Below are 93,742 nucleotides of genomic sequence, written 5' to 3'. Positions count from 1 at the left end.
TTGTGACCACCGAGCGGATGCGGTTTGCGTGGCGGCAGAAGCGGTTCCATCTGCTCCCAAATCTCATCTGGCAAACGCCAGCCATCGTCTTGCTTCAGCATGCCCATGATAGTTCTCCTGATCATGGACTTAGACTCAAAAATGCGTCAGATGTCCCTCCGGATGAGCTCTACTGGGATACGCTCTAAAAACATCAGCGCAAGGCCACCGTGCAGCTGTCCACGCCATCCTGTCGATCGAAGCGGAAACGCACAGGCAAGAACGTCTCGATCACCCGCGCATTGGTGCGCGCATGCATCGACACCGCGTCCAGCGTGAAGCCGCCGCCGCCCGCCAGCGCAAGCGGGACCATCATCTGGTCGGCCAGGTACTCGGCGAATGCGGCCCGAGACATGAGATAGCGGCGCGCGCGCTGCACCACTTGGCGCTCCACCTGCTCGGACGTGACGGATCTTTCGCCGAACGCCGTGAACACCTCGGTCGCGTGCTCGTGCTCAAGGGTCAGCAACAAGGCATTGCCGGGGCCCTGCTCGGCCGGCAGGCCGCGCACGTGCAGTTGGTCCTCGCTCCAGTTCATCGCCCTGCCGACGCATTCCAGTTCGCGCTGCGCCACCCGCGCCGGCACGCCGGCCACGAACGCCTCGGCGTATGCGGCGCGCCGTTCGCCGCGCGCCAGCCACGTATGCGGCCGCAGTGCCGCGCTGGGCTCGACGCGGGCTTCGACGACACCGCCGCCGGCCGGATAAAAGCCGAAGCGCTCCAGGCGGATGTCGATGTGCGCGCCCATCTCGGCCAGGCGCGGGCACCAGGCGCGCTGCAGGAATTGCGCCGGCGGCGCCATCGGATTGTGCGTCCCGCCGGTGAGCCTCAATACCGACGGCTTGTCCGCTTTCAGCAGCGCCGGCAGCACGGTTTGCAGCACCAGGGTGCAACTGCCGGCCGTGCCGATGGCGAACGCGTAGTCGCCGCCTTTGACCGGGCCCGGTGCGAACGTCAGGTCCTGGCTGCCGAGCGCCGCGCCCGTCGCCTCGCCGCCGCATACCTGCAGCGCGGCCTGCACGGCCACGAGGTGCTGGCGCATCAGGCCCGGCTTGGCGCGGTTGGCGCGGATGTTCCGGATGCGGAACGGCTGGCCCGTGATCATGGCCAGGGTCAGCGCGCTGCGCAGGATCTGGCCGCCGCCTTCGCCGGCGGCGCCATCCAGTTCGATCATGCCTCGTCCTTTCATCCTTTTACGCAGACGATCTGCTTCAACGTGTGCACGACTTCGACCAGGTCGCTCTGCGCCTGCATCACCGCGTCGATGTCCTTGTAGGCCATCGGGATCTCGTCGATGACGGCGGCGTCCTTGCGGCACTCGACGCCTTCGGTCGCGCGCACCTGGTCCTCGACCGAGTAACGGCGCTTGGCTTCCGTGCGGCTCATCGTGCGGCCGGCGCCGTGGCTACAGCTGTGAAAACTCTCCGGATTGCCCTTGCCGCGCACGATGTAGCTCTTGGCGCCCATCGAGCCCGGAATGATACCCAGCTCGCCCTCGCGCGCCGACACGGCGCCCTTGCGCGTCACCAGCACGTCCTTGCCGAAGTGGTGTTCCTTCTGCACGTAGTTGTGGTGGCAGTTCACCGCCTCGACGTGCGTCTCGAACGGCTTCTTGATGACCGTGCGCACGGCCGCGATCAGGTTCTGCATCATCACTTCGCGGTTCATCCTTGCGAATTTCTGGGCCCAACCCACCGCTTCGACGTAGTCGTCGTAATGCTGCGTGCCTTCCTCGAGATAGGCCAGATCCTTGTCGGGCAGGTTGGCAAGATGCGTGCGCATGTCCTGCTTCGCCAGTTCGATGAAGTGGGAGCCGATCGCATTGCCGACACCGCGCGAGCCGGAGTGCAGCATGAACCACACGAAGCCCTGCTCGTCCAGGCAGATCTCGATGAAGTGATTGCCGGTGCCCAGCGTGCCCAGGTGCTTGTAGTTGTTCGTGTTCTTCAGCTTCGGCGTCTTCTGGCAGATGACGTCGAATTCGTCCTTCAGCGCCATCCAGGCCTGGTCGACGGCCTGCGGCGGCGTGTCCCACGATCCCTGGTCGCGCCCCTTGAATCCGCGCGTCTTGGGCGACATCCCGTGCGGCACGGCGCGCTCGATGGCGCTGCGCAGCGGGCCCAGGTTGTCCGGCAGGTCGTTCGCGCTCAAGGTCGTCTTGGCGGCCATCATGCCGCAGCCGATGTCGACGCCGACCGCGGCCGGGATCACCGCGCCCAGCGTGGGAATCACGCTGCCGATCGTCGACCCTTTGCCCAGGTGGACGTCGGGCATGGCCGCCATGTGTCGATAAATGAACGGCATGCGCGCCGTGTTGGCCAGCTGGCGCTTCGCCTCTTCTTCCACCGGGACGCCGCGCGTCCACATCTTGACGGGACGGCCGCCTTCCACGTCCAGCACATCGTAGTGTTCGTCTTTCATCATTGCGCTCTCGTCTTCCGATCATTCGTGCCATCTGCCGACAGAACATGGCGACGAGGCGAGTGAGTCCAAGTGCGCTCGCGTGAATGCCGGGCAATGCGGCGATTTCACGGCCTGTACCGCCAATGCTGCGTCCTGTCGCAATCGACGGGTTCCGTCCAGGGTGTTTGCCTATAGTGCATCCATCGGATCACTATCCACTATCGGAGACACTGACATGAACAAACTGATCAAGAGCGCCGTCCTCGCCACGACCCTGGCCATCGGCGCGCATGCCGCCGTGGCCGACGATCTCGTCCGCGAAAACCGCAATGTGGATGCCGGCGTGTCGAAAGTGCATCTGGGCGGCGTGATCCGCCTGAACCTGCGCCAGGGCGCGACGCCGTCGCTCGTGGTGTCCGGCGACCGCCGCTACGTGGCGAAGGTAACGACGACGCAGCGCGGCGATACGCTCGTCATCGACATGGAAAACAATACCCGTTTCGACGGCAACAGCAAGGGCGAATTGCGCGCCGACCTGACCGTGCCGAATCTGCAGGAATTCGTGTCGCAGGGCGTCGGCTCGAGCGACGTGTCCGGCTTCAGCGGCGACAAGCTGAAGCTCGCGCTGGACGGTGCCGGCGCCGTGCGTTTCACGGGACAATATCGCGACGTCGACGCGCGCCTGGGCGGCGTCGGCAGCCTTACCTTGAATCCCGGCCAGGCCGAACGCATCGAATTGCACCTGGGCGGCGCCGGGCATATCACCGTGGCCGGCCAGACGAAATTGCTGCGCGCACAGCTGGGCGGCGTCGGCGGCCTGGACGCTCAACAATTGCGTGCCGAGACGGTCGACCTGGACATGACCGGCCTCGGCGGCGCCAGCGTGTACGCGAAGACGGCCGCCAACGTCAACCTGAGCGGCATGGGTTCGGCCACCGTCTACGGCAAGCCGGCCACGCGCAATGCGACGACGAACGGCTTCGGGAAAGTCAGCTGGCAGTGAACGTGCCGTGCGGCATCGTCATCAGCGGATGACGGTGTCGTTCTTGACCGCTTTCACGCCTTTCACGCCGCGCGCGATTTCCACGGCCTTTTCGGCGGATTCGCGCGAATCGACGAAGCCGCTCAGTTGTACCGTTCCCTTGAACGTTTCCACGTTGACCTGGGTCGCCTTGACCGTCGGATCGGCGGCGAAGGCGGCTTTTACTTTGCTGGTAATCAAGGAATCGTCGACGTATTCGCCCGTGCCTTCCCGGGTCGGCGTCGGGGCGCAGGCTGCGAGCGAGACCAGCAGCGACGTTGCAAGAATAGACTGAGCAATAGCGGACTGGAAACGAATGAGCTTCATGGCGATTCTCCCGAAAGATCAAGCGTTCATTATTCCGAATTTCGAGACAACCTGTCGCCCGCTACTGTTGTGAAATCGGCACTCGACGGTCAAGGCGCGTCGATCCGGCCCGCGTGCGCCACGAGCGGTCCCGACGGTGGCCGTGCGACGATGCGCTGCAGCGGCAGGTCGTGGCCGATGACGAGGCGCACGTCGGCATGCCCGGCCATGTCGGCTTCGACCGGTTCGCCGCTGCCGACATGCCGGGCCAGGCGTTCCGCCGCCGTCCGGAAGGCCGGCTGGTACTCGACGCGTGTCCGGCGCACGTCGAATCCTTTTTCGTTGGTCAAGCGCACGACTTTGAGCCCGGGATCGCGCAACTGGCGCGACACGAAGCGCGCCAGGCCCCGGCGGCCGTCGCCATTGCTGATCTCGAGCCTGGCGATCGCTTCCGGCGCGGGCGGCTCTGCGGCCGCCATGTCGACCGGCGCACTGTGCGGCGGCGCGGCGCGCGCCGGCACGCGCCGCAGCTCGAGCATGCCGTCGTCCCGGCGGATCACTTCGACGGAGGCCCATTCTTCGTCGTCGGGATGCTCGTGGGTCTTGACCGCCTGCTCGATGGCAGGCAGCCGCGCGCCGCCATTCGCCGTCGCATAGTCGGCGCGGAAATCGTGCTCGCGCAGCGCCTCGGCCTGGCGCAGCATCTGCCGGCCACGCTCTTCCTGGCCCAGCTTGAGCAAGGTCTCGCCGAGGTATTGCCAGGCGCGCTGGCTGAGCGGGTCGAGCAGGCAGGCTTTTTCCAGCGCGACCTGGGCCGCATCCAGATCGCCGCTGAGCAGGTAGGCGTATCCCAGGTTGGCGAACAGGTAGCTGGACGCCGGGCCGGATGCCATGGTGATGTCGCGGGTGAGATCGCGCCAGATCGGGATCGCATGGGCGAAATCGCGGCGCTCGGCGTAGGCGATCGCCAGGCCGTTGCGCGCGTTGACGTGCGTGCCGTCGATGCGCAGCGCGGCCTCGTAGGCGGCGATCGCTTCGTCGTAGCGGCGCGCGAGGTACAGGTTGCGGCCGCGCAGATAGTTGTCGTTCGCCGCCGAAAACGCGGACGGTCCCGCGTCCGGCTGCCAGGGCGGACTGCTGCAGGCAAGCAGCAGCGCACCGCTGCACAACAGCGGCAGGGTATAAAGCCGGATACGCGTGCGCATGACAATCTCCATTGAATCAATTGGAACCGCTCAGTGTCGTACCGAACAGCTTGGTGATCTGGATGCCGGCGGGCCCCAGCAACACCATCAACAGGGTCGGGAAGATGCAGAAGATGAGGGGGAACAAAAGTTTCAGGCCGATCTTGGCGGCCGCCTCTTCCGCCACCATGCGGCGCTTGCTGCGCAGCGTTTCCGAATAGACGCGCAAGGCGTCGCCGATGCTGGTGCCGAAGCGCTCCGACTGGATCAGCATCGCGACCAGCGAATCGATGTCGTCCAGTCCGATGCGCAGCGCAAAATTGCGCAATGCCTTTTCCTTGCTGAAGCCGGCGCGCATCTCCATCAGCACGATCTGCAATTCCTGGCCCAGCGTCACGCTCTTGAAGTGGATCTCGGCGGCGACCTTGACCAGCGCGCGCTCGAGGCTCAGGCCGGCCTCCACGCACACCGTGAGCAGATCGAGCGCGTCCGGAATGTTTTCGAAGATGTCGCGCTTGCGGCGCGTGATGACGCGCTCGAGGATCACGTTCGGCAGATAGTAGCCGCACGTCGCCGCCAGCAGCAGCAGGAACAACGTCCCGATATTCGCGATCGTGGCGGGCACGAACGCCAGCACGATGCCGGCCAGCGCGGGCAGGCCCAGCGCCAGCAGCGTCTTGGAGGCGAAGTACAACGTCGGCGCCGCCGGATTGCGCCAGCCGGCATTCATGAAACGGGTACGCAGCGCCGACTTTTCCCAGCCTTCGTCCGGCACCGACAATTTGGTCAGCGGCTTGACGGCGCGCGCGACACGGTCGACCCAGCCGCTGCGCTCGGCCTGGCCATCTTCCGCGCGGCCCATGAAGCTCGCCAGGCGGGCACGCAGCGCGGCGGGCGCGAACAGCACCGCCGCGAGCCAGGCAAGGCCGCAAACGACCGCGAAGACGATCAACAGGAACAGCAGCTGTGCGCGAGTCATCGATGTCTCCTCAGATACGGATACGGATCACCTTCTTCAGCCAGATCACGCCGATGATGATCATCACCAGCGCGGTCCAGAGCAGCTTGACGCCCATCGGATCGCTCCACAACACCATGACGTAGGTGGGATTCACCAGCAGCAGCATGGCGCCCACGGCGAACGGCAGCAGTCCGAGGATCCAGGCCGACATGCGCCCTTCGGCCGACAACACGCGGACCTGCGCCGCCAGCCGCAGGCGGCCGCGGATGATGTAGCCGATGTTGCTGAGAATCTCGGCCAGGTTGCCGCCCGTCTCGCGCTGGATCAGTATGGCGATGACGAGGTAGCGCAGGTCGGTCAGCGGAATGCGCGCCGCCATGTTGTGCAGCGCTTCGCTCAGCGGCACGCCGTAGTTGATTTCCTCGCGCGCGATGCGGAACTCGCCGCTGAGCGGTTCCGGCAATTCGTTGCCGACGATTTGCAGCACGTTCGAAAACGAATGGCCGGCACGCAGCGCGCGCGCGATGAAGTCGGCCGCATCCGGCAACTGCTCTTCGATGCGCACGAGGCGGCGCGTGCGGGCGCGGCGCACCAGCAGTAGCGGCACGTGGGCGCACAACAGGACGACCCCAACGCGCGCCGGCAGCGGCAGCGGCCACTGCATCACCACGTACACGGCCAGCAAGACGACCCCGCCGGAGCACAGCAGGAATCGTTCGACCGACCAGGCGATCCCGGACTGCACGAGCAACCGGTCGAGGCGATGCGCAAGGCGCCAGCGTTGCAGCAGGCGGTCGGTCAGGTCGTGACGGCCGAAGCGGCGCAGCTTGAGGATCGAGATGCGTTCGGCACCGCGCCCCTGGTTCCCCGACATCAGCTGCAGCCGGCGCGCGATCCGCTGCGCGCTGGCGCCGTGCGTGCTCACCCACCATAGATAGAGGCCCTCGATGGCGAGGATGACGGCGGCGAACAGGAAGACGATGAATCCGTAGAAGAGGATATCCATGCGTGGCTCCGCGGTTTGCTCAGGTAAACACGCGGTCGGGATCGAAGGTGTCCTCCGGCACGGCCGCGCCGAACATGCGCAGGCGGTCGGTGAAGCGCGGCCGCACGCCCGTCGCGCAGAAATGGCCCTGCACCTTGCCGTCGGCGTCGATGCCCGTCTGCTCGAAACGGAAGATCTCCTGCATCGAAATGATCTCGCCTTCCATGCCCGTGATCTCCTGCATGCTGACGACCTTGCGCGTGCCGTCGGCCAGGCGCGACGCCTGCAGGATCACCGTGATCGCGGACGCGATCTGCTGGCGGATCGCGCGCGGCGTCAAGCTCACGCCGGCCATGCCGACCATGTTCTCCATGCGCGCGAGCGCGTCGCGCGGCGTGTTCGCGTGGATCGTCGCGAGCGAACCTTCGTGGCCCGTGTTCATCGCCTGCAGCATGTCCAGCGCTTCCGGTCCGCGCACCTCGCCCAGGATGATGCGGTCCGGGCGCATGCGCAGCGAGTTGCGCACGAGCGCGCGCTGCGTCACCTCGCCCTTGCCTTCGATGTTGGGCGGGCGCGTCTCGAGGCGCACGACGTGCGGCTGGCGCAGCTGGAGCTCGGCCGCGTCCTCGATCGTCACGATGCGCTCGTTGCCGGGAATGAAGCCGGAGATCAGGTTCAGCATCGTCGTCTTGCCGCTGCCGGTCCCGCCCGAGATCAGGATGTTCACCTTGGCGAGGCCGAGGCTTTCGAGCACCTTGATCATCGGCGGCGTGACGCTTTTATAGTCGAGCAGGTTCTGCACCGTGAGCGGCGTCGCACCGAAGCGCCGGATCGACACCAGCGGCCCGTCGACCGCGAGCGGCGGGATGATCGCGTTGACGCGCGAACCGTCCGGCAGGCGCGCGTCGACCATCGGGCTGGACTCGTCCACGCGGCGGCCGACGCGCGAGACGATCTTCTCGATGATCTTCATGAGGTGCGCGTTGTCGTGGAACGACACGTCCGTCAGTTCGAGGCGGCCGCGCCGCTCGACGTACACCTTGTCGAACGTGTTGACCAGGATGTCCGAGACGGTCGGATCGTTCAGCAGCGGTTCGAGCGGGCCGAAACCGAGCATTTCGTGCTGGATGTCGAGCACCAGATGATGGCGCTCCTGCTGGTTCAGCACGATGCGCTCTTCTTCGATGATGCGCTGGACCAGCAACGCCAGCTCGTGCTTGAACTGCTCGCTCGTCAGGCGTTTCAGGCGCTCCAGGTCGATCCGGTCGAGGATCATCTGGTGCATCGTCTTCTTGAGCTCCTGGTAGGCTTGTTGCGCCGCTGCCGGCACTGCCTGGAATTGGCGCTCCTCATCCGTCACGGACAGGCGTTCGCGCAGGGACATGGACGGCTCCTTGAAAAAATCAATCGTCTTCGCCGCGGCCGAACAGGCGGTCGAACAGGCCCTTGGCTTCGGGGATGCGGCGTGCGGTCACCACTTCGACCAGGTCGGCCAGGCTGCGCGCGGCGGCGCTCGTGCGCGCCAGCTGCAGCACCGGAATGCCCTGGTTGACGGAGTCGGTGACGGCGATGTAATCGTTGGGGACGGTGTGCAGCACTTCCGCGCCCAGCGCCGCGTGCAGGTCCTGCAGGCGCAGCTTGCCGCCCTTTTCGTAGCGGTTCACGATCAGGCGGATGTGGTCCGTCACGTAACCGAGCGAGCGGAAGATGTCGAGCAGGCGGCGCGCGTCGCGGATGTCCGGCAGCGCCAGCTGCAGCACCGGGTAGATCGCGTCGGTGCTGTCGAGCGCGCGCAGCGACACCGCGTCGATCTGGCGCCCGACGTCGAGCAGGATGTAGTCGTAGTGCTGGCGCGCGACGCGCAGGATCGTGTCGATGTGCTCGGGCTTGGCCTCGACGGTCTGGCCCGGGTCGTCGGCCGCGGCCAGCACGCCGAAGCCGGGCGCCACGTGCACGAGGCACGATTCGAGGAACGGTCCGTCGATGCGGGCGATCTGCTGGCACACGTCGGACAAGGTCATCGCAGGCTTCTGGTCCGACACGTACAGCGTGGCGTCGCCGAACTGGCGGTGCAGGTCGATCAGCAGCACCTTCTTGTCCGCCAGCGTGGCCAGCGCGTAGCCGAAATTGGTGGAGATGAAGGTCGCGCCGCTGCCGCCCTTGCAGGCGATAAACGCGAGTATCTTCCCGTCGCGCATCGCGGCCACGCCGGCGCTGGCCGCGATGCGGTCGATCGCCTCGTGCAGCGCGCGGTGCACCAGCGGCAGTTGCAGCACTTCGCGCACGCCGGCGCGCATGGCGCGGATCAGAACATCGGGATGGTGATTGTCGGTCAGCAGCATGAAATGCGCGGCCGAGTAGTGGCGGGTCAGGCGCTCCAGCAGGTCGCCGTCGGCGGCATCGGCGTCGCTGATGTCGACGATGATCAGGCTCGGACCATCAGACAGCGGACGCTCGAGCGCATCGCGCAGGCTGGCGCGGCTGGCGGCGACGTTCAACGGCGGTACGCGCGCCGCGCCTTGGGAGGCGATCTCCGCGTAAAGCTGGGTGTCGCGGCTGATCAGCAGGGCTTTCATCGGACTCCTCGGGACGGGTCTCGGTCATCGGGTTGGTGGGAAGAATAGGGTCGGAACGAAGGTGCGGCGGCGCGTCACTTGCTGCCCACCCCGCCGAGGATCAACGGCTTGACGGCGGGTTCGGTCGCCTTGAACGAGTCCTGGTAACGTCCATGGGCGATGACGGCGGCGCCGCCCTCCATGCCGGCGGCGGGATTCGTATTGGCCGCCGCGGCCGGATCGAGCACCTGTGCCGCCAGGTTGGCGCGCACGGAAGTGCCGAAGTGTTCATAGAAGCCCGGGGTCGTGCTGCATCCGCACAGCAGCATGCCCGACAGCGCCGCGCACGCCGTGCGCTTGTATCTGGTGGCCATCGCTCTCTCCTATTTCAGTTCGAAGCCGCCCGCGCTTTGCGCCGGCGGTGCCGCCGGCGCCGGGGCCGACATGGCCGCCGTCGTCACCGGCGGGGGTGGCCCTTCCAGGCGTCCGCCCAGCATCAACCCGGCGCGCGACGGCTCGCCCACCTTGTCGGTGGGGAGCGTGTAGGCATTGCCGGACAATGGCTTGACGAGGTGGGCCGTGATCACGAACACCAGTTCCGTGCGGTCCTGCTGGTAATCGGTGCTGCGGAACAGGGCGCCCAACACGGGGATTTCGCCCAGCACCGGCAAGCCTTTCAGGTTCGCGACGAGGTTGCTCTTGATCAGGCCGCCGATCGCGAAGCTCTGGCCGTCGTACAGCTGGACCGTGGTCGTGGCGCGGCGCGTCGTCACGACCGGCATGATGGCGGTCCCGGAAAAGCCGGTGGCCGACACGCCGATGCCTTCGCGCGACAATTCCGACACCTCGGGCGCGACGCGCAGGTTGATGCGCCCGCCGCCCAGCACCGTCGGCGTGAAGCGCAGGCCGACGCCGAACTCCTTCTCTTCGAGCGTGACCCGGTTGTTGTCCTGCGCCACCGGAATATAAAACTTGCCGCCGACGAGGAACGTGCCTTCCTGGCCGCTGATCGCCATCACGTTCGGCTCGGCCAGCACACGCACCAGTCCATCCTGCTTCTCGGCCGCGCCGGCCACGCTGCGGCCCGAGGAGCCCTTGCTCGCCTGGAACGACGCGTTGGCCGTGCCGCTGATGAAGTTCGACAGCAAGGTGGCACCCCAGCTGCCGGAACCGAAGCGCCAGGTGACGCCGGCCTCCAGGCGATCGAGCAGCGTCTTCGACACTTCGGCGATCTTGACCTCCAGCTGCACCTGCTGGGGCGCGCGGACGGACAGCATGTTGACCACGCGCGTCGTGGCCGCCCCGCCCTGGTTCTGGTTTTCCCGCTGTTTCTGGCTGGCGGCATCTTCCTTGTCGGGCACCATCAAGCCGCGCAGCGGCCGCCGTACATAGGCCGTCGCCAGTTCGACGGCGCGCGCCGCCGCGGTCGCATCGCTCACGGTGCCGGTCAGCACGAGGGTATCGGCGGCGGCCATCACCTTGATGTCGTGCTCGTCCGGCAGGGCCGCGGCCAACGTCGCCTGCACGGCCGACGGGTCCATGGCCACGGTGATGTCGAGCACGCTGCACAGGCCGCTTTTGCCCTGGATGATCATATTGGTCGTACCGACGTCGACGCCCGCGATGTACAACGTGTCGGGCGCCACCATCAGCGCCTGCACGACGAGCGGGTTGCCGACGCTGCGATGCCGGACCGGCTCCGGCAGGCGCATCAGGCTGGATTTGCCGACCTGCAGCGCCAGCTGGGCCGGCCGCGCGGCCTCGCCCTTGCAGTCGGGGCCGGCCTCGGCCCGCGGCGGCGCGGCTTCGGCCGGCTTGTCCGCGGCCTGCGCTTTCGTTTTGGCCGCCGCGGGTCCCGCAACCGCCAGCGCCAGGCCGGCGGCGAACAGGCAGCGAAACATCGGTGATGGCGTCAAGCATCCGTTCATGGCTTTACCCTGGATGAGGTTCAGAAGCACTCCTGCGACACGCGCAGGCCGTTAAGCACGGTGACGCAATCGCGCCGCACCGGGGCCGCCACCTTGACCACCACCGGCGCCGGCCGCACCGCCGGTGCCGGCTTCGGCGCGGGCTTGCGAGGCGCGGGCGGCGGCGCCTCGGGCAGCAAGGTCAGCTTGGTCGCGCCTTCGGTGCTGGCCGACTGCGGGTCGACCTGGTTGCGCAGGGCCAGCGACAGCGTGCCGACGCTGCGCGCCAGGTCGAGCTTTTCGGCCTGCTCCGGCGTGACTTCCAGCGTGACCGCGTTGACGACCTTGGGCTTGGTCTCATCGCGGCTGACTTCCTGGGCGACGGCCAGCACGAGGATCCGTTCCAGCACGATCTTCGAAATGTTCTGCTGGCGGCCGTCGGCACCGGCCGGCGCGTCCTTCTGCGTGCTGACGATGATGTCGACGTAGTTGCCGGGCAGCGCGAAGCCCGCCACGCCGATCACGTCGTTCACGCGCACCGTGATCGCCCGCTTGCCTTCCGAGATCAGCGCCGACAAGCCGCCGAGCGTGCCGGCCGGGGCCAGCTTGGCTTCGCTGACCGGTTCGCCCGCCAGCAGATTCGTCTTGAGGACGCGGCCGCCCAGTTTCTGCGGGTCCGTGAAGGCGCCTTTCGGCATGCTGTCGGCGGGCCAGTCGGCCAGCTTGAACATCTCCGGGGTCAGGCGCTGGCCGAGGCTGATATCGGCGGCGGCGACGACGATGCGGTCGCTGCCGCTGCCCGGCTGCTTCAACAGCCAGCGCGATGCGAACACGACGGCCGCAAATCCGAACAGGATCGCGACGGCCATGACGAGGATGGCACGCTTGTTCTTCATGATTGAGGCTCCGGAGAAGCGATGAACATGCTGCGCCAGGCCTGCTCGACCGCCGCGACGGTGAGACGTGGTTCGGCCCCGGCGAAGCCGGCAAAATCGGCGACCCGGTCGAGCAGTTCGCCGGGATAGCAGGCCAGCAGCGCGCGCCCGGATTGCGGGTGCAGCCGCTCGATCAGGTGGTCGACCGCGGCGTCTTCGAACTCGATGCGGCGCAGCCGGCACTGGCGGCGCAACAGCGCGCGGTAAGCGTGCGGCTCGAGCGGGCCGATGTCGGCCTTGTAGCCGATGCGGCGCAGCGCGGCGTCGTCGAATACGCCGGTCGGGGCCAGGTTGGTCGCGAACACCACGGCGGCATCGAACGGCACGAGCTCCGTCTGGCCACCTTGCAGCGACAGCTGGTCGCATCCGGCATCGAGCGGGCCGATGAAGCGGTTCAGCAGCTCGGCGGCGGCGATGCGCTGGCGGCCGACGTCGTCGAGCACCAGCATCCCGTTGTTCGCCTGCAGGTGCGGCGGCGCGTGGTAGACGCCCTGCTCCGCGTCGAAACGCAGGTCGAGCATGTCGCGTCCCAGTTCGGCGCCGACGTGGACGAGCGGGCGCTGGCACACGGTCCAGCGCGCATCGCAGCTGCGCCGTTCTTCCTGCTGGCGCGCGACCGGCGGCGGCGCCACGTGCACGGCGGGATCGAACAGGCTGATCACCTGGCGCCCGGCCATCAAGGCATACGGCACGGCGATGGGCCCCGGCAGCAGGCGCCCGAGCTTGCGCGCCAGCGTCGTCTTGCCGCCGCCGGACGGCCCGTACAGCAGCAGCGAGCGGCGCGCATACAGTGCCGCGCCCAGCACGTCGCGCGCGGCCGGCGCCAGGCCATCCTCGCCGAGCGCGCCGGCCAGTTGCGCGGCCGTGATGCGCTCGGCGTCCGCATGGCGCAGCGCCTGGCGTTCGACCACGGCGCGATACGAGGCGAGCGTCACGGGCGCCGGACCGAGGTAGCGGCAGCGCGCCAGGGCGTCGACAGCGCCGCGCTGGCCGTGTGCGGTCAACTGGTATTGCATGTCGATGTCGGACTCGCCGCACCAGGCCACTTCCACCTGCTGTTCCGCGATCAGCGGATTGAGGACCTCGCGCAGCACGCTGATCGACAGCCTCAGTTTGCCGGCCAGATGGGTCAACGGTGTCTTGCCGCCGGCCTGGATCGCCTTGAGCACGAGGTCCGTCACGAAGCGCGGTTCGAGACCGGTATCGCGCACGGTCTTGGCCTGGCGCGGCAGGACCGGCGCGATCTCCGGACCGCCCGGCGGCGCCGGCTGCGCGGCCCGCGCCGCCGGCGCGGTATTGCCTGTCGATAGCGTTTCAAACATCGGAACCCCCTTGCCTTGCTTGTTTTCCGAAACAGGTCAGAATGATTCTAACGACCGGACTTTTGGCCACCCTTGAGCTTCGCCAAGAGCGGGCTCATCCATAATGAGTGACTAGAACGACGATCGTGCCTGCCGCAATGGCCAGTCCGTAAGGCATCGAACCGGCACTCTGCGGGAGCGTCGTGTCGGACAATTTCGTGCCCGGCGTAAATAATCCGGACAGCACATGACCGATGTTGACGAGGGCCAGCCGCAAGCGGCTGCGCAGCAGTACGAGGAACAGCGCCATCACGCCGCCGGCGCACCACGTGAACACGGCGATCTGGAACGCTTCGGCCGGTCCGGTGAAGAAGCCGATCACGGCCATCAACTTGACGTCGCCGGCGGCCATGCCGCGCACCAGGTAGAACGGCAGGAAGATGGCCAGGCCCAGCAGCATGCCGCCGAATGCGGACAACAGGGCGGCGCCCGGTTCGGCGGACAATATGTGCAGGAGCAGCGCACCGGCCAGTCCGGCGAGCAGCAGAGGATTCGGGATGCGCCGCGTCGCCAGATCGTTGACGGCGGCGATGCTTACCATGAGCAGCAGCAGCGTATCGCGGTATTGTTCGATTGGCATGACAGCTCCCAAAAAAAACCCCTCCGGGCCTGGGAGCCCGGAGGGTTGCTCCGCTACGTTACGCGACGGCGGCAGTCAGCTTGCCGGAGATGGACGTGAAGACGCTCGACAGGTCTGTGCCCAGCGTTTTCGCCGTGGTAGCGACCGCCACGCCGATCAAGGCAGCGATCAGGCCGTATTCGATGGCCGTCACACCATTCTCGTCAGCAGCGAAGGTTTTGACTGCGGAGATGAAGTTGCTCATGACAAACTCCCATATGGTAGGTTAATAAGAACAGCTACTAGCCGGAGGGTGCTGGTCAAGTCACTTTTCTAGCTGGCTTGCTGCGTTCCGTGCCAGTGAGTTCACTATAAGAGTTGATGCCGCACGGCAAGTTGAGCATCAACAACTTTGCTGTGAGGAACTATTTTTTGTTTGACGGAATCAAATCCTGTTTCGTCGGGCAACACAGCGTTGTTTTGCTTTGAGAAAAGTTCACTCAGGCTAAAAAAATTGCATTTGCATAATTGCTTAGAATGCAAAAACCCTATATCCTGTTTCGCTTGCTCTTTGTGAAACGCCTGATACCTGCGAACGCGACGGCGGCTGTGCCCAGCCTGCAGGTCGGTTGATTACATTGCCGAGAACGACATGGATTCGCTTCTGAAACACATGGTGGACATGACCGGCCACCGCGATCACGCGATGCTGGATCTTTCCGTGATCTCGGCGGTGCAGGAGCTGGCCGGCGCGGCGCAGACGCGCATCCTCACCATCACGACCGTGTCGGGACAGCACTACCTGCGCGCGCGCGCCAGCATCGTGATAGGTAGCGCGGCCCGCCTGGAAGAGCCGCAGGACGGCGTGCTGGGCGAGCCCGTGTCCGCGCTGCCCGAACTGAAACAATGCCTGGCCGAGCGCCAGGCCAGCGCGGAAGCGGTCGCGGCGGACGGCATGCGCGTGCTATGGCTGCCGATCTGGTTCGGCGACAAGGCCACGACCTGCCTGGAAATTCGCGACGACAACGGTTTTTCGCACGATGCCATGTATATGATCAACGGCATCGTCGGCGTCTACCGGAATTTCCAGAACCTGCTCGACTACAGCGAGCGCGATTCCCTCACCGGCCTGCTCAACCGCAAGACCTTCGACGACCAGCTGGCGCGCATGCTGCAGCATGCGCATGAACAGGACCCGCCCCTGCCGGGCCTGCCCGAGCGGCGCCAGCACCACGCCCAGGAAAAGCAGTGGCTGGCCGTCGTCGACGTCGACCACTTCAAGGCCGTCAACGACAAGTTCGGCCACCTGTACGGCGACGAAGTGTTGATCCTGATCGCGAACCTGCTGCAATCCTCGTTCCGCGCCCAGGACCGCGTGTTCCGCTTCGGCGGCGAGGAATTCGTCGTGCTGCTGCGCTCGACCACGCTGGACAATGCGTGGAAGATCATCGAGCGCTTCCGTATCAACGTCGAAAGCCATGACTTCCCGCAGGTGGGACGAGTCACGGTCAGCGTCGGCTTCGTCAGCATCAGCGCCTACGAATCGCCCGTGGTCACGCTGGGCCATGCCGACCAGGCGCTGTACTACGCGAAAAGCAATGGGCGCAACCGCGCCTGCCACTACGACGACCTCGTCGCGCACGGCTTGTTGCAGACCGTCGCCTCCAACGACACCGCCGAATTCTTTTGAACGCTCCCGAACGGATCAGGCCAACTGCATGAAGCGCAGCGGGTCGACCTGCCATTTGTCGGGCGATTCGTGGCGCACGATCTTGTCGCCGCCGCCGAAGCCTACGCCGCGCGCCAGGTCCACCGTCTGCGGCTTGATATAGGTCTGGCTTTTCGTGCTGTAGAACACGTTGACCTTGGGCGTGAGCAGGCTCGTTTCGTGCGGCTCGACGACGACGCCCAGGCGGCCGGATTCCAGCAGGACGAGGGTCCCGACCGGATAGATGCCGACGCAGCGCATGAATTCCTGGGTCAGCGCCGGATTGAAATGAAATTTGCTCCATTCGTACATCTTGCGCAGCGCCTCGGCCGCCGGCATGCCCTTGTGGTAGCAGCGGTCGGCCGTGATGGCGTCGTACACGTCCACGATCGCGGCCATCTGCGCCAGCTCGCTGATGTCCTGTTCGCCCTGGCGGTCCGGATACCCCGTCCCGTCGCGGCGCTCGTGGTGGTGCAGCGTGATGTCGAGCGGGATCGCGCCGATCTCGGGCGTGCGGAGCAGGATGTCGTAGCCGTCCCGGGGGTGCCGGCGGACGATCTCGAATTCCTCGTCGGTCAGGCGTCCCGGCTTGTTCAGGATGGCGTCCGGGACGAGGGCCTTGCCGGTGTCGTGCAGCAGGCCGCCGATGCCCGCCTGGTAGATGGTCTCCGTATCCATCTGGCGCGAACGGCAGAAGGCGACCAGCAGGGTACAGACGCTGACCGAGTGCAGGAACGTGTAGTCGTCCTTGTTCTTGATGACGGACAAGCCCAGCAATGCGGACGCATTGCGCAGGATCGATGCCGTGATGCTTTCGACCACCGGCGACACCTTGTCCATTTCCACCGCCTTGCCCAGGCGCGCATCCTGCATCACGGTCTTGACGAGGCCGGCCGCCTGGCGCCGGATCGCCACGGCACGGTCGAATTCCTCGGCCAGCGTGGTGCGCAGCGGCATCAACGGCTGGGCGGCGATCGCGGCGACCTCGGCCTCCGTCGCGGCCTCGGCTTCGCCCACGGTGGGGGCGTCGTCCACGTCCAGCCCGCGCGCGCAGTCGATCGTCACGCCGCGGATGCCCGCGCCCACGATCTTGCGGATCTCATCCTCGGTCGTGATGACGAAACGGTTGCGGACGAAAGGATGTTCCATCCACCCGCAATCGAGGTCATGAATGAACATTCCAAGGCGCAGCTGGGAAGAATCGACTTTCTTGAGCATGGGCGCATCCGGGAAGGTGTGTGTTAATCTCGCTGCGGTCCGGCGTCCTTCGAGTATAGCAACTTGATGGCCGGAAACTTTCCGGCAGCAAACTTCTGGTTATCTCGTGTAGCCATAATGCTACAGATATTTACAAAATGGAACTTCGCCAGCTGCGCTATTTCGTCGCCATCGTGGACCACGGCTCGCTGTCGCGCGCGGCGCTGGTCCTGCACGTGGCGCAGCCGGCGCTGACCCAGCAACTGCGCCAGCTGGAAGAAGAGCTCGGCGTGCAATTGCTGCACCGCTCGGCCCAGGGTGTGCTCAGCACGGACGCCGGCAAGGTGTTCTACGAACATGCCCTCGCCATCCTCAAGCAGGTCGCGGATGCGCAGGCGGCCGTCGTGCAATCGGCCGAGCGGCCGTCCGGCAGCGTCACGCTCGGCCTGCCGCACAGTATTTCGGACGCCCTCGCGCTGCCGCTGCTGACGGCGATCCGCCGGCGCTATCCGGAAATCACGCTGCAGCTGACCGAGGAAATCACCGGCAGCCTGGCCGAACAATTGCGCGCCGGCCGCATCAACCTGGCCGTGCTGTTCGACGACGGCCAGCTCGGCAGCTTCGTCGCCACCCCGCTCGTCGAGGAAGAGCTGCGCTTCATCTGCCGCGCCGACGCGCCCGCCGCCGCCGGACGCGACAGCCTGACCTTGCGCGACGCCCTGGACACGATCCTGATCCTGCCCGGCCTGCAGCACGGCGTGCGGCCGCGCATCGAAAGCACGGCGCGGGCCGCGGGGCTCGCCACGCACGACATCATCGAAATCAATTCGATCGCCATCCTGAAATCGGCCATCCTGGCCGGCATGGGCGCGACCCTGCTGCCGGTGGCGCCCGTGCAGGCCGAGGTCGAACGCGGCGCCATGCGGGCGCTGGCCATCCACGATCCGGCCATCGCCCGCACCGTCGTGCTTTGCACGTCGCGCAACATCCCGCTCACCAACGCGGCGGCCGCCGTCAGCCGCCTCGTCGTCCAGGTGGCGCATGAGTTGTGCGCCGGCGGGCACTGGATCGGCGCGCGGCCCCTCGAATCGTAGTCCCGGGCCATCATTTTTTCTTATGGCTCCATCCCCATTCCGTATTTCCGTATACGTCAACTTGTCTCTACACTTGATGTAGCAGCCGCCAAAGCGGCACCGGGACCCGATCCGGCCAGCGCCTACCCGGCGCGCCACCGGCACGGGTCCATCTGAAAACACAAAGTTTGGAGACTTCATGCCTGACACCGTCCTGGGCCAGGGCGCATCCGCGTCCGTACCTGCCACGCCCGCCGTTCCCGCTCCCCTCAAAGACGTCAGCCTCGACGACAAGTACACCGCCACGTCCGGCAAGATCTTCCTGTCCGGCATCCAGGCCCTCGTGCGCCTGCCGATGATCCAGAAGCTGCGCGACGAACGGGCCGGCCTCAACACGGCGGGCTTCGTCTCGGGCTACCGCGGTTCGCCCCTGGGCGGCCTGGACGAGAACCTGTGGAAGGCCAAGGGTCACCTGGAAGCGAAGTCCATCCGGTTCGTGCCGGGCGTGAACGAGGACCTTGCCGCGACGGCCGTCTGGGGCACGCAGACCGTCGACCTGATCGGCCCCGCGAAATACGACGGCGTGTTCGCGATGTGGTATGCGAAGGGCCCGGGCGTGGACCGCTGCGGCGACGTCTTCAAGCACATGAACCATGCGGGGACGAGCAAGAACGGCGGCGTGCTGCTCGTCGCGGGCGACGACCACGGCGCGTATTCGTCGACCCTGCCGCACCAGTCCGACCACATCTTCGCCGCCTGCATGATCCCCGTGCTGTACCCGTCGAACGTGCAGGAATACCTGGACCTCGGCGTGCACGGCTGGGCGATGTCGCGCTTTTCCGGCCTGGCCGTCGCGTTCAAGGCGCTGGCCGACACGGTCGAATCCAGCGCTTCCGTCGATGCCGATCCGTTCCGCGTCGACGTCAAGTTGCCGCAGGATTTCGCGATGCCGGAAGGCGGCCTGAATACGCGGCTGTCGTCCATCGCTCTGGGCCAGCAGGCGCGCAATCAGGAAGCCCTGATGCAGGACTATAAGATCTACGCGGCCCTCGCGTATGCGCGCGAGAACCAGCTGAATCGCACGACGATCGACAGCCCGGATGCGAAGCTCGGCATCATCGCGTCCGGCAAATCGTACGTGGACGTGCTGGAAGCATTGGAAGAACTGGGCATCGACGAAGCAATGGCCGCGAAGGTCGGCCTGCGCCTGTTCAAGGTGACGATGATCTGGCCGCTGGAACCGGAAGGCGTGCGCGAATTCGCGCAGGGCCTGGACGAGATCCTCGTCGTGGAAGAGAAGCGCCAGGTCGTCGAATACCAGCTCAAGGAACAGCTCTATAACTGGCGCGACGACGTGCGCCCGCGCGTGATCGGCAAGTTCGACGAAAAAGGAGAGTGGGTCGCGCCGCGCGGCGAATGGCTGCTGCCGCCGAAGGCCGATTTCTCCGTCGCGCAGGTGGCGCGCGTGATCGCCGGCCGCATCACCCGCTTGAATCTCGACGACCGCACCCGCGACCTGATCAAGGCGCGGCTCGCCTTCCTGGAAGCGAAGGATGCGGTGCTGATGAAGGCCGTGACGACGCCGTTCCGTCCCGCGTTCTACTGCTCCGGCTGCCCGCACAACACGTCGACGAAGGTGCCGGAAGGCTCGTTCGCGCTGGCCGGCATCGGCTGCCACGTGATGGCCACGTCGATCTACCCCGAGATGAACAAGCTGACGACGCACATGGGCGGCGAAGGCGCGCCGTGGATCGGCCAGGCCGCGTTCTCCAAGGTGCCGCACGTATTCCAGAACCTGGGCGACGGCACCTATTTCCACTCCGGCTATCTCGCCGTGCGCGCCGCCATCGCGGCCAACGTGAACATCACTTATAAAATCCTGTACAACGATGCCGTCGCGATGACGGGCGGCCAGCCGGTCGACGGCACGACGTCCGTGTCGCTGATCGCGCGCCAGATGGCGGCCGAAGGCGTCAAGCGCATCGCCCTCGTCACGGAAGACCTGTCGCGTTATGAAGACCGCTCGGCGCTGCCGGCCGAAGTGACGCTGTACGACCGCAGCAAGATGGACGACGTGCAGCGCGAACTGCGCGAAATCCCCGGCGTGACCGTGCTGATCTACGACCAGACCTGCGCGGCCGAGAAGCGCCGCCGTCGCAAGAAGGGGGAATTCCCCGACGTCGCGAAGCGCATGGTGATCAACGAAGCCGTGTGCGAAGGCTGCGGCGATTGCGGCGTCCAGTCGAACTGCGTCTCGATCCTGCCGAAGGAAACGGAATTCGGCCGCAAGCGCGCCATCGACCAATCCGCGTGCAACAAGGATTATTCGTGCGCGAAGGGCTTCTGCCCCAGCTTCGCCACCGTCGAAGGCGGCACGCTGAAGAAGAACAAGGCCGGCGCCGGCAAGAACGGCGGCGACGACGGCTGGGGCCCGTTGCCGACGCCCGCGCTGCCTTCGATCGCATCGCCGTACAACATCCTGATCAACGGTATCGGCGGCACAGGTGTCATCACGGTCGGCGCGCTGATGGGCATGGCGGCCCATCTCGAAGGCAAGGGCGCCTCCGTGCTGGACATGACGGGCATGAGCCAGAAGAACGGCTCCGTCACGTCGCACGTGAAGATCGCCGAGACGCCGGAGCGCCTGCGCGCCCAGCGCATCGCCACCGGCGAGGCCGACCTCGTGCTGGGCTGCGACATGCTGACGGTGGGCGCCGCGGACGCCATCTCGAAGATGCGCCCGGGCCGCACGACGGTCGTCGTCAACCTGCACGAGCAGCCGACCGGCACCTTCGCGCAACAGAGAGATTGGGAATTCCCGGCGCAGCAAGTCCGCGCGCTGATCGTGGAAGCCGTCGGTGGCGAGGCCGGCGCCGACTTCCTCGACGCGACGATGCTGGCGACAAAACTGATGGGCGACTCGATCGCCGCCAACCTGTTCATGCTGGGCTATGCGTGGCAGAAGGGTCTCGTGCCGCTGTCGGAAGCGGCGCTGCTGCGCGCCATCGAACTGAATGGCGTGGCCGTCGCCTCGAACCAGCGCAGCTTCCTGTGGGGCCGCCGCGCGGCCGTCAACATCAAGCGCGTCGAGCGCACGGCGCTGCCGGCGCAGCCGGTCGTGATCACGATGCCGCAAAACCTGGAGTCGGTCGTCAAGAAACGCGTCGACTTCCTGACCGGTTACCAGAACGCGGCCTACGCGGCGCAGTACGAGGCGCTCGTCGCGCGCGTGCGCGAGCGCGAGACCGCGCTGGGCCTGGGCACCAAGCTGACGATGGCCGTGGCGAAGTCGTACGCCAAGCTGATGGCGTACAAGGACGAGTACGAGGTCGCGCGCCTGTACACGGACGGCCGCTTCGTCGAACAGCTGCAAAGCCAGTTCGACGGCAAGTTCAGCGTCAAATTCAACCTCGCGCCGCCGCTGTTCGCGAAGAAGGACGCCAAGGGCCATCTCGTGAAAGCCGAATTCGGGTCGTGGATGTGGAGTGCGTTCAAGCTGCTGGCCAAGCTGAAAGGCCTGCGCGGGACGGCGTTCGACGTGTTCGGCTACACGGCCGAGCGCAAGATGGAGCGCGCCCTGGTCACCGAATACCGTGACATGATCGAGGCGCAGCTGGCGGCGCTGGATGCGGCGAACCACGCCGTCGCCGTCGAGCTGGCGGCGCTGCCGGAGCAGATCCGCGGCTTCGGGCACGTCAAGGAGAAGGCCGAGGCCGAGTATCGGGCACGCAAGCAGGAACTGCTTTCCGGCAGCATCAAAAAACGCGCCGCGTGACGCATGGTGGGCACGGGGTGCCCACCCTACCTTTACGTTTGCCGTAGGGTGGGCACCCCGTGCCCACCAAACACCCCATGACACATTCTTGACGTTTACGTTAACGTCATATACCGTACAAAGAACCACAAGTTCGCTTCCGTTTTCCAAGGAACACCATGAACGACATCACGTCCGCCGCCAAGCTCGACCTGCCGGAGCACGCAAAACTGTCCAATAAAGTCCGTTTCGTCACCGCCGCCTCGCTGTTCGACGGCCACGACGCCTCGATCAACATCATGCGCCGCATCCTGCAGGCGAACGGCGCCGAAGTCGTGCACCTGGGCCACAACCGCTCGGTCGACGACGTCGTCACCGCCGCGCTGGCCGAGGACGTGCAGGGCATCGCCATCTCCAGCTACCAGGGCGGCCACGTCGAATATTTCAAATACATGATCGACCTGCTGCGCCAGCGCGGCGGTGCCCACATCAAGGTGTTCGGCGGCGGCGGCGGCGTCATCGTACCGCACGAGATCGAAGAACTGCACGCGTATGGCGTCGCGCGCATCTTCTCGCCGGAAGACGGGCAACGCATGGGTCTCGTCGGCATGATCCGCTCGATGCTGGAAGCGTGCGACGTCGACTTGTCGCCGTATGCGCCGACCACGCTCGAGCCGCTGCAGACGGGACCGATCGAGCAGCGCCACCGCCCGCTCGCGCAACTGATCACGGCGCTGGAAAACGGCAAGGCGTCCGCCGAGCTGCGCAAGCGCATCATGGACACGGCCGAAGGCCTCGAGGTTCCGGTGCTGGGCATCACGGGCACGGGCGGCGCCGGCAAATCGTCGCTGACGGATGAACTCATCCGCCGCATGCGCCTCGACCAGGGCGACCGCCTGAACATCGCCGTGATCTCGATCGACCCGTCGCGCCGCAAATCCGGCGGCGCTTTGCTCGGCGACCGTATCCGCATGAATGCGATCAATCCGTGGACCAAGGATGGTGAAATGCGGGCGCGCGTGTTCATGCGCTCGCTGGCCACGCGCGAAGCCGGATCGGAAATCTCGCAGGAGCTCCCCAGCGTGATCGCCGCGTGCAAGGTGGCGGGCTTCGATCTCGTCATCGTCGAGACGTCGGGCATCGGCCAGGGCGACGCGGCCATCGTGCCGCACGTGGACGTGTCGATGTACGTGATGACGCCGGAATTCGGCGCCGCGTCGCAGCTCGAGAAGATCGACATGCTGGACTTCGCGGACTTCATCGCCATCAACAAGTTCGACCGCAAGGGCGCCCAGGACGCGTTGCGCGACGTGGCCAAGCAGGTCCAGCGCAACAAGGAATCGTGGAGCAAGTCGCCGGACGAGATGCCCGTCTACGGCACGCAGGCGTCGCGCTTCAACGACGACGGCGTGACCGCGCTGTACCTCGGCCTGCTGCCGGCGCTGGCCGAATTTGGCCTGCAAACGGAAACGCCGAAGCTGCCGAAACCGGCCGCCAAATACTCGAGCGGCAAGAACGTGATCGTGCCGCCCGCGCGCACGCGCTACCTGGCCGAAATCGCGGACACGGTGCGCGGCTATCACCGCAACGTGGGCCGGCAAGTAAAACTCGCGCGCGAGCGCCAGCAGTTGACGGAAACGAAGCGCATGCTGGCCGCCGCGAACCGTGACGTGGTCCTGGACGACCTGATCGTGGAGCGCGAGAACGCGATGGAAGGCGAGGCCAAAAAACTGCTCGCGGCCTGGCCGCAGTTGCAGGCCACGTACTCGGGCGACGAACACGTCGTGAAAATCCGCGACAAGGAAATCCGCACGAACCTCACCTACACGACGCTGTCCGGCAACAAGGTGCGCAAGGTCGCCCTGCCCCGCTTCGAAGACCATGGCGAGATCCTGCGCTTCCTGATGCTGGAAAACGTCCCGGGCGCGTTCCCGTACACGGCCGGCGTGTTCCCCTTTAAACGCGAAGGCGAGGATCCGACCCGCATGTTCGCCGGCGAAGGCGACGCGTTCCGCACGAACCGCCGCTTCAAGCTCGTCTCGCAGGGCATGGACGCGAAGCGCCTGTCGACGGCATTCGACTCCGTGACGCTGTACGGCGCCGATCCGGCGCTGCGGCCGGATATCTACGGTAAAGTGGGCAACTCCGGCGTGTCGATCGCGACCCTGGACGACATGAAGGTGCTGTACGACGGTTTTGATTTGTGCAGCCCTGCCACCAGCGTGTCGATGACGATCAACGGCCCGGCGCCGACCATCCTCGCGATGTTCATGAACACCGCGATCGACCAGCAGATGGACAAGTTCGAACGCGACCACGGCCGCAAGCCGAACGCCGACGAAACCGCCAAGATCCGCGCCTGGGTGCTGGCCAACGTGCGCGGCACGGTGCAGGCGGACATCCTCAAGGAAGACCAGGGCCAGAACACCTGCATCTTCTCGACGGAGTTCTCGCTGAAGGTGATGGGCGACATCCAGGAATATTTCGTGCAGAACCAGGTGCGCAATTTCTACTCGGTGTCGATCTCCGGCTACCACATCGCGGAAGCGGGCGCGAATCCGATCTCGCAGCTTGCCTTCACGCTGTCGAACGGTTTCACCTTCGTCGAAGCGTACCTGGCGCGCGGCATGCACATCGACGACTTCGCGCCGAACCTGTCGTTCTTCTTCAGCAACGGCATGGACCCGGAGTACACGGTGCTGGGCCGCGTGGCGCGCCGGATCTGGGCCGTTGCGATGCGCGACAAGTACGGCGCCAACGACCGCTCGCAAAAACTGAAGTACCACATCCAGACGTCGGGCCGCTCGCTGCACGCGCAGGAAATCGACTTCAACGACATCCGCACCACCTTGCAGGCGCTGATCGCGATCTACGACAACTGCAACTCGCTGCACACGAACGCCTACGACGAGGCGATCACGACGCCGACCGACGAATCCGTGCGCCGCGCCCTGGCCATCCAGCTGATCATCAACCGCGAATGGGGCCTGGCCAAGAACGAGAACCCGAACCAGGGCTCGTTCATCCTGGAAGAACTTACGGACCTCGTCGAGGAAGCCGTGCTGCAGGAATTCGAGCGCATCGCCGAGCGCGGCGGCGTGCTCGGTGCGATGGAAACGGGCTACCAGCGCGGCAAGATCCAGGAAGAGTCGATGCTGTACGAGCACCGCAAGCACGATGGCAGCCTGCCCATCATCGGCGTCAACACCTTCCGCAATCCGAAGGGCGCCACGGCGCCGGCGACGATCGAGCTGGCGCGCTCCACGGACGACGAGAAGCAGTCCCAGCTGCGGCGCCTGGACGACTTCCACCAGCGCCACGCGGACGAAGCGCCGGCCGCGCTGGCCGCGCTGCAACAGGCCTCCATCGACAACGACAACGTGTTCGCGCGCCTGATGGATGCCGTGCGCGTCTGTTCCTTGGGCCAGATCACGACGGCGCTGTTCGAGGTCGGCGGACAATATCGTCGCAATATGTGAGCCCCGGTAGAATGGTTCCGGGACGATCACGGAGCCACGCATGCCAATCCAACCGCAACAACTTGCCGCCCTCATGCGCGAAGTCGAACAGGAAGATCCGATCGACTTCGCGGACCTGCCCTTCCCCGAGGACGACCTGCGCGAGCTGGTCGCCAACCACCTGTGCGAGATGGCCGCGTCGATGGAGAACTTCAGCACCGAAGATCGCCTGATGACCCTGCTGGCCGTGTCGGCCAAGCTCGTGCTCGAGAATCTCGTATTGCACGTGCAATTATTACGTCGCCACGGTTTACCGGTCGGCGACAACGTGGAAGCCCTGCTGAGCCGCCTGCGCAAGGGCAGTGACGACCCGGAGAAGTAATATGGTTGTCATATTCTCGAAATATCGCGCGAGAAGGAGGAAACTTCCACCACTTTGATGGGGGGATTTGCAACAAGACGTCGAACTTGTGCGGCTTTATTAGTATTCCTTCAGGTATTATTGTTGAAGAGGAATCCGCACATAAATGCGGTTACGATCATATCCTGAGGAATTCCAGATGCCGCGTCACCCGAACAAGCTCAAACTTACCGCTGCCATCCTGTCCGGCGCTGCCTTAGTAGCCGGTCTGTCCGCCTGTGGTCGCTCCACGCAATCGACCGAACAGTTGCTGGCGGATGCCAAACAGTATCAGCAAAAGGGTGACCTGAAGTCGGCACTGATCCAACTTAAGAATGCCGTCGAAAAAAGCCCGCAAAACGGTGAAGCGCGCATCGAACTGGGCACGCTGGAACTCGGCATGGGCGACTTTCCGTCGGCCGAAAAGGAATTCCGCAAGGCCCGCGCGAGCGGTATCGCGGCCGACCGCGTCCTGCCCCTGCTGGCCAAGGCGATGTCGCAGCAAGGCAAGTTCAAGGAAATCCTCGACGAGATCACGCCCGAGGTCGCCGCCAAGTCGGCATCGCTGCTGACGCTGCGCGGCGACGCCCTGCTGGCGACCGACAAGGCCGACGACGCCAAGCAGGCGTACGACCAGGCGCTGGCACTGAATGCCAATTCGGGCGACGCCCTGCTCGGCCTGGCGCGCTACTCGATCGTCAAGCAGGACAGGGATGCCGCCTCGCGCTATATCGATGAAGCGGTGGCCAAGGATCCCAAGAATCCGGAAGTCTTCATGGCCCACGGCACCATGCTGCGCACGCAGGGCAAGGCCGACGAGGCGATCGCCGCGTTCGACCAGGCACTGGCCCTGAATCCGCACCACCGGACCGCCCATATCGAAAAAGCGTACATCGACATCACGCGCGGCAAGTTCCCCGATGCGAAAGCGGAAATTGCTGCCGCCGAGAAAAATGCGCCGGGCAATCTGCTCGTCACGTACACCCGCGCGCTGTACGAATTCTCGCAAGGCAAATACCAGGCCTCCCTGGACGCCCTGCAGCGCGTGCTGAAAGTTGCGCCCGACCATATGCCCAGCATCCTGCTGACGGGCGCATCCGAGCTGAATCTCGGCTCCCTGGAACAGGCCGACCAGCATCTGCGCAAGTACCTGGAAAGCAATCCGAACGACGTCTACGCCCGCAAGCTGCTGGCCCAGGTCCAGCTCAAGAGCGCCCAGCCGAACGATGCCGCCGCCACCCTGGCACCGGCGCTGAAGAGCGCGGCGGACGACCCGCAGGTCCTGGCCCTGGCTGGCGAAACCTATATGCAGGTGCATGATTTCAACAAAGCCAGCGCCTATCTGGAAAAAGCCACGGCGCTGGCGCCGAAGGCGGCCGGCCTGCGCACGTCGCTCGGCCTGTCCAAGCTGGCCCAGGGCGACCAGGCGGGTGGCCTGTCCCAACTGGAAATGGCCACGGAGCTCGATCCCAAGTCGGCGCACGCCACGATGGCGCTGGTCCAGACGGAAATGAGCCTCAAGCATTACGACAAGGCGCTGGCCGCCGTCGACGCCCTCGAGAAGCAGCAACCCGAGAATCCCCAGGTGCTGACGCTGCGGGGTGCGGTCAATATGGTGAAGGGCGACATTCCCGCCGCCCGCGCCGCGCTGGACAAGGCTGTCGCGCTGCAGCCGACCTTCATCCCGGCCGTGCAGAACCTGGCGCGCCTGGACCTCGTCGAGAAGAAACCCGACGCCGCCAAGCAGCGCTACGAAAAAGTCCTGCAGAAGGAACCGAACAATGCGGACGCGATGCGCGCCCTGGGCGAGCTGGCATTGATGCAGAACCATACCGACGAGGCGACGTCGTGGTTCGAAAAGGCCAGCAATGCGAATCCGAACGCCGTCAACCCCGCGATCACGCTCGGCAGGCACTACCTGCGTACCGGGCAGGTACAGAAAGCCGTGCTCCTGGCGCGCAAATTCCAGACCGCCAATCCGACCAATCCTGAGCTGGTGGAACTGCTGGGCCAGGCCCAGATCGCCAGCAAGGACACGGCCGGCGCGCTGGAAACCTACAGCAAGCTGGTCAACCTCGTGCCGAAATCGGCCGCGCCGCACCTGCGCTTGGCCGGCGTACACATGCTGATGCAGAACAATACTGCTGCGGAAGAGGACCTCAAGCGCGCCATCGACCTGCAGCCCGACCTGATTCCCGCCCGCCTGGCCCAGGTCGAGCTGGCCATGCGCATGGGTCACCCGGACGAAGCGCTGGCGCTGGCCCGCCAGATCCAGAAGGCCAACGACAAGTCGCCCGTCGGCTATGCGACGGAAGGCGACGTGCTGATGGCGCAGAAAAAGCCGGCGCAAGCCCTGCCGGCGTACGACAAGGCGCTGTCGCTCGCCAAGGCGCCGGAAATCCTCGTGAAATCCCTGCAGGCCATGACGCTGGCCGGCAAGGGCAAGGAAGCGCAGGCGCGCGCGGCCCAGTGGCTCAAGGACCATCCGAATGACGTCCTGATCGGCATGTACGTGGCGGAGAACGAGTTGGCCGCCAAGGATTACAAGGCCGCGATCGCGCGCCTGGAAGGCGTCGTCAAGCGCACCCCGAACAACGCGGCGGCGCTGAACAACCTGGCGTATGCGTACCAACAAGAAAAAGATCCGCGCGCCCTGGCAACCGCCGAGCAGGCGTATAAACTGGCCGATAACAGCCCCGGCATCATGGACACGCTGGGCTGGCTGCTGGTGGAACAAGGCAATACGAGCCGCGGGCTGCCGCTGCTGCAGAAGGCCAGCAGCATGGCGCCGAACTCGTCGGAAGTGCGCTACCACCTGGCCGTCGGCCTGAGCAAATCGGGCGACAAGGCGGGCGCGCGCAAGGAGCTCGACAAGCTCCTCGCGACCGATAAATCGTTCGCCCAGGCCGATGCAGCGCGCGCGTTGCTAAAGACTTTGTAAGAAGCTAATATACATTAATAAATAAATAATAATCCATGCCCGGCACGGCCAGGGCATGGGCTACCAGAACTTCCGTTCGCCGCACGCGGACGTTTTCAAACAATTGGGGAATCCTGCGATGACGACTTTCGACGATTTCAAGGATCCAGAGGGTGGTTCGGCCGCATCCCTATCGGACGCTCATGATTTTAGTGATCGCGATAATATGACGCCCTCGCAATATGAGGATGTTATCGTGAACCACGATTCGTATGGAATCCGGCTTACCGATACTGCGGACGGGCGAAATTCGGCAAGTATGCTGATCAACAAGATGTATGCCTGGCGCGGTTATGCCGGCACCCATCAATTCAACGACGACCCGAATCGCATTACTCTCACCGCCACCGACAAGGGTGACGTGGTCGGTACGCTCACAATCGGCATCGACTCGCCGATCGGCCTGATGGCGGACCAGATCTTCAAGGAGGAGCTGGACGTACACCGCAACCTGGGCGCGCGCCTGTGTGAGTTCACGAAGCTCGCGTTCGACCCGTCGGTACGCTCGAAAACGTCGTTGGCCAACCTGTTCCACCTGGCCGTGATCTACGCCCGCGACATCCATCACTGCACGGATATCGTCATCGAAGTGAATCCGCGCCACCGCCGTTTTTACGAACGCATGCTCGGCTTCACCCAGGAGGGCGAACTGAAAATCAACCCGCGCGTCGAGGCACCGGCCTACCTGTTGCGGGTCAATCTGGAATTCGTGACGGAGCAGATCCAGAAATTCGGCGGCACGTTCACCGCCGATAACAACGTTTCCGAACGTTCGTTTTACCCCTATTTCTTCTCGCCGCGCGAAGAACGAGGCATCATCAACCGCCTCCTGCGCATGGACGAACAGCACGCATAAAAAGGGCTGTGCGCAGCAGCGGTCGTCGCTGCGGCCCTTCTATCGATAAAACCGTCTTTCCTCATCAATGACAAATCCGTTTCGCTATGAACAGGCGTTTTCGCGCAATATCGGCTGGGTAACGCCGGCAGAACAGCAGGCCCTGCGCGGCAAGCGCGTCGCCATCGCCGGCGGCGGCGGGGTCGGCGGCGTGCACCTGCTGACCCTGGCGCGCCTGGGCGTGGCGAAGTTTCATATCGCCGACTTCGACACCTTCGACATCGTCAACTTCAATCGCCAGGTCGGCGCCATGATGTCGACGGTCGGCCAGCCGAAGGCCGAGGTCCTGGCGCGCATGGCCAAGGACATCAACCCCGAAATCGACATCGAGATCTTTTCGGAGGGCGTCAACCAGGGCAATCTCGATGCATTCCTGGACGGCGTCAACCTGTACGTCGACGCGCTCGACTTCTTCGCCTTCGACGCGCGCCAGCGGACGTTCGCGGCCTGCGCCCGCCTCGGCATCCCGGCCACGACGGCCGCGCCCCTGGGCATGGGCGCCGCCCTGCTGAATTTCATTCCCGGACAGATGACGTTCGAAGAGTATTTCCAGTGGGGCGACCTGCCCGAACTGGACAAGGCGATCCGCTTCGTCGTCGGCCTCGCGCCGGCCGGCCTGCACCGTCCCTATCTCGTCGTGCCGGATGCCGTCAACTTCGTCGAGCGCCGCGGCCCGTCGACCTTCATGGCCTGCCAGCTGTGCGCCGGCATCGTCGCCACCGAGGCGCTCAAGATCCTGCTCGGACGCGGCAAGGTGCTGGCGGCGCCGCACGGCGTGCAGTTCGACGCCTATCGCAACAAGCTGGCCCATACGTGGCGCCCGGGCGGCAACGGCAATCCGCTGCACCGCCTGATGATCGCCATCGCCAAGCGCCAGATGACACGCCAGCTGGCCGGGAAAGCGGTACAGGCATGAATCTCCCGCAGACGATCCACGACATCCTCGACCTGGCGCGCTGGGCGCCGAGCGGCGACAACACGCAGGTCTGGCGTTTCGAAGTGCTCGGTCCCGACCACGTCGCCGTGCACTTTCACGACACGCGCGAGGATACCGTGTACGACTTCCGCGGCCGCCCGAGCCAGATCTCGCACGGCACCCTGCTGGAAACGATGGCGATCGCCGCCACCGCCCACGGCCTGCGCACCGAGATCACGCGGCGTCCGGACGACCAGGATCACCTGCCCGTATTCGACGTGCGCTTCGTTCCCGATCCGGCCGTGACGCCGAGTCCGCTCATCGCAGCGATCCAGACCCGCAGCGTGCAGCGCCGCGCGATGAGCACGCGCGCCTTGCTGCCGGAGGAAAAACGCGCGCTCGAAGACGCCGTCGGCGACGGCTACGAAGTGCGCTGGATCGAAGGCTTCGGCGGCAAGCTGGCCGCCGCGCGCCTGATGTTCGCGAACGCCAAGCTGCGCCTGACGATGCCGGAAGCCTACGAGGTCCACCGCCGCATCATCCACTGGAACGCGCGCCATAGCCCCGACCGCGTGCCCGACCAGGCGCTGGGCGTCGACGCCGCCACCTTGCGCCTGATGAAATGGGCGATGGTCAGCTGGGGCCGCCTGTCCACGATGAACCACCTGATGGGCACCTGGGCGCCGCGCCTGCAGATGGACCTCGTGCCCGGCCTGCGCTGCGCCGCCCATTTCGTCATCATGGCCGACCGCGCGCCGGAGACGGTCGAGGACCACGTTGCCGCCGGCCGCGCCGTGCAGCGCTTCTGGCTGACGCTGACCCACCTCGGGCTGGCCATGCAGCCCGAGATGACGCCCCTGATCTTTTCCGCCTACGTGCAGCACGATCAACCGTTCTCGACGGTCGAGAAATTGCACGGCGCGGCACGGCAATTGCAGCAGCGCCTGCACAAGCTGATCGGCAGCGGCACCGGCACCGGCAACGTCCATCCGGTCTTCATGGGACGGCTCGGCGCCGGCCCGGCACCCCAGGCCCGTTCGCTGCGCAAGCCGCTCGAAGAACTGATGAAATAAACCGGCAACGCGGGACCACCCGCGCCGCCGGCGTCGTCCGCCCGGCACGTTCCCGCAACCCTTTTACGATCGACGCCCTATGGAACGTATCAAAGTCCTGTTCTTTGCGGAAGCGGTGACCCTGGCCCACGTCGGGCGCCCCATCGCGCTCGCGCAATCCCTCGATCCCGCGCGCTTCGACGTGCACGTCGCCTGTGCGGAAGGCTATGACTTCTGTTTCAACGGCACGCAATTCACCCGCTGGACCATCCACAGCATTCCCAGTCAGCAATTCCTCGACGCGCTCGCGGGCGGCAAGCCCGTGTACAACACGGCGACGCTGACCGGTTATGTCGAAGACGACCTGTGCGTGCTCGACGCCGTGCGCCCCGACATCGTCGTCGGCGACTTCCGGCTGTCGCTCTCGGTCAGCGCGCGCCTGCGCCGGATTCCGTACGTGTCGCTGATGAATGCCTACTGGAGCCCATACGTCGTGCAGCACTACGCCGTGCCGCACATCCCGCTGACGCGCCTGTTGCCGATCCGCATCGCGAATGCGATCTTCCGCATGGCGCGTCCGGTCGCGTTCGCCTCGCACTCCGTGCCGCTGAACCGCGTGCGCCGCAAGTATGGACTGCCGTCGCTGGGCACCGACTTGCGCAAGGTCTATACGGACGCCGACTACAGCATGTACGCCGACGTCCCCGAACTGTTCCCGCCCAAGAGCCTGCCGCAGCAGCATGCCTATATCGGTCCCATCATCTGGGCGCCGCCGCTGGCCGCGCCCGACTGGTGGGATACCCTGCCGCAGGACAAGCCCATCGTCTACGTGACGCTCGGCAGTTCCGGCCAGGGCCGCCTGCTGCCGCTCGTGCTGCAGGCGCTGGCGCCGCTGCCCGTGACCGTCATCGCGGCCACGGCCGGGACCATCGATGTGGCCGGCGCGCCGGCGAACGCGTTCGTCGCCCCCTATCTGCCGGGCGACCTGGCGGCGCAGCGCGCCAGCCTGGTCATCTGCAACGGCGGCAGCCCGACCAGCCAGCAAGCGCTGGCCGCCGGCGTGCCGGTACTGGGCATTGCCGCCAACCTCGACCAGTTCCTGAACATGAGCGGCGTCATCAAGGCCGGCGCCGGGGCCCTGCTGCGGGCCGACCGCTTCCGCGCCAAGAAACTGACACGCCAGGTGCGCACCATGCTCGACGATCCTGCGCTGAAAAACGCGGCGCGGCGCGTGGCCGATGCGTTCGCCAATTACCCGGCACCGCAACGCATGGCCGCCTTCCTGGAGGGCGTACGCGCCTTCCACCGGTTTGCGCCCGCACACATGGCCCACGTGCGCGCGGCGGGCGGCATGCCGGACGACGATGGCACCGTACTTTCCGAAGTGCATTAATTGACTGTCGGAATTTTTTACACCACCCCGTCGCCAAATCGAAAATCTTTATGGCTTTTACGGCAAGCCTTTGATTTCAAACAAAGTTAAGCAAGCTGGCACGCGACTTGCATTACAGTTGGACAAGAACCTGCAACAATGCAGGGCTACTCCCAACAAATTTAAACCAGCAGATTACTTGGAGCCATAATGAAGAATTCGTTCCGCAAACTGATCCCGGTTGCAGCAGCCCTCGGTTTCGCATTCGCCGCTTCGTCGGCACAAGCGTTCACCCTGAAAGATGGCACCAATGTCCTGGCAACGGGCTCGACCACCCTGGACTGGAACACGACCGGTAGCGGTGTTGCGAAAGGCGTCGGCCCGTTCGGCTCGCCGCTGGCCCTCGGCCAAGAGTTCCAATTCCTGTACCAGTCGAACCTGGCCAGCGTCGACGGCGACACGACCGCCCTGTTCAACGGCCTGGACTTCAACGCCAACGGCAGCATCGGCGCCGGCAAGACGTTCGAATTCACGATCGTCGCCAAGATGACCGAAAAAGTCACCAGCCTGACCGGCATGACCGCCGAGTTCGGCCTGGCCGGCGCTCCTGCCGACAACAAAGTCGCGATCTACTACGACACCGCTGCCAACGCCTCGACCACCGGCGGTACCGGTTTCGACGACGGGCAGCTGGTCGCCCTGTTGACCATCGTTCCGGGCAATACCCAGTCGACCTTCACGATCGCCGGCAGCGGCGGCCAGGGTTCGACCAAGCTGAACGCGGGCATCTCCCAAGCTGGCGACTTCATCGACCCGAACTACCTGCAGGGCGTGACGCACCTGCTGTTCGGCGTGAACTTCGAATCGAACCTGAACTACCCGGCTGGCAACTCGGCTACGCTGAACTTCCACAAAGGCGGCAGCGCCCTGTTCCCGGATTACACCGTGGACACCGCGCACGACATCGTCTTCAAGGTCGACGGCTCGAACACCTTCGCCCTGCCGGAACCGGGCACCATGATGCTGCTGGGCATGGGCATGCTGGGTCTGGTCGGCGCACAGCGTCGTCGCCGCGCTCCGAAGGCATAATCGGCTCTTCGAAGCAGCTGCACAAAAAAACCGCGGTCGAGACCGCGGTTTTTTTATTGCCGTTTCACGTGCCTTCGGGCGGCTTGAACATCTTGCCGACTTCGCGGATGACCATCGCATGCGGCGCCAGTCCGGCAAACACGCGCTGCTTGTACGTCCCCTTGGCCGCGTTCACGACGGGCAGGCCGCGCTCCAGCCCCGCCAGCGAGGCGCGCACGACGTCGGCCGGCGCGCCGCGCTCCACCAGGGCGCTCTCGTAGGCCCCGGCCTTGGCGTCGAACTCGGTGGCCGTCGGCCCCGGCACGAGCGTCTGCACGAGGATCCCATGCTCCTTCCATTCGCCGTGCAGCGCCTGGCTGAAGCTCTGCACGAAAGCCTTGCTGGCCGCGTACACCGCCATGTACGGCACCGGCTGGTAGGCCGCCGCCGACGACACGTTGATCACGGCGCTGCCGGGGAACGAGGACAGGTGGTCGAAGAAGCGGCGGCACATCGCCACGAGCGTCGTCGTATTCAGCGTATTGAGCGCATCGTAGACGCCCGCATCGGTCGCCTCGAACCGGCCCCAGCGCCCAGCGCCCGCGTTATTGCACAGCAGGCGCACGCGGATGCCGGCGCCGTCGAGTTCCGCGCGGATGCGCGCCACGGCGCCGGCATCGGCCAGGTCGGCCACGATGGCCCGCGCTTCGACGCCGTACTCGGCGCGCAGCGCCTGGACGACGGCCTGCAGGCGCTCTTCGCGCCGCGCCACGAGCACCAGTTGCATGCCGGCCTGCGCCAGCTGGCGGGCGAATTCCTCGCCGATGCCGGACGATGCGCCGGTCACCAGCGCCCAATGGCCCTTTAAGTCGGAAAGCCGCATCGGCGATCTCCTTGTCAATGGATGATGAGTGGATGGGTCCGCGTCAGGCCTGCGCCAGCAGGTGGTCGGCCACGCGCAGGGCGTTCGCCGCGATCGTCAGGCTCGGGTTGGTGCCGCCGGACGACGGGAAGAACGAACTGTCGACGACGTACAGATTGGCAAGCCCGTGCGCGCGGTTATTGCGGTCGAGCACGCTCTGCGCGGGATCGTCGCCGAACCGGCACGTGCCGCACACGTGGGCGACGCGCTGGTTGTTCTCGGCCTGCTCGATCAGCTTGAAGCGGTAACCGGACAACACCTCGCGCATGCGCGCGCGGAACGCCGCGATGCGCGCGCGGTCGGCGTCGCGCACGCGGTATTCGATGGCGAGACGGGCATGCTGCGCGTCGGCGCGCGCCGGTTCCACGCGGTTGTCGGCATACGGAAAATCCTCGAGCGTGGCGGCGAGCGCCATGCGCCGGTGCACGAGACCGTCGAGCACCGGCGTGACGAACGGCTTGGCCAGCTCGAACAGCGGCGCCGTCCACGGCAGCGGGCCCTGGCGCAAGTCGTCGGCCACGGACGCGGCCAGCGTGGCCGGCGGCGGCAGGCGGCCGAACGACTGCACCGAGCCGAGCTTCTGCCCGTCCAGCACATAAAAATCGTTGAAGGCGAGCTCTTTCTGGCGATTGTCGAACGCGCCCTTGAGCTTGGGCTCGACCAGGTACAGGTCGACGTGGTGGCGCATCAGGTATTTGCCGACGAGGCCGGACCCGTTGGCCAGGCCCTGCGGCCATGCGCCGGAGGCCGAACCGAGCAGGATGCGCGGCGTCTCGAGGGCGCCCGCGGCCAGCACGACGAGCGGCGCGCGCACGGTGAACCGGCTGCCGCCCCGCTCGCACACGACGCCCGTCACGCGGTGCGCGTCCGCTTCCAGCGCCACCACGTCGCAATCGTCGAGCATGCGCGCGCCGTGGTCGCGCACGGCCGGTTGCAGGCAGATGCGGCCGGCGTCGTTCTTGCACGCGCGGCCGCACAGATAACCCTGGCAGCCGCTGCAGCCGTCGACGAATTCGCAGGCCAGCGGCAGGCGGTACGGATGCAGGCCGCGAGCCTCGAAGACACCGAACAGTTCCGCGGAGCCCGGCGTCATCGGCGGCGACGGCAGCAGGTGCTCGCGCTGCCCGTCCGCGCGCAGCGGATCCGCCGTGCCCCGCACGCGGAACAATTGCTCGGCCTTGTCGTAGTACGGCGCCAGCTCGTCGTAGGCGACGGGCCAGCGCGGCGGCAGGTCGGCCCCGGGCGACGCCCGGTAGTGGTCGGCGGCCGCGAAGTCGGATGGAAAAAAGCGCTCCAGCGCCATGCCGTACAGCGCGCTCGAGCCGCCCGCGCCGGAACCGATGAAGGGGACGAAGCGCTGGGTGCGCGGCGTCGAGCGGTCGACGATCTGGTCCGGATAGCGGCCGGCGCGCGCCAGGATGTCCCGGTGCGCCGGCTGCGGGGCTTCCGGCCGCGGAAAATCGTCTTCGGCATAGCGGCCGACCAGGTCCGGACTGGCCGAGCCCTTTTCGAGGAACAGCACGCGGCGGCCCGCGCGCGCCAGCGCGTAGCCGAGCGTGGCGCCGCCCATGCCCGTGCCCACCACGACGGCATCCCAATTCTGGTCGATATCAAACGGTTCCGACATAGTTCCCCCAGCCGCGACTCAGGCCGCCTGCGACTCGTTGTGCTTGGTGATAAACGCTTTATGAAACAGATGCCGCGCCAGCAGCAGCGGCGGCATGCGCAGCCAGTTCCCGCGCACGTACAGCGCAAAGCGCGCCAAGCGGCTGAACGCATCGTCGCAGCTCGCATGCAGCGGCAGCAGCGCGCGCTCGAACAACCGGTCCATCAGCCACAGCAGCGCCGGGTTCGGCCCTTCGGCGGCCACGGCCGCCTGCACGGCGGGCGGGACGACCGTGCCGAGCAGGCGCGGACAATAGCGTAACGCATAGAACAGCGGCCGCCCCAGCTCGAGCTCGCGGGCGCGCGCCGGCAACGCGTCCCAGAATCCGGGTTCGGCGCCGAATTGCCCCAGCAGCCGGTGCAGGTCGACGAGGTCGCGCAAGCCCTTGTCGAATTCGCCGTCGAAGAACAGGTGCACCGCGCTGTGCAGCACCATGTCGGCCGGGGCGAGCGTGGCCAGTCCGGGCTCGCCGGCAATCGGGCGGGCCGCGGCGCGCAGCTTGTCCGGGTCCGGGCGCACGGGGGCCGTCTCCGGCAGGATCGCATGGTGCACGTCGATCGAGTTGCCGCGCCGGGCGTGCTGCATCGGCGGCAGTTCGTGCATCCATTGCCGATAGTAGCGCTGGTCGTAGGCGTCGTGGTGGGTGCTGATCCAGCCGTGCATCATGAGGGCCGCCTCGACTTCCGGCAGGCGCGCCTTGGGCACGAGGATGTCGATGTCGGAAAACAGCCGGCCGCGGCCCGCGTCCAGGCCCGCCATCGCATACGCGGCGCCCTTGAGCAGGATCAGCGGCAATCCCAGGTCCGCCAGCGCACGGCCGATCTGGCGGACTTCGTAGCGCGCCGCCCGGGCATGGCCGGCCGCGCCCACGCGCGTCCACTCGAGGTGGGCGCGGGGCGCGGCCGGGACTAGGTCGAACAAGCCCGCGTCTTCCAGCAGCGCGAGCAACAGCGCATCCAGGTTGGCGGCGTCGGCCTGGCGCAGCAGCAGGTCCCAGCCGGCGGCGTCCAGGCCTGGCACGACACGCGGATCGCGCAGCACCCGCACCAGCAAAGGCAGGCGCTTCATGGCGCCCCCCGTGCGAGGCGCTCGAACAACGCCATCGCGTCCGGCAGGCTGCTGTAGCGGAACGTGTACGCGTCACTGGCGTCGATCAGCGCGCCGAGGGCGGCGAAGCCGCGCGCGCCCAGCACCTGGTAGTTGAAGCTGTTGTCGGCCACCTGCATGAAGGCGCGCGCTTTCGGCAGCGGCTCGAGTGCGATGGCGGCGCCGGCCTCCCAGCGCGGGAAGACGATGCAGGCCGGCCGGGCCGGCTCGCCGGCGCGGACGATGCTCTCGCGCGGCGCCTTGAGGTGGGCGATCGTTCCCTTGGTGGTTTCTTCCACCGGGCGGCTCAGCACGGCGTCCGGCCGGAAGGCGCGGATGATGTCGATGGAGGCGTTCTTGAGGCTGACGGGGCGCGGCAACGGGACGAGGACGCCGTCGTCGAGGTGAACGAGCGTCATCTCGTCCGACAGCAGCCGCCAGCCATGCCCCAGCAGGGCGGCCGTCAGCGTGCTCTTGCCGGAGCCGGGCGGCGCCGGCAGGATGATCGCGCGACCATGTTTTTCCAGCACGGCGGCGTGGATGATCAGGTAGCCGTGGGCGCGGTGCGACACGCACCAGTTCATCGTCCATTCCAGCATCGGATAGGCCTGCCCCAGCGGCAGCGGCTGGAAAGGCGTCGTGCCGTCGTAGGCGAAGTGGACCTGGGAGCGATACCAACGGCGCAGGCCGCCCGAGCGCAGCAGATCGAGGTGGAAGTCGACGAAGCCGCCCGCCGGGTCGACGGGATAATCCGCATACATCAGCGCGAAGCTGTCGATCAGCGGCGGGACGTCGCTGCGGATGCGGTTGGAGAACGGGCCGGTGCGCAACACGAGGCCATCGCCGGACAGGCGCGCCGCGAGTTCGGCGCGGGACAGCGCTCCGACCGTCAGCATGGTTCGATCAAGTCCAGTCCGGCCAGCGCGGACAGCATCTCGTCGATCAGGGAAACGAGGTCGTCGTCGCCGGCATCGAAACGATCGGCCAGGCGATCGGCCAGCGCGGCGGCATCGGCGGGTTCGGCGCGCAGGGCGTGCAAGAGGTCGAGGGCGGCGCCGTCCAGCAGGTGGGTATTGCCCGACAAGTCGTTGTACAACACGGCTTCCCCATCCCATTCCCGGCAGGCCAGCGCCTGGCCAGGCGTCAAACGCCACATGCGTGCCGCCGCCTCTCAGTCGTGAATCGAGCTGAGGTAATTCGCGACCTGGGCATTGTCCCAGTACACGCCGGCGGTCGGGCTGTAGCGGCCCGTCGTCTGCAGCTCGCTCCACATGGTCTGCAGGTCGGTGAGCTCGAGGAAGCTGATGTACTTCGCCTGGATATTGAGGTAGGCCGCCACGAGGTGCATGCCGACGTTGTTCGTGTCGAAGTCCTGGTGGTTCAGCATGTCTTCGAGCTTGGCGCAGAAGTACGAGCCCGGCTTGTAGCAGTCGCCGTTGTCGTAGGAAGCGGCACGGACCGGGCAGGCCGTACCGTTGCCGACCGCGTAGAACACGTTGACGAACATCAGGTCGCGCGACACCGGCCATGCGTGCTGCGACTGCTTCCAATAGCCCGGCGACAAGCCGTTGCAGGCAGGCGCCGCTCCGTTCGCGTAATGGCTGGCGGCCAGGCCGTTCGACAACGAGCCCGAAGGCGACCGGCAGACCATCGACGCCATCGCCGATTTGCTTTCCAGCGTCGCCAGGACGCCGGCTCCCATGCCGATCCGCGCCAGGCGGCGACGGGCAGCGCCGCGTTGAGTCAAGGACGGCGCCGTTTGGATCTTGTCGTTATCTTGATTTTCGGTAGCCACGTGCGTTCCCCAAAATGTTGTCGCGCTCACTGAGGGCGACCAGTACCTGAACAAGCAAGTTTTACGCCAGCGTACTGCCTGGAGGAAAAACCTACATTAAAATCAGGTGCTTATTTTGGTGCCGTACCACCCAGCAACGACTATTGTATGTTGGAACGCCGGGTGGTGTAAAAAATATCGACGGACGTTGTTAGTAGGGAACCTCGAAAAACCGTAGCGAGCGGCCGCAGTTGCGGTTGAGAAGCGCAGCTGTACGAGGAGTACAGCCGGTCCGCCGTAGCGGAGCATCGCAAACCGCAAATGCAACGCGCAGTAGGTTTTTCGAGCTTCCCATTAGAAGAAGCTTTCCGGAATGACCAGGATGTCGCCCGGACGCATCGGTACGTTGGCCGAGATGTCGCCATCCTTGATCAGATCGTCCAGGCGAACGTTGAAGCGTTGCTGCTTGCCGTCCACGGTACGGATCAGGCTGGCGCGATTGCCCGCCGCGAATTCGGTGGTGCCGCCGACGGCGATCATCACGTCCATCAGGCTCATATTGCGGCGGTACGGCAGCGCCTGCGGCTTCGTGGCCTGGCCGATCACGCGGATCTGCTCGTCGTAATTGCCGACGAAGTTCGTGACGACGACGGTGACGACGGGCTGCTGGATGTACTTCGACAATGCTTTTTCGATGTCGCGCGCGAGTGCCGTCGACGTCTTGCCCGCAGCCTGCAGGTCTTCGACGAGCGGCGTCGTGATCTTGCCGTCCGGACGCACCGGCACCGACATCGACACTTCCGGATTACGCCAGACGATGATGTTGACGGCATCGCCGGGTCCGATCAGGTATTGACTGTCGGTTACCTGCGTCTCGATCGGCTGTTGGCCGCGCGTCGCGCAACCGCCCAGCGCCAGCACGCATGCGGCGGCGAGCATCATCGCCGAATGTTTTACCAGGTTCGCCTTGTACTTGCCCACGTCAGATCCCTTTCGGTAAAGCCGTTGTTATTAAGCCGTTAACAGCTGCGTATTGTATAACATAGTGCCGAATGAACAGACTTCGCACAATAGAAATTGTGTTGAATCATCACGCCCGCGCCCATTCCCTGCTTTATTTTCTCCGCAGCAAGTCGCGCACATAATTTGCCGGTATCGCGTACGTAATCCCGCTCGGCGCCGTGATCGCCGTTTCCTTGAGCCCTTTCACGAACACGGCATTGATCACGCCCACGACCTTGCCGGTGGCGGGGTCGTAAACTGGGCTGCCGCTGTTGCCGGGATACGCCGTCCCGTCGAGCTGGAAGATGTTGAAGGGAGACCGTTGCAAGGCCGCAATCTGGCGCGGATCGAGGCTGCGCGCACCGAGCGAAGGCCGGACGATGGGGGTGATGGCGGCCAGCGTGGCGCGGTGTGTGGCGGGGTGCAGGCCCAGCGCCATGGCGAGCGGGAAACCCGTCAACGCCAGGTCCTGCCCTTCCTCGACCGTGTCCGAGTCGCCCAGCTCGAGCGCGGGCAACGGGGTACCGCTGAGGCGCAGGTGGGCCAGGTCGTGTTCGTTGTCGCGCGCCACCAGTTCGGCCGGGCGGAAACGCACGCCTTCGCCGTCCGGCAGCACGATGCCGAGCTGTTCCTTGTTGCCTTCGGACAGCGTGGCCGGAACGACGTGGGCGTTCGTGATGACGTCCAGGCCGTCGCCGACGACGAAACCGGTGCCGACGAAAACGGTCGACGGACTGCGGGTCCGTTCGAACGTGCCGACACCGACGACGGAACGTTTGATGGTCGGAACGATCGCCCTCAGGTCGACCGCCGGCGCCCGGTCCGGCAGCGTGGCGGCCAGGAGCAGCGTGGCCAGCGTGACCGCGGCCCGGCGCCGCTGGAGTTGGAAAGATGGGTTGACGGGAGCACGCTCCCTATTTCGAAGCGGCATCAACCGTGCACCCCCTTTTGCATTTTAGACATTACAATAAAGCGCTTGAACTTGAATAATTGCTGCAACGTAAGTCTACGCGATGCGATCCCTCAACGTATGTTGTTGGCGTTGAAGACGCACAACGGTTTAACGATTTTTTATTAAAACCGTGCTAATAATTCACGGATAGTAAGTAAAAAACCGCATGGTCCTCAGATTGCTTGGTGACATTTGTGTTGCAGATGAGGCACTTCCGAATGAGCTCACCTTATTTTTCTCGCGTGTAATTGCAATTGCTCAGGGTACAAGCGATCATGCGAGGTATTTGATTATTTTTCTGGCCCCCTCCGAACAGGCGGCGGGCCGCTCATGGCGAGACTGACGAGATGGCAGAGATCACAGCCGTACTTCTTAACTTCCTCAAGGCGATTGGCAAATACCGTTGGCATGCCGTCGTCATTACCTGGGTTGTCGCATTGATCGGCTGGGTGGTGGTATTGCGCCTGCCCAATCAATACGAGGCAACGGCGCGCGTCTATGTCGACACGCAGAGCATCCTCAAACCATTGCTGTCGAGCATGACGACGGTGCCGAACCTGGAACAGCAGGTCATGTTCATGCGCCGCACCTTGATCAGCCGTCCGAACGTCGAGAAGCTGATGCGCATGGTCGACCTCGACGTCAAGGCCAAGGACAGCAAGGAACACGACAAGATGGTCGATGATCTGATGTCGCAGATCAAGGTCTCCGGCACGGAGCGCGACGACATCTACACGCTGAGCTATATGTCCGACAATCCCAAGCTGGGCAAGGACATCGTGTCCTCGCTGCTGACCATCTTCGTCGAGGGCAGCTTCAGCGGCAAGAAGCAGGACTCGGAAAAGGCGGTGCAGTTCATCGACGACCAGATCAAGACCTACGAGGAAAAACTGACAGCGGCCGAGAACTCGCTGAAGGAATTCAAGCTCAAGAACCTGGGCATGCTGCCGCGTGAAGGCGGCGGTTCCGGCGACTTCGGCGGCCAGCTGCTGCAGGCGACCGACCAGCTGAGCCAGGCCAAGCTGGAACTGTCCGAGGCGGAACAGGCGCGCAACGCGATCCGCCGCCAGATCGACGGCGACCCGGTCAAGCCGGGCACCGTGACGGTCGACCCGGCCCTCGTCGATCCGGAACTGGAAGCGCGCATCGCGACCGCCCAGAAGAACCTGGACGCGCTGCGCCTGCAGTTCACGGAACAGCATCCGGACGTGATCGCCAACCGCCGCCTGCTCAACCAGTTGCTGGCGCAGAAGGCCGACCTGGCCAAGCACAAGAAGCGCAGCCTCGACCCGGGCGCCAGCTACAGCCCGATGCTGCAGCAGTTGAACGTGGCGCTGTCGCAGGCCGAGGCCCGCGTGGCGTCGATGCGCGCCCGCGTCGCGGAATACGAGAACCGCGTGGCACGCTTGCGCAGCCAGAGCACGATCGCGCCGGAAATCGAAGCCCAGTTCGCCCAACTGAACCGCGACTATGCGGTCAACCGCGAGAACTACCAGAAGCTGGTCGAGCGCCGCGAGTCGGCACGCCTGTCGGGCGACCTGTCCTCCGCGACCGACATGCTGCAGTTCCGCGTGATCGATCCGCCGACGGTGCCGAACCATCCGAGCGGCCCGAACCGCCTGCGCCTGTTCTCGCTGGTGTTCGCCGGCGCCCTCGTCGCCGGCCTGGCCGTCGCGTTCCTGATGAGCCAACTGCGTCCGACCTTCCTGAGCCAGAGCACGCTGCGCGAGGTGACGGGCCTGCCGGTGCTCGGTTCGATCGGCATGAACTGGACGCCGGAACAGACGGTCAAGCGCCGGCGCCGCCTGTTCGCACTCGCGAGCTCCGTGCTGCTGTTGTTCGGCGCCTATGGCATCGGGATGGCTGCAATCCTCGTCCGCCCCACGCTTTGAGATTAAGGAGTCCACCGTGAGCATCATCGAAAAAGCGGCAAGCCGGATCGACCTGCAGCGCAACGCGCCCGCCGTCGCCAAGCCCCCCGAAGCGGACGCCATCGACGCCATCGAGGCGGCGGTCCTGGCGCCCGTGCCGGCAGCGCCCGCGCCGGCAGCGGCAGCGCCGGCGGCCCACGCCGCCGACGCCGACGCGCGTCCGGCGCAGAAATTCTCGACCCGCCGCGTCGACCTGGACCTGAACCGCATGCGCGACCTGGGCATGGTCACAGCCGCCGGCGGCCGTACGCGATTGCTGGAAGACTTCCGCGTCATCAAGCGCCCGCTGCTGCAGCGCGCCTTCGCCGACCGCGCCGAGGGCGAGAAACCGGGCAACCTGATCATGGTGACCAGCTCGCTGCCGGGCGAAGGCAAGACCTATTGCGCGATCAACCTGGCGATGAGCATCGCGATGGAGCTCGACCACACCGTGCTGCTCGTCGACGCCGACGTCGCGCGCCCGTCGGTGCTGCGCTCGCTCGGCCTGCCCGCGCACCGCGGCCTGATGGACATCCTGCTGGACGACAAGCTCGACATGGCCGACGTCATGCTGCGCACGAACGTCGACACGCTGTCGATCCTGCCGGCCGGCACCAGCACGCCGCGCGCGACCGAGCTGCTGGCCAGCTCGGCCATGAGCTCGCTGGTCGACGAGATCGCCAACCGCTATCCGGACCGCGTCGTGATCTTCGATTCGCCGCCGCTGCTGCTGACGAGCGAATCGCGCGTGCTGGCTTCGCACATGGGACAGATCGTGATGGTGGTCGAAGCCCAGACGACGACCCAGCACGCCGTCAAGGAAGCGCTGCGCCAGCTGGAAGGTTATCAGAACGTCAATCTCATCTATAACAAGACCAGGGAGTTCCCCGGCATCGAAGAAACGTATGACTATCACTACGGCTAATTTGGCCGCGCTCCGGCTCACGCCGCTCGCGCTGGCAGCCCTGCTGCTGTCGACCGACTGCCGGGCGGAATGGAAGGTCATCCCCACCCTCCAAGTGCGTGAATCGTATTCCGACAACGTGGGCAACCAGGCCGACGACCAGGCGCGCGGCAGCTTCGTCAGCGAGGCCGCGCCCAACCTGAGCGTCACCGGCATCGGCCCGCGCCTGAAATTCGACGGCAGCGCGGAATGGCGCAAATACGCGTACAGCAACACCGACACGCCGAATGTGCGCAACAGCGACCGTCGCTACCAGGCGACGGCCGAAGCGACGGCCGTCAAGGAATTGCTGTACGTGGACGCCAGCGCCAACGGCTCGCGCCAGGCGGTGTCGGCGTTCGGCCCCGTGCCGAACAATTCGTACACGGCCCGCAACGGCACGAACATCAGCACCTGGAGCATCAGCCCCTACCTGCGCCACCGGTTCGGCTCCACGGCCGCGCTGACGGCCCGCCTGTCGCGCGACTCGGTCGAGGGCGGCAACGGCAGCGGCTTCGGCAACAGCCTCGCCACCACGCGCGCGGTCGACGTGACCAGCGGCCCCGCGTTCCCCGATCTCGGCTGGAACGTGCATTATTCGCACCAGGACATGAATGCCCAGCGCTCGGGCGATACGTCGACCGAGAACAGCCTCGTGGGCCTGCAGTACCGCGCGACCCCGCACCTGAGCCTGACCTCCACCGTCGGCTACGACAAGTACGAATACCGCGCGTTCTCCGAAAGAACGCGCGGCCGCGCCTGGTCGGGCGGCTTCATCTGGCAACCGTCGTCGCGCACCAAGGTCGCGGCATCGTTCGGCCGGCGCTATTACGGCAAGACGGGTTCGTTCGACGGCAGCTACCGCACCCAGCACAGCGTCTGGGCGCTGACCTACAGCGACATCGTCATGACGACCCGCTCGCAGTTCCTGCTGCCGGCCGCCGTCGACACGGCGGCCATGCTGGGTCGCCTGTTCGCGGGAGCGTATCCGGATCCGGTGCTGCGCCAGCAGGCCGTGCAGGCGTACATGGCGCAGACCGGCCTGCCGCCAACGCTCGTCGACAGCATCAACTATCTGAGCAACCGCTACATGCGCAACAAGCGCTTGCAGGGTTCCGTGACGTTCAAGGGTGCGCGCAGCAACCTGCTGCTGTCCGTGTTCAAGGAGCGCACGGCCGCGCTGTCGCTGCAGCAGGAAGACAGCGCGCTGCTGCCCGCGCAGCTGAGTTCCCTGAACGAAGACACGAACCAGCGCGGCGCGAGCGCGAATGCCGACTACCGGCTGTCCACGCGGACCTCGGCCCATGCCAACCTGTACGGCGTGAACGTGCAATCGCTGCGCACCGGCATCACCAACGACATCCGCCAGATGAGCGTGGGCCTGAGCAGCCGCTTCGACGCCAAGACCACCGGAGCACTCGACCTGCGCCACACGAAGGGCCGCATCGGCGTGTTCGACAACCGCGACTACCACGAGAACGCCGTCGTGGCCACGCTTAACGTCCAGTATTGAGCCCGCGGAGGCATACGATGTACGAGTCTTTTTACGGATTATCCGCCAAACCTTTCCAGCTGCGCCCGGACCCGCATTTCTTCTTCGGCAGCAAAGGCCACAAACGCGCCATGGCCTACCTCGAGTACGGCCTGTCGCAGGGCGAGGGCTTCATCGTCATCACCGGTGAAGTCGGCGCGGGCAAGACCACGCTCGTGCGCAACCTGTTCAACCGGCTGCCGTCCGACCAGATCGTCGCCGCCCACATCGTCAACACGCACCTCGACCCGGACGACACGCTGCGCATGGTCGTCTCGGCGTTCGGCCTGCCGTACGAAGGCGCCAGCAAGACGGACCTGCTCACGCGCCTGGAAAAATTCCTGTGCGACGTCGACCACCAGGGCAAGCGCGCCCTGCTCGTGATCGACGAAGCCCAGAACCTGTCCGCGCGCACGGTCGAAGAACTGCGCATGCTGTCGAACTTCCAGACCGACGACAAATCGCTGCTGCAGACCTTCCTGCTCGGTCAGCCCGAATTCCGCGCCACGCTGCACAGCCCCGGCATGCAGCAGCTGCGCCAGCGCGTGATCGCCAGCTACCACCTGGGCCCGATGGACGCGCAGGAAACCCGCGCCTACGTCGAACACCGTCTCGCCACCGTCGGCTGGAAGGGCGACCCGTCGTTCGACGAGGGCGCGCACGCCGCGATCTACGCCTACAGCGGCGGCATCCCGCGCAAGGTCAACACGCTGATGGACCGCGTGCTGCTGATGGGCTTCCTGGAAGAGATGCACGCGTTCGGCGAGCAGGACATCAACACGGTCGTGAAGGACATCAGCGAGGAATTCGACGTCCCCGATCCGGTCGGCACGCCGGCGCCCGACACGCTGCCGGCGCATGCGCTGGATGCCGACGCCGACGCGGACTACAAGACCGGCCTGCGCACCATCGACCAGCGCAGCGGCGAACGCCGCGCCAGCAGTGTCGAAGTGCTCGACGAACGCATGATGCGCCTCGAGAAGTCGATCGTTTCCGTGCTGTCGATCCTGAAGAAGATCGTCGCCACGCCCCACGGGGCGGTAACCCAGCCTATGGACAACCAAGAATGAACATGGTCGAACTCGCCCCGCGACCCTTGCCGGGTCCGGGACAACGTATCCGCAATGCGATGACCTGCGACGTCGAGGATTATTTCCAGGTCTCCGCGTTCGCGCCCTACATCGATCGCGCCAGCTGGCCGAGCCGCGAATGCCGTGTCGAAGCGAACATGGACCGCATCCTCGCGCTGTTCGAGCGCCACGACGTGCGCGCCACCTTCTTCACGCTGGGCTGGATCGCCGAACGCTATCCGCAGGTCGTCAAGCGCATCGTCGCTTGCGGCCACGAACTGGCCAGCCACGGCTACGGCCACCTGCGCGCGTCGGACCAGACGCGCGCAGAATTCGCCAACGACATCCGCTCCGCGAAGGCGCTGCTGGAAGACATCGGCGGCCAGGCCGTGCTGGGCTATCGCGCGCCCAGCTTCTCGATCGGCCGCGGCAACCTGTGGGCGCTCGACGAGCTGCTCGCAGCGGGCTACCGCTACAGCTCCAGCATCTACCCGGTCGTGCACGACCACTACGGCATGCCGGAAGCGCCGCGCTTCGCGTTCTACCCGAACGGCACCGACGGCCTGCTGGAAATCCCGATCACGACCGTGCAAATGATGGGCCGGAACCTGCCGGCCGGCGGCGGCGGCTACTTCCGCCTGCTGCCGTATGCGCTGTCGCGCTGGATGATGGCCAAGGTCAACCGCGAAGACGGCCAGCCCGCCCTGTTCTACTTCCACCCGTGGGAAGTCGACCCCGGCCAGCCGCGCCCCGAAGGCCTCGGCGCCAAGGCGCGCTTCCGCCACTACATCAACATCGACCGGATGGAACGCCGCATCGAATCCCTCGCGCGCGACTTCGCGTGGGATCGCATGGACAACATCTTCCTGAACCGCCCATGAACTCGATCATCGAAGCCGCCGCCGCCAAACGGGCCGCTCCCGTGCTGGCCACCTCTCCCATGACGCTGCACACGCTGCAGCCGCACGAATACGGCCGCTGGGACGCGTTCGTGCGCGCCTGCCCGGACGCCACCTTCTTCCACCTGTCCGGCTGGCAGAAGGTGATCGAAGGCTCGTTCGGCATCAAGACGTGGTTTTATTACGTGCAGCAGGACGGCCAGATCCTCGGCGTGCTGCCGCTCGCGGAGATCAAGAGCCGCCTGTTCGGCCACTCGCTCGGCGCGATGCCGTTCTGCGTGTACGGCGGCCCCGCCGCGACGAACGACGCCGCGCGCGCGATGCTCGACCAGGCCGCGCACGAACTCGCGCAGCAGCTCGGCGTGGGCCACCTGGAATACCGCGGCATGCAGCGCTTCCACCCGGACGACCCGGCGTGGCACACGAAGGAACTGTACGTCACCTTCCGCAAGGAGATCACGGGCGACGACGAGGCCAACCTGAACGCCATCCCGCGCAAGCAGCGCGCGATGGTCCGCAAGGGCATCAAGCTGGGCCTGCGCGGCGAGGTCGATGCGAACGTCGACCGCATGTTCGAGGCGTACGCGCACAGCGTGCACCGCCTGGGCACGCCGGTGTTCCCGAAAAAATACTTCGCCATGCTGCAGGACGTGTTCGGCGACGAGTGCGAAGTGCGCACCATCGTCACGGAAGACAACCGCCTCGTGGCCGCCGTGCTGTCGTTCTTCTGGCGCGACGAAGTCGTGCCCTACTACGGCGGCGGCATGGACATCGCGCGCGAAGTGGCCGGCAACGACTTCATGTACTGGAACCTGATGCAGGCCTCTGCCGCGCGCGGCTGCCGGCTGTTCGACTTCGGCCGCAGCAAGCTGGGCACCGGCGCCTACGACTTCAAGAAGAACTGGGGTTTCACGGCGCAGCACCTGCCGTACGAGTACAAGCTGTACGGCGCGTCCGCGCTGCCGGACAACAATCCGCTGAACCCGAAATACCAGCTGTTCATCAAGATGTGGAAGAAGCTGCCGCTGCCGCTGGCGAATTTCATGGGCCCCTACATCGTCCGCAACCTGGGCTGAACCGATGGAAGACCTGCTGCTGCTGATCCACCGGATCCCGTATCCGCCCAACAAGGGCGACAAGATCCGCTCGTACCACCTGCTCAAGCATCTGGCCCGGCACTACCGCGTGCACCTGGCCACGTTCGTGGACGATCCCGACGACTGGCAGTACGTGCCGCACGTCGAGGCGCTGTGCGCCAGCAGCCGTTTCGCCGGCATGAAGCCCCTGCTGGCGCGCGTGCGCAGCCTGCAGGCGCTGGTGAAGAACCGCTCGCTCTCGCTCGAGTACTACCGCGACGCGTCGCTGGCGCGCTGGGTCGACGAGACGGTGGCAAGACACAAGATCGAGCGCGTGCTCGTGTTCTCGTCGGCGATGGCGCAGTACGCCGACCCGTACCGCTCGGCGCGCCGCGTCGTCGACTTCTGCGACGTCGACTCCGACAAGTGGCGCCAGTACGCCGACCAGAAATCGTGGCCGATGAACTGGCTGTACCGCTACGAGGCGCGCCAGCTGCTCGCGTACGAGCGCCGCGTGGCGCGCGACTACGACGCGTCGCTGTTCGTCTCGGCCCCCGAGGCCGACCTGTTCCGCCAGCTGGCGCCGGAAAGCACGGCCAAGATCGGCCACTTCAACAACGGCGTCGATACCGACTATTTTTCGCCCGACCAGCCGCATGCCAATCCGTACACGGCCGGCGAGCGCGCCCTCGTGTTCACGGGCGCAATGGATTACTGGCCGAACGTGGACGCCGTGCAGTGGTTCGCGGCCGACGTGTTCCCGGCGCTGCGTGAACGCTTCGCCGACGCCAAGTTTTATATCGTCGGTGCGCGCCCGGCGCCGGCCGTGCAGGAATTGGCCAAGCTGCCCGGCGTCGTCGTGACGGGCACCGTGCCGGACGTGCGGCCGTACATCGCGCACGCCGCCGTGTCCGTGGCGCCGCTGCGCATCGCGCGCGGCATCCAGAACAAGGTGCTGGAAGCGATGGCGATGGCGACGCCGGTCGTCGTGTCGCCGCAGGCGCTGGAGGGCATCGACGCCGTTCCTGGCAGCGAACTGGTGCTGGCCGAGGACGCGGCCGGCTTCGTCGACGCCGTGAGCGCGCTGCTGGCCGGCCAGGAAAGCGCCGCGGCCGCGATCGGCGCGGCGGCCCGCGCCAAGGTCCAGCGCCGCTACAGCTGGTCCAGCAACCTGGCCTGCATAGGAGAAAGTCTCGAATGTTCCTGAAACCGCCGCCGGGCGTGATCAACGCCACCGCCGCTCCCATCTCGCGCCAGGCTACCTTCCTGATCGTGCTGGCCCTGCTCGCGCCGTTCCTGCTGTACCTGGGCACGGTGCGCTCGATCGTCTCCGTGTGGAACAGCTCCGAGACCTTCGCGCACGGCTACGTGATCCTGCCGATCAGCCTGTGGCTCGTGTGGCGCCGGCGCGAGAATTTCAGCCTGTATCCGCCCAAGCCCTGGCCTCCCGCGCTGCTGCTGCTCGCCGTCCTCGGCGCCGGCTGGCTGGCGGCGGAACTGGGCGAGGTGCAGGTCGTGTCGCAATACACGTTCGTCGCGATGTTCCCCGTCGCCGCGCTCGCCCTGTTCGGCCCGCGCCTCGCGGGTTCGCTGACATTCCCCCTGCTGTTCCTGCTGTTCGCGGTGCCGTTCGGCGAGATCTTCGTCGCCCCGCTGATCCAGTTCACGGCCGACTTCACGGTGTGGGCCGTGCGCGCCACCGGCATCCCCGTGCTGCGCAGCGGCACCCGCTTCGAACTGCCGACCGGCAGCTGGTCCGTCGTCGAAGCCTGCAGCGGCGTGCGCTACCTGATTTCCTCGATCACGCTGGGCTGCCTGTACGCCTACCTGACGTACCGCTCCGCCATGCGGCGCGCGCTGTTCATCGGCCTGTCGATGATCGTTCCCGTCATCGCCAACGGCCTGCGCGCCTACATGATCGTGATGATCGGCCACCTGTCCGGCATGGAACTGGCGACGGGCGTCGACCACATCATCTACGGCTGGCTGTTCTTCGGCCTCGTCATGTTCGTCATGTTCTGGATCGGCAGCTTCTGGCGCGAGGACATCGCGCCACATCCCGCCGCCGCGCCCGCGGCGGCGGCCGTGCCCGCGTCCGCCGCGCCGGCAACCGGCACGCCGCCCCGCCTGCCCGCGATGGTGGCCGGCGTGCTGCTCGTGTGCGCGTTCTGGCCGGCGCTGGCGCTGGTGGGCGAGCGCGCCAACCACAATCCGGCCCCCGCGCGCCTGGCCGACATCGCCGTGACCGCGCCGCGCACCAGCGATTTCGCGGACTGGAAACCGTTCTACATGACCCCGGACGCGCGCTTCCACCAGGCCTACCAGGTCGGCAACCTGCCCGTCAGCCTGACCGTCCTGTACTACCGCAACCAGAATCCGGAAAAGAACCTGATCAGTTCCGTGAACCGCCTGGCCGGCTACGAAGACAGGTGGCACGAAGTCGACAGCACGGCGCGCAGCGAAACCGTCGCCGGCACGCCGCTCTCGCTGCACGAAGGCATCCTGCGCACGCCGGACGGCGCGCTCATGGTCTGGGCCTTCAAATGGGTCGGCGGGCATTACACGGGCAGCGACGCCGTCGGCAAACTGTGGCAGGCCGCGAACAAGGCGATGCTGCGCGGCGACGACGGCGCGGCCGTGATGCTCGCCGTCCCGTACGACCGCGACAAGGAGCGCGCGCGCGCCGCACTGCACCGCTTCCTGGCCGAACAGGGCCCGGCGCTGGACCAGGCGCTGAAGACGACCCGAACCCACTGACAACGCGACAACAAGAACGGAAACCAAGACCATGCGTGTACTGCACGTCCTCGACCATTCGATCCCGCTGCACAGCGGCTATACCTTCCGCACCCGTTCGATCCTGCGCGAACAGCGCGCGCTCGGCTGGGAAACCTTCCACGTCACCGGCGCCAAGCAGAATTCCGGCGACATGCTGGAAGAAACCGTCGACGGCCTGCACTTCTACCGCACGCCGGAATCGAAGGGCGCGCTGGCGAAGATGCCGGTGCTGAACCAGGTGAACGTGATCGACGGGCTGGCCAAGCGCCTGGCCGAGATCATCCCGCAGGTCAAGCCGGACGTGCTGCATGCGCACTCGCCGTCGCTGAACGCGATCGCCGCGCTGCGCGCCGGCAAGCGCTTCGGCATCCCCGTCGTGTACGAAGTGCGCGCGTTCTGGGAAGACGCCGCCGTCGACCACGGCACCAGCACGGAAAACGGCCTGCGCTACCGCCTCACGCGCGCGCTCGAGACCTATGCGCTGAAGCAGGCCGACGCCGTCACCACCATCTGCGAGGGATTGCGCCGCGATATCGTCGCGCGCGGCGTCGCAGCCGACAAGGTCACCGTGATCCCGAACGCCGTCGACATCGAAAAATTCTCGATGGGCGGCACGCCCGACCTCGCCCTCAAGGAGCAACTGGGCCTGGGCGGCGCGCGCCTGATCGGCTTCATCGGCTCGTTCTATGCCTACGAAGGCCTGGACGTGCTGCTGCGCGCGGTGCCGAAGCTCGTCGCGCGCATGCCGGACCTGCGCGTGCTGCTCGTCGGCGGCGGCCCGCAGGACGCGCAGCTGCGCCAGATGGCGAAGGACCTGAACATCGCCGACAAGGTCGTGTTCACGGGCCGCGTCCCGCACGACCAGGTCAACAAATACTACGACCTGCTCGACGTGCTCGTGTACCCGCGCCTGTCCATGCGACTGACCGACCTCGTCACCCCGCTCAAGCCGCTGGAAGCGATGGCGCAGGGCCGCATCCTGGCCGCGTCCGACGTCGGCGGCCACCTCGAGCTGATCGAGGACGGCAAGACCGGCGTGCTGTTCGGCGCCGACGATCCGGATTCGCTGGCGGACAAGGTCAGCGCCCTGCTGGCCGCGCATGAGACGTGGCCGCGGCTGCGCCAGGCCGGCCGCCACTACGTCGAGACGGAGCGCAACTGGAAGGTCAGCGTCGGCCGCTATCCGGCCATCTACGGCCGCCTGACGCAAAAGGCGCTGGCGGCATGACGATGCATCGCACGGAGCCGCGAGGATGAACGCACCCGCCCCCGCGCTCGCGCCGGCCGGCGTCGACACGCGGCCGCTGGTCGTGCACCTCGTGTATTCGCTCGGCGTGGGCGGCCTGGAGACGCTGCTCGTCGACTGCATCAACCGCATGCCGGCATGGCGCCACGCCGTCGTCTGCCTGACGACCTACACGTCGTTCGCCGACCGCATCGCCCGGCGCGACGTCGAGCTGCACGCGCTGGGCAAGCCGCCCGGCCTGGGCCTCGACACGCACCTGACGTTCTGGCGCCTGATGCGCCGGCTGCGTCCGACCGTGCTGCACACGTACAACCTGGCCGCGCTGGAGTACGCGTTCACGGCCACCATGGCCGGCGTCCCCGTGCGCATCCACGCGGAACACGGCCGCGACGCGAGCGATCCGCACGGCCTGAACCCGAAGCACAACTTCCTGCGCCGCCGCCTTGTACCCTTCGTCGACCGCTTCATTCCCGTGTCCGAAGACCTGAACCGCTGGCTCGGCGACGTCGTGCGCATTCCCGCCGCGAAGACGCTGTTCATCAAGAACGGCGTCGACACGGACAAGTACGCGCCCGGCGGCGCACCCGCCGCGGACGCGCCGTTCCGGGCGGACGACATCGTGATCGGCACCGTCGCCCGCATCCAGGACGTCAAGAACCACCGCGCCCTCGTCGACGCGTTCGCGCAGCTGCGCGCGCAGTTGCCGGATCTGGCGCCGCGCCTGAAACTGGCGATCGTCGGCGACGGCCCGCTGCTGCCGGCCGTGCGCGAGCAGGTCGCGCGCCTCGGCCTCGAAGACGCCGTATGGCTGCCGGGCGCGCGCGCCGACATCGCCGCCGTGCTGCACACGTTCTCGATCTTCGCCCTGCCCTCGCTGGCCGAAGGCACGCCCGTGTCGATGCTGGAAGCGATGGCGTGCGGCCTGCCCGTCGTCGCGTCGCGCGTCGGCGGCATCCCGGAAGTGGTCGACGAAGGCGAACAAGGCATGCTGGTGCCGGTCGGCGACGTCGCCGCGCTCACGGCGGCGCTGGCCCGCTACGCCCGCGATGCCGGCCTGCGCGCCGCGCACGGCGCGGCGGCGCGAACGCGCGTGGAAGACCGTTTCAGCCTGCGCGCCATGGTGGCCGCCTACGGGCTGCTGTACGACGGACTGTGCCGAAACAAGGCACACTGACGCGTTACCGTTTCACCCATCGACAAGCAAGAAAGCCCAACAAATCATGTGCGGAATAGTCGGAATCTTTGACACCCAAGGCAACCGGGAGATCGACCGCGAAGCGCTGCGGCGCATGAACGAGAGCCAGCACCACCGCGGTCCCGACGAAGGCGAGCTGTATCTGGAAAAAGCCCTGGGCATGGGCCACCGCCGCCTGTCCGTGATCGACGTGGCCACCGGCCAGCAGCCGTTCCTGAATGCCGCGCGCGACGCGGCCCTCGTGTTCAACGGCGAGATCTACAACTACCGCGCGTTGCGCGATGAGCTGATCGCGCTGGGCCACGTGTTCCGCACCAAGTCCGACACGGAAGTCGTCATGAACGCGTGGATCGCGTGGGGCGAGGATTGCGTGCGCCGGCTGCGCGGCATGTTCGCGTTCGGCGTGTGGGACCGCAGGAAGCAGACGCTGTTCCTCGCGCGCGACCACGTGGGCGTGAAGCCGATGTTCTATTCGCTGCTGCCCAGCGGCCTGTTCGTGTTCGGCTCGGAACTCAAGTCGATCATGACGTTCCCCGAACTGTCGCGCAAGCTGAACCCGCGCGCCGTCGAGGACTATTTCGCCTACGGCTACGTGCCGGAGCCGAACACGATTTTCCATAACGCTTATAAACTCAGTCCCGGCCACTCGATCCTGCTGAAGGTCGGCGACAAGGCCGTGATGCCGAAACGTTGGTGGGACCTCGCCTTCAACGTCGCGCCGGCGCGGCCCGAAGCCGACGTCGAGGCCGAGCTGATCGAGCGCGTGCGCGAAGCGGTGAAGAGCCAGATGGAATCCGAAGTGCCGCTCGGCGCCTTCCTGTCCGGCGGCGTCGATTCCAGCGCCGTCGTCGCGATGATGGCGGGGGAGCGCGACGGCACCGTCAGCGAAGGCGTGACGACGTGCTCGATCGGCTTCGACGATCCGGAATTCGACGAGACGCAGTTCGCGATGCAGGTGGCGCAGCGCTACCGCACGCACCACCACGCGCAGATCGTCGACAAGGACGACTACGGCCTGATCGACACCCTGGCCCACCTGTACGACGAACCGTTCGCCGACAGTTCCGCGATCCCGACCTACCGCGTATGCCAGCTGGCGCGCCGCCACGTGACGGTGGCGCTGTCGGGCGACGGCGGCGACGAGAATTTTGCAGGCTACCGCCGCTACCGCTTCGCGATGGCCGAGCACAGCGTGCGCTCGAAAGTGCCGGAAGCGATCAGGAAGCCCTTGTTCGGCACCCTGGGCAGCCTCTATCCGAAGGCCGACTGGGCGCCGCGCGTGTTCCGCGCCAAGACGACGTTCGAGTCCATCGCACGCGACCTCGTGGAAGGCTATTTCCACGGCGTGTCGCGCCTGCCTGACCGCCAGCGCGACTTGCTTTTCTCGGACACGTTCCGCAGCGAGCTGCAGGGCTACCGCGCGATCGACGTGATGCGCGCGCATGCGCAAGAGGCGCCGACGGACGACCCGCTGTCGCTGATCCAGTACCTCGATTTCAAGACCTGGCTGCCGGGCGACATCCTGACGAAGGTCGACCGCGCCAGCATGGCCCATTCGCTGGAAGTGCGCGTGCCGCTGCTCGACCACGAGTTCTGCGAATACGCGGCGACGCTGCCGCCGGGCCTGAAGCTGCGCGGCGGCGAAGGCAAGTACATCCTGAAAAAGGCGCTGGAGCCGCATCTGCCGCACGACATCATGTACCGGTCCAAGAAGGGCTTTTCGATTCCGCTCGCGGCCTGGCTGCGCGGCCCGCTGCGCGCGGCCGTGCGCGAGGCCGTGCTGGGCGCGCGCCTGGTCGATACCGGCATCTTCAACCGCCGCTACCTGGAAAAACTGGTGTCCGAGCACCACGCGGGCACGGCCGACCACAGCGTGGCGTTGTGGTCGCTGATGATGTTCGATGCGTTCCTGCGCGTGAGCGCAGGCTCTTAAACGAGCACTTTAAACGAGCACTTCAACCGCCGCCGGGTGCCCGAGAAAGGCGCCCGGGCTGGCCGACGGGCCGTAGGCACCGGACTGGAACACGACGATCAGGTCGCCGACCTGCGCATGCGCCAACTCCATCCGGTCGGCCAGGATGTCGAGCGGGGTGCACAACGGTCCCGTCACGCTGGCCGGACCGCTGTCGACGGGCGTCACGCGGTTGCCCACGGCGACCGGATAGTTCTTGCGGATGACCTGCCCCAGGTTGCCCGACGCGGCCAGGTGGTGATGCATGCCGCCGTCCGTCACGAGGAAGACCTCCCCGCGCGAGACCTTGCGGTCGACGACGCGTGTCACGTAGACGCCGCATTCGCCCACGAGGTAGCGGCCCAGCTCCAGCGCCAATTTCGCCTGCGGCAGCGCCGCCGTCAGCTTCTCCAGCTCGGGCGCCAGCCGCGCCGCGATCGGCGCCACGTCGAGCCGTTCCTCGCCCGGAAAATACGGGATGCCGAAGCCGCCGCCGATGTTCACCTGGCGCACGGGAACCGGCGCCGCCTCGGCCAGGCGCAGCGCGAGCGCGATGCTGCGGGCCTGCGCGTCGACGATGGCGTCCGAGCGCAGGCTCTGCGAACCGGCGAAGATGTGGAAGCCCTGGAAGTCGACGGCGAGTGCGCCCGCCGCGCGCAGCAGGCGTGGCACCTCCTCCGCGTCGATGCCGAACGGCTTGGCGCCGCCGCCCATCTTCATGCCCGACGATTTCAGTTCGAAGTCCGGATTCACGCGCAGCGCGATGCGCGGCGCGATGCCGAGCGCGTCGCCGATGCGCGCCAGCGCGTGCAGCTCCCGTTCCGATTCGACGTTCACGCACACGCCGGCGGCCACCGCCTGCGCCAGCTCGGCGTCCTGCTTGGCCGGACCGGCGAAGCTGATGCGCGCCGGCGCCATGCCGGCATCCAGCGCCGTCTTCAGTTCGCCGCCGGACGCGACGTCCAGGCCGTCGACGAGGCCGGCCATGTGCTGCACGAGCGCCGGCATCGGATTGGCCTTGATCGAGTAATGCAGCAGCACGCCCTGCGGCAGCTGGGCGCGCAGCTCGCGCACGCGCTCCGTGCACAGCGCGCGGTCGACCGCGAAGAACGGCGTGCGGCCCACCCGCCGGGCGAGCCGGGTCAGCGGGATGCCGCCGACCTGCAGGACGTCGTCGACGACGGGAAAGTAAATCTGCGGCGCGTGGCGCGGTTTGTTCATGATGCGTCGTTCGTTTGCAGGGTTTGCCGCAAGAGGTTGCGGTCGATCTTGCCGTTCGGGTTGCGCGGCAGCGGGCCGGCGATCAGGTCGATGTGGGCCGGCACCATGTAGGCGGGCAGGCGCCGCTTGCATTCGGCCAGCAGGGCCGCAGCGTCGATGGCGCCCTCCTCGACCGGCGCCGCGATCACGGCGATGGCCTGTCCCAGTTGCGGATGGTCGATGCCGAACGCGGCCACCTCGGCGACGAGGCCGGTGGCATGCAGCACGGACTCGATCTCGGTGGGGCTGATGCGATAGCCCGACACCTTGATCATGTCGTCGCTGCGGCCGATGAAGTACAGGTAACCGTCGGCGTCGCGGCGCACCGTGTCGCCCGACCACACCGCCAGTTCCGGCACGGGCAGTCCCGGATCCTGGCCGGGCGCGGGACGGAAGCGCTGCGCCGTGCGCGCCGGGTCGTTCCAGTAGCCGAGGGCGACGAGCGCGCCGCGGTGCACGAGTTCTCCCGGCTCGTCGGCGTCGCACGGGGTGCCGTCCGGACGCACGACGAGGATCTCGGCGTTCGGGATCGCGCGGCCGATCGAATCGGGACGGCGCGCCACCTCCTCCGGCGGCAGGTACGTGGAGCGGAACGCTTCCGTAAGGCCGTACATCAGGAAGATGTGCGTGTCCGGCAGGATCTCCCGCAGCGTCTGCACCGTCGGCACCGGCATCGCGCCGCCCGAGTTCGTGATGAAACGCAGCGTGCAATCGGCCGGCCACGCCAGGCGCGCCAGCGCGATCCACAGCGGCGGCACGGCGGCCAGGCCCGTGATGCGTTCACGGGCCACCATCGCCACGATGTCTTTCGGGAACAGGTAGTTCATCAGCACGACGCTGGCGCCGCGCAGGAAGGCCGTCGTCAGTTGCGACAGGCCGTAGTCGAAACTGAGCGGCAGCACGGCGAGCAGGCGGTCGTCGGCGCGCAGGTCCAGGTAGTGGGCGACGCTTTGCGCGCCCGCGACCATGTTCCGGTGCGACAGCACCACGCCTTTCGGCTGGCCCGTGCTGCCCGACGTGTACAGGATCGAGGCGACGTCGGTGTCGATGCGGCGGTGCGGGATGGCGTCCGCGTCCGTGCCGGCCTCCGCCGGCCAGGCCAGCACCGGCAACGCGGCGGATGCGGGCGCCGCGTCGCCGTCGGCCAGCAGGACGGCGCGCAGGTCGGGGCAGCGTGCGAGCACGGGCGCCAGCTGCGCGAGGCGCTCGGCCGTCGTGGCCAGCAGCCGCACGTTGCAGTCGGCAAGGATGTAGGCGACCTGCTCGGGCTTGAGCAGCGGATTGACGGGCACGAAGACGCAGCCGGCCGCCGCGGCACCGAACATCGCGGCGACGTTCTCGATGCGCTTTTCCATGTACACGGCCACGCGCGCGCCGGGTTCCAGCTTTGCACGCAGCAGCAGCGCGGCAACGGCGCGCACCTGCGCGGCCAATTGCGCATAGCTGCAGCGCCTGTCGCCGTACGCGAGGGCGGCGGCGGCGGGCGTGCGTGCCGCGGTCTCGAACAGGGAATCGTGGATCAGGTGGTTCATCAATGCCATGGGTTCTGCCGGCAGGCGTGGTCGGGCAAACGCCAATCTTACCAGTTCGCCCCGCCAAGTCGTAGCGGAAGCGGGCATATGCTTTCGACACGTTCGCAACGAACGACACTGGCAGGACTGCTAGCCATTGTTGACTTGGGGTTGGAAAGATGCTCTCATTCGATTCCAAAAATAAACACCTCATTACGGCCGGCATGACATACGCATGACCCGTCCGTGCGCCCCGCAAGCACGCGCGCATCCATCCAGGATCGACACCATGAACAAACCCCGCGCGAACGAAATCGATTTGCTGCGCTTTCTGGCCGCGATGGCGGTGGTCCTTTTTCACTACACGTTCCGCGGGTATGTCGCGCACAGCTCCAGCATGCCGTATCCGCCGCTGGACGCGGTGACCAAATACGGCAGCTACGGCGTCCAGCTGTTTTTCCTGATCAGCGGCTTCGTCATCCTGATGAGCGCGTCAAGCGGAAGCCTGAAGCATTTCGTCATCTCGCGCATCGTGCGCCTGTATCCGGCATTCTGGGTCTGCTGCACCTTGACGTTCCTGGTGCTGCTCCTGTTCGGCAAGGGCCGGCCCACCGTGATCCAGTACCTCGCCAACATGACGATGCTGAGCGGCTTTCCCGTCGTGCAGAAGTTCCTCCCGGTGTCGCATATGGACGGGTCGTACTGGTCGCTGGTCGTCGAAATGCGTTTCTACGCGCTCGTCGCGGTGGTGCTCCTGCTGCGCCAGATCCATCGCGCGGAGTACTTCCTGGCCGGCTGGCTGGTGACGGTCGCGCTGTTCGAACTGGCGGGGATCGATCACCTGCGCGACGTCCTGATCGTCGACTACGCAGCGTATTTCATCGCGGGCGCCATGTTGTACCGGGTCTGGTCGCACGGGATGTCGTGGCTGCGCATGGGCGTGATCCTGGGCTGCTGGGTGCTGGCGCTGTACGAAAGCTGGATCGGCGTGGCCAAGCTCGAAGCCAACAACCATACCGCCATGGACCGCGGCATCGTCCTGTCCATCGTCACCGCTTGCTTCATCCTGATGTTCCTCGTGGCGACGAAGAAGACCGGCTGGGTCGGCCGCCGCAACTGGATCCTGCTCGGCGCCCTGACCTATCCGCTGTACCTGGTGCATCAGGCCGTCGGCTACGTCGTCTTCAATCACCTGTACCCGGCCGTCGATCCGCATCTGCTGTTGTGGGGTACGGCGGCCATGATGATCGCCGTCGCCCGGGTGATCAACGTGCGCGTCGAGCAGCGTGTCGCGAGGCCGTTCAAGGAGCGCCTGAACCGCTGGTGGGATGGCGCACGCGCGTCCTGCGCGTCCGTGGCTGCGGCCCGGGACCCGCTGGCGTCGGAATCCGACAACCGGCCCGATACCACCGCATGAACCGAAACCGCGTGCCGAGGAACAGCGGCGCGAGCAACGACCGATACCACTTCGTGCGCCGCTCGGTCAGCTCGCCCATGCCGATCACGCCCAGCAGCAGCAGGCCGCAGAACGGCAGCGCCGCGCGCACGCCCAGCCCGTTCCAGATCAGCACCGCCAGCGGCATGTGGAACACGTACATCGAGAACGTGAAGCTGGACAGGTAGCGGATCGCGCTCTCGCAGCGCACCAGCAGGCTCATGCCGAGCGAACCGGCGGCCAGGAAGTTCAGCGCCACGACGAGGCCGAGCAGGAAGTCGCCGACGAACTGGTTCGAGCCGCGCGTGAGGTCCATCGCGTCGGGCCAGATGCCGCGCATGGCGTCGCGGATGCGGGCGCCGACGTCGATCCAGAAGAACGCCAGGCCGGCGACGGCCGTGAGCCCGAAGATCCACAAGGCCGTCCTGCGCTCGAGGACAGGCATCTTGCGGTGCAGGAGCACGCCGAGCAGCCACACGGGCATCAGCAGCAGGATCTTGGGACCGGCGATGACGGCGGCGCCCAGCAGCAGCAGGCGGCTGGGGTGATAGCACCAGATGCCGAACAGGATGTAGTACCAGACCTCGTAGTTCAGCGACCAGAACGGACCGTCGTACGGCAGCGCGACGTTGCACCAGGTCTGCGCGAGGAAGGTCGCGTTCAGGGCCACGTCGAGGGCGTCCGATCCGCGCGAGCCCGCGTACTGCATCGTGTGCACGCCGAATGCGGACAGCAGCATCGTCAGCACGGCCGCGCCCAGCACGACGGGATAGATGCGGGCGGTGCGGTGATGCAGGTAGCCGCGCAATCCCAGTTCGGGCCGGGACGCATGCGAGATGACGTAGCCGGACAGCACGAAGAAGATCACGACGGCCGCGTGTCCGGGCCACGGCAACGGATGCCTGGGGAACGCGAGCGCCCACAGGTGGGACAGCACGACGACGGAGGCGGCGCCGAAGCGGACCAGGTCCAGGTAAACCGACAACCCGTGGGGAATTTCGCGTTTCATGATCGACCAATGCTGATATGGGGAAAACCGAAACTCGTCCGACCGGATCGCAAACATCATCCATGGATAATGGACCGGCATTTGCAAAAATGGCAAAGCCTTCCGATTGATATTGTTAGCTTAATCAATAAAAATGTGCTTTTCTTATGAGAAAAGATGCAGAAAAGTACACTAAATATAAAAAATGCGGCGCCACGTTGAGCTCGCCGCGCATGCGCTGTCCGAACCTCGGTACTTCCTACGGATGCGACGCAAAACCGAAGGCAGGTCCGAAGGGTGGCGCGTGTTATATTTCATGCATGCCGTCAACGAACGCTTCCACACCCGCCCGCCGCGCCATTCCTCCCGTCCCCGTGCTGTCGCTTGCCGCCTTCGCGGGTGCACGCCGGGCCGCGTTGCCGTCGCTGCTGGACGGCGCGGACGTGCGGCTCGTCACGAGCGGACGCATCGCGATCGGCCTCGCCTTGCGCGCGCTCGGCGTGGGCGCGGGCGACGTCGTGCTGGTGCCCGCCTACCACAGCCCGTCGATGGTCCCGCCCGCGCACTGGTGCGGCGCCGACGTCGCGTTCTATCGCGTGCGCTCCGACACCGCGCCCGACCTGGCCGACATCGAAGCGCACGTCGCCAAGGGCAACGTAAAAGCGATCCTGGCCACGCACTTCTTCGGCATCCCGCATGACCTGGCGCCGCTGCGCGCGTTGTGCGACCGCCACGGCATCGGCCTCGTCGAGGATTGCGCGCACGCCTTCTTCGGCGCGCGCGACGGCGTCGCGGTCGGCAGCGTCGGCGACTATGCGATCGGCAGCACGATGAAATTCTTCCCGGTCTACGAAGGCGGTTGCCTGGTGTCGCGCCGCCACCGGCTGGACGTGGTCCTGCACGGCGCCGGCCCCGGCTTCGAAATGAAAGCGGCGCTGAATGCGCTCGAAGCGGCCTTCGCGTATGGCCGCCTGCCCGTGCTGCGGATGCTGCTCGCGCTGCCGCTGCGCCTGAAAAGCGCGCTGTGGCATGCGCTCAAATCGCGCGGCACCCGCGCCGGCGGCGCCGGCGCGTCCGCCGCGCCCGCGCTGGCGCCGTCGTCGTCCGACAGCAGTTTCGAGTTCGATGCGCGCTGGGCCGACAAGCGCTCGTCCTGGTTGTCGCGCACGGTGCTGCGCGCCGTGTCTCCCGCGCGCATCGTCGCGCGGCGCCGGCGCAACTATCTGGAACTGCAGCGCGCGCTGGACGGCGCGCCCGGCTGCCGGCCCCTGTTCGACAGCCTGCCGGACGGGGCGTGCCCGTGGATGTTCCCGCTGCTCGTCGACCGGCCGCAGGACGTGTCCGACGCCTTGCTGCGCGCCGGCGTGCCGATGACGCGTTTCGGCGCGACCTTGTGGCCGGGCGTCGACGCGAGCGTGTGCGCCAACAGCGCGGACCTGGGCCGGCGCCTGATCGCCTTCCCCTGCCACCAGGCCCTCGACGATGCCGAGCGGGCCTGGCTGCACGCGCAAGCGCGGCAGGCGCTGGAAGCCTGCGCGGCGGTGCCCGCATGAATTCCACCGCGATGCACTGGACGGTCGCGCATTGGACCGTTGTACCTGCCCGCGACTTCGCGCGGCACGCCGGGCGCTGGCAACGCCTGCACGCGGCCGGCGCGGCGTCGCCGGTGCTGGCCGCCGACTTCGTGCAGGCGCTGCTCGACGTGTTCGGCACGGGCCGCGAGCTGCTCGCCTGGCACGGCATTGGCGAAGATACGGACGCGATGACGATCGTGGCGCCGAGCCGCTTCGGCACCTGGGACACGTTCCAGCCGGCCCAGGCCCCCGTCGGCTTGTGGCTGCAGCTCGACGCGCGTCCCGCCGACGGCCTGCTCGCGAGCCTGCTGCAGGCGCTGCCCGGTCCCGCGCTGATGGTCGGCCTGACGCAGTGCGACCCGATGCTGATGGCGCGTCCCGCCGCCGGCGTCCCCAGCGGCGCGCGCAGCTTCGATTACATCCAGACGGCCCGCATCACGCTGCAGGGCAGCTTCGACGACTACTGGAATGCGCGCGGCAAGAACCTGCGTAACAACCTGAAAAAACAGCGCAACCGCCTGCGCCAGGACGGCATCGCCACCCGCCTTGAAATCGTGCGCGCGCCCGAACGCATGGCCGGCGCGGTGGCCGATTACGGCAGGCTGGAGACGAGCGGCTGGAAGGCCGGACAAGGCACCGCCGTCGCCGCGGACAACGACCAGGGCCGCTTCTATCGCGCGATGCTGGAAGCCCTGGCACGCCGCGGCGCGGCCAGCGTCTATCGCTACTGGCTCGACGGCCCGGACGGCCCGCGCCTGGCCGCGATGGATCTATGCATCGAAGGCGGCGGCTGCATCGTGATCCTCAAGACGGCCTACGACGAAGCGCTCGGCCCGCAGCTGTCGCCGGCGCTCCTGATGCGCGAGGAAGCGACGCGCGGCCTGTTCGACGAAGGGCGCTTCGAGCGCATCGAATTCTATGGACGGGTGATGGAATGGCACACCCGCTGGACCGACGAGATCCGCACGATGTACCACCTGAACGGCTACCGCTGGCCGTGGCTGGGACGCCTGCACGCGCTGGCGGCGCAGCGCAAGAAAAGAAACAGCAAGATCAACGCTGCGACGCCAGCGCCCGCCGCAGCTGCGACAGGCTCATGAACTCGCCGCCGATCTCGTCGCGGAACCACGCGCAGTAATCGTGCACCGTGGCGATCAGCCGGGCCAAGTCGGCCTCGCTGCGCACATAGGGCGTATGGCCCGGCATCATCGACGGGCTGTGATACGTCAGCGAAAACACCTGGCAGCCGTTGGCGAGCAAGGCATCGGTCAGGCGGCGCATCTCGGCGCCGCTCGCCACTTCCGGGCTCAGACGGACGCGCTCGAGCGCACGCAAGCGCGCCAGCACGCCGCCCAGGCGCGCGCGCCGGGCCCACGGCCGCTGGGCGGCGTCGTACAAACGCGGCCCGAAGCGGCGCAGCCAGCCGCAATACCCCGTCGTCACGGGCAGTTCGAGCAGTTCGCGCGTCCCCACCCGGAACCAGTACGGATGTTCGTCGAACGCGCGGAAATCCGGCCCGCCGTCGGCCGTGAACGCGCTGTACGGGACGACGCTCGCATCGACTTCGTAACCGAGCGACGCGATCGACTCCGCCGTGTGCGGACCGAGGCCGTAGCGGCCCGCCTTGAACGCGAGGGGCTGCTTGTGGAAGGCGTCGGCGATGGTTTCCGTCAGGAGGCGCAGCTTGTCGTATTCGAGCTGGCGCGGCAGGTTGCCGCCGTAGGAGTTGAAGTCCGACAGCGCCTCTTCGTACGGCGGCGAGACCCAGGGATGCAGGTGGGCGCCGATCTCGCAGCGGCCCGCGTCGCGCAGCGTGCGGAGCGTGGCGACGGCGGCCGGCGTCGTCGCCACGGGCCAGTCGACCATGTAGGTGGGGACGATGCCGAATTTGTCGAACACGCGCGCATGCATCAGCGGCTGGCTGGCAATGGACATGGTCCCGATGGCGCTGCGGTTGAACGGCTGATCCCAGGCGAATTCACCCTCGGTGTCGACGATTACGAGCAGGACCGGACGCTGTCCGGGTGCCAGTTGCGCCGGCACTTGCTGAGCTTTTTCTAACATTACATGGGCCGTTAAAAGTCTTGCAATCCTAGCACAATGTGTTTGTCGCCCGGAATCAATCGTGTGGAGACGGCCGATGGCGCGCACGCTTACGCTGCACCGCAACATGCGGATTTAATCGATGAGCTATAATTTTGTGCTAAATATTGCAACTTCTCACCAAAATCGGAGCAACAGGGTGACAACAGCGGACAAGCCAGGAGTCGTGTTTACCATGCGTTATCCCGACGATACGGGTTACGTATGGAATTTCACCGCCGCCGTGCGCGACCGGGCGAGTGCCGATTTGCGCGACCGGGCCAACGTGTACATGGCGTTCCCCAAGCTGACCGGCAATCCCAGCTACCAGCCCCGGAACCTGCAGCCGGTGGAGTTGAATTGCTACGACAATTCTCCGGCCGGCCGCGCCGCGATCGAACAATTCGTGCGCACCCACAACGTCAAGGTGATGGTGTTCATGAGCGCGCTGTCGAACACCGTGTGCCTGGACCTGTTGCGCCGCCTGGGCGTGCGCACGATCAACACGGAAAACGACAGCTTCGATCCGCGCCAGCGCGACGGTGCGGCCAAGAAAATCGCGAAATTCCTCCTCCGGCGCGTGCTGCGCATGCAGCAGCACGACCTGCACCTGGCGAACTCCGTTGCCCAGGAAAATTTTTTGCTGAATTACCAGAAGCTGCCGCGCGACAAGGTCATCCTGATGCGCAATTCAGTCGATTCGGTCAAGTTTCATCCGGGCGACCGCGCCGAGGCCCGCGCCCGGCTGGGCCTGGACCAGGATCGCTTCTGGATCCTGGCCGTCTCGCAGGCGCGGCCGGAAAAACGCGTCGACCGCCTGCTGCAGGTGGTGCGCGACGTCGTCGACGCCCGTCCGGACCAGCGCATCGGCTTCGTCTACGTGGGCGACGGCCCGCCGGCCGTCGAATGGAAACGGCTGGCGACCGAACTGGGCCTGGACGACGTGTGCGTGTTCGCCGGCCGCCAGAACGACTTGGTGCCGTACTACCGCGCCGCCGACGTGCTCGTGCATGCGGCCGAGCGCGAAAGCTTCGGCAATGCGATCGTCGAGGCCATGGCGTGCGGCATCCCCGTCGTGGCCAGCGCCGCGCTGGGGCCGAAAGAAACCATCCTCGACGGCAAGACGGGCGCCGTCATCGGACTGGACGACTTCGCCGGCTTCACGCAGGCCGTGCTGCGCTATGTCGACAGTCCGGACATAGCAAAAATGCATGGAAACAACGCGCGTGCGCACGTCGATACCGCATATAATGTTGTGCGTCAAAGCAAGGAGTTCGCCGCACACATCGAACGTTTTCTATGAACCGTGCTTTGAATTCGAACCGCAGAAAAGGGAGTCCTGAGGAATGTCTTTAGTCGAGAGGGTGGTCCAGCGCGCAAGGCGAGACTATTTCCGATGGCAGTACCAGAAAGTCGCGCGCCGGATCCTGGACACCCGTCCCGTCAAGCGCGGCGAACTGCCCTTCACGCTGCTGTCGATGGTGCACCAGCGCGACGTCCATTCCTACCTGGTCGCGGTGAAGTCGTTCACGCACTTCCTGAATCCGTCGCGCATCGTCGTCGTGTGCGATCCGTCGATCGACGAGAACGACCGCGCCGTGCTGAAACACCACCTGCCGCACGTGGTCCTGCGCGAGGCGAACGAATTCACCCATCCGGACATCCCGCGCGGCGGCACCTGGGAGCGCCTGTTTGCGATCTCCGGCTATGCGCTGGACAGCTACGTCATCCAGCTCGACGCCGACACGCTGACCATGCAGCCGATTCCGGAAGTGCTGCATGCCATCCAGACGGGCGCCGGCTTCGTGCTGGGCGAACTCCCGGACACGCCGATCCGCCCGCTGGACGCCGTGCGCGCCCACGCGCTGCCGAAGGTGAAGCCGGGCGCGCACATCCAGACGCTGTCCGAAGCCGAGATGGCCAACGTCGGCCTGCCGAGCGATGCCCGCTACGTGCGCGGCTGCTCCGGCTTCACGGGTTTTCCGCCGTCGACGACGATGCGCGACGACCTGCTCGACTTCTCGCGCCGCATGACGGCCAAGCTGGGCGACGACTGGAAACGCTGGGGCACGGAACAGGTGACGTCGAACTACCTGGTGGCGAACGCGTTCGCCACGACGTCGCTGCCGTTCCCGAAATACGGCACGCCCGACTGCGCCACGGCGGAGACGGCGTTCTTCCACTTCATCGGGCCGATGCGCTTCATCAACAACAAGTACAAGACGACGTCGCGCCAGGCCATCCACCTGATCTCCAACGCGCCGGCCTGATTTTCCCGGCGCGTTTTTCTCTCCCCCGATTGCCCTGTCATGGCAGATTTGCGTCGTTCGCTGGTCATCAACTTTTTCGCGACCTCGGGCACCAAGGTCCTGCAGTTCATCGTCAGCATCCTGCTGGCGCGGATCCTGAGCCCGAGCGAGATCGGCATCTATTCGATGACCGTCGTGTTCGTGAACTTCGCCCAGGTCTTCCGCGACTTCGGCGTCAGCTATTACCTGCAGCGCGAACCGGACCTCGACAACGAGAAGATCAGCTCCGCCACCGGCGTCGTGTTCACGACGTCGTGGGTGATCGCGGCCGTCCTGTTCGCGGCCAGCGGCTGGCTCGGCACGTGGTTCAAGGAGCCGGGCATCGTGCCGGTGATGCGCGTGCTGGCCACCGGCTTCGTGTTCATCCCGTTCGGCACCGTCACCGGCGCACTGCTGGCCCGTAACTACGAGGCCGAGAAGCAGGCCGTCGTCCACGTCGTCGGCACCGTGTGCTTCTGCGCCGCCACGCTGATCCTCGGCGAGATGGGCTTCGGCGCGATGTCCATGGCGTGGGGTAACCTGATCAACATCGTCGCCTGCGGCATCGCCTACATCCCGCTGCGCCCGAAAGGCATGCCGTGGCTGCCGGGCTTCCGCCACTGGAAGAGCGTCGCGCACTTCGGCGTCGGCTCGCTCGTGACGAACTGCGCGACGACGCTCAACAACTCGATCCCCGACATCCTGCTCGGCAAGCTGGGATCGGCCCGCCACGTGGGCCTGTTGAGCCGCGCGAATTCCACCGTGTCGATCTTCAGCTACGTGGCCGGTTCGACGATGAACTACGGCGCCGTGCCGTACCTCGCCCAGACGTGGCACAAAGGCGAATCGCTGGCGCCGATCCTGGCCCGCTCCACGCTGCTGCTGACCGGCGTCGGCTGGACCGCGCTGGCCCTGACGGCCGTGCTGGGCCAGGACGTCGTCGTCGCGCTGTACGGCGCCAAGTGGATCGAATGCGTGCCGGCGATCCTGCCGCTCGTGCTGGCGGGCGTCGTCACGCTCGCGTTCAACTACATCCCGATGGCGATGACGGCGATCGGCCGTCCCTACCTCAGCGCCTTCCCGGTCGTCGTCACCCTGGCGACCCGCATCCTGTTCGGCGTGATGCTGTTCGACGGCAGCCTGAACGGATTCGCCTGGGCGCTGTTCTTCGCGACCGTCGCCAGCGCCCCCGTCACCTCGATCCAGCAGAGCCGCTATTTCGGCTTCACGACCGCGATGATGGTGCGCGCCCTGCTGCCCAGCGCCATCGTGGCCGCGGGCACCGGCGCCTTCGCGTGGCTGCTGGCGACGTTGCTGCCGGCGACGCTGCCCGCGATGGCGCGGCTGCTCGTGATGCTGCTGCCGCTGGCCGCCGCGTGGTACGTGCTGCTGCGCGCCACCCGCCACGAACTCGTGGGCGAAGTGCACCGCCTGGCCGCACCGTTGAAGGCGCGGCTGGCGCTGTTGCGCCCGAACGTATAATCTTCACGGAACCGAATGACATCATGATGTATCTCGACGAAGTCAAAGCGACCCTGATCGACGTCCTGAGCCTGGGCGACGCCGGCCAGCGCCTGAACGCCGATTCTCCCCTGCTGGGCAGCCTGCCCGAACTCGATTCGATGGCCGTCGTCAGCCTGATCGGCGCGCTCGAAGAGCGCTTCGGCATCGCCATCGACGACGACGACATCAGCGCCAGCACCTTCGAAACCCTCGGCAGCCTGGCCGACTTCGTGGCCGCGAAACGGGCCGAATGACACCGGATCGGGCCGAGGTGGACGCGGAACCGTTCTTCCTCGGCAGCGGCGCGGACCAGCGCTTCTGCCTGTTCCATCGTCCCGCCGGCAAATGCCGCGGCGCGGTCCTGTACGTGCCGCCGTTCGCCGAAGAGCTCAACCGCACCCGCCGCATGGCCGCCCTCGGCGCGCGCCGCCTGGCCGCGCACGGCTACGGCGTGCTGCAGATCGACCTGCTCGGCACCGGCGACAGCGCCGGCGACTTCCTCGACGCCCGCTGGGACCTGTGGCGGCAGGACCTCGACACCGCCGCCGCCTGGCTGCGCGCGCACATCGATGCGCCGCTCACGCTGTGGGGCCTGCGCCTGGGCGCCCTGCTCGCGCTCGACCATGCACGCACGACGACGCACCCGCTGGCGCCCATGCTGCTGTGGCAGCCGGTCGCCAGCGGCTCGGCTTACCTGACCCAGTTCCTGCGCCTGCGCACGGCGCATGCGATGCTGGGCGACGCCGCCGCGCAGAGCGGCACCAAGGCCCTGCGCGCCGCGCTTGCCGGCGGAGAAACGCTGGAAATCGCCGGCTACGACCTGTCCCCCGCACTGGCGCACGCCATCGACGCGCTGCCCGCGCCCGATGCCATGCCGGCGCCCGTCCCGGCGCACTGGTTCGACGTGCTCGGCGCCCCCGGCCAGGCGCCGGGCTTGGGCGCCGCGCGCGTCAAGACGGCGTGGGAGGCGCAGGGCGCGGTGCTCCACGTGCACACGGTGACGGGATCGCCGTTCTGGGCCACGACGGCCGTGTCGACCTGCCCCGCCCTGCTCGACGCCACCGTCGACCTCCTGGAGGAGCGCGCCCATGCCGTATGAAGAACGCGCCCTGTCGTTCCGCTGCGGCGGCGACGCGCTCGTCGGCATCGCCTCCGTGCCGGCGGCGCCGTGCGCGCGCGGCGTGCTGATCGTCGTCGGCGGTCCGCAATACCGCGTCGGCAGCCACCGCCAGTTCGCCCTGCTGGCGCGCCACCTGGCCGCGCACGGCATCGCCGCCATGCGCTTCGATTACCGCGGCATGGGCGACAGCGACGGCGAGGAGCGCGATTTCGAAACGATCCAGGACGACATCCGCGCCGCGCTCGACGCGTTCGTGGACGCGGTGCCGGGCCTCGCCGACGTCGTGCTGTGGGGCCTGTGCGACGGCGCCTCGGCGGCCGCGATGTATGCGCCGGGCGATGCGCGGGTGCGCGGCCTCGTGCTGCTGAACCCATGGGTGCGCACGGACGACGGCGTCGCCCGCACGACCTTGAAACACCACTACCGCGACCGCCTGCGCGACCCGGCGTTCTGGCGCAAGCTGGCGCGCGGCCGGTTCGACTACGCAGGGTCCCTCACGTCGATGCTGAAACTCGTGCGCACCGCGTTCGCGGGCCGCGCCGCGGCGCAGGATGGACCGGCCGCGCTGCCCGAGCGCATGCGCCAGGGCTTGCACGCGTTCGGCGGCCACACGCTCCTCGTGATCGGCGGCGCCGACCTGACGGGCCGCGAATTCTGCGACGTGGCCGGCTCGACGCCGGCCTGGAAACGCCTGCTCGCCGCGCCGCGCGTGTCCTGGCGCCGCATCGAGGACGCCGACCACACGTTTTCGCGCCGCGCGTGGCGCGACCAGGTCGCCGAATGGACCCGCGAATGGGTCGTGTCGTGGTGACGCCTAAGGCGCCGCCAGGCAGGGCGTGAAACGGGCGAACGCGCCGTACACGGCCGGCGTCGCGCGGCGTGCGCCGCACAGGTCCTGCGCAGCCGCCGGCCGCTCCCCTTCGTCGGCCTCGTCGCGCACGGGCGGCCCGTCGCGCCACGCGAAATCGCCGGATGCCGGCGCGCGGAACAGGCTGCGCACCGGATGGCTGCCGGCATAGATCCGCCACAGCGCCGTCGTGCGATTGTCGCCCAGGTGCACGAGGCCGCCGTCGCGGCCGCGGATGATGCCGTCCACGAGATTGCCGTCCACCACCGCGCTGCTCGTCGGATAACGCACGTCGATGCCGGTCGTGTCGAGCAGCGTGTTGTCGAGCACCTTGCTGGCCGCCGCGCCGTTCAAATAGATGCCCGCGTCGGAGCAGCCGACGATCAGGTTGGCGCGCAGCACGCTCCCTTCCTGCTCCGTGATGCAGCGGCCGTCGCGGCAGAATTCCTTCCCCGTGCCGCCGCCGCCCAGCGACAGGCCGACGCGCTGTCCCGGCAGCCCGCGCAGCGTTTGTTCGCACCACACGAGGTTGCGCTCGAATACATTGTTCCGGCCGCCGCCCTTGGCGAACGCGCCGTAACTGACCTCGTTGCCGTCGCGCTTGACGAAGTCGGTGATGACGTTCGCGCGCACGGTCCAGCCGCTGGCGGTGACGAGGTCGATGGGCGTCACCGGCTTCGTCGTCGCGCGCACGTGCGTGGCGGCGAACGTCGTGTGGTCGATCAGGCCATCGTCCGGGTAGCGGCCGTCCAGCCCATTGATCTTGATGTGCGCGTTGAAGTCGCGGATCGTGTTGTTGACGCTCTCGAAGTGATGGCCGGCGCCGACGACGTGGAAGGCGTGTTCGCAGTCGTCGTCGGCCGAGCACACGCCGCGGATGTCGAGGTTCTCGAAGCGCCAGTACGGCGCGCCGACGACGAAGCCTTCGAGCGTTTCGAGTTCGATGTGCACGGTGCCCGGCCGCGCCGCGCGCACGACGATGCGCGCGTCCGCGCGGCCCGCGCGCGCGATGCCGATGCCCTTGCCTTCGAAACGGTAGGTGCCGGGAGCGAGCGTGATGACGTCGCCCGGCGCCGCGGCCGTCAAGGCGGCACGCAGGGCATCGGGCGTGGCGACCTGGATGCCGCCGGCATCCTGCCCCGCGGGCCGCGGCTGCGCGCCCACGTTCAGCGCCAGCCGGCGCGGCGGCGCGGCGGCGGGTCCGCGGTCGAGCGCCCGCAAGGTGGCGCCGACGCGTTGGCCGATGCCGACGATGACCGGGTTGTGGCCGCTGCTGCGCTTTTCGATATAGGGTGCGAGCGTGCGCGGCGCGAGGCCGAGGTGGTCGACGGCGGCCAGCAACGCGCCGCCCGCCACGACGGCGGCGACGCCCGCCGCGAGCAGGCCGCGGCGCGCCAGCCTGCGCACCGTCACGCGCTGGCCTTGATGCCGTGGCGTCCCATCAGGTCGTACAAGGTCGGCCTGCTCACGCCCAGCATCTCGGACGCCTTGACGATGTTCCCGTCGGTGCGCGCCAGCGCGCGCGCGATGGCTTTGTATTCCGCCTCGTCGCGCACCTGGCGCAGGTTCAGCGGCTCTTCCTCGGCGCCCGTGTCGGGCAGGCCCAGGTCGTCGGCGACGATGGTGTTCGCGTCGGCCATGATGACGGCGCGCTTGATGCAGTTCTCCATCTCGCGCACATTGCCCGGCCATTGATAGGCTTCGATCGCGGCCAGCGCGTCCGGCGCGAAGTGCAGCGACGCGCGCGATTCCTGCGCGCAGAACTTGTTCTTGAAGTGATGCGCGAGCAGCGCGGCATCGCCATCTCTCTGGCGCAGCGGCGGGATCGTCACGACGATTTCCGACAGGCGGTAATACAAGTCCTCGCGGAAGCGGCCCTGTGCGCACAGGTCCTTCAGTTTCTGGTGCGTGGCGCACACGATGCGCACGTCGACGGGGATCTCCTCGTGGCCGCCGATGCGCTCGATCACGCGCTCCTGCAGGAAGCGCAGCAGCTTGGCCTGCAGCGCCATCGGCAGGTCGCCCACCTCGTCGAGGAAGAATGTGCCGCCGTGGGCCAGCTCCACCTTGCCCTTGGTCTGCTTGGCGGCGCCCGTGAAGGCGCCCTTTTCGTAGCCGAACAACTCGCTCTCGAGCAGGTTTTCCGGAATCGCCGCGCAGTTGATCGCCATGAAGCGCTCCTTGGCGCGCGGCGACAGCGCGTGGATGGCGCGCGCCAGCACCTCCTTGCCGGTGCCCGATTCGCCCAGCAGCATGACGGAGGCCGACGTCGGCGCCACCTTCTCGATGGTGCGGCAGACCTTCAGCATGCCGGGGTCGCGCGAGATCACGCCGGCCAGCGGCGAATCGGCTTGCGACTGCTGCATTCGGCGGTTTTCCTGCTGCAGGTTGTGCAGGAAGAAGGCGCGCTGGATCACGAGGTTCAGCACTTCCGGGTCGACCGGCTTCTGGTGGAAATCGTAGGCGCCCATGCCGATCGCCTTGACGGCGTTGGCGTGATCCTGGTTGCCCGTCAGGACGATCACGCGCGTGTCCGGCGCCAGCGCCAGAATCTGCTGCAAGGTCGCCAGGCCTTCGGTGGAACCGTCCGGATCGGGCGGCAGGCCCAGGTCCATCGTGCACACGGGCGGCTCGTGGCGGCGTATCTGCGCCAGCGCCGCCTCGCGGTCGCCGGCCACCACGACGTCGTACGCATCCAGGCTCCAGCGCAGCTGCTTCTGCAGGCCCGGATCGTCTTCGATGATCAACAGCTTGGGTTTTGGTTGGGTCATGGTGTCTTCTTTCAGGCGATCGTCGCGGCCGCCGCCACGCGGTGCAGCGGCAGGACGACCTTGAACGTTGTGCCGAGCATGGGCTGGCTGGTCACTTCCAGCGCCCCACCCAGTTCGGTGATGTATTCGCGGCTCTCGAACACGCCGATGCCCATGCCGGCCGACTTGGTCGAGTCGAACGGCTTGAACAGGCGCTCGCGGATGAATTCCTCGGTCATGCCTTCGCCGGTGTCCGCGATCTCGACTTCGACGGCGTCGCCGCGGGCGGCCGCCGGGCCCACGCGGATGATCACGTGGCCGTCGCGCGGCGTCGCTTCGATCGCGTTCTGGATCAGGTGGCCCAGCACGCGCTCGAGGCGCTCGCGGTCGGCCAGCACCAGCAATCCGGCCTGCTCGACGAGCAGCTGCGGATGCGGTTCGAACGCGCTCTTCAAGGCCAGCGCCTGGCGCACGACGGCGTCGACGGCCAGCGGCAGCGGCTTCTCGGCATTCTCGCTGCGCGACAGCTTTTGCAGCAGCAGCTTCATCTTCTGCACGGAGTGGTTCAGGGTCTCCAGCATGTCGCGCTGGAATTCGGGATTGTCCTTGTGCTTCTCCGCGTTCGCGTTCATCAGCGACAGCTGGGCGACGAGGTTCTTGAGGTCGTGCACGACGAACGTCGACATGCGGTTGAACGACTCGAACTGGCGCGCCACCATCAGCGCATTGGCCGCGTCTTCCTGCGCGAGATAGCTGGCGGCCTGGCTGCCGGCGATCTCCAGCAGGTCGATGATTTCCCAGTTCAGCTTCAGAGGACTGCGCGCGCGCTGCAGCACGACGAAGCCGAACAGTTTTTCCTGCAGCATCAGCGGCACGACGAGCCAGCGGCGCGGCGTGTCCAGCAGCCAGTCGGGCAGCGCGAGTCCTTCGTATTTGTCGGGACGCTCGACGTATTCGTCGACGTCGACGACCCACTGCGTGCTTTCCAGGAAGCGGCAGAACGGCGCGTTGGCCGCCTCCGCCACGCGGGTGTCCGGCGCCTGCCAGCTCGCCATCACGGTAAAGCGGCCGCCGGCATCGCGCTGCCACAGCGTGCCGCCGGGGCTTTCGACGAGGGTGGCCAGCGCCTGGATGGCGCGCTCGCCCAGGTGCGGGCCGCGCTCGGACAGCGTGCGCGTGAAGCGCATCCACTCTTCGCGGTAATCGTAGTTATAGCGAAAAAAATGCTTGCTGATCGAGACCTTCAGCCAGGAACGCGCCGTGCCGGAGAACAGGATCACGCCCAGCAGCGAAATGGCGCCGAACAGGAAGCCGGTCTGCATCACCGTGCCCCAGCTGCCGCCGACATAGCGCAGGTAGTAGCCCACCGATCCCATGGCCAGCAGGTAGATCGCGGAACCGAACAGCGCGGCCGAATGGAACACGACGCGGCGCGACACGGCGAACGACGTCGTCCACGACTTGCGGCGCGTGATCGACAGCGCCAGCAGCGGCACGGTCAGCGCGTTGACGAAGCCGCGCGCCGTCCACAGGTCCGGGCTCAGTTTGCGGAACAGCAGCGCGTTGCTGTACATGTAGAAGTCGTAGGCGAACATGCCGCCGATGCCCAGGCACGCGAACTTGATCGCCCAGCGCTCCTCGATGGTCTTGTTGCGGTAGACCTGCTCGACGAGCAGCATCCCGTACACGGACAGCCCGACATAGCCGATCAGCAGCGGCAGGCCGAGCACCGGCAGCAGGTCGCCGTTCCAGTGGGCGGCGCCGACGCCGGCCAGCACCAGCAGGTAGACGCAGCCCGCGGCCAGCAACGACGGGCGCGGCGCGTGGAAGCGGCCGAAGATCAGGCGCGCGGCCGTGCCGTCCGACTCCTCCCGCCAGTGACCGAGCAGCGCCACGAGGAACAGCGACCAGGCGCCGTCGCGCAACACCTCGAGCGCGGCGGTGCCCGTGTTCCACAGGATCTGCCGCGCCGCGTCCAGGCCCAGCGCCGCGGCCCACGCGGCCGTCGCCAGGCAGGCGGCGCTCAGCGTGCCGCGCTGGGCACGGCCGCGCCAGCCCGACAGGACCGACAGGCCCAGCGCCAGGAAGCCGATGGCGGCCAGTGCGTAGCTGGAAGCAGCGATATTGATCACGTTACTGGGCAGGATTCGGTGGACATGCGCGGCCGCCCGCCGGTCCCGCCGGCAGCCGCGGGAGCATCAGCGTCCGCTGCGGAACAGGACGACCTTGAGCGTATCGATCAGGATCAGAACGTCCAGGAACAGGCTGTTGTTCTTCACGTAGTACAGATCGTACTGCAGCTTCTGCAGCGCGTCCTCGGCCGACGACCCGTAGCCGTAGCGCACCTGGGCCCAGCCGGTGATGCCCGGCTTGACGCTGTGGCGCACGTTGTAATACGGGACCACTTCGATCAGCTGGTCGACGAAATACTGGCGCTCGGGGCGCGGGCCCACGAACGACATGTCGCCCTTGAGCACGTTGAGCACCTGCGGCAACTCGTCGATGCGCGTCTTGCGCATGAAATTGCCGACGCGCGTGATGCGCGGATCGTTCTGCTGCGCCCATTGCGGCTTGCCGCCCTTTTCGGCGTCCGTGCGCATGCTGCGGAATTTGTGGACGAAGAACGTGACGCCGTCCTTGCCGACCCGCTCCTGCGAATAGAACACGGGACCGCGGTCTTCCAGCTTGACGGCCAGCGCCGCCAGCAGCATCAGCGGCAAGGTCAGCACCATGATGATCAGGCTGCAGACGATGTCGAAGCTGCGCTTCATGAACGTGCGCACGAAGCTCTGGTCGAAGCCGCCGCCGAACACGAGCCACGACGGCTGCAGCGAATCGACGCGGATCTGGCACGTCTCGCGCTCGAAGAACGTGGCGGCGTCCGTGACCTTGAAGCCCTGCAGCTTGCACTCGAGCAGATCCTTGATGGGGAAGCCGCCGCGGCGGTTCTGCACGGAGACGACGATTTCCTCGACGTTGTACTGGCGCGCCAGCGCGACGAGCGACTCGCCCTCGCGCGATTTCAGGAGGCTGGTCGACGGCACGCACAATTCTTCGGTCGGCGTCGGCACGAAACCGGCGATGTTGTAGCGGTGGTAGCTGGCGCTCTGCAGGGCCAGGTCGCTGCATTCCTTGGCCAGCGGACCGCTGCCCAGGAACAGGATGCGGGTTTCCAGGAAGCGCAGTTCGGACGACTTGAAGAACACCATGCGGGCCAGGAAGATGCCGCCGGCGGCGATGCCGAACACGAGCGCCATGATGCCGCGTCCGAAGTACAGGTCCGGCGCCACGTAGAACACGAGCGTCAGGATCAGGAAGCCCATCAGGAACGACGGCATCAGCTTCATGAAGAACGGATGGCGCAGGCCCTCGTTGAAGTCGAGCTGGTACATCCCCATCGCGCTCATGCTGAAGATGATCGCTGCGGTAAAGGCGATGGCGGACGTGAAGAAGTGGTCGAGATGGCCGATGCTGGGCAGGCCGGCGTTCTGGCCCAATTCCATGAACCGCACCGCCGCGCCGATGTAGACCGCGCCGAGCAGTACCAACACTTCGACGAACAGCAGGACGAATACGATCTTCGACACATAGTGATTAGAAATCCTAAGCACAGTTGCCTCCGGTGTAGCAGTTATTGCTGACTTGCACAAACAACGGTTGACCCGGGATACGCGTACGCGTTCCCGAAAGCTTTTGACTCAAGGAAATAAAATAAGGCCGAGAATAGCCAGGAACTGTCATTGTCATCATTGCATGCGAAACGGCAAGGCTCGGGGACCAAGCGGCCTGCCCTCGGCACGACCTAGTGAATAGTCATGGCATCCGCGACAGGAGTCGCGGATGCCGGCATTACGGCATTACATTACAAACGCCAGACGCAGTAACCCGCCTCGCGGATCTGGTGCGGATCGAACTGGGCCTTCACGTCGACGAAGCAGCCGCCATCGTTCAGCTTGGACTGGAAATCCGTCAGCGAGCGCGCCAGCACTTCCTTGTGCGGCACGGCGACGATGAGCGCGTCGCCCTTCGGCAGGTCGTCCCAGTTCTCCAGCTTGATGCCGTACTCGTGCTGGGCTTCGTCCGCTTCCGCCACGGGATCGTGCACGTGCACTTCCAGACCATAAGACTGTAGCTCGTACACGATGTCGGCGACTTTGGAATTGCGCAGATCGGGGCAATTTTCCTTGAACGTCAAGCCGATGACATTGACTTTCGACCCCTTGACGTGGAAACCGGCCGAGATCATCGACTTGACGGTCTTTTCCGCGACGAACTTGGCCATGCCGTCGTTGATGCGGCGGCCGGCCAGGATCACCTGCGGGTGGTAGCCGATCATCTCGGCCTTGTGCGTCAGGTAATAAGGGTCGACGCCGATGCAGTGGCCGCCCACCAGGCCCGGGCGGAACGGCAGGAAGTTCCATTTCGTGCCGGCGGCCTTCAGCACTTCCAGCGTGTCGATGCCGATCTTGTCGAAGATGATCGCCAGCTCGTTCATCAGGGCGATGTTCAGGTCGCGCTGGGTATTCTCGATGACCTTGGCCGCTTCGGCGACCTTGAGGCTGGACGCGCGGTGCACGCCGGCCTTGACGACGGTCTCGTACATGGAAGCGACGCGATCCAGGGTTTCCGGGTCGTCGCCCGAGACCACTTTCATCACGTTGGTGAGCGTATGTTCCTTGTCGCCCGGGTTGATGCGCTCGGGCGAGAAGCCGACGTGGAAGTCTTCCTTCCATTTCATGCCGGAGAATTTTTCCAGGACGGGGATGCAGACTTCCTCGGTAGCGCCAGGATAGACGGTGGATTCGTAAATCACGATCGCGCCGCGCTTCATGTGCTTGCCGACGGTCTCGCTGGCGCCGATCAGCGGCGCGAAATCGGGCACGTGGGCGATGTCGACGGGGGTCGGCACGCCGATCAGGATGTAATCGGCCTGGGCCAGCGCGGCCGGGTCGGTGGTGACATTCAGGTGGCGTGCCGCACGCAACTGTTCAGTCGAAACCTCACCGGCGGGATCGACGAACTTCTTGTAACTTTCGACCTTTGCCACGGATAAATCGAATCCGATCGTCGGGCCGAGCTTGCCGAATTCGACAGCCAGCGGCAAACCTACATAACCCAATCCAACTACTGCGATGATCTCGTCTGGCTTCATATTGATTCCGTTCCGCATGATTGCTATTACGATAACTTTTGATTAGCACGGAAACGTCTGCATGCTCGACAAGTTGCCGTTGCATTTATGACAACGACGATCTAATCATCAACAGTTGCAGAGCATCGCTCACGCCGCGGTAGTCCAACCAATGTTCACCAATCCTCACCGCCGTGCTGATGAGATAATAACATTTTATCGATTACAAGTTAGCAACAAGACATACCGTGCGCATGAAACGAAGCGCCCCGAGAACAGCAGAATAAGTGGGTGCGGTCAAAAGAGGCAAGCACTACCTTATCAGGATGATCCGGAGTGTTGTAAGCATGGTTATTGAACGCTCGTAACTTGTCGTAATGTTATGCCTTTAGGGTAAAGCGTGACAATTCCACCATCTCATCCGGGCTGGTGCTCGACCGCGAGACCGGGCGCGGCACGCGGCGTTTGGGCGCGGCCGCCGGCATCCAGGTCCAGGAATGCGGCGCGCCCCGTCTTGCTGCGCTCGCGGTTGGCGCGGATTGCCGCCTTGTCGATGCCCGCCAGCAGGCGGATCTTGGCCAGTTGCAGTTTGACTTCCGACGCATTGACGCGCGCCAGCGCATAGCCGAGGTGAGCGCACACGGACACCCATTCGCGGCCGAACGAGAAATTCGCGTTCGGGTTCGAGCTGCGCGCGATGACTTCGCGCCGGAAGGTCTCGCCGGACTCGAAGAATTTGCTGGGCGGGCGCTGCTCGCGATCGTGATAGATGCGCGACGTGGGCAGGACGCCCAGCTTGAGCTTGTGGAATTGCAGGCGCTGCGTGTAATTGTCGTCCTCGCCGTAATGGAAGAACGACGGGCTGAAGCCCCCCACCCGTTCCACGCATTCGCGCGTCATCATCCAGGCGGCGGCGTTCACGAAGCCGACGTCGTACACGTCCTTGACGCGGCCGAGGTAGATGTCCGAATACAGGCCCCGGCACTTGTTCGGCCCGATGTAATTGGAAAAGCCGTAGTCGAGGCCGTCGCCGGCGCCGTTCAGGTGCATCGGGCTGATGACGCCATAGGCCGGATGCCTTTGGCAGGCGTCGACGAGCTTCTCGACGGCGTCCGGATCGATCCAGGCGTCCTGGTTGAGCAGGAAGACATAGTCCGCACCGCGCTGCCAGGCCAGTTCCATGCCGATATTGTTGGCCTTGCCGAAGCCGAGGTTCTTGCCCGTATTGACGATCTCGACCTCGGGATAGTCGGCCGCGATGCGGGCCAGCGTATCGTCCTGCGACCCATTGTCGATCACGATCGTGTGCAGCGGCACGGTCGACTTGCGCAGGCTGGAAAAGCACGGGGTCACCCACTTGGCCCCGTTGTAGGTCACTATGACCACGAAAACCTTGGCGCTCATCGTCGTCCTCAATGAAATGGAAATCGGCGCCGGACGGCGGTCGCGGCACAGTGTCGGATGTTGACACATGTGCAGCAAATCCGAAAGGCAACGGACACTAGCATATGCGCGGGCGTTGCAGCGCACAATTCCCATTCCGAGGGATGCCAGAATTGGCGCCATCTTGACGGCATCAAGTCGGCAATTTCGCTACAACGTTTTACAGTTACTTGTTGACCGCGTTGCCTTAGAGAATCTATGCTTGAGATAAATATATATCTGTTCAATATATTCGCAAAGCATACGCATTTGTACATTGCAATCGCATCCGGCGCATGGGACACCGCCAACCCATTGCAACAAGACACTGAATCGCACGCGGCCAGCCAGTTATAACATCCACAGGGAGTGGCAAATGCTTTCTCGACTTTCCGAAGTCAAGCTCGTCCGTTCACGGACGCGTATCACCCTTTTCGCGTCCTTGTCCGCCATGTTGGCGCTGAGCGGCTGCGCGTCGACGAAGCCGGATCCGCTGACCGCGTCCGAACTCGCCACCGTCAGCGCGGCGGACCGTCAACGCGCCCAGCAGGACGTGGAACCCCTGAGCAATGCGCTCACCCTCCAGGAAGCGATCGCCCGCGCCATCAAGTACAACCTGGGCAGGCGCACGCGGCTCATGGAAGAAGCGCTGGCGCAGGGCCAGCTCGACGTCGGCAACTACGAGATGCTGCCGAAACTGGTGGCATCCGCCGGTTATCGCGACAGGAACAAAGACCTCATCACGCGCAGCACCGACTCCGTCACGGGCCAGCCCTCCCTCGCCCATCCGTACATTTCCAGCGATCGCACGGCCACCACGACCAATCTCGCTTTCACCTGGAGCCTGCTCGATTTCGGGCAAAGCTATTACGCATCCAGGCAGAACGCCGACCGCGTGCTCATCGCCGCGGAACATCGCCGCAAGGCGCTGCATAACCTGATCCAGGACGTCGAAACCGCCTTCTGGCGCGCCGCGAGCGCGCAAAAGCTGCGCGGCGAGGTGAAGACGACCATCGCGGCGGCCGAGGACGCGCTGCGCGATTCGAGAAAATCGGAATCGGAAGGGTTGCGCAGCCCGCTGGACGCGCTGCGCTATCAGCGCCAGGTCCTGGAAAATCTGCGGCTGCTCGAATCCATCGAACAGGAACTGTCGAGCGCGCGGATCGAGCTCGCGTCGCTGATCAATGCGCCGCTCGGCCGCGACATCACCGTGGTCGAACCGGCCGATACCGTCAGCGACGCATGGCAGAACGTCTCCGTCGACAAGATGGAAGAACTGGTCATCGCCAACAACGCCGAACTGCGGGAGTCCTTCTACAATGCGCGTATCGCCCGGATGGAAACCCGCCGCGCGCTGCTCAAGCTCTTCCCCGGCCTGTCGTTCAATTACAGCGTCAACGGCAGCGACGACAGCTATCTGATCCACCAGCACTGGACCGAAGCCGGCGCGCAACTGTCCTTCAATCTGCTCGGCGTGCTGTCCGCGCCCGCGCAGATGCGTCTTGCGGACGCCGGCGTCGCCGTCGCCGACCAGCGGCGCATGATGACGCAGATGATCGTCCTGACGCAGATGCATCTGGCGCACCTGCAATACCACAATGCCCTGAAACAGTTCGAGCGCGCGGACAGCATCTGGAAGGTCGACCGCGACATCGCCACCCAGGTGGCAAACCGCGAAAGTGCGAAAACGCAAAGCAAACTCGACCTGGTCGCCAACGAAACGGCGGCGATCCTGAGCGAGCTGCGCCGCTATCAGGCACTGTCCCAGTTCCAGGCGGCGGCAAGCAGGCTGCAGGCAACGCTGGGACTGGAACCCGCCATCGCCGCCGACCGGAACGTGCCGCTGCCCGAACTGACGCAGACCATCGAGACCGCTTTGCGGCAGTGGAACACCGGCCAGCTGCAGCCCGCGGCGACCGTCAAGTAAGGTCCATCCATCATGCTTCTGCGTCGCTTCACGCCCCTGTCCCTCGTGATGGGGGCTTGCATTCATGTCGCCTGTGCGGCAAATCCGGTCAAGGCGCCGGCGCCGGCCGCCGCTGCGCCGAACGCCGCGGCGAAGGCGAATCCGGGCCTGTTCGACCAGCGGGAGATCCGCGCGCAACTGACGCCGCGGCGCTACACGACGCTTGCCGCCGAGATCGGCGCGCGCATCAACCGGATCACCGTCTCCGAAGGCAACCGGTTCCGCGCCGGCGAAACCCTCGTCATGTTCGACTGCTCCGTGCAGCAGGCGCAACTCGGCAGGGCGAAGGCGACGCTGGTCGCCGCCGAGACGACCAGGAACGCCAACCGCAAGCTCAACGATCTCCATTCGGTCAGCCAGGTCGAACTGGAGCTCTCCGAAGCGGAAGTCGCCAAGGCCAGGGCGGACGTCGCGACCAATGCGGCGATCGTCTCGAAATGCGCGATCGCGGCGCCGTTCGGCGGCCGGGTGGCGGAACAGAAAGCGCGGGAACAGCAGTTTGTCCAGCCGGGCCAGGCGCTGCTGGAGATTCTCGACGATTCGGCGCTGGAACTCGAATTCATCGTGCCGAGCAAATGGCTGGTCCGGCTCAAGCCCAATCAAGGCTTCAGGGTCGCGATCGACGAAACCGGCAAAAGCTACCCGGCCAAGATCCAGCGCATCGGCGCGAGGGTGGATCCGGTGAGCCAGTCGATCAAGATTTCCGCCGTCATCGACGGCAAGTTCAGCGAACTCATCGCCGGCATGAGCGGCACGGTGCTGATGGACCCGCCAAACCGATGACCGCTTTTTGTTTTTTTATTTTTTCATCAGAAGAAAAAGGAGACGCACCATGAAACAGGGCTTCAAACGCAGGTCTTCGGCAATCGTCATGCTGGCGGGCATGCTGGGGGGCATCGGCGCGGCCGGTTCGGCCTATGCATGTTCCAGCGAACCCTATATCGGCAGCGTATGCATCATGGCCTGGCCGAAAAATGCAGGCTTCGGCGGCGGGATGTACGCGTTCGCCAACGGCGCTACCTTGTCGATCAGCAATAACGCGGCATTGTTCTCGGTAATTGGCATCAGCTACGGCGGCAACGGCCAGACGAACTTCCAGTTGCCCGACCTTCAGGGCCGCGTCATAGTCGGCGCGGGCTCCGGCCAGGGCCTGCCGACCTACATCGCCGGCAACAAAGGCGGCACGACGACTGTCTCGCTCACGAATTCCCAGTTGCCGCCGCATACGCACACGCTGGTCACTGGCACGGGTGGCGTCATCGTGAATGTCGGGCCAGGCACGCTTGCCGCGCAGACGACTCTGACCGGGCTGACTGCGACGACGACGATGACGGGTGTGACGGGGTCGATCAACGGTTCGGCATTGACGTTGAACGGCTCGTCCGGCGGCAACTTCGGCACGAATCCCTCCGGCGCCTCCCTGGGCACCTACACGGGTACGCTAAAAATCTATTCCGACGCGGCACCGACCGTCAGCATGAAGGCCGGCGCCATCAGCGGCACCGCAGCGGTGACATTCGGCGGCACCCCGACGACGACCATCAGCGGTAGCCCGACCACGAGCTTGACGGGTACGCAAAGCGTAGCGGTCGGCGGCAACACCGGCATAACCGGCTCCGGCCTGCCGTTCAGCATCATGCCGCCCTACCTGGCCATGACCTACTACATCGCAATCAACGGCTTGTATCCGTCCCAGGACTAAATCTCGATTGCCGTTCCCGCGCCGCGAGGTGCGGGAACACGCACCAAAGGATCCGGTTTCATGAAGTACACCGCCATCGCCCTGCTGTCGCTCGCCTTGCCGCTCAGCGCTTTCGGAGCACGTCCGGAACACGATTGGGACCGCGAACTCAAATCGGCGCAAGCGCTTCTCGCGAAAGGCGATTACGCGGCGGCCTATCCGGGCTTCGAGCGCATCGCCGCGCACAACCCGCTCGCGCAATTCACGCTCGGCTTGTTCAATCAGAACGGTTGGGGACGACCGAAGAACCCGGTCGCGGCGTGTACCTGGTTCGAACAGGCTGCGCAGAAGCAGGTACCCGCTGCCGAACATTACCTTGGCGATTGCCTGGCCGAAGGCATCGGCCGTCCGGCGAACATTCCGCAAGCGCTTGCCTGGTACGACAAGGCGGCGTCGCACGGCCACCTGATTTCGCTGTGCTCCGAAGCGGAGTACTACATCCGCGGCAAAGGTGTCGACAAGGACGTCGAAAAAGGCATTGCGCTGTGCACCGGTGCGGCCCAGGCGAATTCGCCGCCCGCCATGATCAAGCTCGCGCATTACTACCAGGGCGACAAGGACGTGCCGCAAAACCTGGCCGCGGCGCGCTACTGGTACTGGGAAGCCGCGCAACGCAACGTCAATGAAGCACAGCTCCGGCTGGGCACGATGCTCGCCAACGGCGAAGGCGGCGACGTCGACCTCGACGCGGCGCGGCAGTGGCTGGAGACGGCCGCCGCCGATGGTTATGCGCCTGCCTATCTGCCGACCGCCGTGCTCTACGCGAATGCGCCGGTACAGAAGGAAACCGGCGCGCTGGCGCCGGAACATCTCGCGAAAATTTACTTGTGGACCGAAGCCGCGAAAGCGCGCGGCTCGACTCCCGAACTCGTCGCTTCGGCGGAAAAGCTCGAAGCGCAGGTATTGAAGGTCATGCCCGCAAGCTGGCGACCGAAGCTCGACCAGCAGGTTGCGGAACACCTGGCGCAACATCCCAACTGATGGGAACGTCGAAAAACCTGCTGCGCGTTGCGCTGTCGTCCTGCGATGCTCACTGTACTACTCGTACAGTTGCGCTTCTCGAACGACATCGCGGCCGCTCGCGACGGTTTTTCGAGGTCCCCTGATTTTTTTGAAGCAAGCCGCACGGCTCATTCGCATCGCGCGACGACAACACATCGAGGCACAACATGAATGACATTAACCGCTCCATTCATCTGATTCGTCGCATGAGCGCCAAGGACGCGCGTTCGGCATCGTCGCGCCGTCCGTTGCGCCGCGCCTCACGCCTGCTGTCGCTCGAGCAACGGTACATGTTCGATGCCGCCGTCGTCGCAACTGCCGCGGACGCGGCGCATGCGCTTCCGGACCCGCACCTCCATGCACTGCTGGCCGATGTCGCGCCGCCGACGCAAGTGCGCGAAGCGGATGCCAGTCAAAATAGTGGACGGAAAGAAGTCGTCTTCGTCGACACGTCGGTGACCGATTACAAGACGCTGGAAGCGAGCGTCCGCGCCGGCGTGGAAATCCGGGAAATCGACCACGGCGCCAGCGGCCTTGCGCAGATCGCCAAGTGGGCCGAAACGCACACGGGCTACGACGCCATCCACATCCTGAGCCACGGCAGCGAAGCCGCGCTGTACCTGGGCAGCGACGCCATCACCAACGACAGCCTGGCGACGCCGGTCGTGCAAGCCGAACTGGCCGAATTGGGCCATGCGCTCAAGACCGACGGCGACGTGCTGATCTATGGCTGCGACGTGGGCAAGGGCAACGACGGCCAGGCGTGGACCGCCCAGCTTGCCAAGGACACCGGGGCCAACGTCGCCACGTCCACCGACGACACGGGCACGAGCACCTACGGCGGAAACTGGACGCTGGAGCGGCAGCAGGGGCAGATCGACACCGCGTCGCCGTTCGATGCCCATGCGATCCAGTCGTATTCCACGCTGCTGTCGACCTTCGATTTCGAATCGGGCGCCTCGGGCGATGGCACCAAGGTGGCCCAGCAGACCGTCGGCTCCGACACGATCGTGGTCACCGCCACCGACAACAGCATGGCGGTCCAGACCGGCGACAACAACATCTGGACTGGAAGCTACGGGAACGAGAGCGGCATTGTCGTGGCCACGGGCGCCGGCGGTCTCGCCTATGAATCGAAGGTGACCATCACCGTCGCGGGAAGCAAGACGTTCGACCTCAGTGCCTTCACACTCATCGACATTGCCGGCGAAAACCGGAACCTCGTGATCACCACGAACAAGGGAAGCCAGACGTTTGGCCCGGGCTATAGCTCGCTCTCGTGGTCGGTCTCGCTGTCGAACTCGATCTTCGACGGCATCAGCTACGCCCAGCTCACCTCGACGTCCGCCACGCCTTCCCCGGCCAACAATTTTGTATGGGGCATCGACAATATCGTCCTGAACAACATCAGCTCCCCACCCGCCGTCACCGACGCCCACATCGCCATCACCTCTTCCGGCTCCGGCACCGGCGGCACCTACAAGATCGGCGACACGGTCACCGCAACGTGGGACAACACGGCGAGCGGCGACAACAACAGCGGCATCACCGGCGTGACGATGGACTTCAGCCAGTTCGGCGGCGGCTCGGCAGTAACGGCCACCAACTCGAGCGGCATATGGACGGCCACCTACACGATCACGTCCGGCTCGATCGACGCCACCAACAGGAACGTCTCGGTCACCGCCACCAACGGTTCCTCCGCCACCGCGGCCGACACGACCAATTTATCGGTGGACAACCAGGCCCCGACGGTCACGGACGGCAACATCAGCATCAGCGGCGCCAGCGGCACGGGCGGCGCGTTCAAGATCGGCGACACGGTCACGGCAACCTGGAACAATACCGCCGCGGGCGACAACAACGCCGACACCATGTCGGGCGTCACCGTGGACTTCAGCCAGTTCGGCGGCGGCTCCACCGTTGCGGCCACCAATTCGGCCGGCACGTGGACGGCGACCTATACCATCACGGCCGGCGCGATCGACGGCACGAGCAAGAACGTCTCGTTCACGGCAACCGACAATGCGGGCAACACGAAGACCACGGCCGACACGACCAACGCCGTCGTCGACAACGTCGCGCCGACCGTGACCGACGGGAACATCGCCATCGGTGGCGCCAGCGGCACGGGCGGCGCGTTCAAGACCGGCGATACCGTGACGGCGACGTGGAACAATACCCTGGCCGGCGACAACAATACCGACACCATTGCCGGCGTCACGTTCGACTTCAGCCAGTTCGGCGGCGGTTCGGCCGTCGCCGCCACCAACTCGTCGGGCACGTGGACGGCCACGTACACCATCGCGGCAGGCGCCCTCAACGGCGCGACGAACCGCAACGTGTCGGCCCGCGTAACCGACAATGCCGGAAATGCGAAGACGACGGCCGACACCACGAATGCGACGGTCGACAATGTCGCGCCGACGATCACCTTCAGCAACCTGGCACTGTCGAGCGACACCGGCACCAGCGGCAGCGACTTCATTACCAAAACCACGGCCCAGACCATCTCCGCCACGCTGAGCGGCGCGCCGGGCGGCACCGACGTCGTCTACGGCTCGCTCGACGGCGGCACGAGCTGGACCGACATCACCAGCAAGGTGTCGGGCACCACGCTGACCTGGGACGGCGTCACGCTGTCGTCGAGCAACACCCTCAAGTTCAAGGTCACGGATGCGGCCGGCAACGACGGCACCGTCGCCAGCCAGGCCTACACGCTCGACACGACCGCCCCTAGCGCGCCGTCCGCGCCCGACATGACTGCCGGCACCGACACCGGCACGTCGAGCACCGACAACATCACCAGCAACACGACTCCGACCTTTACCGGCACGGCCGAAGCGAACGCCACCGTCACGCTGTACGACACCGACGGCACGACCTCGCTGGGCACGGCCACGGCCGACGGCAGCGGCAACTGGTCGATCACGTCGTCCACCCTGTCGGGCGGCAGCCATACCGTCACCGCGAAGGCCACCGATGCCGCGGGCAACGTCTCGGTGGCCTCGTCCGGCCTGGCGGTGACCATCGACAATACCGCGCCGACCGGGCTTGGCCTGAGCGCGACCACGATCGCCAGCGCGAACGCCACCACCACGTCGACGATCGCCACGCTGTCGGCCACCGACAGCCAGTCCATCAGCTATTCGCTGGCCGTCGGTAACGGCACCAACGATGCCGACAACGGCAGCTTCGCCATCTCCGGCACGTCGCTCAAGGTCGGCGGCTCGTCGCTGGCCGCCGGCACGTACAAGATCTACGTCGCCGCCACCGACGCGGCCGGCAACGTGGCCAACCAGGCGTTCACCCTCAACGTGGTCGACGCGCCCAGCGTCAGCTCGATCGTGCGCGCCGGCGGCGCCTCGTCCACCGTGTCCACCAGCGCCACCACGATCCAGTACACCGTGACATTCGACCAGTCGGTCACCGGCGTGGATGCGACCGACTTCGCGCTCACGTCCACGGGCACGGCGTCCGGCGGCATCGCCAGCGTCACCGGCAGCGGCACCACGTACACGGTGACGGTCGACACCCTGTCCGGCGACGGCATCCTGCGGCTGGACCTGAACGGCAGCGGCACCGGCATCCAGAACGGCAGCAGCGTCGCCATCGCATCCGGCTACACCTCAGGCTCGACTTATACGCTGGACCACACGGCCCCTAGCGCGCCGTCCGCGCCCGACATGACGTCCGGCACCGACACCGGCACGTCGAGCACCGACAACATCACCGGCAACACGACTCCGACCTTTACCGGCACGGCCGAAGCGAACGCCACGGTGACGCTGTACGACACCGACGGCACGACGCTCCTCGGCACGGCCACGGCCACTGGAGGCACTTGGTCGATCACGTCGTCGACCCTGTCGGCCGGCAGCCATGTGCTCACTGCCAAGGCCACCGATAGCGCCGGCAACGTCTCGGCGGCCTCGTCCGGCCTGGCGGTGACCATCGACAATACCGCGCCGACCGGGCTTGGCCTGAGCGCGACCACGATCGCCAGCGCGAACGCCACCACCACGTCGACGATCGCCACGCTGTCGGCCACCGACAGCCAGTCCATCAGCTATTCGCTGGCCGTCGGTAACGGCACCAACGATGCCGACAACGGCAGCTTCGCCATCTCCGGCACGTCGCTCAAGGTCGGCGGCTCGTCGCTGGCCGCCGGCACGTACAAGATCTACGTCGCCGCCACCGACGCGGCCGGCAACGTGGCCAACCAGGCGTTCACCCTCACCGTGGTCGACGCGCCCAGCGTCAGTTCGATCGTGCGCGCCGGCGGCGCCTCGTCCACCGTGTCCACCAGCGCCACCTCGATCCAGTACACCGTGACGTTCGACCAGTCGGTCACCGGCGTGGACGCGACCGACTTCGCGCTCACGGCCACGGGCACGGCGTCCGGCAGCATCGCCAGCGTCACCGGCAGCGGCACCACGTACACGGTGACGGTCGACACCCTTTCGGGCGACGGCGTCCTGCGGCTGGACCTGAACGGCAGCGGCACCGGCATCCAGAACGGCAGCAGCGTCGCCATCACATCCGGCTACGCCTCGGGCTCGACCTACTCGCTCGACCACACGGCCCCTAGCGCGCCGTCCGCGCCCGACATGACGGCCGGCACCGACACCGGCACGTCGAGCACCGACAACATCACCAGCAACACGACTCCGACCTTTACCGGCACGGCCGAAGCGAACGCCACGGTCACGCTGTACGACACCGACGGCACCACCTCGCTGGGCACGGCCACGGCCGACGGCAGCGGCAACTGGTCGATCACGTCGTCGGCCCTGTCGGCCGGCAGCCACACCGTCACCGCGAAAGCCACCGATGCCGCGGGCAACGTCTCGTCCGCGTCGTCCGGCCTGGCCGTCACGATCGATTCGACCGCGCCGGCAGTGTCGTCGGTCGGCGTGCCGGCGGACGGCAGCTACAAGGCCGGCACGACCCTCAGCTTCACGGTCAACACCAGCGAATCGGTGATCGTGGACACCTCCGGCGGCACGCCGCGCCTGGCCTTGACCATCGGCAGCTCCACCGTCTACGCGACGTATGCCTCCGGTTCCGGCAGCAACGCGCTCGTGTTCACGTACACGGTCCAGGCGGGCGACACCGACGCGGACGGCATCGCGGTCGGCGCGCTGCAGGCCAACGGCGGCACGCTGCGCGACACCGCGGGCAACGATGCGGCGCTCACCCTGAACAGCGTCGGCGGCACGGCTTCCGTGTTGGTCGATACCACGAGTCCCGTCGTCGATTCGGTTTCGGTCCCATCGAACGCGACGTATTACACCGCCCAGAATCTGGACTTCACCGTCAACTTCAGCGAAGCGGTGACGATCGATACGACCGGCGGCACGCCGCGCATCGCGCTGACGCTCGACACCGGCGGCACCGTGTACGCGGACTACGTATCCGGATCCGGCACCGGTGCGCTCGTATTCCGCTATACCGTCGGCAACGGCGTGCAGGACAATACGGGCGTGACGGTCGGCGCGCTGAGCGCCAATGGCGGCACGCTCAGGGATGCGGCAGGCAACGATGCCACGCTGACCCTCAACAGCGTCGGCAGCACGGCGGCGGTCAACGTGGACGGCACCCAGCCGCAAGTCCTCGACGTGACCGCCACGACGGCCGACGGCTTCTACAATGGCGGCGACACCATCTCGATCACGGTGACCTTTACCAAGGCGGTCACGGTCGACACGACCGGCGGCACGCCGACGCTCGCCCTCGGCGACGGCGCGACTGCCACTTACGCCGGCGGTTCCGGCAGCACGACGCTCGTCTTCACCTATACGGTCGCCGGCGGAGAAAATTCCGCCGATCTGGATTACGCGTCGACGAGCTCCCTGTCCCTGAACGGCGGCACGATCAAGGACAGCGCCGGGAGTCACCTCGACGCCGCCCTGACCCTGGCCACGCCGGGCGCGAGCGGATCGCTGGGCAGCAACAAGAATATCGTCGTCGACACGACGGCGCCGACGATCACCTTCGGCAACCTGGCACTGTCGAGCGACACCGGCATCAGCGGCACCGACTTCATCACGTCGACCGCCTCCCAGACCATCACCGCCACGCTGAGCGGCGCACCGGCCGGCACCGACGTCGTCTACGGCTCGCTCGACGGCGGCGCCACCTGGACCGACGTCACCAGCAAGGTCGCCGGCACCACGCTGACCTGGAACGGCGTCACGCTGAACTCTGGCACCGGCACCCTCAAGCTCAAAGTGACCGACAACGCCGGCAACGACGGCACCGTCGCCAGCCAGGCCTACACGCTCGACACCACCGCACCGGCGATCACGTTCAGCAACCTGGCACTGTCGAACGACACCGGCACGAGCGGCACCGACTTCATCACGTCGTCCGCGTCCCAGACCGTCACCGCCACGCTCAGCGGCGCACCGGCCGGCACCGACGTCGTCTACGGCTCGCTCGACGGCGGCACGACCTGGACCGACGTCACCAGCAAGGTTTCCGGCACGACCCTGACCTGGAACGGCGTGACGCTGAACTCGGGCACGGGCACCCTCAAACTCAAGGTGACCGACAATGCCGGCAACGACGGCACCGTCGCCAGCCATGCGTACACGCTCGACACCATCGCACCGGCGCTCACCTTCAGCAACCTGGCGCTGTCGAGCGACACCGGCACGAGCAGCACCGACTTCATCACGTCGACCGCGTCCCAGACCATCACCGCCACCTTGAGCGGCGCACCGGCCGGCACCGACGTCGTCTACGGCTCGCTCGACGGCGGCGCCACCTGGACCGACATCACGAGCAAAGTGTCCGGCACCACCCTGACCTGGACCGGCGCGACGCTGAACCCGGGCACCGGCACGCTCCAGCTCAAGGTCACCGACAATGCCGGCAACGACGGCATTGTCGCGAGCCAGGCCTACACGCTCGACGCAACCGCACCGGCGATCACGTTCGGCAACCTGGCGCTGTCGAACGACACCGGCACCAGCCATACCGACTTCATCACGTCGGCCGCCTCCCAGACCGTCACCGCCACGCTCAGCGGCGCGCCGGCGGGCACCGACGTCGTCTACGGCTCGCTCGACGGCGGCGCCACCTGGACCGACATCACGAGCAAGGTCTCCGGGACCACGCTGACCTGGAACGGCGTCACGCTGGCCGGCAGCGGCACCCTCAAGCTCAAGGTCACGGACAACGCCGGCAACGACGGCACCGTCGCCAGCCAGGCCTACACGCTCGACACCGCCGCACCGGCGATCACGTTCGGCAACCTGGCGCTGTCGAACGACACCGGCGCGAGCGCCACCGACTTCGTCACGAACGCCGCGCTGCAAACCGTCACCGCCACCTTGAGCGCGGCACCGGCCGGCACCGACGTCGTCTACGGTTCGACCGACGGCGGCGCCACCTGGACCGACATCACGAGCAAGGTCTCCGGCACGACGCTGAGCTGGGACAACGTCACGCTGTCCGGCGCCAATACATTGAAACTCAAGGTCACGGACAGCGCCGGCAACGACGGCACCGTCGCCAGCCAGGCCTACACGCTCGACGCGACCGCACCGGCGATCGCCTTCAGCAACCTCGCGCTGTCGAGCGACACCGGCACCAGCGGCACCGACTTCATCACGTCGACCGCGTCCCAGACCATCACCGCCACCTTGAGCGGCGCACCGGCCGGCACCGACGTCGTCTACGGCTCGCTCGACGGCGGCGCCACCTGGACCGACATCACCAGCAAGGTCGCCGGCACCACCCTGACCTGGAACGGCGTGACGCTGACCGGCACCGGCACCCTCAAGCTCAAAGTGACCGACAATGCCGGCAACGACGGCGCCATCGCCAGCCAAGCCTACACACTCGACACGACGGCGCCGGCGATCACCTTCGGTAACCTGGCGCTGTCGAACGACACCGGCACCAGCAGCACCGACTTCATCACCTCGTCCGCGTCCCAGACCATCAGCGCCACCTTGAGCGCCGCCCCGGCCGGCACCGACGTCGTCTGGGGCTCGCTCGACGGCGGCGCCACCTGGACCGACGTCACCGGCAAGGTTTCCGGCACCACCCTGACCTGGACCGGCGTGACGCTGAACTCGGGCACCGGCACGCTCCAGCTCAAGATCAGCGACAGCGCCGGCAACGACGGCGCCGTCGCCAGCCATGCGTACACGCTCGACACCACCGCACCGGCGATCACGTTCGGCAACCTGGCGCTGTCGAGCGACACCGGCACCAGCGGCACCGACTTCATCACGTCGTCCGCCGCCCAGACCATCACCGCCACCTTGAGCGGCGCCCCGGCCGGCACCGACGTCGTCTACGGCTCGCTCGACGGCGGCACGACCTGGACCGACATCACGAGCAAGGTGTCCGGCACCACGCTGGCCTGGACCGGCGTCACGCTGAACCCAGGCGCCGGCACGCTCCAGCTCAAGGTCACGGACAATGCAGGCAACGACGGCACCGTCGCCAGCCAGGCCTACACGCTCGACGCCACCGCACCGGCGATCACGTTCGGCAACCTGGCGCTGTCGAGCGACACCGGCACCAGCAGCACCGACTTCATCACGTCGTCCGCCTCGCAGACCATCACCGCTACCTTGAGCGCGGCACCGGCCGGCACCGACATCGTCTGGGGCTCGCTCGACGGCGGCACGACCTGGACCGACGTCACCGGCAAGGTCTCCGGCACCACCCTGACCTGGGCCGGCGTCACGCTGAACCCGGGCACCGGCACGCTCCAGCTCAAGGTCACCGACAATGCCGGCAACGACGGCATTGTCGCGAGCCAGGCCTACACGCTCGACGCGACCGCACCGGCGATCACGTTCGGCAACCTGGCGCTGTCGAACGACACCGGCACCAGCCATACCGACTTCATCACGAACGCCGCGGCGCAAACCATCACCGCCACCTTGAGCGGCGCGCCGGCCGGCACCGACGTCGTCTGGGGTTCGCTCGACGGCGGCGCCACCTGGACCGACGTCACCGGCAAGGTCTCCGGCACCACCTTGACCTGGAGCGGCGTCACGCTGAAC

70 protein-coding genes and 1 pseudogene (1 of these 71 cut by a window edge) are annotated in these 93,742 nt (G+C 66.2%); 37 read left to right on the top strand and 34 right to left on the bottom strand.

Annotated features, from left to right (window positions below):
• The 3 genes and pseudogenes from ISF28_RS20975 to ISF28_RS20965 all read right to left on the bottom strand — a co-directional run.
• A pseudogene (locus ISF28_RS20975) lies at positions 1 to 107 on the bottom strand (IS5/IS1182 family transposase); the annotation flags it as partial.
• 86 nt (positions 108 to 193) lie between these two features.
• Complete coding sequence (rtcA, locus tag ISF28_RS20970; RefSeq protein ID WP_198119115.1) at positions 194 to 1,213, bottom strand: RNA 3'-terminal phosphate cyclase; 1,020 nt, start codon at positions 1,211 to 1,213, stop codon at positions 194 to 196.
• A gap of 11 nt (positions 1,214 to 1,224) precedes the next feature.
• Complete coding sequence (locus ISF28_RS20965; protein WP_198119133.1) at positions 1,225 to 2,460, bottom strand: RtcB family protein; 1,236 nt, start codon at positions 2,458 to 2,460, stop codon at positions 1,225 to 1,227.
• Between the two features lie 217 nt (positions 2,461 to 2,677).
• Between ISF28_RS20965 and ISF28_RS20960 the strand changes: the two genes are divergently transcribed.
• A complete protein-coding gene (locus ISF28_RS20960) occupies positions 2,678 to 3,445 on the top strand; it encodes a GIN domain-containing protein (protein ID WP_198119114.1) in 768 nt (255 codons plus the stop codon).
• A gap of 21 nt (positions 3,446 to 3,466) precedes the next feature.
• Here ISF28_RS20960 and ISF28_RS20955 read toward each other — a convergent pair whose 3' ends face one another.
• The 12 genes from ISF28_RS20955 to ISF28_RS20900 form a co-directional block, all read right to left on the bottom strand.
• Entirely contained in the window at positions 3,467 to 3,790 is a 324-nt protein-coding gene (locus ISF28_RS20955; RefSeq protein ID WP_198119113.1) for a BON domain-containing protein, read from the bottom strand.
• An 89-nt stretch (positions 3,791 to 3,879) separates the two neighbouring features.
• Positions 3,880 to 4,974, bottom strand: a complete 1,095-nt coding sequence (locus ISF28_RS20950) for a LytR C-terminal domain-containing protein (protein WP_198119112.1) — start codon at positions 4,972 to 4,974, stop codon at positions 3,880 to 3,882.
• A 16-nt stretch (positions 4,975 to 4,990) separates the two neighbouring features.
• Positions 4,991 to 5,932: a type II secretion system F family protein gene (locus ISF28_RS20945; RefSeq protein ID WP_198119111.1), complete on the bottom strand. Its 942-nt coding sequence runs from the start codon at positions 5,930 to 5,932 to the stop codon at positions 4,991 to 4,993.
• A gap of 10 nt (positions 5,933 to 5,942) precedes the next feature.
• Positions 5,943 to 6,920 (bottom strand): type II secretion system F family protein, encoded by a 978-nt coding sequence (locus tag ISF28_RS20940; RefSeq protein ID WP_198119110.1) that lies wholly within the window; start codon positions 6,918 to 6,920, stop codon positions 5,943 to 5,945.
• A 19-nt stretch (positions 6,921 to 6,939) separates the two neighbouring features.
• Positions 6,940 to 8,283: a TadA family conjugal transfer-associated ATPase gene (locus ISF28_RS20935; RefSeq protein ID WP_198119109.1), complete on the bottom strand. Its 1,344-nt coding sequence runs from the start codon at positions 8,281 to 8,283 to the stop codon at positions 6,940 to 6,942.
• Positions 8,284 to 8,302: 19 nt separating this feature from the next.
• Entirely contained in the window at positions 8,303 to 9,475 is a 1,173-nt protein-coding gene (locus ISF28_RS20930) for a CpaE/TadZ family protein (RefSeq protein ID WP_198119108.1), read from the bottom strand.
• 74 nt (positions 9,476 to 9,549) lie between these two features.
• Complete coding sequence (locus ISF28_RS20925; RefSeq protein ID WP_198119107.1) at positions 9,550 to 9,828, bottom strand: hypothetical protein; 279 nt, start codon at positions 9,826 to 9,828, stop codon at positions 9,550 to 9,552.
• A 9-nt stretch (positions 9,829 to 9,837) separates the two neighbouring features.
• A complete protein-coding gene (locus ISF28_RS20920) occupies positions 9,838 to 11,355 on the bottom strand; it encodes a type II and III secretion system protein family protein (protein WP_198119106.1) in 1,518 nt (505 codons plus the stop codon).
• A 47-nt stretch (positions 11,356 to 11,402) separates the two neighbouring features.
• A complete protein-coding gene (gene cpaB, locus ISF28_RS20915) occupies positions 11,403 to 12,257 on the bottom strand; it encodes a Flp pilus assembly protein CpaB (protein ID WP_198119105.1) in 855 nt (284 codons plus the stop codon).
• Positions 12,254 to 13,618 (bottom strand): DUF8689 domain-containing protein, encoded by a 1,365-nt coding sequence (locus ISF28_RS20910; protein ID WP_229519250.1) that lies wholly within the window; start codon positions 13,616 to 13,618, stop codon positions 12,254 to 12,256. The genes cpaB and ISF28_RS20910 overlap by 4 nt, the downstream gene beginning before the upstream one ends.
• 94 nt (positions 13,619 to 13,712) lie before the next feature.
• Positions 13,713 to 14,237, bottom strand: a complete 525-nt coding sequence (locus tag ISF28_RS20905) for an A24 family peptidase (protein WP_198119104.1) — start codon at positions 14,235 to 14,237, stop codon at positions 13,713 to 13,715.
• Positions 14,238 to 14,295: 58 nt separating this feature from the next.
• A complete protein-coding gene (locus ISF28_RS20900) occupies positions 14,296 to 14,481 on the bottom strand; it encodes a Flp family type IVb pilin (protein ID WP_198119103.1) in 186 nt (61 codons plus the stop codon).
• 387 nt (positions 14,482 to 14,868) lie between these two features.
• Between ISF28_RS20900 and ISF28_RS20895 the strand changes: the two genes are divergently transcribed.
• Positions 14,869 to 15,906 (top strand): GGDEF domain-containing protein, encoded by a 1,038-nt coding sequence (locus tag ISF28_RS20895; protein ID WP_198119102.1) that lies wholly within the window; start codon positions 14,869 to 14,871, stop codon positions 15,904 to 15,906.
• 15 nt (positions 15,907 to 15,921) lie between these two features.
• Here the strand turns inward: ISF28_RS20895 and ISF28_RS20890 are convergent, their stop codons facing one another.
• Complete coding sequence (locus ISF28_RS20890) at positions 15,922 to 17,142, bottom strand: HD-GYP domain-containing protein (RefSeq protein ID WP_198119101.1); 1,221 nt, start codon at positions 17,140 to 17,142, stop codon at positions 15,922 to 15,924.
• Between the two features lie 137 nt (positions 17,143 to 17,279).
• On the opposite strand from ISF28_RS20890, the gene ISF28_RS20885 reads away from it, so the two are divergent.
• The 10 genes from ISF28_RS20885 to ISF28_RS20840 all read left to right on the top strand — a co-directional run bounded on the left by ISF28_RS20885 (position 17,280) and on the right by ISF28_RS20840 (position 34,110).
• Positions 17,280 to 18,215: a LysR substrate-binding domain-containing protein gene (locus ISF28_RS20885; RefSeq protein ID WP_198119100.1), complete on the top strand. Its 936-nt coding sequence runs from the start codon at positions 17,280 to 17,282 to the stop codon at positions 18,213 to 18,215.
• Positions 18,216 to 18,393: 178 nt separating this feature from the next.
• Positions 18,394 to 21,969 carry an indolepyruvate ferredoxin oxidoreductase family protein gene (locus ISF28_RS20880; protein ID WP_198119099.1) on the top strand — a complete coding sequence of 1,192 codons (3,576 nt, stop codon included), beginning with the start codon at positions 18,394 to 18,396 and terminating at the stop codon, positions 21,967 to 21,969.
• Between the two features lie 158 nt (positions 21,970 to 22,127).
• Entirely contained in the window at positions 22,128 to 25,427 is a 3,300-nt protein-coding gene (icmF, locus tag ISF28_RS20875) for a fused isobutyryl-CoA mutase/GTPase IcmF (protein ID WP_198119098.1), read from the top strand.
• Between the two features lie 40 nt (positions 25,428 to 25,467).
• On the top strand, positions 25,468 to 25,788 hold the full coding sequence (locus ISF28_RS20870) for a hypothetical protein (protein WP_198119097.1): 321 nt from the start codon (positions 25,468 to 25,470) through the stop codon (positions 25,786 to 25,788).
• 178 nt (positions 25,789 to 25,966) lie between these two features.
• On the top strand, positions 25,967 to 28,747 hold the full coding sequence (prsT, locus tag ISF28_RS20865) for an XrtA/PEP-CTERM system TPR-repeat protein PrsT (RefSeq protein ID WP_198119096.1): 2,781 nt from the start codon (positions 25,967 to 25,969) through the stop codon (positions 28,745 to 28,747).
• A gap of 55 nt (positions 28,748 to 28,802) precedes the next feature.
• Positions 28,803 to 29,642 (top strand): N-acyl amino acid synthase FeeM domain-containing protein, encoded by an 840-nt coding sequence (locus tag ISF28_RS20860; protein ID WP_229519249.1) that lies wholly within the window; start codon positions 28,803 to 28,805, stop codon positions 29,640 to 29,642.
• 67 nt (positions 29,643 to 29,709) lie between these two features.
• Positions 29,710 to 30,597: a ThiF family adenylyltransferase gene (locus ISF28_RS20855; RefSeq protein WP_198119095.1), complete on the top strand. Its 888-nt coding sequence runs from the start codon at positions 29,710 to 29,712 to the stop codon at positions 30,595 to 30,597.
• Positions 30,594 to 31,670, top strand: a complete 1,077-nt coding sequence (locus tag ISF28_RS20850) for a nitroreductase family protein (RefSeq protein ID WP_198119094.1) — start codon at positions 30,594 to 30,596, stop codon at positions 31,668 to 31,670. Before ISF28_RS20855 ends, ISF28_RS20850 begins: the two co-directional genes overlap by 4 nt.
• A 79-nt stretch (positions 31,671 to 31,749) precedes the next feature.
• Entirely contained in the window at positions 31,750 to 33,042 is a 1,293-nt protein-coding gene (locus ISF28_RS20845; RefSeq protein ID WP_198119093.1) for a glycosyltransferase, read from the top strand.
• 189 nt (positions 33,043 to 33,231) lie between these two features.
• Positions 33,232 to 34,110, top strand: a complete 879-nt coding sequence (locus ISF28_RS20840; protein WP_198119092.1) for a PEP-CTERM sorting domain-containing protein — start codon at positions 33,232 to 33,234, stop codon at positions 34,108 to 34,110.
• A gap of 64 nt (positions 34,111 to 34,174) precedes the next feature.
• Here the strand turns inward: ISF28_RS20840 and ISF28_RS20835 are convergent, their stop codons facing one another.
• The 8 genes from ISF28_RS20835 to ISF28_RS20800 all read right to left on the bottom strand — a co-directional run bounded on the left by ISF28_RS20835 (position 34,175) and on the right by ISF28_RS20800 (position 41,470).
• Positions 34,175 to 34,972 carry an SDR family NAD(P)-dependent oxidoreductase gene (locus ISF28_RS20835; protein ID WP_198119091.1) on the bottom strand — a complete coding sequence of 266 codons (798 nt, stop codon included), beginning with the start codon at positions 34,970 to 34,972 and terminating at the stop codon, positions 34,175 to 34,177.
• A gap of 43 nt (positions 34,973 to 35,015) precedes the next feature.
• Positions 35,016 to 36,638 carry a GMC oxidoreductase gene (locus ISF28_RS20830; RefSeq protein WP_198119090.1) on the bottom strand — a complete coding sequence of 541 codons (1,623 nt, stop codon included), beginning with the start codon at positions 36,636 to 36,638 and terminating at the stop codon, positions 35,016 to 35,018.
• 18 nt (positions 36,639 to 36,656) lie between these two features.
• Positions 36,657 to 37,745, bottom strand: coding sequence for a nucleotidyltransferase domain-containing protein (locus ISF28_RS20825; RefSeq protein ID WP_198119089.1), 1,089 nt, complete (start codon positions 37,743 to 37,745; stop codon positions 36,657 to 36,659).
• Positions 37,742 to 38,659, bottom strand: a complete 918-nt coding sequence (locus tag ISF28_RS20820) for an HprK-related kinase A (RefSeq protein WP_198119088.1) — start codon at positions 38,657 to 38,659, stop codon at positions 37,742 to 37,744. Before ISF28_RS20820 ends, ISF28_RS20825 begins: the two co-directional genes overlap by 4 nt.
• Entirely contained in the window at positions 38,653 to 38,919 is a 267-nt protein-coding gene (locus ISF28_RS20815) for an HPr-rel-A system PqqD family peptide chaperone (RefSeq protein ID WP_198119087.1), read from the bottom strand. The genes ISF28_RS20820 and ISF28_RS20815 overlap by 7 nt, the downstream gene beginning before the upstream one ends.
• 15 nt (positions 38,920 to 38,934) lie before the next feature.
• Positions 38,935 to 39,465 (bottom strand): hypothetical protein, encoded by a 531-nt coding sequence (locus ISF28_RS20810; protein WP_198119086.1) that lies wholly within the window; start codon positions 39,463 to 39,465, stop codon positions 38,935 to 38,937.
• Positions 39,466 to 39,891: 426 nt separating this feature from the next.
• Entirely contained in the window at positions 39,892 to 40,479 is a 588-nt protein-coding gene (locus ISF28_RS20805; RefSeq protein ID WP_198119130.1) for an XrtA/PEP-CTERM system exopolysaccharide export protein, read from the bottom strand.
• 172 nt (positions 40,480 to 40,651) lie between these two features.
• Positions 40,652 to 41,470 carry a S1C family serine protease gene (locus ISF28_RS20800; RefSeq protein ID WP_198119085.1) on the bottom strand — a complete coding sequence of 273 codons (819 nt, stop codon included), beginning with the start codon at positions 41,468 to 41,470 and terminating at the stop codon, positions 40,652 to 40,654.
• Between the two features lie 368 nt (positions 41,471 to 41,838).
• Between ISF28_RS20800 and ISF28_RS20795 the strand changes: the two genes are divergently transcribed.
• Genes ISF28_RS20795 through ISF28_RS20745 form a run of 11 tightly spaced genes read left to right on the top strand, consistent with a single transcriptional unit; the run spans position 41,839 to position 56,072 of the window.
• The gene (locus ISF28_RS20795; protein ID WP_198119084.1) at positions 41,839 to 43,383 is read left to right on the top strand and encodes an XrtA system polysaccharide chain length determinant; all 1,545 of its coding nucleotides are present in this window, start codon (positions 41,839 to 41,841) and stop codon (positions 43,381 to 43,383) included.
• Between the two features lie 16 nt (positions 43,384 to 43,399).
• Positions 43,400 to 44,326, top strand: coding sequence for an XrtA-associated tyrosine autokinase (locus ISF28_RS20790; protein WP_198119083.1), 927 nt, complete (start codon positions 43,400 to 43,402; stop codon positions 44,324 to 44,326).
• Positions 44,307 to 45,857: a TIGR03016 family PEP-CTERM system-associated outer membrane protein gene (locus ISF28_RS20785; protein WP_198119082.1), complete on the top strand. Its 1,551-nt coding sequence runs from the start codon at positions 44,307 to 44,309 to the stop codon at positions 45,855 to 45,857. The genes ISF28_RS20790 and ISF28_RS20785 overlap by 20 nt, the downstream gene beginning before the upstream one ends.
• A 17-nt stretch (positions 45,858 to 45,874) precedes the next feature.
• On the top strand, positions 45,875 to 46,945 hold the full coding sequence (locus tag ISF28_RS20780) for an XrtA/PEP-CTERM system-associated ATPase (protein WP_198119081.1): 1,071 nt from the start codon (positions 45,875 to 45,877) through the stop codon (positions 46,943 to 46,945).
• A complete protein-coding gene (locus ISF28_RS20775; protein WP_229519248.1) occupies positions 46,942 to 47,826 on the top strand; it encodes an XrtA system polysaccharide deacetylase in 885 nt (294 codons plus the stop codon). Before ISF28_RS20780 ends, ISF28_RS20775 begins: the two co-directional genes overlap by 4 nt.
• Positions 47,823 to 48,920, top strand: a complete 1,098-nt coding sequence (locus ISF28_RS20770; protein ID WP_198119080.1) for a FemAB family XrtA/PEP-CTERM system-associated protein — start codon at positions 47,823 to 47,825, stop codon at positions 48,918 to 48,920. The genes ISF28_RS20775 and ISF28_RS20770 overlap by 4 nt, the downstream gene beginning before the upstream one ends.
• Positions 48,921 to 48,924: 4 nt before the next feature.
• Positions 48,925 to 50,127 carry a TIGR03087 family PEP-CTERM/XrtA system glycosyltransferase gene (locus ISF28_RS20765; protein WP_198119079.1) on the top strand — a complete coding sequence of 401 codons (1,203 nt, stop codon included), beginning with the start codon at positions 48,925 to 48,927 and terminating at the stop codon, positions 50,125 to 50,127.
• Complete coding sequence (gene xrtA, locus ISF28_RS20760; RefSeq protein WP_198119078.1) at positions 50,118 to 51,677, top strand: exosortase A; 1,560 nt, start codon at positions 50,118 to 50,120, stop codon at positions 51,675 to 51,677. The genes ISF28_RS20765 and xrtA overlap by 10 nt, the downstream gene beginning before the upstream one ends.
• 31 nt (positions 51,678 to 51,708) lie before the next feature.
• A complete protein-coding gene (locus ISF28_RS20755; protein WP_198119077.1) occupies positions 51,709 to 52,926 on the top strand; it encodes a TIGR04063 family PEP-CTERM/XrtA system glycosyltransferase in 1,218 nt (405 codons plus the stop codon).
• Positions 52,927 to 52,951: 25 nt separating this feature from the next.
• Positions 52,952 to 54,118, top strand: coding sequence for a TIGR03088 family PEP-CTERM/XrtA system glycosyltransferase (locus ISF28_RS20750; RefSeq protein WP_198119076.1), 1,167 nt, complete (start codon positions 52,952 to 52,954; stop codon positions 54,116 to 54,118).
• A 46-nt stretch (positions 54,119 to 54,164) separates the two neighbouring features.
• The gene (locus ISF28_RS20745) at positions 54,165 to 56,072 is read left to right on the top strand and encodes an XrtA/PEP-CTERM system amidotransferase (RefSeq protein WP_198119075.1); all 1,908 of its coding nucleotides are present in this window, start codon (positions 54,165 to 54,167) and stop codon (positions 56,070 to 56,072) included.
• A gap of 9 nt (positions 56,073 to 56,081) precedes the next feature.
• Here the strand turns inward: ISF28_RS20745 and ISF28_RS20740 are convergent, their stop codons facing one another.
• Positions 56,082 to 57,311 carry a pyridoxal-dependent decarboxylase, exosortase A system-associated gene (locus ISF28_RS20740; RefSeq protein WP_198119074.1) on the bottom strand — a complete coding sequence of 410 codons (1,230 nt, stop codon included), beginning with the start codon at positions 57,309 to 57,311 and terminating at the stop codon, positions 56,082 to 56,084.
• Positions 57,308 to 58,882, bottom strand: coding sequence for an acyl-CoA ligase (AMP-forming), exosortase A system-associated (locus tag ISF28_RS20735; protein WP_198119128.1), 1,575 nt, complete (start codon positions 58,880 to 58,882; stop codon positions 57,308 to 57,310). Before ISF28_RS20735 ends, ISF28_RS20740 begins: the two co-directional genes overlap by 4 nt.
• 268 nt (positions 58,883 to 59,150) lie before the next feature.
• Between ISF28_RS20735 and ISF28_RS20730 the strand changes: the two genes are divergently transcribed.
• On the top strand, positions 59,151 to 60,278 hold the full coding sequence (locus ISF28_RS20730; RefSeq protein ID WP_198119073.1) for an acyltransferase family protein: 1,128 nt from the start codon (positions 59,151 to 59,153) through the stop codon (positions 60,276 to 60,278).
• Here the strand turns inward: ISF28_RS20730 and ISF28_RS20725 are convergent.
• Positions 60,163 to 61,305, bottom strand: coding sequence for an acyltransferase family protein (locus ISF28_RS20725; protein WP_198119072.1), 1,143 nt, complete (start codon positions 61,303 to 61,305; stop codon positions 60,163 to 60,165). The genes ISF28_RS20730 and ISF28_RS20725 overlap by 116 nt on opposite strands.
• A gap of 299 nt (positions 61,306 to 61,604) precedes the next feature.
• Between ISF28_RS20725 and ISF28_RS20720 the strand changes: the two genes are divergently transcribed.
• Together ISF28_RS20720 and ISF28_RS20715 are read left to right on the top strand one after the other, a co-directional pair.
• On the top strand, positions 61,605 to 62,837 hold the full coding sequence (locus ISF28_RS20720; protein WP_198119071.1) for an aminotransferase class I/II-fold pyridoxal phosphate-dependent enzyme: 1,233 nt from the start codon (positions 61,605 to 61,607) through the stop codon (positions 62,835 to 62,837).
• Positions 62,834 to 63,958 (top strand): GNAT family N-acetyltransferase, encoded by a 1,125-nt coding sequence (locus tag ISF28_RS20715; RefSeq protein ID WP_229519247.1) that lies wholly within the window; start codon positions 62,834 to 62,836, stop codon positions 63,956 to 63,958. Before ISF28_RS20720 ends, ISF28_RS20715 begins: the two co-directional genes overlap by 4 nt.
• Here the strand turns inward: ISF28_RS20715 and ISF28_RS20710 are convergent.
• On the bottom strand, positions 63,912 to 64,922 hold the full coding sequence (locus ISF28_RS20710; RefSeq protein ID WP_198119070.1) for a polysaccharide deacetylase family protein: 1,011 nt from the start codon (positions 64,920 to 64,922) through the stop codon (positions 63,912 to 63,914). The two genes, ISF28_RS20715 and ISF28_RS20710, sit on opposite strands and share 47 nt — an antisense overlap.
• A gap of 214 nt (positions 64,923 to 65,136) precedes the next feature.
• On the opposite strand from ISF28_RS20710, the gene ISF28_RS20705 reads away from it, so the two are divergent.
• Genes ISF28_RS20705 through ISF28_RS20680 form a run of 6 tightly spaced genes read left to right on the top strand, consistent with a single transcriptional unit; the run spans position 65,137 to position 70,662 of the window.
• Complete coding sequence (locus tag ISF28_RS20705) at positions 65,137 to 66,243, top strand: glycosyltransferase family 4 protein (protein ID WP_198119069.1); 1,107 nt, start codon at positions 65,137 to 65,139, stop codon at positions 66,241 to 66,243.
• 43 nt (positions 66,244 to 66,286) lie between these two features.
• The gene (locus tag ISF28_RS20700) at positions 66,287 to 67,210 is read left to right on the top strand and encodes a hypothetical protein (RefSeq protein ID WP_198119068.1); all 924 of its coding nucleotides are present in this window, start codon (positions 66,287 to 66,289) and stop codon (positions 67,208 to 67,210) included.
• A gap of 39 nt (positions 67,211 to 67,249) precedes the next feature.
• Positions 67,250 to 68,710, top strand: coding sequence for an oligosaccharide flippase family protein (locus ISF28_RS20695; protein ID WP_198119067.1), 1,461 nt, complete (start codon positions 67,250 to 67,252; stop codon positions 68,708 to 68,710).
• A gap of 26 nt (positions 68,711 to 68,736) precedes the next feature.
• Positions 68,737 to 68,985, top strand: coding sequence for an acyl carrier protein (locus tag ISF28_RS20690; RefSeq protein ID WP_198119126.1), 249 nt, complete (start codon positions 68,737 to 68,739; stop codon positions 68,983 to 68,985).
• Positions 68,982 to 69,830, top strand: coding sequence for a hydrolase 2, exosortase A system-associated (locus ISF28_RS20685; protein WP_198119066.1), 849 nt, complete (start codon positions 68,982 to 68,984; stop codon positions 69,828 to 69,830). The genes ISF28_RS20690 and ISF28_RS20685 overlap by 4 nt, the downstream gene beginning before the upstream one ends.
• Positions 69,820 to 70,662: a hydrolase 1, exosortase A system-associated gene (locus ISF28_RS20680; protein ID WP_198119065.1), complete on the top strand. Its 843-nt coding sequence runs from the start codon at positions 69,820 to 69,822 to the stop codon at positions 70,660 to 70,662. Before ISF28_RS20685 ends, ISF28_RS20680 begins: the two co-directional genes overlap by 11 nt.
• Before the next feature lie 3 nt (positions 70,663 to 70,665).
• Here the strand turns inward: ISF28_RS20680 and ISF28_RS20675 are convergent, their stop codons facing one another.
• From ISF28_RS20675 to ISF28_RS20650, 6 genes are all read right to left on the bottom strand, one after another.
• Positions 70,666 to 72,111 carry a right-handed parallel beta-helix repeat-containing protein gene (locus tag ISF28_RS20675; RefSeq protein ID WP_370663478.1) on the bottom strand — a complete coding sequence of 482 codons (1,446 nt, stop codon included), beginning with the start codon at positions 72,109 to 72,111 and terminating at the stop codon, positions 70,666 to 70,668.
• Entirely contained in the window at positions 72,108 to 73,469 is a 1,362-nt protein-coding gene (gene prsR / locus ISF28_RS20670; RefSeq protein ID WP_198119064.1) for a PEP-CTERM-box response regulator transcription factor, read from the bottom strand. The genes ISF28_RS20675 and prsR overlap by 4 nt, the downstream gene beginning before the upstream one ends.
• An 11-nt stretch (positions 73,470 to 73,480) precedes the next feature.
• Complete coding sequence (prsK, locus tag ISF28_RS20665; RefSeq protein ID WP_198119063.1) at positions 73,481 to 75,580, bottom strand: XrtA/PEP-CTERM system histidine kinase PrsK; 2,100 nt, start codon at positions 75,578 to 75,580, stop codon at positions 73,481 to 73,483.
• A 66-nt stretch (positions 75,581 to 75,646) separates the two neighbouring features.
• Positions 75,647 to 77,035, bottom strand: coding sequence for a TIGR03013 family XrtA/PEP-CTERM system glycosyltransferase (locus ISF28_RS20660; protein ID WP_370663477.1), 1,389 nt, complete (start codon positions 77,033 to 77,035; stop codon positions 75,647 to 75,649).
• A 275-nt stretch (positions 77,036 to 77,310) separates the two neighbouring features.
• A complete protein-coding gene (locus tag ISF28_RS20655) occupies positions 77,311 to 78,600 on the bottom strand; it encodes a nucleotide sugar dehydrogenase (RefSeq protein WP_198119061.1) in 1,290 nt (429 codons plus the stop codon).
• A 396-nt stretch (positions 78,601 to 78,996) separates the two neighbouring features.
• Positions 78,997 to 79,983 carry a glycosyltransferase family 2 protein gene (locus ISF28_RS20650; protein ID WP_198119060.1) on the bottom strand — a complete coding sequence of 329 codons (987 nt, stop codon included), beginning with the start codon at positions 79,981 to 79,983 and terminating at the stop codon, positions 78,997 to 78,999.
• 469 nt (positions 79,984 to 80,452) lie between these two features.
• Between ISF28_RS20650 and ISF28_RS20645 the strand changes: the two genes are divergently transcribed.
• The 5 genes from ISF28_RS20645 to ISF28_RS20625 form a co-directional block, all read left to right on the top strand.
• Positions 80,453 to 81,928 carry a TolC family protein gene (locus tag ISF28_RS20645; RefSeq protein ID WP_198119124.1) on the top strand — a complete coding sequence of 492 codons (1,476 nt, stop codon included), beginning with the start codon at positions 80,453 to 80,455 and terminating at the stop codon, positions 81,926 to 81,928.
• Between the two features lie 12 nt (positions 81,929 to 81,940).
• Positions 81,941 to 82,750, top strand: a complete 810-nt coding sequence (locus ISF28_RS20640) for an efflux RND transporter periplasmic adaptor subunit (protein ID WP_229519246.1) — start codon at positions 81,941 to 81,943, stop codon at positions 82,748 to 82,750.
• A gap of 49 nt (positions 82,751 to 82,799) precedes the next feature.
• Positions 82,800 to 83,669, top strand: coding sequence for a phage tail protein (locus ISF28_RS20635; RefSeq protein ID WP_198119059.1), 870 nt, complete (start codon positions 82,800 to 82,802; stop codon positions 83,667 to 83,669).
• 60 nt (positions 83,670 to 83,729) lie between these two features.
• Positions 83,730 to 84,689 carry a tetratricopeptide repeat protein gene (locus ISF28_RS20630; protein WP_198119058.1) on the top strand — a complete coding sequence of 320 codons (960 nt, stop codon included), beginning with the start codon at positions 83,730 to 83,732 and terminating at the stop codon, positions 84,687 to 84,689.
• Positions 84,690 to 84,916: 227 nt separating this feature from the next.
• Positions 84,917 to 93,742: the 5' portion of an Ig-like domain-containing protein gene (locus ISF28_RS20625; protein WP_198119057.1), read on the top strand. The gene runs 2,400 nt beyond the window's last position; only the first 8,826 of its 11,226 coding nucleotides appear in the window; it begins with the start codon at positions 84,917 to 84,919; its stop codon lies off the right edge, out of view.

It is taken from the genome of Massilia rhizosphaerae, assembly GCF_016093545.1.
In the GTDB taxonomy this organism is placed as follows: Bacteria; Pseudomonadota; Gammaproteobacteria; order Burkholderiales; family Burkholderiaceae_D; genus Telluria; species Telluria rhizosphaerae.
Note: the sequence above shows the minus strand (reverse complement) of the source record. Positions and strands in the feature narration are given on the sequence as shown.

Coding starts and splice junctions, on each gene's coding strand:
- ISF28_RS20885 (WP_198119100.1), top strand. CDS start 17,280: ATGGAACTTCGCCAGCTGCGCTATTTCGTCGCCATCGTGGACCACGGC.
- ISF28_RS20960 (WP_198119114.1), top strand. CDS start 2,678: ATGAACAAACTGATCAAGAGCGCCGTCCTCGCCACGACCCTGGCCATC.
- ISF28_RS20840 (WP_198119092.1), top strand. CDS start 33,232: ATGAAGAATTCGTTCCGCAAACTGATCCCGGTTGCAGCAGCCCTCGGT.
- ISF28_RS20650 (WP_198119060.1), bottom strand. CDS start 79,983: ATGAGCGCCAAGGTTTTCGTGGTCATAGTGACCTACAACGGGGCCAAG.
- ISF28_RS20700 (WP_198119068.1), top strand. CDS start 66,287: ATGTCTTTAGTCGAGAGGGTGGTCCAGCGCGCAAGGCGAGACTATTTC.
- ISF28_RS20750 (WP_198119076.1), top strand. CDS start 52,952: ATGAACGCACCCGCCCCCGCGCTCGCGCCGGCCGGCGTCGACACGCGG.
- ISF28_RS20740 (WP_198119074.1), bottom strand. CDS start 57,311: ATGAACAAACCGCGCCACGCGCCGCAGATTTACTTTCCCGTCGTCGAC.
- ISF28_RS20825 (WP_198119089.1), bottom strand. CDS start 37,745: ATGAAGCGCCTGCCTTTGCTGGTGCGGGTGCTGCGCGATCCGCGTGTC.
- ISF28_RS20905 (WP_198119104.1), bottom strand. CDS start 14,237: ATGCCAATCGAACAATACCGCGATACGCTGCTGCTGCTCATGGTAAGC.
- ISF28_RS20945 (WP_198119111.1), bottom strand. CDS start 5,932: ATGACTCGCGCACAGCTGCTGTTCCTGTTGATCGTCTTCGCGGTCGTT.
- xrtA (WP_198119078.1), top strand. CDS start 50,118: ATGTTCCTGAAACCGCCGCCGGGCGTGATCAACGCCACCGCCGCTCCC.
- ISF28_RS20860 (WP_229519249.1), top strand. CDS start 28,803: ATGGGCTACCAGAACTTCCGTTCGCCGCACGCGGACGTTTTCAAACAA.
- ISF28_RS20925 (WP_198119107.1), bottom strand. CDS start 9,828: ATGGCCACCAGATACAAGCGCACGGCGTGCGCGGCGCTGTCGGGCATG.
- ISF28_RS20710 (WP_198119070.1), bottom strand. CDS start 64,922: ATGTTAGAAAAAGCTCAGCAAGTGCCGGCGCAACTGGCACCCGGACAG.
- ISF28_RS20910 (WP_229519250.1), bottom strand. CDS start 13,618: ATGTTTGAAACGCTATCGACAGGCAATACCGCGCCGGCGGCGCGGGCC.
- ISF28_RS20755 (WP_198119077.1), top strand. CDS start 51,709: ATGCGTGTACTGCACGTCCTCGACCATTCGATCCCGCTGCACAGCGGC.
- ISF28_RS20820 (WP_198119088.1), bottom strand. CDS start 38,659: ATGCTGACGGTCGGAGCGCTGTCCCGCGCCGAACTCGCGGCGCGCCTG.
- ISF28_RS20920 (WP_198119106.1), bottom strand. CDS start 11,355: ATGTTTCGCTGCCTGTTCGCCGCCGGCCTGGCGCTGGCGGTTGCGGGA.
- ISF28_RS20635 (WP_198119059.1), top strand. CDS start 82,800: ATGAAACAGGGCTTCAAACGCAGGTCTTCGGCAATCGTCATGCTGGCG.
- ISF28_RS20930 (WP_198119108.1), bottom strand. CDS start 9,475: ATGAAAGCCCTGCTGATCAGCCGCGACACCCAGCTTTACGCGGAGATC.
- ISF28_RS20765 (WP_198119079.1), top strand. CDS start 48,925: ATGGAAGACCTGCTGCTGCTGATCCACCGGATCCCGTATCCGCCCAAC.
- rtcA (WP_198119115.1), bottom strand. CDS start 1,213: ATGATCGAACTGGATGGCGCCGCCGGCGAAGGCGGCGGCCAGATCCTG.
- prsR (WP_198119064.1), bottom strand. CDS start 73,469: ATGACCCAACCAAAACCCAAGCTGTTGATCATCGAAGACGATCCGGGC.
- ISF28_RS20680 (WP_198119065.1), top strand. CDS start 69,820: ATGCCGTATGAAGAACGCGCCCTGTCGTTCCGCTGCGGCGGCGACGCG.
- ISF28_RS20895 (WP_198119102.1), top strand. CDS start 14,869: ATGGATTCGCTTCTGAAACACATGGTGGACATGACCGGCCACCGCGAT.
- ISF28_RS20720 (WP_198119071.1), top strand. CDS start 61,605: ATGCCGTCAACGAACGCTTCCACACCCGCCCGCCGCGCCATTCCTCCC.
- ISF28_RS20805 (WP_198119130.1), bottom strand. CDS start 40,479: ATGATGCTCGCCGCCGCATGCGTGCTGGCGCTGGGCGGTTGCGCGACG.
- ISF28_RS20640 (WP_229519246.1), top strand. CDS start 81,941: ATGCTTCTGCGTCGCTTCACGCCCCTGTCCCTCGTGATGGGGGCTTGC.
- ISF28_RS20870 (WP_198119097.1), top strand. CDS start 25,468: ATGCCAATCCAACCGCAACAACTTGCCGCCCTCATGCGCGAAGTCGAA.
- ISF28_RS20630 (WP_198119058.1), top strand. CDS start 83,730: ATGAAGTACACCGCCATCGCCCTGCTGTCGCTCGCCTTGCCGCTCAGC.
- ISF28_RS20940 (WP_198119110.1), bottom strand. CDS start 6,920: ATGGATATCCTCTTCTACGGATTCATCGTCTTCCTGTTCGCCGCCGTC.
- ISF28_RS20685 (WP_198119066.1), top strand. CDS start 68,982: ATGACACCGGATCGGGCCGAGGTGGACGCGGAACCGTTCTTCCTCGGC.
- ISF28_RS20785 (WP_198119082.1), top strand. CDS start 44,307: ATGACTATCACTACGGCTAATTTGGCCGCGCTCCGGCTCACGCCGCTC.
- ISF28_RS20890 (WP_198119101.1), bottom strand. CDS start 17,142: ATGCTCAAGAAAGTCGATTCTTCCCAGCTGCGCCTTGGAATGTTCATT.
- cpaB (WP_198119105.1), bottom strand. CDS start 12,257: ATGAAGAACAAGCGTGCCATCCTCGTCATGGCCGTCGCGATCCTGTTC.
- ISF28_RS20690 (WP_198119126.1), top strand. CDS start 68,737: ATGTATCTCGACGAAGTCAAAGCGACCCTGATCGACGTCCTGAGCCTG.
- ISF28_RS20775 (WP_229519248.1), top strand. CDS start 46,942: ATGAACATGGTCGAACTCGCCCCGCGACCCTTGCCGGGTCCGGGACAA.
- ISF28_RS20955 (WP_198119113.1), bottom strand. CDS start 3,790: ATGAAGCTCATTCGTTTCCAGTCCGCTATTGCTCAGTCTATTCTTGCA.
- ISF28_RS20830 (WP_198119090.1), bottom strand. CDS start 36,638: ATGTCGGAACCGTTTGATATCGACCAGAATTGGGATGCCGTCGTGGTG.
- ISF28_RS20835 (WP_198119091.1), bottom strand. CDS start 34,972: ATGCGGCTTTCCGACTTAAAGGGCCATTGGGCGCTGGTGACCGGCGCA.
- ISF28_RS20735 (WP_198119128.1), bottom strand. CDS start 58,882: ATGAACCACCTGATCCACGATTCCCTGTTCGAGACCGCGGCACGCACG.
- ISF28_RS20800 (WP_198119085.1), bottom strand. CDS start 41,470: ATGCCGCTTCGAAATAGGGAGCGTGCTCCCGTCAACCCATCTTTCCAA.
- ISF28_RS20850 (WP_198119094.1), top strand. CDS start 30,594: ATGAATCTCCCGCAGACGATCCACGACATCCTCGACCTGGCGCGCTGG.
- ISF28_RS20950 (WP_198119112.1), bottom strand. CDS start 4,974: ATGCGCACGCGTATCCGGCTTTATACCCTGCCGCTGTTGTGCAGCGGT.
- ISF28_RS20745 (WP_198119075.1), top strand. CDS start 54,165: ATGTGCGGAATAGTCGGAATCTTTGACACCCAAGGCAACCGGGAGATC.
- ISF28_RS20705 (WP_198119069.1), top strand. CDS start 65,137: ATGCGTTATCCCGACGATACGGGTTACGTATGGAATTTCACCGCCGCC.
- icmF (WP_198119098.1), top strand. CDS start 22,128: ATGAACGACATCACGTCCGCCGCCAAGCTCGACCTGCCGGAGCACGCA.
- ISF28_RS20845 (WP_198119093.1), top strand. CDS start 31,750: ATGGAACGTATCAAAGTCCTGTTCTTTGCGGAAGCGGTGACCCTGGCC.
- ISF28_RS20810 (WP_198119086.1), bottom strand. CDS start 39,465: ATGGGAGCCGGCGTCCTGGCGACGCTGGAAAGCAAATCGGCGATGGCG.
- ISF28_RS20855 (WP_198119095.1), top strand. CDS start 29,710: ATGACAAATCCGTTTCGCTATGAACAGGCGTTTTCGCGCAATATCGGC.
- ISF28_RS20725 (WP_198119072.1), bottom strand. CDS start 61,305: ATGAAACGCGAAATTCCCCACGGGTTGTCGGTTTACCTGGACCTGGTC.
- ISF28_RS20645 (WP_198119124.1), top strand. CDS start 80,453: ATGTTGGCGCTGAGCGGCTGCGCGTCGACGAAGCCGGATCCGCTGACC.
- ISF28_RS20815 (WP_198119087.1), bottom strand. CDS start 38,919: ATGTGGCGTTTGACGCCTGGCCAGGCGCTGGCCTGCCGGGAATGGGAT.
- ISF28_RS20695 (WP_198119067.1), top strand. CDS start 67,250: ATGGCAGATTTGCGTCGTTCGCTGGTCATCAACTTTTTCGCGACCTCG.
- ISF28_RS20900 (WP_198119103.1), bottom strand. CDS start 14,481: ATGAGCAACTTCATCTCCGCAGTCAAAACCTTCGCTGCTGACGAGAAT.
- ISF28_RS20730 (WP_198119073.1), top strand. CDS start 59,151: ATGAACAAACCCCGCGCGAACGAAATCGATTTGCTGCGCTTTCTGGCC.
- ISF28_RS20770 (WP_198119080.1), top strand. CDS start 47,823: ATGAACTCGATCATCGAAGCCGCCGCCGCCAAACGGGCCGCTCCCGTG.
- ISF28_RS20935 (WP_198119109.1), bottom strand. CDS start 8,283: ATGTCCCTGCGCGAACGCCTGTCCGTGACGGATGAGGAGCGCCAATTC.
- prsT (WP_198119096.1), top strand. CDS start 25,967: ATGCCGCGTCACCCGAACAAGCTCAAACTTACCGCTGCCATCCTGTCC.
- ISF28_RS20965 (WP_198119133.1), bottom strand. CDS start 2,460: ATGAAAGACGAACACTACGATGTGCTGGACGTGGAAGGCGGCCGTCCC.
- ISF28_RS20715 (WP_229519247.1), top strand. CDS start 62,834: ATGAATTCCACCGCGATGCACTGGACGGTCGCGCATTGGACCGTTGTA.
- ISF28_RS20880 (WP_198119099.1), top strand. CDS start 18,394: ATGCCTGACACCGTCCTGGGCCAGGGCGCATCCGCGTCCGTACCTGCC.
- ISF28_RS20795 (WP_198119084.1), top strand. CDS start 41,839: ATGGCAGAGATCACAGCCGTACTTCTTAACTTCCTCAAGGCGATTGGC.
- ISF28_RS20655 (WP_198119061.1), bottom strand. CDS start 78,600: ATGAAGCCAGACGAGATCATCGCAGTAGTTGGATTGGGTTATGTAGGT.
- ISF28_RS20780 (WP_198119081.1), top strand. CDS start 45,875: ATGTACGAGTCTTTTTACGGATTATCCGCCAAACCTTTCCAGCTGCGC.